Here is a 115,343-nt window from a genome sequence, read left to right on the forward strand (position 1 = left end):
TTCGGTGGTGAGGGTGGGCGTACGGCGGCGCTCGGTGGGGATGTCCTTTGCCAGCACCTCGGAACCGCTGCGATACAAGGCAGTGGGTTTGTCGGCGATTGTGGCGATTACGGATCCGTCAGCGGTGACCTTGTAGCTGTCGGGGGTTAGGCGGCCCTCGACGACCGATGGGCCCAGTCCCCAGGAGGCTTCGATCAGGGTGCTGCCGGTCGCGTCGGCGGGAGTGAACATGACGCCAGACACCTCCGCATCCACCAACTCCTGCACAACAACCGCCATCGCCAGCTCGGGGCCCAGCTCCACCGCCGACTCTCCATCGGAAGGTGGGTTGGTGAATGCGGTGCGGTAGTTGGTGGCTCGGGGGGACCACAAGGAGGACCAGCAGGCGCGTACGGCAGTGGTGACGGCGCTGAGGCCTTGTACGCCGAGGAATGTGTCGTACTGGCCTGCTGCGGAAGTGGTGGCGGTGTCTTCGTTGGTAGCTGAGGAGCGTACGGCGACTGGCGGGTTGCCGATGCTCCCCAGCCAAGCGCCCAACTCAGACACCAGGGCCTCAGGCAACGAACAGGCGCTGGAGCCGGGGGCCGGCGGGGTGGTGGTGCCCGGGCGCGGCGGCGGGGTGATGGAGCCCGGGAGCGGCGGGGCGGTGGCGACTGGTGGGAGGGCGGTGGTCGGGACTATTACTGCGTTGGGGACGGGGAGGCCGGCGTTGAGGAGGGTGCTGAGGGTTGCTGCTTTGGGGCCGCAGGTGGGGGTGATGGCGGCGTGCAGCGGGATCAGCACTCGAGAGCTCCTATCAACGGGGCGTTGACAACATTATGTTGACAACGTTTTGTTGATGATCCACTGTACCGGGATGGGAAGCAAGCGGGACGCAGCCGACGCCGAGCACTCGGAGCAAGCTCAAAAGCAGCAAGCTCGAGCGGAGCGGGCGCAGGTAGAGCGGCCCCAAGCGGAGCGAGCACACGGAGAGCGGGCGCAGGTCGAGCGGGCTCGGGCGGAGCGGGCGCACGGAGAGCGGCCGCACGAAGAGCGGGTTCAGGCGGATCGGGTTCGGGCGGAGCGGGAGGCTGGGGCTCGGGAGCGGTTGGTGGAGCGGGGGGCAGGCGAGGTGGCGGCGCGACCTTGGCGGCCGGCGCCGGTGCCGTTGTCGGCGGTGGATTTTGTGCAGTTCGCGTTGTGGCGGGCGGGTGAGTTGGGGGCTGAGGATCTGCTCGCGGCGCTGACCTTGTTGCCGGCTGCGCGGGCTGAGGTTGAGGAGCTGGAGGCGGGGTTGTTCTTCGTGGCTCGGAGTTCGGGGCTGACGTGGGCGGAGATTGCGGATGCGATGGGGTTCAGTTCGCCGCAGGCCTGTCAGCAGCGCTTCAACCGGCTGACCGCCCGGCAGGAGGCAGGTTCATGACACGCAGCACGGTGCAGGCCGCGCGGCAGGAGGCAGGTTCATGACGGGGCAGGGTGCAGTACTGCACGGGGTGCGGTTGTGTGGGTTCGGGGAGACGGGGGTGGTTGCTCGGCGGGTGGGGCGGTCGGTGGATGCGGTTGAGGGTGAGTTGATCGAGGCGGCCGCGCGGGGGCTGGTGATGCGGAGCAGTTTTGCGGGTACGGGCGGGTGGTCGCTGACCGAGAACGGGCGGGCCGAGAACGAACGACTGCTCGCGGACGAGCTTGCGGACGTTGGTGGTGAGGACGCGGTGCGGAAGGTGTACGCGGAGTTCCTGCCGCTCAACGCACTCCTCCAGCGCGCCTGCACCGACTGGCAACTGCGCCCGACCGCCGGCGATCCACTGGCGGCCAACGATCATCTTGATGCGGACTGGGACGCTGGCGTACTGCATGAGCTTGCCGTCATCGACCGCGCTCTGGAGTCCATCACCGCTCGGCTGACGGCTGTTCTGCCACGGTTCGGTGGGTACGACACGCGCTTCGCCGCCGCGCTTGCCCGGGTGCGGGCGGGTGAAGGCGGATGGGTCGACCGGAGCGATGTGGATTCCTGTCACCGGGTGTGGTTCGAGTTGCACGAGGATCTGCTCGCCACCCTCAACCTGAACCGCGGCGACGAGCCCTAGAACAGCAGCTCGACAGTACGTATACGTCCACTCCCCTTGCCCACAGGCGGCACAGACGCCGACCGGCGGTGCCAGTGGCCGTATACGTACTGTCGAGCCGCCGCCCCAGACGCCCCGCCGCCCCGCCCAGCCGCCGCCCGCCCACACCGCCACACCACACCGCCCCGGCCCGGCCACACCGCCGCCCCAAACCGGTTTGGGGTGAGTAACGGCCCGCGTTGGGAGGTAAAACCACCCCAAACCGGTTTGGGGCGGGCGGTGCGGGCTCCGGAATGCCGGTGGGTGGGCGGGGCGGGCTCCGGAATGCCGGTGGGTGGGCGGGGCGGGCTCCGGAATGCCGGTGGACGGGCGGGGCGGGCTCCGGAATGCCGGTGGGTGGGCGGGGCGGGCTCCGGATGCGGGTGGGGCGGGGCGGGATTAGTTGCCTAGGGCGTGCAGGTAGGCGGCTCCGCGGGGGGAGATGCGGTAGCCGACCTCGAGGCTGTACGTGAGCCCGAGGTTCTTCAACTTGCGGACGTCCAGTTTGAAGGGGGCGGTGTCGCGGCCCAGGGAGGCGGCGAGGTCGCCGGCTCGGGTGGCGGGGGTGGACTGGATGAGCCGCAGAGTTTCGGTGGTCCACGGACCGTGGTTGCTGGTCGCATCGAAGCGGGCCAGGCGGTCGCGCAGGTCAGCGAGGTCCTCGGCAGTGAGAGTGGACTGCGCCGCGAGCTGCTCCCGCGGGTCCGGGCCTTCGACCAGGTGGAACCGGATCAGGAACGTCGGCTGCGAGTCGTCGCCGCGCAACCGCCGGCGGACGTCCTTGGCGTTCTGCCGGTCGGCGAGCGCCACATCCGGGTCGGTGTCCGCGATCAGCTCCGGGTTCACCTGGCGGATGCTGTCGATCGAGATCCGGCCCGCGTTCGTACGGTAGACCCGGCCTTCCACCACGCGTGGCTCGGCCCAGCGCCGGTACGCGACGGTGATCTTTCCCTCCGCGACGCCGTCGCGGTCCGATCCGGCGAACAGCATTTCTAGCTCCCCAGGGCCTTGGCGACGATCGGGGCGAGCGCGCGCAGCGCCTTGCCCCGGTGGCTGATGGCGTCCTTTTCCTCGATCGACAGCTCGGCCGTGGTCCGGTCGTAGCCCTCGGCCTGGAACAGCACGTCGTACCCGAATCCGCCGCTCCCCTTCAATGAACGAATCACCGAGCCGCGCATCTCACCGAGGATCATCTCGTCCGGACCGTCGGGGCGTACGAAGGCGACCGCCGCGACGAAGGACGCCCCACGCCGCTCATCCGGAACGTCCTCCAACTGACCGAGCAGCAGCAGGTTGTTCGCGTGGTTGTCCTTCGCGGGGCCGGACCAGCGCGCCGACAGGACGCCGGGCATGCCGTTCAGCGCGTCCACGCAGATGCCGCTGTCGTCGGCGATCGACGGCAGGCCGGTCGCCTTCAGCGCGGCGTGCGCCTTCAGCAGCGCGTTGCCTTCGAAAGTCGGCTCGGTCTCGGCCGGTTCCTCGTACGGCGGCACGTCGCCCAGCCCGAGCACCTCGATCCCCGGCACGATCGGGGTCAGAATCCGGCGCAGTTCCTCGAGCTTCTTCTTGTTGTTCGAGGCGAGCAGTACGCGGCTCATGCCAGCGCCTCCTGCTGGATCTTCGCCAGGTCGGCGCAGCCCGCGACACCGAGCTCGAGCAGGCTGTCCAGCTCGGCGCGGTCGAACGGCGCACCTTCGGCCGTACCCTGCACCTCGATGAACTTGCCGTCGCCGGTGATCACCAGGTTCATGTCCGTCTCGGCCCGGACGTCCTCTTCGTAGCAGAGGTCCAGCATCGGCGCGCCGTCGATGATCCCGACCGACACCGCGGACACCGTACCGGTCAGCGGCTCGCTCTTCAGCAGCTTCCGCTCGCGCAACCAGGACACCGCGTCGGCGAGCGCGACGTACGCCCCGGTGATCGCGGCCGTCCGGGTGCCGCCGTCGGCCTGGAGGACGTCGCAGTCCAGCAGGATCGTGTTCTCGCCGAGCGCCTTGTAGTCGATCACGGCCCGCAGCGAACGCCCGATCAGCCGGGAGATCTCGTGCGTACGCCCACCGATCTTGCCCTTCACCGACTCGCGGTCGGAGCGGGTGTTGGTGGCGCGCGGGAGCATCGCGTACTCGGCGCTGACCCAGCCGAGGCCGCTGCCCTTCCGCCAGCGCGGCACACCCTCGGTGACGCTGGCGGCGCACAGCACCCGGGTCCGCCCGAACTCGACCAGCACCGAGCCTTCGGCGTGGTCGAGCCAGTTCCTGGTGATCGTCACCGGGCGGAGCTGGTCTGCGGTACGTCCATCAATACGAGCCATACGCAGACCCTATGCCTCGAAGTGCCGCACCTCCGCATCGGCAGCAGCGGAAAGAGAAGAAGAAAGAGACGGTGGAAGGGAGAGCAGCCGCCCCACCTCCGCCGTGGTGGAGCAAGGCGGGACGGTGTGGAGGCGCCCCACCTCCGCTGTGGTGGAGGAAGGCGGGAGGGTGAGGAGGCGATCGTCCTCCGCTTTGGTGGTGGATGGATGGAATTGGGTCAGGGCCATTCGGGCGGCCCAGGGTAGGAGGTCGTGGGCTCGGCGGCCGACCCAGGGCGCGCCCTCGCGGACCAGCCACAGCGCGTCTGCCCAGCGGCTCGGCGGACGGTACGCGCAGTCCAGGTCAGGCGGCACATCGATCCGTACGCCACGCACCGCCAGCTCGTCCGCGAACGCCCGCGCCAGCTTCCGGTGCCCGCGCTCCCCCGGATGCAGCCGGTCGACGCTCCAGAAGTCCCGCCGATAGATCTCCGGGTACGCGGCCATGTCCAGCCGGATACCCCCATACCGGGCGTGCAGGTCGTCGTACGCGAGGTTGACCTGCTCGATCCGGTGCCACAACGGCCGCCGCAACCACCGCGGCAACCCGAACACCTTGCCGTGATCATGGAACCGTACGGTCAGCAGCAACGCCCCGCGCGCGGTCAACTGCTCGGCACACAACTGCAGGTGATCCCGAATCCGCCCGGCATCGAACGACGACCGCAACGTGTCGTTCACGCCGACGATCAACGAGGCGATGTCGATCGGCCCGTCGCCGGTTTCGGGTAGTTGCTCGGTCGCGACCACCGGCACGGTGGCGCCGCTGGTCGCGAAGTTGGAGAACGTCACACGGTGGGAGCTGGCCAGGGCGTCCGCGAGCAGCGAGGCCCAGCCTCGCCACCCCTCGCCCGGTCGTGCTCCGGCACCGGACAGGTCGGTCGTGCTGCTGCCGTTCATCGGGTCCCCGACACCCACGGTGGTCGAGTCCCCCAGTGCCACGTAGTGGAGGCTCACATTCCGCCATGGTGCCGGCACCGAGCGAGACGTCGATGTGCGGCGGGTGACGGGCAGCCCAATTTCACCTGGAGGATCGGTGATTGATTGACAGAATTGCTCGGAGTTAGGCTGTTGCAAACATCTATGTGCAGGAGTTGCCTGGTATGAGTGATCTTCGGTTTGGCGTGGTGGGGCTCGGGGCCCGCAGTCGCCTCGCGCAGTACGCGCACCGTCCCGGCGAGGGGTCCGAGGTCGTGGCCCTGGCCGACCCGTCCGCGCCGCAGCGGGACGCGGCCCTCGAGCTGTACCCGCAGGCGTCGGCGTACGCCTCCCACACCGAGCTGCTGGACCAGAAGCTCGACGGCGTCTTCCTGACCACCCCCGATGACCTGCACGAGGGTCCGGCGATCGACTTCCTTCAGGCCGGCGTCTCGGTGTTCGTGGAGAAGCCGCTGGCGATCACCACCGAGGGCTGTGACCGGGTCCTGCAGGCGGCGTACGAGTCCGGCGCGCGGCTGTACGTCGGTCACAACATGCGCCACATGCCGGTCGTACTGACGATGCGGAAACTGATCCAGGACGGCGCGATCGGTGACGTGAAGGCGATCTGGTGCCGGCACTTCGTCGGCCACGGTGGTGACTACTACTTCAAGGACTGGCACGCCGACCGCAGCCGTACGACCGGACTGCTCTTGCAGAAGGGCGCCCACGATCTCGACGTGATGCACTGGCTGGCCGACGGCTACACGACTCGCGTGAACGCGATGGGCGCGCTGACCCTGTACGGCGGGATCACGGACCGGATGGACCGCTCGGGCCAGCGGTTCCGGGAGTTCGTATCGATCGACAACTGGCCGCCGCTGGAGCAGAAGGGCATGGCTCCGGTGATGGACGTCGAGGACATCTCGATGGCGAACCTGCTGCTCGACAACGGCGTCTTCATGACGTATGAGCAGTGCCACTACACGCCGGACTACTGGCGCAACTACACCGTCATCGGTACGCACGGCCGGCTGGAGAACTTCGGTGACGGGCCGGGCGGCGTGGTGAAGGTCTGGAACAGCCGTCGCTCCGGGTACCGCGAGGACGCCGACCTGGTCGTCGAGATCACCGGCGAGAACGAGGACCACGGCGGCGCGGACCCGCACCTGGTGGCCGAGTTCGTGAAGTTCGTCCGGGACGGCGGCGCGACGCTGACCTCGCCGATCGCCGCCCGCGCCGCGGTCGCCGCCGGGTACGCCGCGACCCAGTCGTTGCGCGCGAACGGCGTACCGCAGGACGTGCCGGCGCTCGACCCCGCGCTGATCAGCTATTTCGACAACGGTCAGGCGAAATGAGGGTGCTACCATCCACGATGTGACCTGGTACGCCACCATGCGAATGCTGAGCCCTCGGTACGGAGGACTCTAGCGGCGTACGCACCTGTGCTTGCAGCGAGAGGCCCCCTGTGTCGGGGGCCTCTTTCGTTTCCCGAACCTGCAACCACTTGTGGAGCTTCCCATGTACCCGATCACCTATGTCACCGACTGTTTCGACGGCAACGCCCGCGCCAGACTCAGTACCCGGATCGGCGCCCTGTTCGGCCAGTCACCAACCATCGTCGCGACCGACGGACCTGACCCGGAGACGTTCGCCGCACTCACCTTGCTCGACTGCCTTGTCGCTACGGAGTCCCTCGGCGAAGAAGGCCATCCGACCATTACCCTGCTGAACATCGCGCCGCGCGACGGTGCGTGGCCGAACGGCGTCCCGTTCTGCTGGTTCCGGTACGGGAAGCACCTGGTCGCGAGTACGTTCAACCCGCGCGTACTTTCGCTGGTCCAGCGCGAGCTCGGGATCGAACGGGTGCACGTCACGGACATCCACGACGCCGTCACGGCGGCCGGGTTCGCGCCGGCAGAGGTGGAGAAGATCGCCGGCACCCAGTTCCGCAGTCTTTGGTACCTGCCGTTGCTGGCCAAGTGGGTCGCCGACGGCCGGGACGTACCTTCAGCCGAAACCGCCATACCGACGACGTTCGATCCGGAACCAGTGGTTGCCGTCGTCGACAACTTCGGCAACTGCAAACTCGACCGCAAACTCGACCTGACCTTCGGCGCCACCCTGACCGTTGCCCAGCGCAACGATGACGGCAGCACCACCCTGGTCGACGTGACCTGCTACCCGCACCTCACCGCCGTACCCCGCAACTCCCCCGGCCTCGTCCCCGGCAGCTCCGGCACCGGCTACACCGAACTCGTCATCCGCGGCGGCTCAGCCGCAACCACCTTCAACCTCCAACCCGGCGACCCCTTGTCCACAACAGCCGACATCTACTCAGTCGCCTGAGCTCAGCTTCAGTCCGTCCAGTTGGTCGAAGGCCTGGTCCATGGTTTGCAAGTACTTCGGGAGCGGGGCGTCCACGGCGAGTTGGCGGTACGTGGCCATCATGACGCCGACGACCGCGCCGGCCCAGGCGCGGACGGACAAGTCGTCGGGGGCGCGGCCGGTGCGTTCGGCGGCGAGGGTGACGAGGAGATCGATGCCTTCGTAGAGCTGGTCGAGCATGCGGACGCGGAGTTCGGGAGCGTTCATCACCAGGCGCTGGCGCTCCGACTCCAGCTCCCATTCGCTGTCGGTCAGCTCGGACAGGCTCTGCCGGATCGCCGCCCGGAGCGCCTCCGTCGGCGACAGCTCGGCGGGCTGGCGGCGGAACAGTTCGATCATCAGTGGGTCGAGCCGGTCGAGGACGATGGTGTCCTCCTTGGTCGCGAAGTACCGGAAGAACGTCGCCGGTGACACTTCGGCCGCGGCCGCGATCTCCTGCACAGTCGTCTCGGCGTACCCCTGATCCTTGAACAGCCGCAGCGCGTGCTCCTGGATGGCGGCCCGGGTCTGCGCTTTCTTGCGTTCGCGCAGCCCGAGAGGTTTCCCCGGCGGCTCGGCTCTGTGCGCACTCATACGTCGATTGTGGCAACTTTCTCCGGCATCGCGACGGCACCCCGGGTCCGGCGTGGCAGGAAGGCGAGTGCGAGCACGATCGACAGCACCGCAACCCCGGCGCACACCCACAGCGTGACGTCCATCCCGGCTACGAACGCGGCCCGCGCCGACCGGGTCAGTTCCGGCGAACCGATCGCGATCGCGCCGGACGCACTGTCGCGGGCAGCGGTGGCGGCAGCGGGCGGCAGGCCCGTGACGTCCAGGTGATTCCGGTACGCGGCATTGAGCACCGTACCGAGAATCGCGACCCCGAGCGTGCCGCCGACCTGACGTGACGCCTGGATCAGCGCGGACCCCGATCCACTCTGTTCGAGCGGCAACGCGGCGAGCGCCAACCCGTTCATCGGCGGCAGCGTGAAGCCGACGCTCACCCCGACCAGGCTGACCCAGATCGCCGTGAAGCCGTACCCGTCGCCGACCTCGGTGAACGCGCCGAGCAGCAGCCCGATCAGCATCAACCCGAACCCGATCAGCACCGACACCCGCGCCCCGGCCGTCGCGACCAGCCGCTCCGAAACCTTGGCGCCGATCAGCATCCCGCCGATGATCGGCAGCAACCGCAGCCCGGCCTGGAACGCATCCGCACCCTGCACCGCCTGGAAAAGCTGCGGCAGCACAAACATCAACCCCACCAGCGCGAACGATGCCAACGTCGCCAGCACCGTGCCCCAAGTGAACCCAGCCGACCGGAACAACCCGAGGTCGATCAGCGGATGCGTCGCGCGCCGAGCCCAGGCCCAGAACGCGAACAGCAACAGCACGCCGGCCGCGATCCCGCCGAGCGTCCAGCCCGAACCCCATCCGCGCTCACCGGCGGCGATGAAGCCGTACGTGAGCGCGACCAGACCGGCCGCGGTCAGCACAATGCCCGGTACGTCGATGCGCCGCGACCGATGCCCCTTCGTCGACGGGATCAGCAACGCGACCGCGACCACACCGACAACGACGAGCGGCAGGTTTATGAGGAAGATCGAGCCCCACCGATAGTGATCGAGCAACCAGCCGCCGAGCACCGGGCCGAGCGGGATGCCGAGCGAATTCGCCATCAGCCAGATCGTCATCGCGCGCTGCCGTTCCTCGGGCGCGAACAGCAGGTTCAGCAGCGACATCGACAACGGGATCAGGAACGCCGAGCCGATCCCGAGCGCAGCCCGCGCCGCGATCAGCTCCCCCGGCGTACTCGCGAACGCACACGCCGCTGACGCCAGCCCGAACACCACCAGCGCCCCAAGCATCAGCCGCTTCGGCCCGAACCGGTCACCCAGCAGACCGGCCGGGAGCAGCAGTGACGCGAGCACCAGCGTGTACGCATTCGCGAACCACTGCAGCTGACTGGTCGACGCGTGCAGCTCGGTGGCGAGCGTCGGCAGCGCGACGTTCAGCACGGTCAGATCCAGCCCGATCACAATCAGACTGACGGACATCGCCGCCAGCGCCCACCACCGCCGCGGATCCAGCATCACTAACCCCTTCCTGAGACCAACTCTAATTTGAGAGTAGATCTCAGATTCGCGATCTGTCCACTACCCACTCGCCGCCTTCGAGAAGCCACCACGCACTTCCACACCCGAAAAACACGCGGCAACTTCTCAAAGCCGCAGCCAACGAGCGGAGGTGGGGCCGGCGGAGGCGCGGCTGACGGTGGCGGCTGACGGTGCGGCGGTGGCGCGGCAGCACTGCGGGCGGTGGCGCGGCAGCGCTGCGGGGCGGTGGCGCGGCAGCCCGATGGCGCGGTCGCGGGGACGGCGCGGCAGCCGGGCGGGCGGTGGCCGGTAGTGGGGCGGCGCGGTAGTGGGGCGGCGCGGTAGTGGGGCGGCTAGGGGATTGCGGTGCGGAGGATCGCTCGGGTTAGCGCTGGCTGTTCCAGCCAAGGGGAGTGGCCGGCTTGGGGGATCAGCTTGAAGGTGTGGTTGGGGGTGGCGGTGGCGAGGGTGCGGACTGTGGCGGCTGGGCGGGGGTCGTGTTCGCCGTGGATGAAGGTGATTGGTGTTTGGACCGAGGCGGCGAGTGCCTTCACAAAGTCGGCCGACCAGCTGTTGATCTCACTCGCCAGCGCGCTGTTCGCCGCGAAGTTGATTGGCAGGTCGACAGTCGCGCTCGCGTACGCCCACTCCATCGCCCGCTCGCGGTCCGCATGATCGGTGAACCACGACAGCACCCGAAACTCGATCTCCTCGGCGGATGTCCGGGGCCGCTCATCGCCTCGACCGTCAGGTGCCGGGCGCGCGGACAATTCAGAGAGCCGCGCCTCCTGCTCCGGCGTCATCCGGCGAGCGCGCTCCGCGTAGTACGGCGTCCGCCAATCACCAACGCCGACCCCGTCGAGATACACCAACCCCGCAACCCGATCGGCGTACTCGGCCGCGTACTTCAACGCGAGTGTCGCGCCGAAGGAGTGGCCGATGACAACGATCCGCGGATGACCGAAGTACGCCCGCAACTCGTCGATGTCCTGCGCGAGCCGAGCCATCGTCTGCGTAGCGGACGGACCCGACCGCCCACACCCGCGCTGATCGAAGCGATGCACAACAGTCAGATCGTCGAGCATCCCGGCCAGCACCGCATAGTCGTCCCACAACCCCGGACCACCATGCAGGATCACCACCGGCGCCCGCGTCGTACCAACCCCGGTCGTGGCCGTCCACAACCGCACGCCGTCAGATGTCGAAAACGGCATTCGTACGGGCGATTTCGATCGGTCCGCTGAACGTACGACCAGCATGCTCCGCCTGCACAACCGGGTCGTACCACGGCGGAACATGCGTGATCACAAGCCGTTTCGCGCCGGCCTTCGTGGCATGCTCACCGGCATCGGACGGCGTCAGATGCAGGTCGATCGGATTGTCCGGATCGCCGTCCGGAAGCGCCGCCTCGGACAGCATCAGGTCAGCACCACGAGCCAGCTCGATCAGCGCATCGTTCGGCCCGGTGTCGCCGGTGTAGACGAGCACCTTGCCGTCGCACTCGACGCGGATCGCGTACGCCGGGACCGGATGCACCATCGGCGCGGTCCGGATCGTGAACGGCCCGATGACCTGAACTTCCTGCCAGGCATGGAAGTCCAGCTCCTCCTCCATCCCCGGATCGAGGGGCAGATCGTACGCCAGGGCCATCCGCTCCGAAGCACCCGGCGGCCCGTACACAGGGATCCGCGGGATCGGCGCACCCGGCGCATACCGGGCCGCGACATACAGACCGCACAGGTCCATGCAGTGGTCAGGATGCAGGTGGGAAAGGCCGATCGCCCCGATCTCCGGCACAGCGAGATGCCGCTGCAACGGACCGAGTGCGCCACTGCCGAGGTCGAGAACCAGGTTGAACCCGTCGGCGGTGACGAGATAGCTCGAGGCGGCCGAGTCCGGCCCGGGGACGGACCCGGAGCAACCGATCACGGTGAGCTTCATACCGAAACCCTACCGGCGTGCACCGACGTTCGCAGGCCGCCGGACGCGTCGATCCGGTTGCCACACAGGCCTCCGCGCGCAAACTGATGCCGCGGACAACTTCAGCCCACCCGTTGCGGACCTCAACGAAACGATCAACGCACCCAGGCGAACTGGTCGACCGTGGACAGCACCGGGCCGAGGAAGCGCGAGCCGATCGCCGCGAACTCGTCCGGGCTGCCGGTGGTGACGAAGCGATGCTGCGGCGCGGGCAGGCTGTCCGGGCGGAGCAGTCCGGTTTTGGTCAGTACGCCGTACACGTCCTTCGCGCACTCGTCCGCGCTGCTGACCAGCGTGACGTTGTCGCCCATCACGTACGAGATGACGCCGGTGAGCAACGGGTAGTGCGTGCAGCCGAGGATCAGCGTGTCGACCCCGGCCTCGACCATCGGGTCCAGGTACTCGTGCGCGGCCTCGAGCAGCTCCGGGCCGGACGTCACGCCCGACTCGACGAACGGGACGAACTTCGGGCAGGCCTTGGTGAACAGCTCGATCTGCGGCGCGGCCGCGAACCCGTCCTCGTACGCCAGCGACTGCGCGGTCGCCTTCGTGCAGATCACGCCGACGCGCTGGTTCCGGGTCGCGGCGACCGCGCGCCGGGCGGCCGGCAGGATCACCTCGACGACGGGCACGTCGTACCGCTCGCGGGCGTCCCGGAGCATCGCGGCGCTGGCCGAGTTGCACGCGATCACCAGCATCTTCACGCCGGCCTCGACCAGGTGGTCCAGGCACTCCAGCGCGTACTCACGCACCTCGGCGATCGGCTTCGGGCCGTACGGCTGGCGGGCGGTGTCGCCGAGATAGAGGATCGGCTCGTGCGGCAACTGGTCCAGCACCGCGCGCGCGACGGTGAGTCCGCCGAAGCCAGAGTCGAAGATCCCCACCGGTGCATCAGCCACGAGAAGAGCTTATACAGGTCCGCCGACGGGCAAGCACGAAGCCAGCCTTACCTAACCCGAATCGGCGACACGCCGGAGTTGTCCACATCTTTACGTTATCGAATTGCCTTTTCACGTGATGCACGCCACTCTGGAGCGATGTTTGTTCGACCGCCCCTCGTGATGCCATGAACCTGGCGCACCAGATCGCGGTGACGCTCCTGAGCGGCACCGCCGCACCAACTCCGCAACCCGACCACGTGACCGCCGCGGCGGCCGCCGGTCAGGCCACGGAGTCGAGCCAAGGCACCGCGGCAGCCGTCGCGTCGACCCTCGGGCCGACCGGGCTGCTGCTGTTGCTGGCCATGGCGACGATCGCTTTCTACGTCGTCTCGCTGACCCTGCACCCGAACGCGAAATGCAATCGATGCAAAGGTGCCGGCCGGCACCACGGCAGCATGTTCAGCTACGCCCAGCGCCCCTGCAACAGCTGCAAGGGCCGCGGCGTCCATCCCCGACTCGGCCGCAAGGTCCTGTTCAAACAACCGTAGGCGGTGACCGTCAGCTCTTAGATGCCCTAGGCAACAATCGCGGTTCGGCGCTTCCGCCCGCCGGACTGCGTTCACACCGGATCACTGGGATCAAGCCCAGAGCTGACCTTCGAGCCGGTTCTCGGCTTCGTCGACGGTGCCCTCGTACGCACCCGTGGACAGGTACTTCCAGCCGCCGTCCGGGACGATGAACGCGATGTCGGCAGGCTCCCCGGCGCGTACGCACTTGGCTGCCTGGCCGAGGGCCGCGTGCAGGATCGCACCGGTGGAGACGCCCGCGAAGATGCCCTCGTTGTCGAGCAGCTCGCGGACCCGGCGGACCGCGTCCCGCGGACCGACCGAGAAGCGCGCGTCGATCAGCGTCTCGTCGTACAGCTCGGGGACGAACCCTTCCTCGAGGTTGCGCAGGCCGTAGACGAGCTCGCCGTACCGCGGTTCGGCGGCGACGATCTTCACCTCCGGCTTGTGGTCCCGGAAGAACCGGCCGGCGCCCATCAACGTACCGGTGGTGCCGAGGCCGGCCACGAAATGCGTCACCGACGGCAGGTCCTCGAGGATCTCGCGCGCGGTGCCGTCGTAGTGCGCGAGCGCGTTCGACGGGTTGCCGTACTGGTACAGCATCACCCAGTCGGGGTGCTCGGCCGCGACCTGCTTCGCCACCCGGACCGCCTCGTTCGAACCACCGGCGGCCGGCGACGAGATGATCTCGACACCCCACATCCGGAGGATCTGGCGACGCTCCTCGGAGGTGTTCTCCGGCATCACGCAGACCATCCGGTACCCGCGCAGCTTGGCCGCCATCGCGAGCGAGATGCCGGTGTTGCCGGAGGTCGGCTCCAGGATCGTGGCGCCCGGGCGGAGCCGGCCGTCCTTCTCCGCGTCGAGGAGCATCCGCAGCGCGGCCCGGTCCTTGATCGAGCCGGTCGGATTCCGGTCCTCGAGTTTCGCCCAGAGCCGGACGTCCGCCGACGGCGACAACCGCGGCAGGCCGATCAGGGGCGTACCGCCGACCGAATCGAGCAAGCTGTCGAAGCGCATAGCCGTGGTACCGCTCAGCCGCCGGCGACCGCGGGCAGTACGACGACGACGTCGCCGTCCTTCACCTCGGTCTTCAGGCCGCCGGTGAACCGGACGTCCTCGTCGTTCACGTACACGTTCACGAAGCGGCGCAGCTCCTCCGGCTCGCCCTCCACGATCCGCTCCTTGAGCCCCGGGTGGTTGCCGTTCACGTCGTCGATGAAGGCGGCCAGGTCGGTACCTTCGCCGGTGACCGCCTTCGCTCCGCCGGTGTAGGTGCGCAGGATCGTCGGTACGCGCAGTTCGATCGCCATCTCAGTGCTCTCCTTCGGTCTCTTGATAGGAACCAACCACGCGGACTTCTTCTTCCCTGACCTCGCCGTCGACGATCCGGTACGAGCGGAACTCGACCGGCCCGTCGTACGCCGCGGAGTGCGCGCCGTCCCGGGTCGACACCAGCACGTAGTGCGCGCCGGGCTCCTGGGCGAGGTTGATGTCAGTACGCGACGGGTACGCCTCGGTGCCGGTGTGCGAGTGGTAGATCACCACCGGCTCCTCGTCCCGGGCGTCCATCTCCTTGTACAGCCGGAGCAGATCACCGGAGTCGAACTCGTAGAACGTCGGCGACATCGCCGCATTCAGCATCGGCACCAGCCGCACCGCCCGATCCGACCCGGCCGGCCCCGCCACCACACCACACGCCTCGTCCGGATGATCCTTCCGCGCGTGCGCGACAATCGCGTCGTACGTCACCTGCTCGATGGTCAGCACACAACCACGGTAGTAGCCCAAACCCCCCACCCCCGCCGTCCGCCCCTGCTGTCCAGATAGTGGATGGTCCCGGAGAGCAGGCGGCGGGTGGGGTGGGTGGTGGGTCAGCGCATGTTGTGGAGGAGGGCTGATTGGAGGTAGCCGAGCCAGTCGTAGAGGTCGTAGGTGAGGCGGCGGGGGTCGTCGTCCTCGAGGGATTCCCAGGTGGTGTAGTCGTCCTCGTCCTTGATGTCGAGGCGGGTGCCGATGGCGAGGCGGAGGTCGTTCAGGGCGCGGAGCCAGGAGAGTTGTTCGCCGGGTTCGAGGGCGATCTCGTCGGCGCCGGACTCCTCCAGCGCGGACAGTACGCGCTTGGCGTCGGTGACCTTGCCCTCCCGCAGGCCGCGCTCGGTGAACCGGCGGAACTCGGCCGACGCCATGTCGTCCTGTTTGTACGCGTCCGGCAGCAGCCGCTGGAGCACCACATCCTCCGGCGGCGAGGTCGGACCGTCCGAGTCGAGGAGGGCGGCGAGCGGGTCGGACGATTCGGCCGTACGCGGCGGCAGGCCGTCGTACAACAGCTCGACCAGGTTCCGGAGCAGGTTCGCCAGGATGTCGGCCTCGTGCTCGGCGAAGCTGACGACGACCGTCTTGCGGCGCTTGCGGAACCGCGTCACGACTTCTCGCAGGTGGCCCACAGGCCGTAGGTGTGCATCGCTTCCACGTCGCGTTCCATCGCTTCCCGGTTGCCGTTCGACACCGCCGACTTGCCCTCGGAGTGCACCTGCATCATCAGCTTCTCCGCCTTCTGCTTGGAGTAGCCGAAATAGGTCTGGAAGACGAACGTGACGTAGTCCATCAGGTTGACCGGATCGTTCCAGACGATGGTCACCCAGGGTGGGCTCAACTCGATCGCCTCGTCGACCTCGGCGCTCTCGAGTTCGCTTGGTGCGGTGGTCACTTGTCCATTCTCTCCATCATCGGTCCGCGTCTCGCAATAGGCTGCCCTTGTGACCCACTCGACGGCCTTGCTGACCGACCACTACGAGCTGACGATGCTGCAGGCCAGTCTCGCCGACGGCACGGCCGGGCGCCGCTCGGTCTTCGAGCTGTTCGCCCGCCGGCTGCCGGACGGCCGCCGGTACGGCGTGCTGGCCGGCGTGAACCGGCTGCTCGACGCGCTCGAACGGTTCCGTTTCGACGAGCCGGCGATCGCCTTCCTGGCCGATCACGGCGTCGTCGACCAGGCTACCCGGGACTGGCTGGCGGACTACCGGTTCAGCGGCGACATCTCCGGGTACGCCGACGGCGAGATCTTCTTCCCGGGCTCCCCGGTGCTCGTCGTGGAGGCGAGTTTCGCCGAGGCAGTGCTCCTGGAAACCGTTTTCCTGTCCATCCTGAACCACGATTCGGCGGTCGCCTCGGCGGCGTCCCGGATGACCTGGTGGGCCGGCGGCCGGCCGTGTATCGAGATGGGCTCACGGCGGACCCACGAGGAGGCGGCGGTCGCGTCCGCGCTGGCGGCGTACATCGCCGGCTTCACCGCGACCTCCAACCTGGAGGCGGCCCGCCGGTACGGCATCCCCAGCACCGGCACCGCCGCGCACTCCTTCACGCTCCTGCACGACCGCGAGCGGGACGCGTTCCGCTCCCAGGTCGATGCGCTGGGCAAGGGAACGACGCTGCTGGTCGACACGTTCGACGTGGCCGAAGCGGTCCGGACCGCGATCGACCTGACCGGCCCCGAGCTGGGCGCGGTCCGGCTGGACTCCGGCGACCTGCCGTCGCTGGCCGGCCAGGTGCGAGAGCAGCTCGACTCCCTGGGCGCCACGAAGACCAAGATCATCGTCACCAGCGACCTGGACGAGTACCAGATCGCCGCGCTCGCCCCGGCCCCGGTCGACGGGTACGGCGTGGGCACCTCGCTGGTCACCGGCTCCGGCTACCCGACCTGCGGTTTCGTCTACAAGCTGGTCGCCCGCGAAGACGCGAGCGGCGAGCTCGTCCCGGTGGCGAAGAAGAGTCCCGACAAGATCTCGATCGGCGGCCGGAAGTGGGCGCTGCGACGGCGTACGCCCGCTGGAGTGGCCGAGCTCGAGCTGATCGGCGTCGGCGAACAACCGGTCGACGACGGTGACGATCGCGTGCTGCTGAAGCCGCTGGTGGAGTCCGGCAAGATCGTCGGCCGTACGACGCCGGCCGAGTCGCAGGCGCATCACGAGAAGGTACGCGACGAGCTGCCCCGCTCGGCCAGCCAGCTCAGCCGCGGCGAACCGGTGATCCCGACCGAGTACATCGGGGACTACGACGCCCGCAACCCGTTCCGCCCGCGGAGCCACACATGAGCGAAGAACAAACCTGGTCCCCGGACGCGCCGGCGGACGAGGCGGACGTACTGATCGCGCTGCGCTTCGCCGACCGCGCCGCCCGCAAGGCCGTCGCGGAGGAACTGAGCGGGACCGTCCTGCACACCGGCCAGGAGCTGGTACTCGCGAAGCTGCTGCTGCACGGATCACTGCCCGTGGCGCGGCTGGCCAAGGTCCTTGACGTCGAGGTGCCGACCGCGACCAAGACCACTCAGCGGATGGAGGCCGCCGGGCTGGTCCGCCGCGTGAAGAGCACAACGGACGGCCGGCAGGTCGGCATCGAGCTGACCGACCACGGTGTCGAGCTCGCCCACACCGTCCAAGAGGTGTACGACCGGGCCGGCCGCCGCGCCCTGGCCGGCCTCAGCCCTGAGGACCGCCGCATCCTCCGCAACCTGCTCTGGTCCGTCACCGGCAACATTGAAGACCTGAACAGTCTCTAGTCGCGGGGCAGGTACGTGTCCAGGTACGCGTTGCGGAACTTGCCGTTCGGGTCGTACTTGGCCGCCAGCGCGACGAAGTCCTTCACCTTGGGGTAGTTCCCAGTGAGACCGGTGAAGACCTTCCCCCAATGCGGCCGCGCCTCCAGCGGTGCCAGCGCTTCCTCAAGCGCGTCGACCACCGGGCGTACCAGGGTCTCGTTCTGAATCCAGGTGAAGTGCAGCGCGACCGTGTCCCGGCCCTGGCTCGGGCTCAGCCAGAGGTCGTCGGCGGCGATCGTCCGTACCTCCGACACCTGCAGCACCGGCGCGAACCGGTTGCCCAGGGCACGCAGTACGCCGATCACCTCGGCCGCCCGGTGCCGCGGTACGAAGTACTCCGACTGCAGTTCGTCGCCGTTGCTCGGGGTGAACTCGAGCCGGAAGTGCGGCAGCCGCTCGTTCCACGGCCCCGGCACCCCGCCCTGCTGCGTGGCGTACCCGGCCGGCATCACCTTGATCGGATGCCGCGGCCCGTCCGCCAACCGAGCGCCCAGCCATTCCGCCGGCGGCGCGTCCAGCTCCCGCCGCTTGCGCCAGACCATCACGTCCGGGTCGACCCAGTCGGTGAAGGCGCTGACGCTGTACGCACTGCTCAGCACCGCGTCGAAGTCGGATTCGAGGCGGTCGACCGGCAGCCCGTCGTACACGACCTGACTGAGCTGGTACGCCGGCTGCACGTCGAGGGTCAGGCTCACGGTGACGCCGAGCGCGCCGAGGGAGACCACCGAACCGGCGAAGTCCGGATCGTCGCGGGTCAGCGTCACCAACTCGCCGTCCGCGGCCACGAACGTGAGCGAACTGACCGCGTCGGCCAGCGGACCGTTGCCGTCGCCGGAACCGTGCGTACCGGTCGCGCAGGCGCCGGACACCGAGATGTGCGGCAGCGACCCAAGGTTGTGCAGCGCGAGCCCCTGGGCCTGCAGCGCGGCGGTGATCTCGCCGTACCTGAGCCCGGCGGACACCGTCACGCCATGCTCGCCGACCTCCACGACCCTCGGCAGGTCCAGCACGCTGACCAGCTCGCCAGTACTGTCCGCGATCCGGTTGAACGAGTGGCCGGTGCCGAGCACACGGACCTTCGCCGCCGCGGCCACCAGCTCCTGCAGCTCGCCGACCGTTCGCGGCCGCCGGAGCTCGCTCGCGAAGTGCACGTTCCCCGCCCAGTTCGTCACATCACCCACGGCCCGACCTCACTTCTCCTCGATCACCCGGCCGCCTGAGCCTCGCACACCACCGCCGGTCCCGCGCCGCCCCGTCCAAACCCCGAGCGGCACCCGGGCGTGGGAGACCCGGCCGCGGCCACGGAGCGTGATTTGATGACGCCCGATGCTCATCTGTTTCGGGATCGCCGCGTTCTGGTTCCTGGTCTTCGGGGTCAGCTTCCTGCGCGACCGGCGGCTGTTCAAGAACGGGATCTTCCTGGTCCTCACGCTGATGTTCGCCGGCCTGGGCGTGATCCTCGCGGTCGAGACGATCAGCCAGGAGGCCGCGCGGGTACTGGTGCTGCTGATCCTGGCCGCGATCCCGCTGGCGATCTTCGTCCTCGCGGTGTTCCTGGTGATCAACGGCGTGACGATGCTGCGCCGCGAACGCCGCCGGTTGTCGAACCTGCTGTCCCTGCTGGTCGGTCTCGGGATCATCGGGTTCGTCGTCTTCAGCGTCCTGGTGCAGAAGATCGGCTGGGAACCACTCGCGATCGTCCGCTGGGCACTGCTCGGCGTACTGACGTACATCTCGTTCTTGTTCCTGTGTTTCCTGGTGTACGCGTTCGTGTACAGCCGGGTGCGCTCTTCGCGGAAGGTCGACTTCGTCGTCGTCCTCGGATCGGGACTGATCGGTTCCCGGGTACCGCCGCTGCTGGCCAGCCGGCTCGATCGCGCGAAGCAGGTGTACGAGCGCGCGCTTCGGAAGGGGCGTTCGCCGCGGCTGATCACGTCCGGCGGTCAGGGCCCGGGCGAGGACCTGCCGGAATCGCATGCGATGGCCGCGTACCTGGTCGATCGCGGAGTGGCCGACGATCAGATCCTTCGTGAGGACAAGTCGACGACCACCTGGGAGAACCTGACTTTCAGCCGCGATCTGATGGCCGGGTTGCGCCCGCAGTACCGGTGCCTGATCGTGACGAACAACTTCCATGCGTTCCGGGCCGCGATGACCGCCCGGAAGGCGAAGGCCAACGGCCAGGTGATCGGCTCCCCCACCGCCGCGTACTACTGGCCGACGGCAACAATCCGCGAGTTCGTGGCGATTCTGGTCAGCCACCCGTACCTGAACGGCGGCATCTGCCTGCTGATTGTGGTCGGCGCGGTGCTTTCGTACCTGTAGATGTCGGCAGCTCGACAGTACGTATATGTCCACTGCGGGTAGGTGCGTGGCTGCGTACGCCTGGGGTTGGGGCGCGGTGGCGGACACCTCCTGTCGAGCTGCCGGTCTAGCGGAGCATGAGGAAGGCGGCGGTGAGGCCGGCCAGGACGATCAGGGCGCGGAGCAGGGTGGCGGGGAGGCGGCGGCCGATGTGGGCGCCGGCGTAGCCGCCGATGAGGGAGCCGGCCGCCAGGAGTCCGGCGGCGGTCAGGTTCAGGTCGGCGATGAAGATGAAGATGACGCTGGCAACGAGGTTCGCGGCGAAGAGGGCGATGGTTTTGAGGCCGTTGACGATGCGGAGGTCCAGATCCAGACCGACCGCTAGTACAGCCATCATCATCACGCCGGCGCCGGCGCCGAAGTACCCGCCGTACACGCCGGTCAGGGTGGTGAAGACGGTGGTTGCTGGGGACAACGACCTGCGATTGTGGGGCGGGTGGTTGGGGCGGGCGCGGAGGTGGCGGGAGATGAGGGGCTGGATGCCGACGATCAGGCAGGTGAAGAGGATCAGCCAGGGGGCGGCTGAGGCGAAGACCTTGGAGGGCAGGGCGAGTAGCAGGATCGCGCCGCCGATTGCACCGAGGGCGCAGAGCAGGACGACGGTGATGGTTTGCGCGCGGGGGATCTCGCGGAGTTCGCGGCGGTAACCGAACGTACCGCTGAGTGCGCCGGGTAGTAGGCCGAGGGTGTTGGAGGCGTTCGCGACCACCGGTGGGATGCCGAGGGCGATCAGGACCGGGAAACTCAGCAGTGAGGCGACGCCCACAGTCGACGTAAGAATCCCCGCACCCAGCCCAGCCCCGACAACAGCCAACTGCTCCGCACCCGTCACGCGCACCTCACCTGTCCACTCGCCATCCCCCGATTCTCAATCACACCCTCCCAAACCGGTTTGGGGCGCCCAACGGCCCGCTCCGGTGGTACAACGCTCCCCACTCCACGTACATAACCTCCCCAAACCGGTTTGGGGAGGCGCCCAACGGCTTCAGTGGGTAGGTGCTGGGGAGTCAGTGGTGGCGGGGTTGGACAACCACCACCTGCCCTTCGCCAAGGACACCCTGCTCCGACAGGCTGATCAACCGGACGGGGGGGGTCAGTGGTGGCGGGGTTGGATTAGGTTTGATTCGTAGGCGGCTATGACCAGCTGGGCTCGGTCGCGGGCCTGGAGTTTGGCCAGTAGGTGGCTGATGTGGGATTTCACCGTGCCGTTGCCGACGTGCAGATGCGCGCAGATCTCCTGGTTCGACAACCCGCGCGCGATCAGCGTCAGCACCTCCCGCTCGCGGTCGGTCACCCCCTCCAGCCCGGACAACGGCGCCTGCCCGGGCTCGGCCATCCGCGCGAATTCGGCGATCAACCGCCGCGTAACCGACGGCGCAAGCAGCGCCTCCCCGGACGCGACCACCCGGATCGCCTGCAACAGCTCCGCCGGCGGAACGTCCTTCAGCAAAAACCCACTCGCCCCAGCGCGCAACGCCGAGTACACCGCGTCGTCCAGATCGAACATCGTCAGGATCAGCACCCGCGCCGGGCTACCTTCCGCGATCAGCTGCCGCGTCGCCTCGATCCCGTCCATCCGCGGCATCCGGACATCCATCAGTACGACATCCGGCCGCTCCCGCCGCGCCAGCTCGACGGCCTCGGCGCCATCGGCCGCCTCACCGACAGTCGTCAGCCCGGGCGTGGTGTCGATCAGTACGCGGAAACTGCCCCGCAACAGTGCCTGGTCATCCGCGACCAGCACCTTGATGTCGTTCACGCGCTCCCCCGGTGGTACGGAAGCCGGACAAGTACCTCGAAACCGCCGCCGGCGCGTGGCCCGGCGCGGTACGTCCCGTCGTACACGCTGACTCGCTCGCGGATTCCGATCAGGCCATGTCCTTCGCCGGCGATTCCACCGACTCCGTCGTCGATCACGCTGACGTCCACCGCGTTCGCTTCGCCGCGGACGACGACCCTGCACTGTCGAGCTTGGGCGTGTTTTGTCACGTTGGTGAGGCACTCCTGGACGATGCGATGGACGGTCAGTTCGACGGCTTCGGGGAGTGGCTCGGGTACGTCGACGGTGAGCTCGACGCGTACGCCCGTCGACTCGACCCGCGCGGCCAGGTCCGGGAGTGCGGCCAGGCCGGCGGGTGGGGCGAGGTCGGTCGGTTCGTCGGACGTACGCAGCAGGCCGAGCATGTGGCGGAGCTCGACCAGCGCGTCGCGACTGGTGGATTCGATCACTGACAGCGCGTCGGACACCTCCTCCGGGCGTACGGCGAGGACGTGGTTCGCGACGCCTGCTTTGACCGCGATCAATCCCATGCTGTGGGCAACGATGTCGTGCAGTTCGCGGGCGATCCGCAGCCGTTCCTCCGCTACTGCTCGCTCGGCCAGCGCTTGCGCGGCGCGGGCCGCGGCGGCTCGGCGGTCGCGGACGACCTGGCCGACGACCCAGGCGCCGTACATGGCCGCGATTCCGCTCAGTACGAGCGTGACGCCGAACTGCCCTGCTGGGGCGCCGGCCATGAAGGCGAGAAGGAGTACAACGAAACCGACGCCGCCGGCCAGACTGACCAACCGGCGGCTCGACACCGGGCGCGGCGCCGCGCGGGTCAGGGCGACGATGTAGAGGACATAGGAGGCGGCGAGGAGCGGATCACGCAAGGCCTTGACGCTGACGGCAACCACCGATATGACCGCCACGACCGCAAGCGCCGGCACCGGCCAGATCCGCCGCAGCGCCATCGGCACCGCAAACCCAGCCGCGACCAACACACTCCACACCCGCCCGGCCGACGCGGCGGCGATCCCGACAAGCAGCGCGTACCCAACCGCGACCACCACATCCGCGACAACCAACTGCCGCCGGGTCAGCCCAAACTCCCCACCTTCCGTCACATCCTGAACCTATCCGAGCCGACCACCCACCGCCTCGGCCTGCGGTCCGTCAGCCCGAGGGCCGAGGTGCTTGCGGGCGATTCCCCGGCGGGCGGGTTCAGTACCTGACTCAGCGGACCTTAACGCTCGCGGCCGGGCTCTTCTGGGTGTTGCGGCCGTCGCTGACCACCACGTGGTACGACAGCGTCTGACCACTCGTCAGGCCCGCGTCGGTCACGGACGTGACGGCCGGCTTGGTCCAGGAGTTCGACGTGCGGGTGTACGTACCGATGCGCGTGCTGCCGCGGTACACCAGGTACGTCAGCGAAATGTTGTCCCGGTCAAGCACCGTCGGGAAGGCGATCGTCACCTTGTTCGGACGGGCGCTCGCCACCTTCGGCGCCGCCGGACGTGCCGGGGCGGCACCACCAGGGACGTTGGTGAACCGCGTCAGCCCCTCCTGCGCAACTCCGTTGACCTGGGTGAAGTCGCCACCCGCCCAAAGATCGTTGCCCCCGGACGCGAACGCCAGCGGGCCGACCAGCGTCTCTCCGCCCGCGTCGGTGTTCGGGAACCACGGGCCGAGCTTGCCGGTGAGCGCGCTGTACACGAGCAGATGATGCATCCCGGTCTTGTCCGGGAACTCACCGTCCTGGCTGCAGTCATGCGCATGCGAACCCTTGTACAGCCAGTTCCCGATCGCCTTGATCGCCTCAGTCGCTCCGAGGCAGTGGCTCTGCCAGATCAGCTTGCCGGTCTTCGCATTGGCAGCGAGGACACCGTCGTAGCAGCCGATCCCGGCACCTGCGTTGGCCACGAACACCTTGTCCCCTTGGACTTCCAGATCCTTCACCCTGCTGTCGCAGTCCGGCGTCACCTCCGGGATCGCCGCGGCGGCAGGCATTGCGTACGCGGTACCGGTGCTCGGGTTGACCATCGCGAGGGCGTGGTCGTCGCGTCCGCCGATTTGCTCGAACCGGCCGCCGACGAACACCCGCGTACCGTCGGTGGACGTTTCCAGCGCATACACGTCGTCATCGGCGTCCGGATTCCAGGGCAGCAATGCACCCGTACCCGAACTGACCGCGGCGACCCGGTTGCGGGCCACCTTGTCCACCGAGCGGAACGAACCGCCCAGGTACACGGTGCTGCTGGTGACCTTCAGCGCCGCGACCCGGTAGTTGACCACCGGGTCCCAGCCGGCCACAAGCTTGCCGGAGGCAACATCGAACATCGCGATCTTGGACCGCGGCACCCCGTCCACGACGGTGAAGTCGCCACCGATCACCACCCGCTTGCCGTCCGGCGAGGTGGCCACGCTCCACACCGGCCCGTTCACCTGCGGCGCGAACTTGGTCGGTACGCCGGTGGTCCGGTTGAAGACCGCGAAGTACTTCCGCGGCGCGTCACCGACACCGCGCGCGTTCCCCGGCGGCCGCACCCGGGTGAACAACCCACCGGCGAAGACCAGGTCCCCACTGACGGCGAGCGTGTTCACACTGGCGTTGGTCTGCCAAGCCTTCGACTGCACCGACGACACCGCCGACCCGAACCCGCGCGGCTCACTGCGCGCCGCCTGCTCAGCTCCGGTAGCGGCCTGCACCCGCGGCCCAGCCGGCACCAACGCCGCCACCAGCACCACCAACCCGGTACCGGCAGCCAGAACAGCCTTCTTCATGAGCAAACCCCCAGGGCCCGCTCCGACGGAAGCTACCGGCCCACAACTCGGTGACAATCTGCCGTCAAACAGTAACTGTCGGCATCCATGCCGCCGTAACCGGGCCGCCGCGCAAGCTTCGCGCAAGGCCGGCGCAAGGACCCGTTCCTACCGTGGGCGCGCCGCGGTGCCCGCCACGGCACAGTCCTCCGGTGCGTGTCCGTCGCGCGCCCCGCGCCACCTGTGAGGTCCCGATGTTCGGTCCCCCGGCCCGATGGCTTTCCCCGGCTTACTGGATCACCTCGCTGCTGCTGGCGATGGCTCTGGTCGCCACCGTCGCCGTCCCCGCCCGGGCCGGTGACGAACCACCGGACGGCGACCTGCAGTTGCCCGAGTGCCCGGCCTTCAACGGCGATCCGTCCGCCGCTGACGAGCTGGAGGCGTACAAACTCGCGCTCGCCTGCGGCGTCAACGTCGAGGTCATGTCACTGCGTGACGTCGACCGGCAGGCGTACGCGACACCGGCCGGCCTGCTCGATACCCAGATCGCGGTCGAGCCGTACTGGGTGCGGAACGCGACCGGCGCCTGGGTCGACCTCGACCCGAGCTTCGTCGCCCGGCCGGACGGTTCCGCCCAAGCGGCGGCGACGGTGATCCGGATCGAGACCGGCGCCGGCGGGACCGCGCCGTTCGTGACCGCGACCGACCCGGACGGCGGCGCACTCTCCCTGACCTGGCCGAAAGGCCCGTTGCCCAAGCCGGTGCTGAACGGTGCGGTGACGACGTACCCGAACGTGCTGCCCGATGTCGACCTGGCTGTCCAGGCCGAGGCTGTCGGCTTCTCCTGGGTGCTGGTCGTCAAGACCGCGGAGGCGGCGAAGAACCCGGAGCTGGCAACGATCCGGGTCGGGATCAGTACGACCGGGCTGACCGTCGCGGAGGACACTGGGTCCGGCCGCATCGACGTACTGGACGCGAGCGGCAACGTCGTCTTCGAAGCCGGCCAGGGCATCATGTGGGACTCCTCGACGGCCGGCGCCGCGCGCAGCCCGCGCCAGACCGCGTCCGGCGCTGATCCCGGCCGGATCGGCGAGGTCGACGTCCGGAAGACCGAGACGGGTCTCGCGTTGATCCCCGACCCGAAGATGCTCGCCGACCAAGGCCTGACCTTTCCGCTCCACATCGACCCGCCGTTCACCTCCACTCGCAAAGCCTGGGCGAACGTGTTCCAGGGGCGGGCGAGCACCGGCTGGACCGGCGACACCAGCTGGCCGCGATCCGGCGGCATGCGCGTCGGCCGTGACACCTGGAGCACCTGCGGCGACGGCTGCGGTCTGTGGCGATCGGTGATCAAGCTCGACATCGGGAAGCTGAACGGCAAGTACATCGCCTCGGCGAGCGTCAACATGCTCCAGACCCACACCGGTGGCTGCGCGAACCAAGGCCTGCAGCTGTGGCGTACCGCGGAGATCTCGAACGGAACTTCCTGGAACGGCGTCGACTGGCTCTACGGCGATCCGCTGCAATCCAAGTCGGTCCCTTCGTCGAACACCACCGGCTGCTCGGGCAAGTCGGACGAGTGGGTCGAGTTCGACGGCGCGAACGTGAAGAAGCGCGTCCAGTCGGCGGCCGACCACAAGTACGACGCGATCAGCTTCGGCCTGCGGTCGTCCGACGAGGGCTCCCGGGACGCGTGGCGGCGACTCAAGACCTCCACGGTGAAGCTGCACGTCACCTACTACATCTATCCGCCGCACCCGGACCGGCTGACGGTCGACGGCGCCGGCTGTGACCCCACCGAATCCGGTTCGCCCTGGGTCAACGAGCGGTACCCGGTCTTCTCCGCGCGGGCCCGGTCGTCGGAGTCCGAATCGGTGTACCTGAGGTTCCGGGTCCGCAAGGTGGCCGAGGAAACCAACTTCTTCTGGTACCGCACACCGGCTCCGATTGCCGCTGGTACGACGCACGCCAAAAGGACCACTACCGCGTTGCCCGATGGCCCGTACAAGTGGCAGGCGCGGAGCGACTCACGCCAGACCGAAGCAGTGAACTCCGGCTATACCGGCTATTGCTACTTCAAGGTGGACGCGACGACCCCGACCGTACCGGTGGTGACCGGCCCGACGGGGGCCATCACCGAAGGCACGACCGTCAGCCTGCCGATCTCGGCCACCGACCCGTTGGTGAACGGTTCCCGGTCCGGCCTGAACCGCTTCGAGTACTCGTGGAACACCGACACCTTCGATCAGCAGCTCGCGTCGACCGGTACGGCGACGATCAAACGCCAGGCGGTCGCGGCCGGGCGGCACGTCCTGTACGTCCGCGCGGTCGACAACGCCGGAAACAAGTCGGCCCACAAGGTGTTCACCTTCTTCGCCGGCCGGAACATCCCGGCCACCTCGATGGCCGCCTGGCGGCTGGGTGGGGATCTCGTCGACGACACCGCGCATGGCAAGGACCTGAGCGTTCGTACCGGCACGCCCACCTTCGCCGCCGACCCCGGTGACGCGGCCAACACCGCGCTGCGGTTCGGCGGCAAGGACTGCCTCAGCGGACCGACCGCCATTCGTACCGACGCGGCCTTCACCGTCGCACTGTCGGTCCGGATGGACGCGGTCAGCGGCACCGGGTACTCGAAGGTGCTTGCCCAGGGCAACGCGAGCCACTCGATGTTCCAGATCCAGCACAACAGTACGGACAACCGGTGGTCGTTCTCCCTTGTGGACGCGCCGGGCGACACGTACGGCTGGAAGAGCGTCAGCGTCGCCAACCCGGTCGCGCTCGGGAAGTGGTTGCGGATCGTCGCGACGTACGACCCGGACGCCGGGCTGTCGCGGCTGTACTTCAACGGAACGCAGGTCGGTGAGCTCCCGGTCGGCTTCACGCCCTGGAACGCGACCAGCTTCTTCAGCCTCGGCTGCCTGCCGACCGCGAGCGGCGGCGCCGCGCACGGGTTCACCGGCGCGGTGGACAACGCCGGGCTCTGGCAAGGCCTGCTGACCGCGGCCGAGATCAAGGCCGGCGCGGTGCTCCCGGCCGGCGAGATCGCGCGCTGGGAACTGCGCGGCGACGGCGCCGACGGCAGCGGCTTCGATCGGGGGCTCACCCTGCCGGCTTCGGCCGAGCAGGACTTCGACCCCTTCGGCCGGCCGGACGGTGCGCTGGTCCTGGACGGGCAGTCCTGCGCGACCACAAGTACGCCGATCACCCCGTCCGACGCGCCGTTCGGTATCGGGGCGTGGGTCAAGCCGGCCCGGCTGGCCGGCGGGCGTCAGGTCCTGTTCTCCCAGTCCGGCTCCGCCGGCGCCGGCTTCGCGATGATGATCACCGCCGACGGCAAGTGGGAGCTGGGCTCGGTGTCCCAGCTCGGGACGGCGTCCATGGCTCCGCGCTCCGTCGGCACCTACACCCCGCCGAAGCTCGGCTGGCAGTACGTCGAGTTCCAGTACCGCGGCGACGGCCAGTGGGTGGTCAGCGTCGACGGCGGCCTCGGCCAGACCTGGACCCGCGGCATCCCCTCGCCCGCGAACGCGCCGTTCAAGGTCGGCTGCCTCGACACCGGCGAGGGGCCGAAGGACAGCTTCGAGGGCATGCTCCACGATGTCCGGGTCTGGCGTGGCCTCAAACCGGTGACTTCACCGCGGACCCAGCCACCGGCCGAGCTCGCGTCCTGGTGGGCGCTGGAGGAGAGCGGAGCCGACGATTCCGGTAACGGCCGGGACCTCAGCTTCAGCGCCAAACCCCGGTTCAACGACGGCTGGTGGGACAACCCGGACAGCGCGCTCGAGCTCACCGGTTCGAGCCATGCGGCGACTTCCACGCCGGTTGTTGCCACCGACGCGTCGTTCACCGTAGGTGTCTGGGTCCGGCTCGACTCACTCGGCGCCGACCAGACCATCTTGTCGGCGGCCGGCGCGAACACGACCGGGTTCGCGCTGCGCTTCAACGCGAGCGAGCAACGGTTCGAATTCGGGATGGCATCGCAGGACGCCGGCAGCGAGGTCACCTACGGCTGGGCGCGTGGCGGCCCGGCGCCGGTAGCCGGCACTTGGTACTTCCTGGTCGGCAGCTTCGACCTGCGGACCAAGGCGACGCGCCTGTACGTCGACGGAGCGCACGTCGCCGGCGGGACCGGGCCGTCCCGTCCGTGGAAGGCCGCAGGACCCTTTGTGCTCGGAGCGGCCGCCACCACCAGCGGTACGCCGTCGGGCCACCTGACCGGCCGGATCGACGACGTTGTTGCCTGGCGCAACGTCGTCTCGTCCAGGGCCGTGGCGAACATGTTCGGCACCAACGAGAAGGCAGTGAGCTAGCGATGCGGAATCGCAGCGGTCACAAACGTCGCACAGCCGGAGCCGGCGTCGTCGCCGTCTCGATGATCCTGTCCATGCTCGTGCACGCATCGGCCCCGGCGTTCGCCGGCTTCGAGCGCAACCCACAGGCGTACTCGTCGACTCCGGTCGAGGGCGTCGCCGGCGCCGATTCGGCCTTCCGGGACGCTGCGGCGAACTGGTCCGGACGTCCCGCCGACGCGGGCGGCGACGCCGACGACGGAGACTGGTCCGCCACCGATCTGGCCGCGGCCGGCTCGTGGGCACAGGGTGGTTCGTCCGGAGCGTTCTCCTACACGTACGACCTGCGGCTGCCGCCCGCCGCCGGACCGGTGCCGTCGGTCGGACTGGCCTACTCGTCCGCCGAGCACGACGGCCGCACGTCCGGCACCAACAACCAGGCGTCCGTGGTGGGCGACGGCTGGTCGTCCGCACCGAGCTTCATCGAGCGGACGTACATCGCTTGCACCGACGACAAGGGCGGCAACCAGGGCACCGCGCCGACCGGTGACCGCTGCTGGGACGGTGACTCGCCGGCACTGACGATCACCCTCGACGGCGTCAGTACGGCACTCGTCCTCGACGACGCCACCGGGCAGTGGAAGGCCGCCGACGACGTCAACTGGCGAATTCAGCACTCCGGTTCGCGGGCCACGGCGAGCGGCGCGAGTACGGAAACCTGGACGATCACGACCACCGACGGCACCAAGCATGTCTTCGGCTCCGCCGCCGCGTCCCGCTGGACGACGCCGGTGTACGGCAACCACTCCGGCGAAGCTTGCTTCAAGACCGGCGATTTCAAGGCGTCGCGCTGCGATCAGGCGTATCGCTGGATGCTCGACAAGTCCATCGACGTCCACGGGAACTTCGCCCGGTACACCTATCAGACCGAGACCGGCCGGTACTCGCCCGCGACCGACCCGGACACGCAGGCCACGTACGTCCGCGACGGCTGGCTGAAGACCGTCGAGTACGGGCTGCGAACGGACGCGGCCGCGCTCCGGACGGCCAAGGTGGAATTCGCGATGGGCGATCGCTGCCTGGCCGACTGCCGCGAAGCGAACGGTGATCCGAAGCGGACGAAGTGGCCGGACACACCGTGGGACCTGGACTGCAAGGCGGGTACGAAGTGCGAGCAGTACTCCCCCGCGTTCTTCGCCACCAAACGCCTGACCGGCGTGACCACCTACGTTGCGAACGGCAACGATTACACGCCAGTGGACTCCTGGGCGCTCACGCACGAGTTCAAGGACTACGGCGACAAAGAACAGGTCGTCCTTTGGTTGTCCTCCGTGCAGCACACCGGGCGGGTCGGTGGCACCGCGTCGGCACCGCCGATGGAGTTCGGGGGCACGTTCTTGCCCAACCGGGTCGACAACGGCGAGGCGTTCCCGGGGATCTGGCGGCCACGGCTGACGTCGATCAAGAACGAGACCGGCGGTGTCACGACGATCAACTACACCGAGCCGGATTGTAAGGCCGGGGACCTGCCGGCCGGGCCGGCCCAGAACGACCGGCGCTGCTTTCCCGCCCGCTACACCCCCGAAGGGCTGACCGAGCCCGTCGACGTCTACTTCCACAAGTACGTCGTCCGTTCGATCGCCGAGTCGGACGCGACCGGTGGCGGCGACACCGTGTGGAAGTTCTACGAGTACTCGACCACCGGCGGCGGTACGAATGCCCTGTGGGCCTGGAACGATGCCGAGTACGTGTTGAAGAAGAACCGGGACTGGAACCAGTGGCGCGGCTACGCCCAGGTCGTCACGCTGACCGGTGACCCGGCCGATCCAGGACCACAGTTGCGATCCCAGGCCCGGTACTACCGCGGGCTGGACGGCGACCGGCTGCCGAATGGCCAGAAACGCTCGGTCGCTGTCACCGACTCGGCCGGCAACACCGCGCCGGATCATCGCGCCCTCGCCGGGGCGGAGTGGGAGACGGCATCTTTCGACAACACGACCCTGATCGGCACCGAGACGACCTGGTACTGGACGTCGCGGACCGCGAAGCGCAGCTACGACGGCGGATCGATCGAGGCGTGGCTGACCGGGGATCGGCGCACCGACACCCGGACGTTGCTGGCGGCCTCGACCTGGCGGACCGCGCGCACGGAGACCGGCTACGACGATCACGGCCGGGAGGTGCGGGTGGACCAGCAGGGCGACATCAGCCGCGGCGGCGACGAACGTTGTGTCCGGACGACGTACGCGGACAACACCGCTGCCTGGCTGCTGGAGTCCATCTCGACGGTCGAGTCGGTATCGGTCGGCTGCACGGCGACGGTCAATCGGCCGACCGACGTGATCGGCGCCCTGCGGGCCTACTACGACGGCAGCACGTCGCTCGGCGCGGCGCCGGCCAAGGGCCTGATGACCCGGTCGGACGCGCTGGAGAGCTGGGACGGCGGCGCGGTGTACAAGCCGATCGGGTCGTCCACCTTCGACGCTCTGGGTCGGCAGGTCACGGCGACCGATGCCCTTGGCAACAAGACCACCACCGCGTACACACCCGCCGGCGGTGGGCCGGTCACCTCGGTCGTCAGCACCAACGCTCTTGGGCACGCGACGACCACGAAACTGGCCCCCGCCTGGGGTATCGCGGTCGAGACGGCGGACCCGAACGCCCGCCGTACGGTCGCCGCGTACGACCCGTTCGGCCGCCGTACCGCGGTCTGGCTGCCCGGCCGGGATGCGGCCACGGAGAGCGCGAGCCAGAAGTTCACCTACCAGATCTCACCGACCGCCCCGGCCACGGTGAAGGCGGAACGGATGATTCACGACGGCTCGTACCTGACCAGCGTCACGCTGTACGACTCGCTGCTGCGCGAACGGCAGGTCCAGGCGCAGACAAATGGCGGCCGGCTGGTCTCGCAAACGGTCTACGACTCGTACGGGCGGGAGCGGTACACGTCCGGCCCGGTGTACAACAACGACTCCGGACCGAACGGCAAGCTCGTACGCGTCAGCCGAACGAACGATTTGTCCCGGACCGAGTTCGGGTATGACGGCGCCGGGCGCGTCACGGACGAGGTGTTCGTGGTCAAGGACAAGGAGAAGTGGCGTACGTCGTACCGTTTCGGCGGCGATGCCACGAACTGGCGGACCACCGTGATCGCGCCGGAGGGCGGCACGAGCCGATCCACGCTCGACGACGCGCTGGGCCGGACGGTCGAGCTTCGGCAGTACCACGATCGCAACGCGACCGGAGGGTTCGACTCAACCAAGTACGCGTACGCTCCGAGCGGTCAGCTTCGCCAGGTCACCGACCCGGCGCAGAACAAGTGGACCTACGAGTACGACCTGCGCGGGCGGCGCACCGCGTTGCACGATCCGGACACCGGTACGTCGACCACGGCGTACAACCCGGGCGGACAGGTCACGGCGACAACGAATGCGAAGCGCGAGACGCTGACCTACCGGTACGACGCGTTGGGTAGGCCAACCAAGGTACTGAACGGCGCCACGACCCTCGTCGATCGCGGGTACGACACCGCGGAGTACGGAATCGGGATGCCGGCGACCGCCACCCGCTGGGTCGACGGTCAAGCGTGGACGACCGAGACCCGCAAGTACACGGCGGAAGGGCAGCCGAAGCAGGTGTACACCACGTTGCCGAGCGCCGCCGGGCCGTTGGCCGGTTCCTACTGGGAGGCGTACACGTACAACGAGGACGGTTCGTTGCACACGTACGGCGCGAAGGGCGCCGGCGGTCTGGCCTCCGAGGTGATGACGCAGTCGTATGACGCGATGGGCCGTCCCGGCCGGGTGACCGCGTGGGGCGACGACTTCGGCTTCGGCAAGGTCTATGTCGACGAAGCGACGTACTCGCCGTACGGGCAACTGCTGCAACGCAAGCTCGGGGATCCCACCGACGCCGCCGGCACCTCGGGACAGGTCTGGCAGACGTGGGTGTACGAGGAGGGCACCCGCCGGCTCTCGGAGTTCTACTTCGACAAGGACACCGCGGGTGAGTTCGACGGGACCAACTACGGGGTCGCGGCGCTGTCCTACCGGTACGACGCCTCCGGAAACGTACTGTCCATCGCCGACGACCCGGTCCACACGTCGAAGGAGCTCGATCCGGAACTGCAGTGCTTCCGGTACGACTCGCTGCAACGGCTGACCGCCGCATGGGCTCAAGCGGGCGCTTCCGATGCCTGCGCGACCGAACCGGCGGTCGGCGGACCGGGCGCGTATGGGTCGACGTACCAGTACGACGCCATCGGCAACCGGAAGGGCGAGACGCAATGGACGCCCAAGGGGCAGGTGACGAAGGCATACTCGTACGACGGGCAGGACGGCGCCGGGCCGCACCAGCTGACCGGGGTGACCTCGACCGGTGGTGCATCGACCGCGTTCACGTACGACCAAGCCGGATTCACCACGGGCATCGACCGCGGTGGCCAGGCCGACGTACTGAACTGGAATCCGGCCGGGCGGCTGGACACGATCAAGTCGAACGGCGGCACGTCGAAGTTCGTTGACAACGCCGACGGGCAACGCATCCTGCGCGCCGACGCCAACGGTGATCTGACCGCGTGGGTCGCGGGGTACGAACTGACGTACACCAAGGCGACCGGGAAGGTCGAAGCCACTCGCTACTACAAGCATGGCGCCGAGATGGTCGGCGTCCGGAACGGGCGGGGCGACATCCAGTGGCTCAGCGGCGATCATCATGGGACGAACCAATGGATCGTCAACGGGAACACGCTGACCGTGTCGGTACGCCGGCGTGACCCGTTCGGGAACCCGCGCGGTCCGGTTCCGGCGAGCTGGCCGGACGACCGTGGCTTCGTCGGCGGGATCGAGAACAGCGCGGTCCAGCTGACGACCGTCGGTGCCCGTGAGTACGACACGGTGACCGGGCGGTTCGTCTCGGCCGACCCGTTGATGGATCTGACCGATCCACAGCAGCTCAACGGGTACGCGTACGCGAACAACTCGCCGGTGACGACGTCCGACGCGAGCGGACTGAAGAGCGTCCGGAAGGGGCCAAGAGCACCGGCACCGGCGAAGCGGCCGAAGAAGCAGTCGAAGAGCGCCGGCGGGCAACGCGGCGGCAAACAAAAGAACACCTCGGCCGCCGCCCGCCAAGGCAACAACGGCCCAGCCCGCCGCGGCCCCAGCAACGAGGCGCAACCCCCAAGAATCCCCAAGGGCATCCCCGACCGCCCCGAAAACCCCAAACAACCAGGCAACCGCATCACCAAGGCCGGCGGAGTCGGCGTGGGCGTCTCGATCCCCGACCACCCGGAGTTCTGGGCCTGGAGCGACGCGGTGTGGACCGCGAATCGTGCCGTCTGTACCGCGTTGAGCTCGTCGGCGGCGTGTTTGCTCGGATCGACGGACGATCCACCGGGCGGCTACGGAGTCTGCGGCGGCGTGAGCGCGGCGGCCGTCGTGATGGTGGGCGCCAGCATGTGCGCGGTCTACACCAGGGATGACGGCATGGTGTTCTCCACCGCCACGCAGAAGGGGTTCAGCTCGAATGTCGGCGCCGGCGTCAACGTCGGTCCGATGCTGACCGAGTCCAGCTCTGCCGACGCGATCGGTGGCACTGGCAAGGGCGGGAGTGTCGAGTCCGGCATCTGGGACTTCCTCGGGCTCGGGAACACCGTGGTCGTAGCGGACGGGTCAGGCGACAAGACCGTCAATCCGTATCTCAGCGCCGGCGTCGGCCTGCTTCCGGTCAGCTTCACAGGCTTCGAGGAATCCGCTCAGGCCTGGACCTTCGACGAGATCGGCGATTGGGGCATCCTCGACCCCTCCTGGCTGGGCACCGGCGGTTCCCCCTGGGGATGACCTCCGGGCACCTGGCGTCGAGCTTGCGCGGCGTTTATTAGTCGGCTAAGTTTTTTAGGTAGCCGACTAAACAATACGTGGAGGACAGGTCATGGAGTTGGGGTTTGAGGGTGTGGCGGTGTTGGTGACGGGTGGGTCGTCGGGGATCGGGCGGGCGGCCGCGATTGCCTACGGGCGGGAGGGGGCGCGGGTCGCGATCACCTACAACTCGCGGCAGGACGCGGCCGACGCGGTCGTGAAGGAGATCGAGGCGGCGGGTGGCGAGGGGTACGCGGTGCCGATGGATCTCGGGGCGCCGGAGACGATCGCGGCTGCGGCGCGGGCGGTGATCGAGCGCTGGGGTGGCCTGGACGTGGTGGTCGCGAACGCGGTCAGCTGGGGCACGCTCGGGTTCGACGACCGGCCGGAGAAGATCGAGGACTCCAAGCCGGAGTGGTGGACCCAGATCCTGCGGGCGAATCTGGAGGGCAACTACCACCTGGTCCAGCAGGTCGCGCCGGCGCTGCGGCGCTCGGAGCAGGGCCGGCTGGTGCTGATCTCGACCGACCTCGCGGAGCGTGGCATGGCCGGCTCCTGGGCGTACGGGGCGGCCAAGGCCGGACTGCACGGCCTGGCGGCGAGCCTGCAGTGCGATCTGGGCGCGGACGGTGTCCTGGTCAACGTCGTACTGCCCGGCATCACGCTCGAGAACGGCGAGCACCGGGCGATCCCGCGGCCCGCGCTGGACCAGATCGCTGCCAAGTTCGCCGCCCGGCACCTGCCGGAGACGACCGAGCTGGCCGACGCGATCCTGTTCCTGACCTCGCCGCGGACGAAGGCGATCCAGGGTCAGCTGCTGCGTGTCAACGGGGGCGACCTGCTGCTGGGGTGATCACAATGCGCGACTGCGGTGGCTGACGCCGGTACGGTGGCCTCAGGGAGCAGCAACTCCGGATGAAGGGCGTCGCGATGGCTCGGGCACTGATCGTGGTGGATGTGCAGAACGACTTCTGCGAGGGCGGAAGCCTGCCCGTCGCCGGAGGAGCCGACGTCGCGTTCCGGATCGGCGAGCTGCTGCACCGGTGGCACGAGGCGGACCCGGACGAGCGCCAGTACGCGTACGTGGTGGCGACCCGGGATCATCACATCGACCCGGGTGACCACTTCTCCAAGGAGCCCGACTTCGTCCACTCCTGGCCGCCGCACTGCGTGGCCGGTACCGACGGGGTCAGCTTCCACCCGAACCTGGACCCGCAGCCGTTCGACGCCATCTTCGACAAGGGCGAGTACGCGGCCGCGTACTCGGGATTCGAAGGCAAGTCGCACGAAGGCGGTCAGGCCCTGGCCGACTGGCTGCGCGGCAGGGGCGTCACCGACGTCGACGTCTGCGGGATCGCCACCGACTACTGCGTCCGCGCCACCGCCTTCGACGCCCACCAGGCCGGTTTCGGCACCACAGTCATCACCCACCTCACCGCCGGCGTCGCCCCGGCCAGCACCGAACAGACCCTGGTGGACCTCCGCAACGCCGGCATCATGCTGGTCTGACTCCACAAGGTCCGGTGACCGGTTCGGTCCCTACCGTTCTGTCATGACCGAGCGGGCGAGCGCACTGCGAGCGGTGGTGTTCGGCGGACTGGCGATCGGTGCCGGGGTCGCGCTGCCGACCGGGATCATCACGACGGTGGTCGCGGACCGGCAGTGCCTGCCTGACGAGGATTGCCTGTCGCTGGTCGCGGGTTTCTGGGTCGGACTCCTTGGCGGCGGGATCGGGCTGGTGATCGCGATGGTGATCCTCGCGCGCCGGCGCCGCCTCGGCGTCATGATCGGCCTCGGCACCGGGCTGGGTACGCTGCTGGTCCTGATCGCTGCTGTCGGCGCCTTGCTGATGGAGCTCGTGGAGCCGTTCGTGCTCCTGGCAGCACTCGGGTGGGCGGCCGCCGCGGTCGTGATCCGCTGCCGCCGGCGTACCGCTGACGGGTGGAGCTGGTCGCGGCCGTCACTCGGCCTCGTTCTCATGGCGGTAGGCATCGTGGCGCTCGGCGCGCTGCCCGCCCTGCTCAAGCTCAACAACGTGCGATCGGAGCAGCAGCGGATCGAGGCTGTGATGGCACGTCCGCTGCAGAGCGACAGTACCTGGCCGTTCGCGGTGCGTCCCCGGGACGCGGGCTTCGAGTACGACGTGCTGGAACCTGTACCGAACGGCAGCCAGCTCGTCCGCTTCACCGTCACGCTTCGCAACCTCACGCCGGGACAGGCACCGTGCGGCGGCTTCACCGACTGGAACGGCAGGCCGGTCAAGGTGACCGAATGTACGAAAGCCGGCCCCGCCATCTGGCGAGGCACCGACTCCCGCGGCGAGATCAGGTACTTCGTCCACGACGGTGATCGTCAGTGGGCCCATGTCCGGACCGAATTGCTCGGCGAGGCAGACGCTCGGCGCGAGCGTGACGCCCGCGCCGAGCAGTTCGCCAGGTCGCTCCGGCCGCGCTCCGCGTTCCCGCTGGCGGCGGATACGGCCGGCTGCCGGTTCTGCGAGTGGCTGCCGCGCTGACCGCTACTTCTTCTTGCCAGGGGCCGAGACGAAGAGGATCGCGTGGTCCAGCCTGAGCAGGGTGCCGTCGCGGACGATCCAGTTCGCGGGCACCTCGTCGCGGGAGTCGGTGTAGTTCGGCCTGACGTTCACCCGGTACTCGGCGCTCACGCCGTGGTCCGCGAGCAGCTTCTTCACCGCGCCGACCGTCATGCCGTGGTACTTCACGCCGGCCAGCGGTTCGCCGCGGTCTCCCAGGTCACCCGAGGACCCCAGCTTCTCCCCCGGCTTGGCGGCGCGACCGATGTAGAGGTCCGCCTGACCTTTGTACGACAGCGGGATGGTGAATTCCGGGACGCACGGCGTGGTCCTCTCCTCCAGGCAGTTGGCCGGCTCGAAGGTGGTCTTGATCGAGTCCGCGTCCGCGCTGAACACCCCGGCAGGGTTGGTTCCGACCAGCGACGGCGAGACCGGCAACAGCCGGAGCTTGATGTCGAGTCCGTGGTCCTTGAACTCCTTGTTGAAGCGGGCCGAGTCCGCCTCCGGGTCGAGGATCTTCACCTTCATCACGTTGCCCTCGGTGACGAAGGACAGCGCCGGGCCGAGGGCCTCTTGCTTCGTACCGCCCGGGCGCTCGATCAGGGTGACGGCCGCGCCGGCGACCAGCGCGCCGACGGCGAGCACCGGCACCAGCCGCCAAGCGAGCGACCGCCGGGCGAACGGCCGTCGGGCGAACGGCCGTCGGGCGAACGGCCGTCGGGCGAACGGCCCTCGGCCGGCCTTGGCGACATTCGCGGTACCGACCACCCGGGCGGTCGGGGTAACCGGGGAGTGGCCGATCCGGGTCCGCAGCTCCTCCCGGGACTCCGCGCTGACCGCGGCGGCCGGGTCGTCGTTCGCGATCGGGTCCAGGCGCCTGATCAGGTCGAGGTTGTCGGGCTTGCTCATCGGTTCTCTCCTCGGACAGGCGCCGGCTGCTCACCGGTCACAGCAGGGTTCACAGCAGGGTTCACTGCAGCGTTCTCAGGGTGGTGGTTCATCAGCCGATCCAGGCGACGGCGGGCGCGGTGCAGACGGACGGCCGCGGTACCGCGAGTGCAGCCGAGCGCGGCGGCGAGCTGGGTGGTGTCGAGACCTTCCCAGGCAACCAGCGACAGCAGCTCCCGGTCGGCGTCCGTCAGCTGGCGGAAGACGTCCGCGGCATGCCGGAGCTCCAGCGCGATCTCGGCCTCGGCCGGGACCGTCCGGAGGTCGTCGCGGAGCCGGTCGGCCAGTCCGTGCCGGCGGACCTCTCCGCGGCGGTGATTCGCCAGTACGCGCCTGGCGACCCCGTACAGCCAGGGCAGCGGTTCAGCGCCTGGTACCGCGTCCATCCGCCGCCAGGCGACCAGGAAGGTCTCGGCGACCAGATCGGCCGCGTCGGCGCGAATGTCGAGCCGCCGGACGAAGTACCGCAGCACGTCGTCGTGATGGCGGCGGAACAGGGTGTCGAACCCGTTCGGCCCGGGATCCGGCGGCCCACCAACCACACGTGCCGCCTCCCCCGACCCCGGCCCGGGTGTCGTCTGTATGAGCGTCATACCTCGTCTCTGTCCGGCGGGCGGGACCGATTACCGGCATTATCCAGAATTTTCTGCCGGTACGGTCCCGGCCCGGCGGACAGCCGACGGGCCGGCTGGGGCTACTTGGTGACGGTGATCGGCGCGCCGTTCGAGGTGAGCGACCAGTCGACGGTGTGGAAGGTCTTCGGGTCGACCGTGCCGGTGGCGGTGACGTAGTCGATCATCAGCTGGCGGATCTCCACCTGCCGGTTGTAGACGACCGGAGCTGTCTTGACGTGCGGGAAGTTGCCGCCGCCGGACTGCCGGTAGTTGTTGACCGCGACCACGAACTGCTGGTCCGCGGCCACCGCGGCCCCGTCGTACGCGAGGTCCGTGATCCGCGCACCGCCCGGCTTGGCGATGTCGATCTTGTACGTCAGCGGCTTGGTCAGCCCGCCGAGGATGTCGTAGTTGTAGTCCGGCGTACCGTTCGGCGCGGTCGAGGTCGGCGCGTTCGTGACCTGATCGGCCGGGAACGGACCGGTGCCGCTGACCTGCTTGAAGTACAGCGCGGAGAACTCCAGGTACTCCTTGATCTGCGCGCCGGTCATCGTGACCGCGAGCAGCGTGTTGTCGAAGACGTACAGGCCCGCGACGTCACGCACCGACACATCGCCGGCCGGGATCGCCGCGTCGCGGTTGAACGGCGCCGCGATTGCAAGCACCGGAAGAGCGGCCTGCGGCGTACCGGCGAGTGCTTTCGCGACCGCGTCGGCCTGGATGAAGTTCACGAAGTCCAGCGCGGCGGTGTCCTCCCACGGCGCGGTCGCCGCGGACATGGCCTCGGTGCAGGTACCGATCTTCGAGTTCACGTACTGGACGACCTTGTCGTGGTCCTTCTGCAGCAGCGAGACCACCTCCGGGTCGGCCGCGACGGTGTTCGCGTTCAGTACCTGGCTGTGCCGGCCGACGACCTTCCACTGACCACGGTCCTTCCGCAGATCCAGGTCGATCAGCGAAAGCCGCATGCCCCACTTGAGCGGCTCGGTCAGGACGACCTGCTCGCCGCTGGTCTTGTTCGTGACGAGGCGCTCCGGGATCTCCTGGTGCGCGTGGCCGACCAGTACGGCGTCGATGCCCGGAACGGTCTCGGCCATCAGTACGGCCGCGTTCTCCGGGTACGGAAGCGCGTCGCCGTACGACGAGGACAGGTCCATCCCGGAGTGCACCGACACGACGACGAGGTCGGCACCGGCCTTGCGGACCCGCGGCACCCAGACCTTCGCCTGCTCGACGATGCCGCCGAACTTGAGCTTGTTCTCGACGTTCGCCTTGTCCCAGATCGCGATCCCGGGGTTGGTGATGCCGAGGATGCCGACCGTGATCGGCTTCTCGCCAGGGACGTGCACCCGCTTCAGCACGTACGGCGGGAATGCGGGCAGCCCGGTGGTCCAGTCCTGCGCGTTCGCCCCGAGCAGCGGGAACCGCAGCTGCCGCTGGAACTTGCGCAGGATGTCCATCCCGTAGTTGAACTCGTGGTTGCCGAGCGCGGCCGCGTCGTACCCGATCCGGTTCATCGCCGCCGCCATCGGGTGCGTGTGGCCACCGGTGATCGGTTCGATCTTGGCGTAGTAGTACGCCAGCGGGGTGCCCTGGATGGTGTCGCCGGCGTCCAGCATCAGCGGGCGTGGCGCGTGCCGGTCGGCGGCGATCCGGTCCCGGACGGCGGTGACCAGGGTGGAGATCTTCGCCAGGCCGATGTCGTTGTGCGCGGCGTCGTCGTACTCGGCGTTCTTGAAGTAGTCCCAGTTGAAGACGTTGCCGTGCAGGTCGGTGGTCCCCATCACGGTCAGCCGCACGGTCTTGCCCGGCCCGTGCTCAGTACCGCTGCCACCCGCGTACGCAGGGACGGCCGTGAACCCGGCCGCGGCCAGCGCGGACGCGCCGCCGATCAGGGTCCGTCTGGTCATCGTCGTCCGCTCACCACTGTTCGTCATCAGGCGCCTCACTGCTCTGCTCGCCGGGATCTCCGGCACGAAAGCACACGATACGGCCGACCCCCGGTTCATCCCTGCACCCACGTACAAGAGAAGATGCCCCTCATGACCAAGCCGCCCGGCAAAGTGCTGCCGTTGGTCGCCGCTCTGCTCTGCGGTGCCGTCCTTGCCCAAGCCGCTACCCCCGATGCCGACTCCGCCCCCGCCGCGGCGCCCGCGATCAGGATGTCCACCGGGCCGGGTACGCCTGCCGGTTCGAAACGCGGCGAGCCGTCGTCGAGCAAACCGTCAGTGCCACCTGCACAACCCGCGCAACCTTCGGTGAACAAGCCGCAGCCCGGCGATGACTGGAATCTGACCGGGCACGGAAAGGTGCTGTACCTGACCTTCGACGACGGCCCGCAGCACGTGTGGACGCCGCGGGTGCTGGCCGTAGTGCGCAAGCACAACGCGCACGCGACCTTCTTCGTCCTCGGTATTCAGGTCGGCCAGTTCCCGGAGCTCGTCACCGCCGAGCGGGCGGCCGGGCACCAGGTCGGCAATCACACCTTCGACCACAAGACGCTGACCCACCTGCCGGAGGCGAAGATCCGGCAGGAGATCGCGGGCGGCGTACGGTCCAAGTGCCTGCGTCCGCCGACCGGCGCGACGAACGCCAAGATCCAGGCGATCGCGGCCGCGTACCACCAGCGTCAGGTGCTCTGGGACGTCGACACCAGGGACTGGGAGAAACCCGGCGCGGCGCGGATCGAGCACGCGATCCTGGCCGGTGCGCGGCCGGGCGCGATCATCCTGATGCACGACGGCGGCGGGGACCGATCGCAGACGGTCGCGGCGCTCGACCGGGCGCTGACGAAGCTCAGCAAGCAGGGCTACACGTACCGCGCGCTGCCCTGCTGACCGCTGTGCTCGAGCGGACCACGCCGGGCTTCAGCGGACGACGCCGGCGGTGCCGCCGGAGAAGTGCTTGAGGGCCTCGTCGATCACGTGCACCGGCTGGTCGAGCGACTTGACCAGGAACATGCCGGTCGGCCGGAGCAGCGGGTTCGGCTTCACCACGGAGCGTACGGACGGCTGGTCCAGGCCGCGGACGCCCGCGGTCGTGGCGCCGACGCCCCGGGCCAGCGCGATGTCGAGCGTGTACTGCCCGAGGAGCTTCTGCCGGCGAAAACCACGGACCGTGTTCCAGGGCAGCACGACCGGGTACGCGGCGCCGTCGCACGCCAGCTCGAGGCCCTTCACGGAGATCCGCATCGCGACCGGCGGCAGCTCGTTCGCGTCGTACCACTGGATGCGCTGCTTCTGGATGCGGAACACCATCCAGGTACTGAGCAGCAGCGGGCTCATCGCCACGATCAGCAACACCGCGTACGGCAGCATGACCGTGCCGTCGAACGCGACCAGTGCGTACAGGGCGGCCGCGACACCGATGACGCCGAGCACGAGCGTGATGATCGCGCCGCGCCGCTCGACCGTACGCACCACCTCGCGGCGACGCAGCACCGTCTCCCGGTCGACCCCGACCACGAACGGCTTGTCCGGCCCGTGCGACCCGACCTGCTCAGGCGGCGGCGCGTGGTCAACCGGCGGCGCCTGTTCGACCAGCTGCGGCGTGTCCCCGTCCTCTGTCACCGGAGAAGAATCGCACAGGGAGCGTGTCTCCCGCTCCCCCAACCGAGCGCGGCTGGTCAGTTGCGGCGGCGGCCCGCCCAGGTCCACGCGTACACACCGTCGTCCACCGCGCGGCCGCCCTCGCCGAGCTCGAGCGGGCGGAAGGTGTCGACCATCACCGCGAGCTCCTCGAAGCGTTCGGCGCCGAGCGAGGCCTCGATCGCGGACGGCTGCGGACCGTGCGCGTACCCGCCAGGATGCAGCGAGATCGACCCCAGCCCGATCCCGGAACCCTTCCGCGCCTCGTAGTCGCCGCCGCAGTAGAACATCACCTCGTCGGAGTCGACGTTCGAGTGGTAGTACGGCACGGGTACGGAGAGCGGGTGGTAGTCGACCTTCCGCGGCACGAAGTTGCAGACCACGAAGTTGTTCCCCTCGAACACCTGATGCACCGGCGGCGGCTGATGCACCCGCCCGGTGATCGGCTCGAAGTCACTGACGTTGAACGTGTACGGGTACAGGCAACCGTCCCACCCGACCACATCGAACGGATGCGTCGCGTACGTCATCCGCGAACCGACGATCCCGCCGGCGCCGTTGCCGCGATGCTTGACCAGTACCTCGACGTCCTCGCCCTCGACCACGAGCGGTTCGGTCGTCGGGTGCAGGTCCCGCTCGCAGTACGGCGAATGCTCGAGGAACTGCCCGTACCTCGACAGGTAGCGCTTCGGCGGAGCGATGTGCGAGTTGGCCTCGATGCAGTACGCGCTGACGCCGCCCGGTCCGGGCAGCCAGCGGTGCGTGGTCGCGCGCGGGATGATCACGTAGTCGCCCTGGATCGCGTTCAGTACGCCGAACACCGTCTCGACCGTGGCGGAGCCCTTCTCGACGTACACGCACTCGTCGCCGATCGCGTTCCGGTAGTACGGCGACGGCTGCTCGGCGACGGCGTACGAGATCCGGACATCACCGTTGCCGAGCACCAGTCGCCGGTCCTCCACAGCGTTCGATTTCGAGGTGTCGTCGAACAGGTCGTGCAGTTTGAGGTGCCGCGGGGTGAGTGGGTGGTTGGCGACAGTGGCCAGGTCAGGGAGGTCCCAGACCTGGGAGTCGACGATCGCGGACGGTACGCCGGCGTGGTACAGCAGCGACGAGTCGGAGGAGAACCCTTCCTCGCCCATCAACTCCTCGTAGTACAACCCCGATCCTTGGCCACCGTCCGGTTTCCGGAACTGGGTGTGCCGCTTCGGTGGAACTTCCCCGACCTGCCGGTAGAACGCCATCTCTCCCGCTCCCGAGTGTTCGCTATTCGAACGCTTGCGTCCGCTTACCGAAAGCATCCGTTAGGCTCTTGGTCATGTCAACCGTCCCTGCCCTGTTCCGGCACCTGGTCGACGACGCGTCGATGTTCCCGCCGGGCGACCTGCCCCTGCCCGAAGCGGTCACCGCCCACCGCGCCCATCTGCAGTCGGCATACGCCGGGCTGGTCGGCCCGCTCGTCTGCACCGACCAGGACCTGATGAAGGTCGCCGAGGCCGCCCGCTCCGGTGCGGACGGCCCGCTCCGCGTCTCCGTGGTGATCTCCGGTGGCGCCGGCGGGATCGAGCCCGCGGTGCGCTGGGGCGACCGCTCCAAGGACGTCGAGGTGACCGCGGTCGAGGTCCGGCTGCGCGACGAGGACGACCTGTCCCGGAACGCGCTGCGGGTCGTCCGCGTCTGCGACGACTGCCTCGACGAAGAGAACGCGTACGTCGAGCTCGGCCTGGAAGGCGGCTGGGAACGCGCCTTGGACGTGATCGCCGACGCCGGGTACGCTGCCAAACTCCGCACCGGCGGCCTGGATGCATCGCTCTTTCCTTCGAGCGACCAGGTGGCGTCCTTCATCACCGCGTGCCTCGACCGCGAGGTCGCCTTCAAATGTACGGCCGGCCTGCACAACGCCGTACGCCACACCGCCGCCGACACCGGCTTCGAGCACCACGGCTTCCTCAACGTCTTGCTGGCGACCCGCGCCTCACTCGACGGTGCCGCGCACGACGACCTGATCGAGCTCTTGGACAACCGCGACGGGACGGAGCTCGCCGCGCGGGCCCGTGCCCTTTCGGACGACCAGGCCGCGAGTACGCGCCGGTGGTTCACGTCCTTCGGCTCCTGCAGCATCGAGGAACCACTGCACGACCTGATCACCCTGCAGCTGATGGAGGCGTTGTGAGCTGGATCGACATCCCCGACGGCTCGCCGTTCGGGCCGGAGAACCTGCCACTGGGCGTGTTCCGGTACGGCGACGAGGAGCCGCGGGTCGGTGCCGCGATCGGTGACCAGGTGATCGATCTCGCGCCGGTCGCGTCCGCGCAGATGCTGGACGGCGCGCAGCTGTTCGCGGAGCCGACGCTCAACGCGTTCCTCGCCCTTGGCCGCCCCGCCTGGCGCGCCACCCGGAACTGGCTGCTCGACCTGGTCCGCAACGAGAACGATCGCGACGCCGTCGAGCCGCACCTGACCCCGCAGTCCGCGGTCAGCATGCAATTGCCGTTCGAGGTCGCCGACTACGTCGACTTCTACGCCTCCGAACAGCACGCGACGAACCTCGGCCGCCTGTTCCGCCCGGACTCCGAACCGCTGCTCCCGAACTGGAAACACCTCCCGGTCGGCTACCACGGCCGCGCCGGCACCATCGTTGCCAGCGGCACCGACATCGTCCGCCCGTCCGGTCAGCGCAAGCCGCCGGACGCGAGCGTCCCGACGTTCGGTCCGTCGCAGCGGCTCGACATCGAGGTCGAGCTGGGTTATGTCGTGGGTACGCCGTCCAAGCTCGGCGCTCCGGTCCCGGTGGACTCGTTCGAGGATCATGTGTACGGAGTGGTGATCGTCAACGACTGGTCCGCCCGCGACCTGCAGGCTTGGGAGTACGTGCCGCTGGGGCCCTTCCTGGGCAAGTCCTTCGCGACGTCGATCTCGCCATGGGTGGTCTCGCTGGACGCACTGGCTGCCGCTGCCGTTCCGCTTCCGGTGCAAGATCCGGCGGTGCTTCCGTACCTGAGCGGATCGCGGTTGGTGAACTTCGACATCACGTTCGAGGTGTACTTGAACGGGCAGCTCGTCAGCACGCCGCCGTACAAGGACATCTACTGGTCGCCGGCGCAGATGCTTGCGCATATGACGGTCAACGGCGCGAGCGTCCGTACCGGTGATTTGTTTGCCTCTGGCACCGTCAGTGGTGCGGCGAAGGATCAGCGCGGCTCGTTCATCGAGCTCAGCTGGGGTGGCCGGGAGCCGTTGGTTGTCGATGGCAAGGAACACACGTTCCTGGAGGATGGTGACGTGGTCACGATCGCCGCGTGGGCGACCGGCGGCGACGGGTCACGGCTGGGCCTCGGTGAGGTAACTGGGCGAATCCGGCCGGCGGTCAGCTGAGCAGGAGAGCCGAGTCCCAGCCGGTACGGGGTGGGCGGGTGTAGGCGCTCAGGGCGAGCGCTATGCCGGCGGCGCCCTCCATCAAGCCGGGGAGGTCGAGGTGCAGGTCGGCGACCGGTTGGTAGTAGCGGTAGCCGAACGGGAGGGCCGGATCGAAGCGTTCGATCAGACGGTCGGCCAATTGGTCGGCGGCCGGGCCGAACTCCTGGCCGGGGTGCTCGCGGTCGAAGAGCGCGCAGAGGTAGAGCATGCCGGCCCAGCCGTGGCAGAACGCGTCGTCGGTGATGCCCCAGTCGTCGACGGGTCGGGCGAGGAGGGAGCGGAAGGCGTCCAGTCCGACAGCGCTCCAGTCGGGGCGGTTCAGGGCATCGGCGGCGAAGTCCAGGGCGCGGGCGATGCCGGGTGCGCCGTAGCACCAGGAAGCGCGGGCCGGTTGTGGGCGCGGGCGGTGGTCGCGGTTCGCGTACACATCGAGGGGGACGAAGCCGGTCCAGTAGTTGCCGTACGCATCTTTTTCGCGACGGTCGAGCAGCCAGTCGGCCATGGTGGTGATCGCCTCGGCTTGGCCGTCCACGCGGAGGCCGGCTGACCAGGAGATGGCGAGAAGGGCGAGTGGGCCGGGGATGCCGTGGGCGAGGCCGAAGTTCGCTTGACCGCGTTCGAAGCCCGGGCCGACGACGGTCTTCTCGGTACCGTCGAACCACCAGCCGGGGACTTCGATTCCGTCTATTTTCAAGGGTTCTTGCAGTGAGGTCAGGCAGGTGAGGACTTCCTTGAGGACGTCGTACTGTTCGCGGGCGAGCAGGTAGCGGCCGACGCCGGCGAGTCCGCTGACGACGTCGACTACGCCGGCGCAGGTTGGTACTTGCGCCTGGCGGGTGGCTTGATGGACGCTCACCAGCCAGCGCGCATGCTCACTCATCCGCTCGTCGAGGCGGGTCAGAATGCCTGCATAGTCTCCTGGTTCCCGGGCTGCGATCCGAGTCGCGGTCGCGAGCGCGCCGAGCCCTTCCATAGCCCCCGCCACCGGCAAGCCTGCAGCCTCCGCCATGGTCCGGCTCAGATACTCATGCGCAACGTCCCGCTCCCCCAACTCCGCAAACAAGACCGCCAACGCCCCAGGCCCCCGCGACAAGGTCGTCACATCCCAGGGCGGGCACTTCAGCTCAGCGATATCAATCACGTCACCGTTGGCAGTAGTAGCCGCAACCACAGCGTCTGGGTCCCGCAACCGCCCAGCAACTTCAGCAACCACCCGGGCGGCCCGGGCGGCGGCCGCCCCGCCCACCACCTCGTGCCGCGCCGCCCCCTCCCCTACCTCCATCGGAAGCGCATCCGCCGGGTTCATCACGTGTGCCTTCTTCGGTCGAGGGTTCGTTTCAGTGTGCTTCTCACCAGCCCATAGGCTCGTCGTTCGAGGGTCCTGTCTGTTCCGAGCAAGCGGTTGTTGTGTAGGTGCAGCACGCTCATCACGGCCGGCATGCTCACCCCGGCGTACCGCTCAACCGCCGCGCGCCGTTGCCCCCAGCAATCAAGCCCCTCAAAACCAGCGTGCAACTTGGCGAACTCAGCCCGATCCTTCGGCGAAACCTCGTTCGACAACTCAATCGGGTACGTGTCCAAGAACCACTGCTCAAGCTGACCAAACCCACCCAGCAAATCCAAATGATTCAGCGCCGCCAGCCACTCGACCGGCATCGTCAGCCTCCGGCCAGCGCGCAAACGCAACTGCTCCAGCACAGCCCGACTGTCCGCGCAGAACACGTCCTCCGCCGCCCCCATCACCCCAGCACCTCCGTACCGCGCGACCTCCGGCTCGTACTCGTCAAGCACCACGGTCCGGATCCGCCCAGCCTCCACCAGCTCACCCGCCCAGGCATTCAAAACCGCCGGATCCCCACCCCGAAACCGAATCCGCAGATGCTCACTCGGATCGCGATACCGCAGGAAGAACCAACGATCAACCCCCATCCGCGCCACCAACTCCCGGACCGCGCCAACCAGCAACGCGTCCTGAAGATCGGCCGCCAGATACACCTTCGCGGACAGCCACTCCCCGCCAGGCAGGTGCCTCGGCGGCCGCTCATCGGCCGTACGCCACGAAGGATTCGCGACCACCTCCGGCCGCTCCGCGACCGACACCAACGGAACGACTAGTTCGTTGGCATGACCAGCAGTCACTCCGTACGCGTTGAGGGTCTCGCTCACCACCGACGACGGTTCTTTGCGCAGCTGGTCGCGGAGCAAGCGGCGATGCAGCGGTACCCGCAAATCCAGATCGAGGTGATGATCGAACATGCCGACGCGGATCACCTCCGGTACTGCCAGCCGCTCGCGCCAGTGGTCCAGCGCGGCATCCCACTCGGACTGGTCGCGGACAGTTGCCAGCTCCGGGTCCGTACGCCACAACGCCGGCGCGAGGATGCTGCGGCCGGAGCGTACGCGCGGCAGGCGCGGCATGACGTCCAGCCGACCCCACTGCCATGGCGTCCAGAACCGTCGCCCAGCCAGGCCCACCGCGGCGAGGAAGCGCGCGACGTTCGGGGCACCGGTGACGACGTTGAGCATGTTCGGGCGTACGACCGTGAGCTCCCGGCCGAGGCGCTTCGAGAACAGGTAGAGCCGCTCGCCGGTGGTGCCGACGCAGACATCGCGGACCTCCACGACGGCGGGATCGTCCGGGTCGGCGAAGGTGCCGACGGCAAGGGTGTGCGGGAGTAGTTGCGGTTCACGAAGCACGTTGCCGAAGCGCGGCTCGTACGGCGCGAACTTCAACTGCACGGGCACCGGGCCGGGCACGTCGTACAGCTCGCCCAATGCATCTTCAACCCCCAACAGCCCCGCGAACCGGCCGATCATCGCGCCCGCGGCAATAGACCCACTGGTTGCCGCCAGCAAGAACTCACCCCGCTCCAAAGCCTCCGGCGAGTCAGCCAAAACCTGAGCACACAGATCAAGCGAGTCGGGCGCCCGGTCGCTACCCTCACTCACCAACTGTGAAACCAGTTGGTTGTCCAGGACCAGCTCCTCGGCGCCTGCGTTCTCGACCAGGGCGACTGCGAGAGCTTGGTCCCGGGCTGCAGAGCACGTGTTGCTGGGGACCTCCGCGCCACCGCGCTCGCCCACCGGAATCCGGTACCCAGCGGGCGGCCCCAAGCCCACCTGCGGGTCCAGCAGATCGAGCACCGGCACCACCCGATCAGTGCCGTACCGATCAAGAAACGCCCGGTGATAGCTGGCCAGCGCCGGCAACCCGTCACCCGGCGGAGACAACCGCCACAACAACGAACCGACCCGCGCGGCTTCATCCGCAACCGCCTGAGGCAACCGCACGTCAGCATCCACGCGCAGATCCACCTGCACAGAGCCTGGCCGGCCCAGACGATCAGTCACCACCGGAGCGTCGGGGTCGGCCTGGGCATACTCGCCGAGCAGGATCTCGCGGGTGAGCAGCTGGTCCAGTAGCTGGTCGGCGTCGGCCGGGGTGGCGTCTGGGGTTGCTTCCAACAGGCGGGCGCGGAGGACCTCGTACGCGACCGGTCGACGAGCCGCTGCCCGGATGAACTGAACCGCCTCCGAGTTGGCCAGCGACAGTTCGCGACCCGGATCGTCCTCGGCAAGTTTCCGGAGATACGGCAACACCAGCCGATCCCCACGGATGACAGCAAGGTTGTTCGCGACCACCCGCACCGGCAACTGCCCGCGACGTTCAGCATGCAGCCAGCCCTCATCAGGCAACACCTGACGCGTATGCGCCGACCCGATCCGCACCTTCGCCGAACCACTCAACCCGTCGAAGACAACCGGCGCGACCCCGGCCAGCAAGCCGAACGGAGTCGGACGGCCGGTCATCCGCAGCAGGTAGCGGGTCGTCGCGAGGATCGCTCGTTCCAGCTTGGCGCGCTCCACGTCAGCGCCGGCCAGAATCCGTTGCAGCGAAGCCGCGAGGGACGGGCTGGAGAGTTCGATTGCCTCGAGCAACGCCGCGTCGGTCAGCACCTCGCGCAAGTAGGTACTGAGCTCGCCGACGGTCGCGGTCGCCGGGTCGGGCGCGGTCCGGGTCGGTGCTGCGGCGGCGGCTGGAGCAGCCGCCAGCCGCAGCACCCCGAAGGCGCCCGGGCGAAACTCGTCCGATGCCGCACCAGCCGCACTACCTGCTGGAGCCGCAGTCCCGCTTGATGCACCAGCTGCACTCCCAGCTGGTGTTGCAACTGGTGTCACGGGCGCCTAACCGGTCAGCCGGCCGTCAGCAGCACGGGACGCAGGCGGCCATGCCGACCGCGTACGTGTTCACCGTCGTCGGTGTCAGACCGCTGCGCTCGTCGACATCGCGGGCGTCCTCCGGCCGGGCCGGCCGGTTCAGGGCCGGGTCCGACGCGGGGATGACGTCGAGGTCCAGCTCGAATGCTGTCAGGCTCATGGTGATGACCCTTCGCTCGGTATCGGTAGTCGGGCGACTACCTACCGCGACAATCAACCACGAGCACCGGAAGTTTTTCAACAGCATCAACGGTTGATCTTGTATTTCTTTTTCCACTCGGCGCAAACGCTGAAGAGTTGTCAGAATGATCTGATCTGTTCATTAGTGTTCGTTTCTCTTGACTCGCTCGCGCTTACGTGCGAACTTTCTGGCCATGAAACGTTCAGTGGGGTGTGGAGTACTGGCTGTAGCGATCACCGCCGCCGCCCTGAGCTTGCCGACCGGCGCCCAGGCCAACGGAGCGAAATCCAAGAGCTCGGCCGGTGAACTGACGCTGCGGTCCGCGGAGTTGACGGTCACCGTCGGGGCGGACTTCCCGCGCGTGATCAAGTACGCCGACAACGCCTCCGGGCAGGCCCTCGGAGGTCAGCCGGACGCGATCTCGACCGTGACGATCGACGGCGTGCCCCGGACCGCGCACCTCGCCGCGGCCCCGGAGGCGGCCGGCGGGCGCGCGGCGTACACGCTCGCCTTCGACGCCCTGCCCGGTGTCGAGCTGGATGCGAGCCTGAGCGTGACGGGCCGGGTGACGACGTTCGCGATCGATGCCGTCCGCGACACCGGCGCGAGCCGCGTGCACACGATCGACATCCCGGACCACGACCTGGTCTCGGTGGCGAGTACGGACGACGGCGCGACCACCGCGTTCACCACCCTCGACCCGGACTCGACCCGGACCGCCGACAAGATCACCCCGGTGACCGCGAGTACGCCCGCCGAGGCGTCCGCGACCGGCGCCGCGTACGCGTTCGTCAACACCAGCGGGCTGGCGGCAGGCATCGAGTCGAACTCCGTGTACGACAAGCCGGCCGGCCAGTCCGTCGACGACGGCGCCCGGTTCTGGCATCGCGCCCGCAAGAGCAGCGACGGCAGTACGCGGGTCGGTGTCTGGAGCGGTCAATGGACGTACCGGGCCGACACCGCGCCGTACACCGAGCCACTGCCGTGGGCCAAGGTGGTGGTGACGCCGGACGCGAACCATGACCGGACGGTGGACTGGGAGGACGGCGCGATCGCGTTCCGCTCGATCATGACCGAGCCGAAGGGCGGCGAGCAGGTCAAGGACCGGGTGATCACGCACATCCCGTTCAACTTCGCCAGTCAGGCGACGCATCCGTTCCTGCGCACGCTCGATGACGTGAAGCGGATCTCGCTCGCCACCGACGGTCTCGGCCAGATGGCGATCCTGAAGGGCTACGGCTCCGAGGGCCACGATTCCGCGCACCCGGATTACGGCGGCAACTACAACACCCGCGCCGGCGGCCTGACCGATCTGAACACCCTGCTGAAACAGGGCAAGTCGTGGAACGCGGCGTTCGGCGTACATGTGAACGCGACGGAGTCGTACCCGGAGGCGAACGCGTTCAGTGAGGACCTGGTCGACAAGAACGCCAAGGGCTGGAACTGGCTGAACCAGAGCTACTACATCAAGCAGCGCCCGGATCTTGCCTCCGGCAACATCGTGAAGCGGTTCCAGCAGCTGCGCGACGAGACTGACAAGAACCTGCAGGAGTTGTACATCGACGTGTACTACCAGTCCGGCTGGCTTGCCGACGGGCTGACCCGGCAGCTGGCCGGCCAGGGGTGGCAGATCGCGACCGAGTGGGCCGACCGGCACGAGCGTACGTCGCTGTGGTCGCACTGGGCCAACGATCTTGATTACGGTGGTGCGACCAACAAAGGCCTGAACAGCAAGATCATCCGGTTCGTCCGGAACCACGAGAAGGATGTCTGGAACAACGATCCGATCCTCGGCCAGTCCGCGATCGTCGAGTTCGAAGGCTGGACCGGTGAGACCGACTGGAACGCGTTCTACCAGAACATCTGGCAGCGCAACCTGCCGGCGAAGTTCCTGCAGCAGCAGAAGATCCTGGACTGGAACGCGAGCGACATCACCTTCACCGGCGGCGTTCGCGGCGCGGTCGAGAATGGCAAGCGGACCGTGTACGTGGGTGCCGCGAAGGTCCTGGACGGCGACAAGTACTTGCTGCCGTGGGACAAGAAGCTGTATCACTACAACCCGGCCGGCGGGCGTACGACCTGGCAACTGCCCGCGACCTTCGCCGGTGCGCGCACGTTCTCGGTGTACAAGCTCACCGACACCGGCCGGGTGAAGGTCGCGACCGTGCCGGCGCGCAGCGGCGGTGTCACGCTGGATGCGGTCGCCGGGCAGCCGTACGTGATCTACCCGGAGGTCGCACCGAGGCCCCGGCCGGCCGACTGGGGCGCCGGTACGCACCTGCGCGACCCGGGCTTCAACGCCGGCAACCTCACCGCCTGGAGCCCGGCCGGTGGCGCCACCATCGCCACGCTCGAGAACGGCCAGCACGTCGCCGAGCTGGGAACGAAGGCGCCATCATCGGTCCACCAGCAGATCACTGGACTCACCCGGGGGCGTACGTACAGCGCCTCGGCCTGGATCGAGGTCGAACCCGGCAAGTCACGCCCGACAACCATCACCGTCGACGGCGTGCAGAACGTGGTGACCAGATCGACCGCGCGGAACCTGGTTGCCGCCGACGACAAACACGATGGGTACTACCAACGCGCGCGCGTGGTCTTCCAGGCCAAGGGCAGCACCGCCAACCTGACCATCGGCGCGGTCGCGGGCGCGGCCCGGGTACGGCTGGACGACGTGCGCGTAGTCGAAACCACGCGGCCGGCCAACGGCTTGGTGGATGACTTCGAGAATGTCGACCAGGGCTGGGGTCCGTTTGTGAAGGGCGATGCGGGCGGGGTCACCGATCCGCGGACCGTGCTCGCCCGCAAGCACGCCCCGTACACGCAGGCAGGCTGGAACGGGAAGCTCGTCGACGACGTACTGGACGGCAACTGGTCGCTCAAGTCGCACGAGGAGAACGAAGGTTTGGTATACCGAACCGCGCCGTGGACGGTGAACTTCCAGCCCGGGCACAAGTACAAGGTCAGCTTCGACTACGAGAGCGGGCGCGCCGGGCAGTACGCCTGGGTGCAAGGCGTGGATCGCCCTGGTTCGGTCGAGGTGAAGGCGACGCCGATCGGCGAGCAGCGTACGAAGGCGACCTTCAGCCAGGAGTTCGTCGCCGGATGTGGTGGCGACTACTGGGTCGGACTGCGCAAGCTGACCGACGGCGGCGATCAGACGGACTTCATCATGGACGACTTCGCCGTCACCGATCTGGGTACCACCCCGGAACCGGCCGACTGTACTTCGGTCGCGGTCTCCGGACTGACCGGCCTGGTCTCGGGCGAGGCGAACACCGTCACGACCACCTTCACCAACAACGACGTCGTTGCCGCGAACAACATCACGCTCGGCCTTACTGCGCCGGACGGCTGGACTGTCACGGCAACCACCCCGGCCACTCACGCATCCGTTGCCGCAGGCACCAATGCGATCACCACCTGGGACGTCACCCCGCCGACCGGGACGCCGGAAGGCAAGTACCCACTGACCGCGACCGGCGGTCAGGCAACGATCGGCGCCGAGGCCACCGTGCTACCGCCGGGCATCGTGCCACAGTCGCGGATCAAGGTCGCGGACGTGAGCAGCGAGGACGTCGGCACCGGCGGCGCGGCGACCGCGGCACTGGACGGCAATCCCAGCACGATCTGGCATTCCGCCTGGTCCGAGGTCAGTACGCCGGCCGGGTACCCACATCACGTCACGCTCGACCTGGGCTCGACGTACCAGGTGAACGGATTCAGTTACCTGCCCCGGCAGAGCGGTACGAACGGGATGTTCAAGGGCTACGAAATCTACGTCAGCGCGGACGGCCAGGACTGGGGTACGCCGGTGGCGACCGGTGAGTTCCCGAACTCCCGCGACACCCAGCGGGTGAACTTCACCGCCAAACCCGGCCGGTACCTGAAGTTCGTCGGCACCAGCTCACTCAACGGCGCGGTCTTCGGCTCCGCCGCCGAGCTGAACGTGTACGGCACGCACCAGTAGCGCACCAAAGCGGCGCCGCTCCCCGCCCCTTGGGGAGTGGCGCCGCTTGTCATTGGCGTCACCAACTACTTGGTGATGGTCACCGAGACCGGCGCGGACGCGGTGTTCGCGGCGACGACGCGGAACTTGTTCACACCGACCCGGCCGCTCTGCACCCAGACCGTGTAGGTCGCGCTCCGGGTCACCTTGGTGGTGGCCGGGAAGTTGACCCACTTGCCGTTCTCCAGCCGCTGCACCTGGACCACGGTGTTCGCGGCGATCCCGGTGGTCTTACCGGTGAAGGAGACCTTCGCCCAGGCCTTCGCGGTGGCCTTGTCCGACTTGATCGTGATCGACTTCGCCGCGGCCGGCGTGCTGACCGCCGAGACCTGAGTGGTGGCGGCGTTGGCCTGCAGGGCACCGGCCACGCCGAGACCGGCGGCGGCCAGAGCGACACCAGCGAAAGCGGCAGCGGTACGACGCACGAACTGAGCACGCATGATGATGGTTTCCCCTCGTTTTGAAGGGCTCTCGGTGTGGGAGCCCGTTGCACAAGGAGAGACGCGGTGGACCGGCGAAAGGTTGTGTTACGACTCCGTCTCAGGTCCGGCGGGCAGCACCAGCCGGGCCAGCGCGCCGCCGCCAGGGGCCTCGCCGAAGGTCAGCTCGGCGCCGAGCACCTTCGCGTGCCCGGCCGCGATGGTCAGCCCGAGACCGTGCCCGGCCCCGCGCTCGGCCATCCCGGACCGGAACCGGCGCGGGCCCTCGGCAATCAGCTCCTCCGGATACCCGTTGCCGTGGTCAACCACCTCGACGGTCCGGCCGCTGACCGTCACCTCGACCGGCGGCTTGCCGTGCCGCAGGCCGTTCACGATCAGGTTGGCCAGGATGCGCTCGATCCGGCGCGAGTCGGTGGAGACCGTCTCGTCCGGGCCGGACCGGCGCACGATCACGCTGTCCGGCGCGAGCGCCTGCTGCATCCGCAGCCGCCCGACCGCCGACCCGACGAACGCGCCCAGCCCGACCAGCTCCAGGTCGGCCTGCTCGACCCCGGAGTCGAACCGGGCGATCTCCAGCAGGTCCTCGACCAGCCGCCGAAGGACCTTCGCCCGGTCCCGTACCAGCTCACTCGGCCGCCCAGGCGGCAGCAGTTCGGCCGCGGTCGTCAGCCCGGTCACCGGCGTACGCAGGTCGTGCGCGACGTCCGCGGTGAAGCGGCGCTCCGCCTCCAGCTGCCCGCGCAACGACGTGGCCATCGTGTCCAGGGCGGTGGCCAGTGACTGCACCTCGTCCTTGCCCTTGCCGACCGCCTCGGCCGCGGACGCGTCCAGATCGCCGGCCGCGATCCGGCGCGCCGTCCCCGCGACCGCGACGATCCGCTTGGACAGGCTGCCCGCCAGGATCACGCTGACCAAGGCGACCAGCGCGACCGTACCGATGCCGCCGAGCAGCAGCGCCTGCTGCAGCGCCTTCATCGAGTCGTCGCTGTTCTCGTAGTCCTGCTCGATCGACAGCACCTTGCCGTCCTTGACCGCCACCGCCGCCCACATCTTGGCCCGCGGCGACCCCGTCTTGAAGGTCGCCCGCTTGCCCTGCAGGACGGCATCCCGCAGCTGCGGCGGCAGATCCGGATCGTCCAGCTTGGCGCCGAACACCGGTACGTCGTTGGTGTCGTAGCTCTGCGCCGCGAGCTGAATCCGCTCGTCCGCGAAACTGCGCGTCCGGTCCAGCCGGGCCGACTGGGCCTGGGTGTAGACCGCGACGCACAGCACCAGGATCGCGAGCGACGAGACGAGCAAAAAGATGAGACCGAGCTTGCCCCGGAGGCCCATCCCCTAGGCCCTGAGTTTGTACCCGAAGCCGCGGACGGTTTCGATCCGGTCGGCGCCGATCTTGGTCCGGAGCCGCTGCAGGTGGACGTCGACCAGCCGGCCGTCGCCACCCCACTCGTAGTCCCAGACCCGCTGCAGCAAGGTCGACCGGCTCAGCACCACACCGGGGTTGTTGGCGAACTCGATCAGCAGCTTGAGCTCGGTCGGCGTCAGCTGGACGGTTTGTCCACTCCGCCGCACCTCCAGCGCCTCCCGGTCCAGCTCCAGATCGCCGAACGACTCCACCCCGGAGCCGGCCGACGGGGCCGGACGCTCCGGATCGGAGACCGCCCGCCGCATCACCGCCCGCAGCCTGGCCACCAGCACCTGGGTGTCGAACGGTTTGGTCACATAGTCGTCGGCGCCTGCCTCCAGCCCGAGGACGACATCGAGCGCGTCACCGCGCGCCGACACCATCACGATCGGGACCGTACTGGTCTCACGGATCCGTCGGCACACCGAGATGCCGTCCAGCCCGGGCAGCATGATGTCCAGCATCACGACGTCCGGGTGGATCTTCTCGAAACGCTCGATCGCTTCCAGGCCGTCCTCGGCCGTGGTCACGTCGTAGCCGTGCCGTTCCAGGGTCAACTGGGTCGCCTCACGGATCACCGCGTCGTCCTCGACCATGAGAATGCGCGCTGCCGGTTCTTCCGGTACCACCGAACTTCAGTCTCCCTACTGGTCCGTCGAGCTCACCTTGATCATCTGCCGACCGTTCCAACGGTAGACCTCGACCCGGCGACCCGACGGGCAGCAGACCGGGTCGTTGATCGTGAAGATCTTCGACTCGACCACCAGGTCCCCTTGCGGGCTGGCGTTCACGGTCGGCTGCTCGACGTTCAAACTCCAGATCGGTCGCGGGCCGGATGGCTCCACGGCGATCAGGAAGATACCGAAGACGAACTTTTCCAGGGTATGGATCAGGACGATCTGCTGAGGTGTACCGCTGTGCAATACATCAACGGTCCTACCCCTGCTGAGGCAACGCGAAATCACTGTGCAATTCGTCAGAACCGTCCGGGAGTACCCGGACAGCCGCTTGTCGGCCAGCAACCGGACCCTGACTTCGGCCAGATCGACCGCCACCGCCGGGGTCCGCATCGGGTGCGGGCTCGGCGTGGTGAGACCCGGGGTGGGTGTCGACGGCGGGGCCGCTTCCGGCCCTTCCACCCGCAGCCCGCCACCGTTCGCGCAGGCGGACAGCAGCACCGTCGCGACCACGGCCGCGACGGCAGGGAGCACGGCACGGCGCCACTGACCCATCGGGCGCCTCCTACCCTGCATCCAGTCCCCCGCGAATTCTTCTCAGCTTTCGCTACCTATGCTGTCGGCTCGACGTCACATTCGACGGGCATGGACGTCCAATGGCCCCGGCAGTTGTGTTGCGATTGCGTCACAGCCTCACTCGGCAACGATCTTGCCCGGGTTGAGCAGGTTTTTCGGGTCCAGCGCGGTCTTGATCGCCCGGTGCACGTCCAGCGCGACCGGACCGATCTCCTCGGCCAGCCAGGTCCGCTTCAGGACGCCGACCCCGTGCTCACCGGTGATCGTGCCACCGAGTTCCAGCCCGATCTCCATCACCCGGTCGAACGCGACCTGGGCCCGTTCGGCCTGCGCCGGGTCGGCCTGGTCGAAGACCACGGTCGGGTGCATGTTGCCGTCACCGGCATGGCCGAGGACGCCGATGGTGATGTCCAGCTCGGCCGACAGCTGTTCCAGCCGGCCGATGAAGTCCGCCAGCCGGGTCCGCGGGACGGCGACGTCGTCGATCATCGTGGTGCCGAGCTGCTCCAGCGCGGTCAGCGCCACCCGGCGGCCCTCGAGCAGCATCTCGCCCTCGGCGTCGTCCTCGGCCTCGATGCACTCCAGCGCGCCGTGGTCGCGGCACAGCTTGGCGACCGCGGCGACATCGGCCGCGCCCGCCTCGCCACCGGCGTCGGACTGCGCGATCAGCATCGCCGCCGCCTCGTCCGGCAGGTCCATCCGCTTGTACTTGTTCACCGCGCGGATCGTGGTCTGATCCATGATCTCCAGCAGGCTGAGCGAGACGCCGCTGCGGATGATCTCCAGGATCGCGTTCCCGGCCTCGACACCGGAGCCGAACAGCGCCGCCATCGTCTTCGGCTTGGCCGCCGCCGGCCGGAGCATCAGCGTCGCCTCGGTGATGATGCCGAGCGTGCCCTCACTGCCGACGATCAGCTTCGCCAGGTCGTACCCGGCGACGCCCTTGACCGTCTTCCGGCCGGTGCGCAGAATCCGCCCGTCGGCGAGCACGACCTCCAGGCCGAGGACGTAGTCGGTGGTCACGCCGTACTTCACGCAGCACAGGCCGCCCGAGTTCGTGGACAGGTTGCCGCCGATCGAGCAGAACTCCCAGCTGGACGGGTCCGGCGGGTAGAACAGCCCGTGCTCGGCCACGGCGCGGGACAGTACGGCGTTGTACACGCCTGGCTGCGTGACGACGTACCGGTCGATCGGCTCGATGGCCAGGATCCGGTCCATCTTCTCCAGCGAGATCACGATGCAGCCGTCCAGCGCGTTCGCCGCGCCGGACAGGCCGGACCGGGCGCCCTGCGGCACGATCGGTACGCCGGCCTCGTTCGCGATCCGGACCGCGGCCTGGACGTGCGCGGTCTCCCGCGCCAGCACGACCGCCAACGGCATGCCGGCCGGGCAGAACATCGCCCGGTCGTACCGGAAGCTCTCCATCCGGTCCGGGTCCGTCACCAGCGCCTCGGCGGGCAGCGCCTGGCGCAGTTGCTCGACAACCTGACTCATACCGCGAGCCTAGTGAATACCGCTCAGTACCGCGCCCCCTTGTCTCAGACCGTGCTGTCTCAGACCGTGCTTTCTCAGCCGGTGCTGGGCCAAGGGGGCGCCGGCGCTCAGCGCGTACGTCTGGTGGCGTTCTCCGAGATCTCCTCGTAGCCGCCGCCGTAGTTGTGGTACTCCCGGCCGATCGCGACGAAGGTGATGCTGCCGCTGGCCGCCTTCACCTTCGGTGTCCGGCAGGTGCGCTGCCCCGCGATCACCGAACCGTTGCCGCCGCTGCTGTCACAGCTGAGCACCCGGCCGTTGCTGCCGCCGCCGTACTGCACCAGGAAGGCATTCGCCTTCGCGTTGGCGACCAGTGCGGACGCCATGGTGATCTCGGCCCAGTACTGCGAGCAGTTGTCCCGGACCAGCCGGATCGTGCCCCAACTGGGCGGTTTGTTGTCTCGTAGCATCGGTGCCGACGCGATGGACGTCGCACCAGAACAATTGGCGGCCGTGACCGCCTGGGCCGGCGCGGCGGTGAGGGCGAACGCGCCCACCCCGGCAAGGCCCGCAGTGCTGAGCAGAATGCCCAGTGTTTTCATGACGAAACCCTTCCTGAGCGCGCGCCCCGACGCACACTCGGAAGGCACACTACGCGAACACCCGCTGCCCCGACAGTCATTCCGGTAATCGGACGGCGACACGCCGTAACCAGTTGCACCGGGCAAGCACCCACCCCGCCCCGGCCTCCGCCTCTCCACCACCCCGCCCACCGCGCCGTACGCCCCCACCACGCCTCCACCACCCCCACCACGCGAGTGGATATCCACTGCTGTGGTGCCTTCTCCACTCTCGTACCAGTGGAGAACCCCCAACAAGGGTGGATATCCACTCTTGTTGGGGTTTGTTGCGCGGGCAACTAATCAGAGGTTGCCGCGGCGCTCTTGTTCGCGCTCGATCGCTTCGAAGAGGGCCTTGAAGTTGCCCTTGCCGAAGCCGAGGGAGCCGTGCCGCTCGATCAACTCGTAGAAGACGGTCGGGCGGTCGCCGATCGGGGCGGTGAAGATCTGCAGCAGGTACCCGTCCTCGTCCCGGTCGACCAGGATGCCGCGCGATTGCAGGTCCTCGATCGGTACCCGGACCTCGCCGATCCGCGAGCGCAGCTCAGGGTCCTCGTAGTACGAGTCGGGCGTGTTCAGGAACTCGACGCCGTTCGCGCGCATGATGTCGACGGTGCGCAGGATGTCGTTGGTGGCGAGCGCGATGTGCTGCGCGCCGGCGCCGTCGTAGAACTCCAGGAACTCGTCGATCTGGGACTTCTTCTTCGCGATCGCCGGCTCGTTCAGCGGGAACTTCACCCGGTGGTTGCCGTTGGCGACGACCTTGCTCATCAGCGCCGAGTAGTCGGTGGCGATGTCGTCCCCGATGAACTCGGCCATGTTCACGAAGCCCATCACCTTGTTGTAGAACGCCACCCACTCGTCCATCTTGCCGAGCTCGACGTTGCCGACGACATGGTCGACCGCCTGGAAGAGCCGCTTCGGGTGCCCCTCCGGCCGGGTGACCTGGGTCGTCGCGGGGATGAAACCGGGCAGGTACGGGCCGTCGTACCGGCTGCGGTCGATCAGGGTGTGGCGGGTGTCGCCGTACGCGGCGATCGCGGCGCGGCGGACCGTACCGTGCTCATCGGTGACGTCGTTCGGCTCCTCCAGCACCGTGGCGCCGACCTTGCGCGCGTGCGCGACGCACTTGTCCACATCCGGTACCTCGAGGGCGATGTCCGCGACCCCGTCACCGTGCTTGCGGTGATGGTCGAGCAGCGGGCTCTTCGGGCTCACCCCACCGGAGATCACGAACCGGGCGGAGCCTGCCTTCAGCACGTACGCCTTGCTGTCCTTCGCGCCGGTCTCCGGGCCGGAGTACGCGACCAGGTCCATGCCGAAGGCGAGCTGGTAGTACTTCGCGGTCTGGGTGGCGTTGCCGACCACGAACACCACGGCGTCCATCGCGGTGACCGGGAACGGGTCGGTGGTCTCGTCGTACGGCACCAGGCCGACGAGCTGCTTCAGCTGGTCGAGGTCGAGATCGGCGTCGAGCTCTGCGGGGGTGAGGTCGGTGCTGGTCATCGTTGTCCTCCGGAGTCGGGTAGGTGCTCCCGAGCCTGGTCGGATGGAGACAGGTTGTGCAACAGTTCGTTATTTTGCTGGGCAGGTTGTCCAGTATCTTTGGGGTTGTTCTGGGCTATTTGGTCAGGCTGACTATTGCTGGAGGGTTGGTATGTCAGTGGATGCGCTGGACGCGCGGATCCTGGGGTTGTTCGCGGCCGAGCCGCGGGTCGGGGTGCTGGAGGCGTCGCGGCGGCTGGGGGTGGCGCGCGGGACGGTGCAGGCGCGGCTGGATCGGTTGCAGCGCGACGGGGTCGTCCGCGGGTGGGGGCCGGACATCGACACGACGGCGATCGGTTATCCGGTGACCGCGTTCGCGACGTTGCAGATCGAGCAGGGGTCAGGTCATACGACGGTGGCGGCGGCGCTGGCGCGGATCCCGGAAGTGCTCGAGGTACACACCATCACCGGCGCCGAGGACCTGTGGTGCCGAATCGTCGCCCGCTCCAACGCCGACCTGCAACGCGTGATCGACCAGGTGGTAACAGTCCAGGGCATCCAACGCGCATCCACCGTCATCGCCCTCGCCGAACAAATCCCCCACCGAGTACTCCCCTTGGTAGAAGCAGCGACCAAGAACTAACACCCGCCGTGCTCGCTCCGCTCGCTCGCCGGGTGGAGATGAAGGCACGCCCGGCAAGCTGTGGTCGGCGGCACCGCTTGGCGGTGGTGGGTGCGCTGGTCAGGCGAGGCGTTTGGCTACTTCTACGGCGGCTCGGGCTACTCGGGGGCCTACGAAGTCTCGGTCGAGTTTGCCCAGGACGACGACGCCGATGGAGGCTTCCACGCCTGGTACGCCGAGGACGGGGGACGAGACGCCCTGGGCGCCGGCCTGGAGTTCGCCGGCGGTGATGACGAAGGGGCGGCCGGCGGGGTCGGGTTTGCGGCGGCCGGCCAGGATCGCCTTGCCGGCCGCGCCCTGGTCGAGGGCATGCCGGGAACCCATCCGGTACGACACGTGGAAGTCCGTCCAGCTCGGCTCGATCACGGCGATCGCGAGCGCTTCCTCACCGTCCGCGACGGTCAGATGCGCGGTCGCGCCGGTGTCTTCGGCGAGCGAACGCAGCACCGGCAGCGCCGCGTCCCGCAGCGTCGGCTGCACCCGGCGGCTGTAGTGCAGTACGGCGAGCCCCAACCGCGCCCGCCCTTCACTGTCTCGCCGCACCAACCGGTGCAGTTCAAGCGTGTTCACCAGCCGGTACACGACCGTACGGCTGACCCCGAGCGCCGCGGCGAGCTCGGTGATGGAGAGACCGTCCGGCGCGTCCGCCAGCAACTCGAGGACAGTGAGTCCCCGATCGAGCGTCTGGGAAGTTTCGGCGGGCACCCAGCTAGCGTATCCGCTATTCGGGCGCGGACCGATGGACCCGTATCTTGCTGCCGTGCGAAATTACTGGTCGCTGCTCCCTGCCGTCCTCGTGGCCGTGGTGCTGATCCTGGTCTATGCCGTGCCGACCCTGATCAATCCACAGTGGACGAGCTCGATCATGGCCTTGTTCCGCACCGCGCCGCTCCCGGTCGACGCGAGCGAGGCAGAGACGCGGCGAGCGGCCGGAATCCTCGGCCCGCAACAGATTCGGTCCCGCCGGATGCTGGCCGTCGCGCTGGTCGCGGGCGCCCTGGTGCTGGTCGGCATCAACATCTCGTTCAACCGGGAGGCGGTCGGCTGCTACAAGGCGGCCCGGGCGTTCGGCGCGATCGACGGCCCGGACGCCAAGGACCCGTGCGTGGACATGATCTTCGGCACATTCATCGGCGACGGCCGCGGCAGCAGCTCGGACAAGCCGCACCAGCCGGTGCAGAACTACCAGCTGGTCAAGGGCAAGAAGCCCAAGTACCTGAAGTGGATCCAGAACGCGCCCAAGTACGACGACGCGGACCTGCTGATCGGTACCGGGATCGCCTGCGCCGGCGACCTGCGGATCGAGGAGCAGGAGGACAAGATCCTGGTGTACGTGGATGTCGACACGCCCTGCCCGGCCGAGAGCAACGCGTCGATCACCGCGTTCAAGCTGAAGAAACCGCTCGGTGACCGCAAACTCGTCACCGTCGGCGACAAGCCGATGACCGAGATCAACCCGGACATGGATTCCTGGTTCACGGTCCTGAAAAAACTCGCCACCGGCGGCTAGAAAGATCCACGACGAGAAGATCTAGCTGAGCGCGCGGGTCCGCGAGTCGTACTCCCGGAACGGCCGGTTCCGCGCCAGCAGGATCAGCAACCCGGTGATACACACCGCGGCGCCGCCGAGCAGCGCGATCGTCGGACTGGTCAGTGACGCCGTCGTACCGGCCACGAAGTCACCGAGGCGCGGCCCGCCCGCCACGACCACGATGAACACCCCCTGCAACCGCCCGCGCATCGCATCCGGCGCGGCCGACTGCAGCACGGTGTTCCGGTACGCGGAACTGACCATGTCCGCGGCACCCGACATCGCCAGCAGCGCGACCCCGAGCCAGATCGTCCGCGACAACCCGAACAGTCCGACCGCCGCCGCGTACGCCGTGATCGCGAGCACGATCGCGAGGCCCTGCCGCCGGACCCGCGTCACCCAGCCGGAGAAGATCACGCCGAGCAGCGCGCCGATCGCCGGGGCGGCCTGCAGTACGCCGACGGTCCGCACGCCGCCGCCGAAGAACGCGCCCGCGACGGCCGGGAACAGCGCCCGCGGCTGCGCGAACACCATCGCGAAGATGTCCGCGAGGAAGGTCGCCAGCAACGCCGGGGCAGCCCGCAGGAAGGTGAACCCCTCCAGTACGGACCGCAGCCCGGCCCGGCGGACCGATCCCTCCGGCGGCACCGGCGGCAACCGGAAGAGGGCGTACAGCGCGGCGGTGAAGGTGATGACGTCGACCAGGTACGCCGCCGCGAACCCGTGCCAGGCGATCACCGCCGCGCCGAGCAACGGGCCGGCGGTGAAGCCCAGGTTGAACGCGGCCTGGCTGAGCGTGTTCGCGGCCGGCAGCAGCTCCGGCCGGATCAGCCGCGGGATGATCGCGGACCGGGCCGGGTTGTTCACCGCGAAGCACGCCGACTGGCAGGCCACCACCGCGTACAGGATGCCGACCTGTCCCCAGCCGAGCTGTGACTGCAGCACCAGCACCATCGAGAGCAGCCACAGCCCGGTGGACGAGATCAGCGCGAGCGTACGGCGGTCGATCGCGTCCGCCATCGCGCCGCCGTACAGACCGAACACGATCAGCGGGACCAGCGAGAACAAGCCGACCAGTCCGACCGCGAAGGTCGAGTGCGTCAACGCGTACACCTGGATCGACACCGTCACCGCGGTCATCTGCTGACCGAGCTGCGACACCGTCGACCCGAGCCACAACCGCCGGAAATCAGCGGACTCACGCAGCGGACGGATGTCGGTGAGCAGACGCACGCCGACAAACTTAACTCTCAGAGGGCGTCTGAGGACGCTGCGCCGTAGCGAGGAGGTGCTCGGTGCGGTAGCTCGGCGTGCGGGAGGGGAGGCCTCGATGTGGTTTCATCGTGGCCTTTCCTCCCGTGCGGCGAGGTGCCGTGCCGAGTGCCCCGCAGTAGGTGCAGGGTTCTCAGACGCCCTCTTAAACTGTTGGGAAGAGTTGGTGGTCGAGTGGCGCACCGACTGTCAGGTTCAGGCCGTCCGTGCAGACGTGGCCACTGCCTGTGTACGTGGCGTCCGCGTCGATGTAGATCGCGACGTGGGCGATCCGCGGATCGTCGGTCAGGTTCGGCGTGGCGGAGTGCGCCAGATACGCGTTGTGGAAGGTACAGTCGCCGGCCTGCAACGGGATGGTCAGCCGCTCCTCCCAGCGCAGATCCGGCGCGGCGCGGAACAGGTCGTCGCGGTCGGACAGGTCCTGGCTGCGCAGGTTCTGATGGTCCTGCGAGCCGGGGATGAACGTCATGCAACCGCGCTCCACCGGTACGTCGACGAGCGCGATCCACGCCGACAAGGAGGCCCGCGAACCGGCGTGCGGCCAGTACGGCGCGTCCTGGTGGAACTCGGTGGCGGCGCCGTTGTGCGGCGGCTTGATCAGCAGCTGGTCGTGCCAGATCCGCAGCGGTACACCGGCCAGCGCGGTCGCCGCCGCAGCCAGCCGCGGGTCGAGGGTGAGTTCCTTGAGTACGTCGTTGTGCTGCCAGACGTTGACGTACTGGTTGAAGATCTTCGAGCCCTCGAAGTTGTCGGCGGCGCTCGCGGTCCACTCGGTCGCGGCCGCGGCGAACCGGGCTGCCTCGTCCCGGCTGATGATGTTCCGGATCCGGACCACCCCGTCCCGGCGATAGGCGGAAATGGTCTCGTCGTCGAGCGTCGCTGGTGCCGTAGGGTCGGTCGTGGTCATCGGCGTACTCCTCGGTTTCCCGTGGTCTGGAAGGTGATTCCAGCTTCGCGGACGGGTGCGTACGCGGGACAGGCGATGGTTGACCATGAGTTGACTGAAATTGACCTCAGTGGAGTTCTTGGAGTCGCGGATGCACAACGTGCTGAGTAGCGAGGTGTTCCCGGATCCGCGGCTGCCGGTCGCCGGGGAGCGGATCGAGGTCGTCGCCGACGTCGCCGTCCACAGCCACGCATTCTTCGAGATCGCGGTGGTGGTGTCGGGCCGGGGCACGCATGTGTCGGCGGGCGGGGAGGTCGCGCTGGCGGCGGACTCGGTGGTCGTGCTGCGGCCGGGCGAGTGGCACGGGTACGTCGGGTGCGACCGGCTGGTGGTGCGGAACGCGTACCTAGGGCCGGATGTGTTCGCAATGCTGTCGGGCGCCTTGGTGCCCGGGGCTGCGGGGGCCGGCGCTGCGGGGGCCGGGCCCGGGACACGGGCGCCGGCGCATCCGGCGGTGCAGCACGCGATGCGGCTCCTGGAGGCCGACCCGGCCGAGGCGTGGACCCTGGAACGGCTGAGCACCCGCGTCAATCTCGCGCCCGGGTACCTGGTGCGCGTGTTCGGCAAGTCGATCGGGATGGCACCGATGGCGTACCTGAACCGGGTCCGGGCCGAGCGCGCCGCCGGGTTGCTGATCGAGACCGAGCTGCCGATCAGCACCATCGGTACGCAGGTCGGCTGGCCGGATCCGAGCCATGCCACCCGCCGGTTCCGGTCGGCTTTCGGGCTCAGTCCATCCCAGTACCGGTCCGCTTTCAGACCGTAGGCGAAGATGTCCCCATGACGTCGTCTTTGCGTACGCCCGACCCGAATCCAGGGTGGCTGTCCGAGTTCGCGCTGGCCGAGACCCGGACCCGGGTGCCGATCCTGTACGTCGAGGCGGTGCCGGCCCGGGTCGACTCGCTCGGCCAGATCGAGCACATCGGCGTACTGCTCCGGACCTCGCCCGCGACCGGCGAGATCACCCGCACCCTGGTCTCCGGCCGGGTGCTGCACAACGAGTCGATCCGGGACGCGCTGCAGCGCAACATCGAGAAGGACCTGGGCCCGAACGCGTTCCCGCGGCTGCCCGCCTCGCTGGTGCCGGTCACGGTCGCCGAGTACTTCCCGTTCCCCGGGATGACGCCGCTGCACGACCCGCGGCAGCACGCGGTCTCACTGGTGTACGTCGTGCCCGTGACCGGCGAGTGCAACCCCCGCCAGGACGCGCTCGAGCTGACCTGGCTGACCCCCGAAGAAGCCCTCGCCCCCAGCCTCCTGAACGACCTGGAAGGCGGCCGCGGCCAACTCCTCAAACAAGCCCTCGCCTGGTCCGGCGCCATCGTCTGACCCCCGGGCGCCACACCCGGCCGACGCCACCCCACCTGGCTGGCGCCACCCCCAACCGGCCGGCGCCACCCCACCCGGGCGATGCCACCCCAACCGGCCGGTGCCACCCCACCCCACCCGGCCGCGGCACCCCCAACCCTGCTCTTGCGAAAGAGCAGTTCGCTGGTGAGGAGCAGTCCGTGGTGCGGGGTCACCAGTCGAGACGACCTTCCTCGGCGTACACCTGCCCGGTGGGACCGTCGGCCGACAGGGTTGCGAGCCGCACTGCTACAGCTGCGCCCTGGGCTGGGGTGCGGGCGGCTTCCCAGCCGCCCATGTCCGTGGCGCAGTTGCCGGGGTCGGCGCCGTTCACCAGGATGCCGGTGCCGCGGAGCTCGTTCGCGAGCATCACGGTGACCATGTTCACCGCCGCCTTGGACGAGTTGTACCCGAGCGTCAGCATCGTCGACATCTCCGACTCGGGATCACCCACCTGCGCGAACGACGCGAGCGACGTCGAGAGGTTCACGATCCGCGCCGCCGGCGCCGTCCGGAGCAGCGGCAGGAACGCCTGCGTGACCTCCACCAGCCCGATCACATTCGTCTCGAAGGCGGCCCGCAGTACCGCACCCTCGATCCGCGACACCGCATCGTCCCCGTCCGGGATGATCGCCGCGTTGTTCACCAGTACATCCAGCCGCCCGTACGCAGCGTCGACCTTCGCCGCGGCCGCCCGTACCGACGCCGGATCGTTCACGTCGAGCTGAAGCGCGACCGCGTCGATCCCCTCGGCGACCAGCTCCTTCACCGCCAGCTCGCCGCGCTCCGCGTCCCGCGCCCCGGCCAGTACGGTGAACCCGCCCGCGCCGAGCTGCCGCGCGATCTCCTTGCCGATGCCTTTGTTGGCGCCCGTGACGAGCGCGATCTTGTTCGTGGTCATGCCCTCTACCCTCGACCGGACCGCGGCGCCGAGGCAGAGCGGGCCGAGCCTGGGACTGGCACTCCCTGGATGCGTCACCACCGCCCTGAGATCCTGGGACCGTGGATCGACACGGACTGGCCGATTTCCTCCGCGTACGCCGGGAGGCGCTGCAACCGTCCGATGTCGGTCTCCCGGCCGGACTGCGCCGCCGTACGCCCGGGCTCCGCCGGGAGGAAGTGGCGAGCCTGGCGACGATGTCGACGGACTACTACACCCGGCTGGAGCAGGGTCGAGGCCCGCGTCCGTCGCGGCCGGTGCTGACTGGGCTCGCGCGGGCGCTGCGCTTGTCCGACGACGAGCGGGCGCACTTGTTCCGGCTGGCCGGTGAGCAACCTGGGCCGCCGCCGGGGCCGCCGTCCGACGTACGCTCCGGTGTGCTGCGGATGATCGCCCAGCTGGACGTGCCCGCACTGGTACTGGACGCCAAGTACGACGTCCTTGCCTGGAATCCGCTGGCGGCCGCGCTGATCACGGACTTTTCCGCGATCCCGCCGCGCGACCGGAACCTGCTCCGGCTGCGGTTCCTGACCGATCGGCAGGCCGAGCTCTTCGGTGAGGGCGCCACCCGGGAGTTCGCCCGGAGCGCGGCTGCTGATTTGCGGGCGGCGACCAGCACGTACCCAGACGATCCGGAGCTGGCGCGGCTGGTGCGCGATCTGCGGGCCGGCAGCCCGGAGTTCGCCGAGATCTGGGCCCGGCACGAGGTCGGCCGCCAACTGTCGCTCTGCCAGACGATCCATCACCCCCAGGTCGGCCGGATCGACGTCATCTGCGAGGTCCTGGTCGTCCCCGAACGCGACCAGCGCGTCATCCTCTACACCACCGCCCCCGGCTCCCCCTCCGACCAGGCCATCCGCCTGCTGGAGGTCATCGGAACCCAATCCCTCACCACCCACCCCTGAACAACAGTTCCAGCGAACTCCCGCAAGCGCGATCAGCCGACTGGTCAGCGCATGCAGAACCGGCGACATCCCCACCGCTCCATCAAACAACCCACAACACGGCGGCCGGAGGACAGCGGCCGACACAACCGCCCCCAAACCGGTTTGGGGGGGGTGTCCTGGGGGCGGGTGGGTGTTGGTGGGTCAGGCGCGGCGTTGGGTGGCCCAGTGGCGGACCAGGTCGATGCGTTCTTGGAGTTGGATGGAGGAGGCGTGGGCGGCGGCGGGGCCGCCCAGTTTGCGGCGGAGGTCGTTGTGGATGACGCCGTGGGGCTGGCCGGTGCGGTGGTGCCAGGCGGCGACCAGGCCGTTCAGCTCGCGGCGCAGCAGGGCGATCTGGTCATGGGTGGCCAGCTCGGTCGGTGTCGGGTCCTCCGCGGGACCACTGGAGCGCTGCGACTTCTTCTGCGCGGCCAGCGACTTCTGCTGACGTTTGTGCAGCAACTCGCGGACCTGATCCGGCTCCAGCAACCCCGGCAGACCCAGGAAGTCGAGCTCCTCGTCCGTCGCGTTGTCGCCGCCGGTGCCGTAGTCGCCGCCGTCGAACACCACCCGGTCGAAGCTCGCATCCGACCCGAGCGCCTCGAAGTTGCCCTCCAGCTCGTCGCTGGCACCCTCCGCCTGGTTCGCCTGCTTCAGCAGGTCGTCCTCGAGCGCGAAGATGTCGCCGTCCTCGTTGCTGTTCTTCCGGCCGAGCACATGGTCCCGCTCGACCTCCATCTCGGCCGCGAACCCGAGCAGCCGGGTCACCGACGGCACGAATACCGACGCCGTCTCACCGCGCTTCCGGGCCCGCACGAACCGCCCGACCGCCTGCGCGAAGAACAGTGGCGTCGAGGTCGGCGTCGCGTACACCCCGACCGCCAGCCGGGGCACGTCCACCCCTTCGGACACCATCCGGACCGCGACCATCCAGCGCGACTCGTCCTCGGAGAACTTCTGGATCTTCTTGCTGGCCGCCTTCTCGTCCGACAGCACCACGGTCGGCGCCTCACCGGTGAGCTCGCGGAGCGTCTTCGCGTACGCGCGGGCAGTGTTCTGGTCGCCCGAGATCACCAGCGCGCCGGCGTCCGGCATGTGCCGCCGTACTTCGGTCAGCCGCTTGTCCGCGGCCGCGAGCACCGCGCCCATCCACTCGCCGGCCGGGTCCAGCGCGGTCCGCAGCGCCTGGGCGGTCAGGTCCTTGGTCAGCGGCTCACCCAGCCGCGCGGCGACCTCGTCACCGGCCTTGGTCCGCCAGCGCATCTCGCCGGAGTACGACATGAAGATCACCGGGCGGACGACATGGTCACGAAGCGCATGACCGTACCCGTACGTGTAGTCGGCCTTGCTCCGGGCGACGCCGTCGTGCGCTTCCTCGTACGTCACGAACGGGATCGGGTTGTCGTCGCTGCGGAACGGTGTACCGGTCAGGCAGAGCCGGCGGGCCGCGGGCTCGAACGCCTCCCGCACGCCTTCACCCCAGCTCAGCGCGTCACCGCCGTGGTGCACCTCGTCCAGGATCACCAGCGTCTTGAACCGCTCGGTCCGGACCCGGAAGGCCAGTGGGTTCACCGCCACCCCGGCGTACGTGACCGCGACGCCCTGGAAGTCCTTGTTCGTCTTGCCGCGCCGGCCCGCGAACGCCGGATCGATCGCGATCCCGGCCTTGTCCGCCGCCTCGGCCCACTGGACCTTGAGGTGCTCGGTCGGCGTGACCACGGTGATCCGCTCGATCTGCCGGCGCTGCAGCAGCTCGGCGGCGACGGTCAGCGCGAAGGTGGTCTTCCCGGCGCCCGGTGTCGCGACGGCGAGGAAGTCCCGTGGGTTGCTGTCGAGGTAGAGCTGCAAGGCCTCCGCCTGCCAGGCCCGCAGCTTGCTCGCGGTACCCCAGGCGGCGCGGTCCGGGTACGCCGGCGGCAGCACCGCTGGACTGGCCGGAACGTGCGATTCCACAGACAGCTACTCCCCCGAAGTCGACAGTGTGCCGGGCAGGAAGATTACCCGAGATCGGTTACGAGATCAGATCCGTCGGCCGCACGGACACCTCGTACGGACTTGTCAGCCGCGCCACTTCGTCCCCGGTGACCTTCGCGACCTGCACGTATGCGCCGTCCCGCAATTCCCAGGCGATCAGGCTCGGCGTGTCGGGATCGACCACCCAGTACGCCGCGCAGCCCGCCGCCTCCAGCCGGGAGAACTTCACCATCAGATCGAACCGCCGGGTGCTCGGCGACAACACCTCCACCGCCAGCAACGGCGGCCCGGGCAGATCCCGCTCGCTGAAGGCGTCCCGGTGAGCGACCAGCAGATCCGGCTCCAGCACGGTGTCCGGTGCGAGCACGACGTCGACCGGCGCGTACAGCACCCGCAGCTCCGGTGGGCACGCCGCGAACAGCGCCCGGTAGATCGCCGCGGACACGATCTGATGGCGCGGCACCGGCGCCGGGCTCACGAGCAGAACTCCGTCGACGAGCTCGTAGCGGCGGCCGTCATCGGGCATCCGGTCGAGATCGTCCCTGGTCAGCGGCGCATCCGGTCGTTGCAGCCACAGGTTGGGCGTCGGAATGGGTTCCACGAGACTCATACTGCCTCCTCAGGTCGGTCACGTCAGAGAAGATGCCGCGATCTGCCCCAGGTTGCCCCGGGATTCCCCGAGCTGTGGAAAAGTTCCGGTGCGGCTGGTGACACGTCCTACACTCGGGGGTATGAGTACTCAGCTGACCCCCGGCGCGGAGACGGTTGTCGACGAGCGGACCCAGACCGCGCCGGCCGAGCCCGGCGATCACGAGCGGTTCTCGCACTACGTGCCGAAGGACAAGCTGACCGAGGCGATGGTGATGGGTACGCCGGTGGTCGCGCTCTGTGGCAAGGTCTGGGTGCCGAGCCGCGACCCGCAGCGCTTCCCGGTCTGCCCGGAGTGCAAAGAGATCTGGGACTCGCTCAACCCAGGCGACGACGAGGGCGGCGAGTAGCCGCCGGGCGAGCAGTCACAGCCGCCGCGCGGGCAGCCGCGCTCAGTTCTGGGTCGGGTCGTCCGGGTAGGTGGCCAGGTAGGCCACCTGGTCCGGCTGCCGGCGCAGCACCCGGCGCCAGAGCGTGCTGGGGTCGTGGCTGAACACGTCCTCGGGCTTGGACTCGACCACGTACCAGGCGCCTTCGGTGATCTCACCTTCGAGCTGACCGCTGGACCAGCCCGCGTACCCGGCGAAGATCCGCATCCGGGTGATCGCGCCCTCGAGCAGCACCGGCGGTACGTCGAGGTCGATCAGCCCGATCCGTCCGAAGCACTCCCGCCAGCCGGGCGGGTCCGCGGACTCCACCACCTCGGCGACGGCGAGTGCGCTGTCCGTACCGACCGGGCCGCCCATGAACAGCACACCGGGCTCGTCCACCGCGGTCGACCAGTCCGGGAGTACGCGGTCGACGGTCAGATCGGCCGCGCGGTTCACCACCACCCCGAGCGCACCGTCGTCGTCGTGGTCCAGCAGCAGGATCACCGACCGGCGGAAGGGCGGCTCGTCCAGCAACGGCGTCGCCACCAGCAGCGAACCGGTCAGAGTCGAGGCCGTCATACCTCCATCATGGCGTACGCCGGTGCAGCATCACGCCGTACGCCGCTGCACCCATCGCCCGAACCATGAACCAAGCCACCCACCGAGCGCGACGCCGACCAGATCAGCGAGTGAGTCGAACGGGTCGCCGTCCCGCTGCGGCAACCACCAGTGCTGCACCAACTCACTGACCACCGCATTCGCCACCAGTGCACCAAGCAACCAGCGCGCAGGCAGCCGAGCCATCAGCCCGGTGAACGCCACCGCACCGAACAACAGGCAGTGCACGACCTTGTCCAGCTGCGGGATGCCCACATCCGGACCGGCCTCGCGCGGCGCGTACACGGCGTACAACTGGACCGCCACCGCCCCGGCGAAGAGGATCCGCCAGACCCAAAGCACGACCCCGGAGCGGCGCTCGGCCGCCGTCCGAACCAACTCGGTCACAGAGCTGGAGCGTCGTCCGGGAAGAGCTCTGCCGCCGGCGCCTTGCCGCCGGCCGCGTCCCGGACCGCGTGCGCGACCATCGTGTGCACCTCCGGGTGGAAGACGCTGGGCACGATGTACGTCGCGTTCAGCTCCTCGTCCGTGACCACGCCGGCCAGCGCCTTCGCGGCGGCCAGCTCCATCTCGACCGACACCTTCGAGGACTGCGCGTCCAGCAGACCGCGGAAGACACCCGGGAAGACCAGCACGTTGTTGATCTGGTTCGGGTAGTCGCTGCGGCCGGTGGCGACCACGGCGGCGTGCTCGCCGGCCTCGGTCGGGTCCACCTCGGGGGTCGGGTTCGCCAGCGCGAACACGATCGCGTCGTCGTTCATGGTGGCGATGTCGGCGCCGGTCAGGATGTTCGGCGCGGACACCCCGATGAACACGTCGGCCCCGGCCACCGCGCCCTTCAGGTTGCCGCTGTACTTGGCCGCGTTGGTGTTCTCCGCGATCCAGCGCAACTCCGGCGACAGGCCGTCCCGCTCGGTGTGGATGACGCCGTCGATGTCGGCGACGCAGGTGTCCTTCACCCCGGCCGCGAGCAGCAGCTTGAGGATCGCTGTCCCGGCCGCGCCGGCGCCGGACAGCACCACCTTGACGTTCGAGATGTCCTTGCCGACGACGCGGAGCGCGTTGTACAGCGCGGCCAGGACGACCACCGCCGTACCGTGCTGGTCGTCGTGGAAGACCGGGATGTCCAGCTCCTCGCGCAACCGGGCCTCGATCTCGAAGCAGCGCGGCGCGGAGATGTCCTCCAGGTTGATGCCGGCGAAGCCCGGCGCGATCGCCTTCACGATCGAGACGATCTCGTCCGGGTCCTGGGTGTCCAGGCAGAGCGGCCAGGCGTCGATGCCGGCGAACCGCTTGAACAGCGCGGCCTTGCCCTCCATCACCGGCAGCGCGGCCTTCGGGCCGATGTTGCCGAGGCCGAGCACGGCCGAACCGTCGGTGACCACGGCGACACTGTTCCGCTTGATCGTCAGCCGGCGGGCGTCGTCGGGGTTGTTCGCGATCGCCAGGCAGACCCGCGCGACGCCCGGCGTGTAGATCATCGAGAGGTCGTCCCGGTTGCGGATCGGGTGCTTGGCCTCCATCGAGATCTTGCCGCCGAGGTGCATCAGGAAGGTCCGGTCCGAGACCCGGCCGATCTCGACCCCCGGCACCGCCCGCATCGCCTCGACCAGGCGGCCGGCGTGCTCGGTGTCGGCCGCGGCACAGGTGACGTCGATCCGCAGCCGCTCGTGGCCGGACGCGGTCACGTCGAGCGCGGTGACCAGGCCGCCGGCCTGCTCGACCGCGGTCGTCAGCTTGCTCACCGTCGAGCCGCCCGCGGGCACCTCGAGGCGAACGGTGATGGAGTACGAAACACTCGGCAAGGCAGTCACGCGGGTGATCCTCTCACGCCACTGGTAATGCTCAAGGGTTACGTAAGTAAAGTGCATCACAGGGTAGTGGGTAATCCATTACCCGACCGCTACTGTTCAGGCAGCGGAGGTGATCGGGGCGTGGCGACTGTCAGCGATGTGGCGGCTCGGGCCGGGGTGTCGACGGCCACGGTGTCGCGCGCGCTGAACGGGAAACCGACGGTCGACCCGGAGCTGGCCGAGCGGGTCCGGGCGGCCGCGACCGAGCTCGGGTACCAGCCGAACGGCCCGGCGCGGAACTTGCGCCGTCAGGAAGCCGCGGTCGTCGCGCTGATCATCTCCGACGTGGAGAACCCGTTCTTCACCGCGATCGCGCGCGGGGTCGAGGACGTCGCGCACGAGGTCGGGTACTCGGTGGTGCTGTGCAACTCCGACGAGAGCGCGGAGAAGGAGAGCCGGTACATCGACATCGCCATCCAGGAACGGGTCGCGGGCGTGATCCTGTCCCCGAGCGGCCCGGCCACGGCGGTCGCGAAACTGGCCGCGCGCGGGACGGCGTACGTCGCGGTGGACCGTCCGCTGTCCGGTCACGACAGCGATGTCGTCCTGGTCGACACCCGGCTCGCGGCCCGGGAAGCGACCGCGCATTTGATTGCCCAGGGCTACGAACGGATCGGTTGCGTGACCGGGCCGGCGGGCGTCCGTACCGCCGACGATCGGCTGGCCGGGTATCGCGATGCGCTCAAAGCCGCGCGCCGCCGGAGTACGCCCAAGCTGGTGCGCCGGAGTGAGTACAAGGCGGCCGGAGCGCATCGCGCGGCGCTCGAGCTGCTGACCCAGCCCGAACCACCGGACGCGCTACTGATCGCGAACAGCGCGATGGCCGTCGGCGTTCTGCAAGCTCTGCGGGAGCGAGGCGTACGAGCCGGGCGCGACCTCGGGCTGGTCACCTTCGACGACGCGCCGTGGGCCGAGCTGGTCGATCCGCCGCTGTCAGTGGTCGCCCAACCGGCGTACGAGCTCGGCAGCGTGGCCGCGCGGCTGCTGCTGGCAAGAATCGCCGACAACACCCGCCCGGCCACGACCACCACCCTCGGCGCCCGCCTGATCGCCCGCGCCAGCTCCCACCGCCCTTGACCGGCCCAAACCGGTTTGGGGCGGTTTGTAGCCCAACGTGGGTAGGTCGACCGCCCCAAACCGGTTTGGGCCGGGGTTGCAGGCGGGGTCAGCCGTTCGGGTTTTCCTCGGCGTAGATCTTGGCCGCGTTCGAGGCGTCGATGATGCGGGTCGGCAGGGTCTGGGTCTTCTCGATCGTGCCGCAGTCGACCAGGATCTTCTTCGCGGCCGCGACCGCCTCCTTGCCGTTGGTCGGGTACGTGAAGGTCGCCGCCAGCCGGCCCTGCTCGACCGCCTTGATGCCGCCGGACGGAATCGGCAGCGCGTCGATCCCGGTGAACTTCATCTGCTTCTCCCGGCCGACCGCCTTCGCCGCCAGGTACGCGCCCTCGGCCATCGGGTCGTTGTGCGAGAACACCACGTCGATCTTCGGGTTCGCCTTCAGCAGCGCGTCCATCTGCGCCTGGCCCTTCTCCCGCAGCCAGTCACCGCTCGCGCTGGCGATCACCTTGACCTTCGGGTTGCCCTTGATCCCCTCGACGAACCCCTCGTGCCGCTCGGCCTGTGGCGTCGCCCCGGCCAGGCCCTTCAGCTCCACCACGTTGCCACCCTGCGGCAGCAGCTTCTCGGCGATGTACTTGCCCGCCTCACGCCCGATCTGCACATTGTCGCCGCCGATGAACCCGGTGTACGCGTCGCCCTCGACCTTCCGGTCCAGCACGATCACCGGAATCCCCTTGTCGTACGCCTTCTTCACCACCGCGGTCAGCGGTTTCGCCTCGTTCGGGCTGATGATCAGCAGGTCGATCTGCTGGGTGATGTAGTTCTCCACGTCCGCGACCTGCTTGGCGTTGTCCTGCGCCGCGTCGGCGAATTTCACGTCGAACTGAGGTACGTCCTTGGCCGCGGTCTTGATGTCGTCGTCCATCCGCTGCCGGTACGGCTCGGCGACGTTCGCCTGGCTCATCCCGATCGTGTACTTGCCGTCGGCGCCCTTGCAGGACTTGGACGCGCCGGGCGCGGCGCCCGAGGTCTTGTCGCTGGTGGTGCCGCACCCGGCCAGTACCAGCGCGGCCACGGCAGCCGCGGCAACGGGGATTTTCACAGAACGCATGACGAACCTTCCTTACGGGGTGGGCCTTACGAAGTTGCCTACGAGGTGGGACGGAGTCGCTGCAGCGCGGCGGCGGCAACGATCACCAGGCCCTTGATCAGGAGCTGGATGTTGGAGTCGATGTTGTTCAGGGCGAGGATGTTGTTCAGGACGCCGAGCAGCAGCGCGCCCGCCACCGTTCCGGCCACCGAACCGCGGCCCCCGGCCAGGCTGGTGCCGCCGATCACCACCGCGGCGATCGCGTCCAGCTCGTACCCGATCCCGTCGTTCGGGCTGCCCTGGTTGAGCTGGACGGCGTGCACGATGCCGGCCAGCGACGCGAGCAGTCCGCAGATCGCGAAGACCGCGATCTTCACCCGCACCACCGGTACGCCGGACAGCCGGGCCGCCTTCTCGTTGCCACCGACCGCGTACAGATGCCGGGAGAACGCGCTGATCCGGAGGAACACCACCGCGGCGATCGCGACCACCGCGAAGATGATCACCGGGATCGGTACCAGGCCGCCGAACGTCCGTTCACCGAGCAGGGCGAACGACGTCGGCGCCTCGTTCGGCCCGTCGCCGTACGCGATCGCGACGCCCTGGCCGCCGGACCAGATCCGAGCGAGACCTCTGGCTATCTGCAATCCGGCCAACGTCACGATGAAGGACTGGATCCCGATCATCGCGGTCGCGATGCCCTGCAGCGCGCCGAAGACCAGGCCGATCGCGAGCACGAGCACGACGGACGGCAGGAAGCCCCAGTCGTTCTCCACCATCAGTACGGCGGAACCGACCGCGGCGAGCCCGAGGACCGCGCCGACCGAGAGGTCGATGCCGCCGATCAGGATCACGAACGTCATCCCGACCGCGATGATGCCGATCTCGGACACCGCCCGGACCACGTTCGCCAGGTTGTCGGCGCTGATGAAGAGGATGTCGCCGTTCTTCCGCGGCGAGAAGATGATCGCCGCGATGAACACCGCGATCAGCCCGAACACGCTCTGGAACCGGAACAGCGTCGCGGCCACTCCGGCGGACGACTGCCCGACCGGTGTTGCCGCCACAGCCTTGTCCTGTACGTCGGTCACCGCACTCCTCCGACCTCGTCGTGAACCGTCCCTTGCCCCATCGCCGCCGCCAGCAGGTCGCCCTCACCGGAGTCTGCGGTACTGAACGACGCCACGTCCCGCCCGTCGCGCAGCACCACGACGCGATCGCACACCCCGACCAGCTCAGGCAGTTCGGAGGACGCGAGCAGTACGCCCATGCCCTGCGCGGCGAGCTCGCCCAGCAGCCGGTAGATCTCCGCCTTCGCGCCGATGTCGACGCCCCGGGTCGGCTCGTCGAGCAGCAGCAGCTTCGGCTCGGTGAGCAGCATCCGCGCGAACACGACCTTCTGCTGGTTGCCGCCGGACAACGTGCCGACCTCGTCCTGCAGCCGCCCGAACTTCAGCCGCAGCCGGTCCGCCATCGACACGGTCGCGGTCCGCTCCATCCGCTTCGCGATCACGCCGAGCCGCCCGTACGCGGGCAGGCTGGAGACGACGGTGTTCGCCAGGATCGAGTGGAACAGTACGAGCCCGGAAGCACGCCGGTCCTCGGGTACGAAGCCGATGCCGTGGGCAAGAGCCTGCCGCGGCCGGTGCACCTGGATCGGCTTGCCCTGAAGCAGGATCCGGCCGAGTCGCGGACCGCCTGGCGCGACCCCGTACAACGTCTCGAGCAGTTCGGTACGGCCGGCGCCGAGCAGGCCGGCCAGGCCGACGATCTCGCCGGCGCGGACGGTCAGCGAGATGCCGTCCGGGTCGCGGCGGCCGGGTCGCGGGCGGCGTGGGCGGACGACCAGGTTCTCGACCCGGAGCAGTTCGTCGCCGGTCTGCGCGTCCGGGGTGGTGAACATGGTCTGCACCGGCCGGCCGACCATCGCCTCGACGACCTCGGCCGTGCTCAGCTTGCGCGGATCGAAACTGGTCACGATCTGCCCGTTCCGGAGCACCGTGGCCCGGTCGGCGATCTGCGCGATCTCTTCCATCCGGTGCGAGATGTAGACGATGCCGACACCGCTCTGCCGGAGCTCGCGGATCACGTCGAAGAGCCGCTCGACCTCGGCGGTGGTGAGCGCGGAGGTGGGTTCGTCCATGATCAGGACCCGCGCGTCCAGCGCGATCGCCTTCGCGATCGTGACCAGTTGCTGCTCGCCGACCCGGAGCTCGCCGACCGGGCGGCGCGGGTCGAGACTGACGCCGCTGCGGTCGAGCAGTTCGCGGGCGGAGCGTTCCATCCGGCGGCGGTCGACGGTCCGCAGCGGCGTACGCAACTCGCGCCCGAGGAAGATGTTGTCGGCCACGGACAGACCGGGTACGAGGTCCAGCTCCTGGTGGATCATCGCGATTCCCGCGGACTGCGCGTCGGTCGGGCCGCTGAAGCGCGCCGGCGCCCCGTTGATCGCGATCGTGCCGTCGTAGTCGGTGACGTCGCCGGAGAGGATCTTCATCAGCGTCGACTTGCCGGCGCCGTTCTCACCGAGCAGCGCGTGCACCTCGCCGGCGCCGAGGACGAAGTCCACGTCCTGGCAGGCCTGCACGCCGCCGTACCGCTTCCCGATCCGCGTCATCCGGATCAGGTCAGCGTGTTCGGCCATGACACCTCCGCGCCGGTCGGAAATCTGAGTAATCGATTTCCCGGACGCTAGACCGCGTCCCTCCGACCCGTCAACCCCTTACCCGGCGAACGGGCGGAACCGTGACCCAGCCTTACCGCTGGGACGGCCCGCCCGTCACCTTTTCGACCAGGGTCGAATCAGCCGACGGTCACCTTCGCGAAGAGCGGGCGGCCGCTCGGTGGCATCACGAAGCCCTGGACGCGGCTCCGGACCGCCGCGTTCGAGGCGAGGTCGGCCGGGAAGATGCCGACCGCGTCGTCCCAGAGCAGCTGGCCGGCCTCCTGGTACAGCTTCGGTCGCGCGGCCTGGTCCACCGACGAGCGCGCGTCGAGGAGCAGCTTGTCGAGGGACGGGTTGCAGTAGCCGTTGCGCTTGGCGGCGCACACGTACAAGCGGGCCAGCGTGTAGTCGGCGTCGCCCGTACCGGTCACGTTGGTCTGCAGGTTCATGTCCCAGTTGAGCTTGCCGAAGTCCTCCAGCCACTGGGCGCGTTCCTTCTCCAGCGGCTTCACCGTGACCCCGATCTTCGCCCAGTCCGAGATCATCGCCTGCGCCAGCGCGCGGATGTTCGGCCCGCCTTCGAGCGGCCACTGCATCGACGTGGTGAACCCGTTCGGGTACCCGGCCGCGGCCAGCAGCTGCTTCGCCTTCGCCGGGTCATAGCTGTACGGCTGCAGCTTCGGCGCCCCGATCACGCCCTGTGCGACCGGCGCCTGCGCCACCGTCGCGAGCTCGCCGAACAGGTCCTTCACCGTGCCTTCGAGGTTCAGCGCGTGCCACATCGCCTGCCGTACGCGCTTGTCGTTGAACGGTTTGCGGTTGGAGTTGAACCAGTCGAAGTAGTACGTCCAGCTCGGTGTCGTCGAGTACTTGATCGCGTCGCTGCCCTTGACCGAGCCGACCTGGTCCGGCGGGATCTGCGTGAGCAGGTCGACCTCACCGTTCTGCAGCGCGGTGATCCGCCCGGACACCTCCGGGATGTTCACGAACTCCAGTTTGCTGAGCTTCGGAGCACCGTCCCAGTACGTCGGGTTCGCGGCCAGCTCCAGCTTCTCGTCCGGCTGGAACGCCGACACCGTGAACGGCCCAGTCCCGATCGGCTTGCTGAAGAACCCGTCGGTGTTGATCTTGCCGGCCGGTCCGATGAACAAGAGCGTCAGCGAACTCAGCAACGTACCCAGTGGCTTGCTGGTCTTGACGGTCACGGTCTGGTCGTCGGTCGCGGCGAACGACGTCACAGTCGAGTACAGCGGCACGAGCGGCCCGTCGAGTTTCTGATGCCGCTGGTACGAAGCGACCACGTCCTTCGCCGTGAACGGTGTGCCGTCGGAGAACTTCACTCCTTGGCGGAGCTTGAACACCCAGGTGTTCGGGTCGGGGTTCTCCCAGGACGTGGCCAGTACTGGGACGATCTTGCCGCCGTCGACCCGGACCAGCGGCTCCATGATTTGCTGGATCGCGGTCTGGACTGCCTCCTCACCCGCGTACTTGTGGGTGTCCAGCGAGACCGGGAACATCGCCGGCGCGTACTTCAGCACCTGATCACCGCCGCCGCTGCTCGGCTCACTGGCCGGTGAACACGCGGCCACTGTGGCCAGTGCGACGACGCCGAGCGCCGCCACGAATCGCTTCCTCAACACAAGGTTCTCCTCAGGGGTGGTGCCGCGTGAATGTGTAGGTGGCGACGACGGGATAGTGGTCGGAGGGGGCGCGGCCGTCGTGGAAGAAGTCCACGACTTCGCTGGAGCGGGCGGCGAGCGGGCCGCGGGCGAAGATCCAGTCGATCGCCTTCGGTGGTGAGGCGAGCGGTGACAACCGGGTTCCGATCGGACCGGTGGCTACCGTCGGCACGACCGGGTGGGTCACCGGTGAGTGCCGGCCGAGGGCGGTGAAACTGTCCAGGAACCCGGCGTTGCCGAGCTCCCACTGCGGTGGGCCGATGTCGTTGATGTCGACGGTGAACAGGCAGGCGCCGTCACCGGCCAGCCGTTCGAGCGTCGCGCCGATCGCGCGAGCCTGGGCAATCCGGCGGTTGACGTGATCGGCGCGCTCCTCGGCGTGCCCGGGCCAGGTGAGATGGGCGGTGCTGAAGAGCAGTTCGGCGCCGTCGGGCGTGCGCAGGCGTACCCAGAACAGGCGGGCGTCCGGCGAGAGGATGCCGACGTCCTCGGCACCGTGGTCGAGCTTGGTGAAGAGGTCGCGGCGCCACCAGAGGTTGCTCTGCGTCGCCCAGCCGGCTTCACCGTCGATGCGGTCGTGCTCCGGGAGTACTTCGTCGAGCAGGTCGCGGGTGACCGGGCGCAACTCTTGGACGGCGAGCAGGTCCGGCGGGCGGATCGTGAACAGACTCTCCAGCGCGGCCCGGCGCTCGTCGAGGTAGAACTCCGACCAGAGGTTGTAGGTCATCGCTACGAAGGTCATCGGTCGGTCCCCGTCGGCACGTTGTACGAGGTCAGTCCGCCGAGCCGAAGCACGGTCAACGAGCAGTTGCCCGGCGGGTCAAGCGCCATCTCCCCACCAGCAGGCAGGCTCAGAGCAGAAGCCGCCGCAACCCGGATCGGTCCCCCGTGAGTAACCACCAACACACATTGGAATTCTGTGATGTCCTGGGCCGCTTTCCACACCCGTGCGCGCAGTTGCCTGAAAGTTTCTCCGCCTCCGCGCGCGACGTCTTCACCCCGGGCGAAGGCCTCAACAACGTCGGGCTCTTCGGCGTACACATCCGTGAACGTCCGCCCACCCCACGACCCGACGTCGATCTCGCGCCAGCGCCGGTCGACGCGTACGTCGACGTGATCCCGGCTGTCCAAGTACGGCTGCAATGTCTCCGTCACCCGTTGCAGATCACTCGCGACCACCGCATCGATCGGGTAGGACCGCAAGTACTCAGCCGCGTCCTTTGCCTGCTGACGCCCGCGCGCACTCAGGCCCGTACCTTGCTGACCTTGGTAGCGATGCTCGGCGTTCCACAGCGACTCGCCATGACGGAGAAGGACGAGTTCGGTCATCGGGCGGCTCCCGCGAGTTCGGTGGCGAAGTGGCATGCGGCTGGATGCAGTTCGAGGCGGGTGGTCAGCTCCGGTACCTCGTCGGCGCAGCGGTCCTCCGCCTTCCAGCACCTGGTCCGGAACCGGCAACCCGACGGCGGATCCGCCGGAGACGGCACATCGCCGCCGATGATGATCTGTTCGCGCGCCGGTTTGTCCCACGGCTTCGGGTCCGGCACCGCGGACAGCAGCGCCTGGGTGTACGGGTGCAGCGGTCGCGCGAACAGCTCGTCGACCGGAGCGGTTTCGACCACGCGGCCGAGGTACATCACCGCGACCCGCTCGGAGATATGGCGTACTACGGACAGGTCGTGCGCGATGAACAGGTACGCGAGACCGAGATCCCGGCGGAGGTCCTCCAGCAGGTTGAGGACCTGCGCCTGTACCGACACGTCCAGCGCGGAGACGGCTTCGTCGCAAATCACCAGCTTGGGGCGGAGGGCGAGCGCGCGGGCGATCCCGATCCGCTGGCGCTGACCACCGGAGAACTGGTGTGGATAGCGTTGCGCGTGGTCCGGGTTCAGGCCGACGCGTTCGAGCAGTTCGCGGACCTCGGTGCGGTGCCGGTTCCGGGGTACGACGTCGGGGTGGATCTGCCACCCCTCGGCGATGATCTGCTCGACCGTCGCGCGCGGGTTGAGGGACGCGTACGGGTCCTGGAAGATCATCTGCAACTGGCGGCGGACCCGGCGCATGGATGCCTTGGGCAACGAGGTCAGTTCCTCACCGTCGAAGACGATGCTGCCGGACCGCGCCTTCTCCAGCCCGATGATCGTCCGCGCCACGGTCGACTTCCCCGACCCCGACTCCCCCACCAGCCCCAGCGTCCCACCCGCCGGAATCTCGAATGACACTCCCGCGACGGCCTGGATCTCCCCCACCCGCCGCCGCAAAACCGCCGACCGCAACGGAAAGTCCGTCCGCAACTCCTGTACCGAAAGAAGAGGTTCAGCGGGCATGGGTGGGGGCTCCTTTCGGGTGGTGGCAGGCGGCTTGGTGAGTTGAGGGGCGGGTGGGGAGTTGGGTGAGGTTGGGTTGGGTGGTGGTGCAGAGGGAGTCGGCGTACTGGCAGCGGGGGTTGAAGGAGCAGCCGGCGGGGAGGGCCAGCAGGTCGGGTGGGGCGCCCTGGATGGGGGTGAGGCGGTCGCGGGGGCCGTCCAGGACGGGGACCGATGCCATCAAGCCGGACGTGTACGGGTGGGCGCTGTGCTCGTAGACCTCACGCAACGGACCGGTCTCGACGACGCGCCCGGCATACATGAGAACGACCCGGTCCGCGACGTCCGCGACCACGCCGAGGTCGTGCGTGATCAGCACCAGCGACATGCCCTCTTCGGCCTGCAGCCGAGTGAGCAGGTCCATGATCTGCGCCTGGACCGTGACATCCAGCGCGGTCGTCGGCTCGTCCGCGATCAGCAGTTTCGGCGACAGCGCGAGCGCCATCGCGATCATCACCCGCTGCCGCATCCCGCCGGAGAACTGATGCGGGTAGTCGTCCAGCCGCTTCGACGCCGCCGGGATACCGACCCGTTTCATCAGCTCCAGCGCCTCCGCGCGCGCCTGTTTCCGGGACGCGCCCCGATGCCGGCGGAACATCTCCCCGATCTGCGTACCGACCCGGAACACCGGGTTCAGCGAGCTCAACGGGTCCTGGAAGACCATCGCGATCTCCCGCCCGCGCAGACTTTTCGCCGTACCGGCCGCGAGCAGATCGCGCCCGTCGTACGAAACGCTGCCGCCCGTGACGCGGCCGGCCGGCTTCGGGACGATGCCCAGCAACGCCTGCGCGGTCACGCTCTTCCCGCTCCCGGACTCACCGAGCAGCGCGACCGTTTCGCCGGCCGCGACGTCGAACGACGCCCCGTCGACCGCCGTCACCACGCCGCCAGAGGTCGCGAACTCGACCCGCAACTCCCGCACGCTCAGCAATGGCCGCACACCGGTCGTCACATCGGGCTCCACAACGTTCTGGGCCATCACAGGCTCCTCAACCGCGGGTCGTACCGGTCCCGGAGCGCGTCACCGAGCACGCCGAGCGAGATCACCAGGAACGCCAGCGCGATCCCCGGGATGGTCGAGATCCACCACGCGTCGGCGAGGTAGTTGCGGCCGTTCGCGATCGTCACGCCCCAGCTCGGCGTACTCGCCGGGGTGCCGAGGCCGAGAAAGCTCAGCGACGCTTCGGCGAGGATCACGTGCCCGATCTCGACCGTCGCGACCACCAGCACCGGCGCGATACAAGCGGGGAGTACGCACCGGGTGATCAGCCGCCAGGTGCCGGCGCCGAGGGTCCGTGACGCGTCGACGAACTCGCGCCGCCGGGTCGCCAGCGCCTGCCCACGCGCGACCCGGGCGAAGGTCACCCAGTTCGCGACCGCGAGCACGATCACCACGTTCACCACCGACGGACCGAGCAGCGCGGCAATGAAGATCGCCAGCAGGATCGAGGGAAACGCCAGCTGGATGTCGGCCAGCCGCATCAGCACGCCGTCCAGCCAGCCACCGAAGTACCCGGCGGCGAGTCCGATGGTGACACCAATGGTTCCGGCCAGCAGCAGTGTCGCCAGCCCGACCGCGATCGAAATCCTTGCCCCCTGCAACATCTGGGCGAGCAGGTCCTGACCGACCTGGTCGGTGCCGAAGATCGCGAACGATCCGTCCGACAGCCGGCTGAACGGCGGTTTCAGCCGGTCGGCGGTCCGCGTGTCGACCGGGTTGTAGCGGATCAGCCACGGCCCGATCGCCGCGGCCACCACGTACACCCCGATCACGGCGAATCCGAACCGGATGCGCGCTGACCCGGCCCGGGTACGCCGTCGCGCGGCGGCCGGTGCCGGTACCGAAAGTTCGACAGTCACGTCAGTCACCCGCCAGACGGACCCGCGGGTCCAGGAAGCCGTACACAAGGTCAACGAGCAGGTTGATGCCGACGAAGATCGTTGCCACCAGCAAGATCGACGCCTGGACCACGCCGTAGTCGCGGCGCCCGATCGAGTCGATCAGCAACCGTCCGACCCCGGGCCAGGCGAACACCGTCTCCACGATCACGGTGCCGCCGAGCAGCGCGCCGAACTGCAGGCCGACGACGGTGACGATCGGGATCAGCGCGTTCCGCAATGCGTGCACGAGGATCACGATCCCCTCGCCGAGACCCTTCGCCCGCGCGGTTTGCACGTACCCCTCGTGCACCACTTCGAGCAGACCGCTCCGGGTCAGCCGGACCAGGATCGCGAGGAACGGCAACGCGAGCGTGATCGTTGGCAGCACCAAGTGTGACCAAGTGCCGGAGCCCGCGCTGGGCAAGACTTTCAGACCGCGCGCGAACACCAGGATCAGCACGATGCCCAGCCAGAACGACGGCGTCGACTGGCCCATCAGCGAGAACACCGAGATCGTCCGGTCGACCCACGAGTGCGCCCGCAGCGCCGCGACCACGCCAAGTGGTATACCAATCAGCAGCGACAGCAGCAGCGCGGTCGACGCCAACTGGATCGTGGCCGGAACCCGTTGCAGGACAAGGCTCATCGAGTCCGCGTTCAGCCGGAACGACTGCCCGAAGTCGAGGTGCGCGACGTTCGCCAGGTACGTCGCGTACTGCTGGATGAGTGAATGATCGAGACCGAGTTGCGCGCGAAGTGCGGCGACCTGCGCCTGGTCCGCGTCCGGTCCGAGCATGATGTACGCCGGGTCACCGGGCACCAGCCGGAGTACGAGGAAGATGATCGTGACGGCGCCCCAGAGCACGAACAGCGAGAAGAACAGCCGCCGGACAACGTACGCCCCCATCAGACGCCGCTCCGCAGTACGGAGACCACGCGCCGGAGCTCGTCGATCGAACCCGGCTGGATCAGCTCCGCGCCGAGTGCGCCCGCGCAACTGCCGTCACGTGCACGCACTGGTACCGCGACCATCCGCGGCAGGGAGGCGACCGGGCGCGCGTTGTGAGCGAAGCCGGAGAGGCGGATTCGCTGCAGGGTGTCGAGCAGATCAGGCGTACCCGTCACCTGCTCGACCGGAAGAGCGGAAAGGTAGGCGCGCCCGAGCGCACTGCGATGCAGTGAAACCGCATGCCCCGGCTGGACCACCGAGCCACCGGCGACGCGCGCATCCACGCATGATCCGGCGCCGCCCGCGACCGCGGCGACCTGGAGGACAGTGCCGGTGCTCTTCGGCAGGGGTTTGGCGAGGACGACCAGGCGGCCGAGGCGGTTGCCGAGGGCGGTGAGGGCTTGTTCGGGGCCGGGCCGGCGATCGGTCGGCCGGCGCAGGGCGGACAGGCCGTCGCGGGCGGTGTAGCGGTGGTCGTCGACGCGATCGGCCAGCCCGTGGGCGCAGAAGGTGGCCAGAATCCGGTGCACGGTGCTCTTGTGCAGACCCACCGTGACGGCCAGCTCGGTCACGCCGTACGCGCGGTCCTCGCGGTTCAGCTCAGCCAGGACGGTGAGCGCACGGCTCAGCGACTGCATGGTGCCTCCCAGGGGAAAGGGGACGCCACCGTGAACGTTAACGGTAGCGTTAATGCACCGTAGAAGTGTGGGATTTACGTGTCAATAGACCAGCGTTGCTCAGGACGGAACGGCCCGTTGACGGTCAATTCCCGTGAACGTTAACTTAACCGCACATCCACTTCCTGGGAGGCACTGCGTGACGACATCCGACGTGCGCGCCGCTCTGCTCGCCGCCGATCCGCGGCTGTCCAAGTTCTCGCCGCTGCCGCGCATCCTGGCGTTCGACGAGTTCGACAGCGGCACGCACGGCTGGACCGAGCTGCTCGGCAACTACAACGGTCGCGGCGACCTGAGCACGGTCGACGACCACATGCGCGATTTCCGGCCGCCGCAACTGTCGGCCTGCAACTTCTTCGACATCGGCACCCATGGCGCGCTCAGCGGCACGTACGCGCTCAAGCTCGCCACCCGCCCGTACAAGGGCCACACCGCGGTCGCGATCCGCCGGCTGACGATGAGCGGCCGCGGACTCGTCCAGCTAGAGACGTACTTCGCCTTCAAGTCCGAGGCGACGCTCGGCGGCGGCGAGGAACTCGACCAGTTCGGTGACGTGCAGTGGGACGGCAACACGCATCCGTCCGAGGCACAGTTCGGCGCGTTCACGGTCGCGACCGATCTCTGCGGCGACGGCGGGCTGCGGTACCACACGGTCGCGCGGTACCAGAACACCGATCTGGACAACCACTTCACCCGGCAGTGGATCGCGCCGACCGTCCCCGAGCCGACGCCGCGGGAGCACTTCGAAGGCAAGGTCAAGCTGCCGTACGCGGCCGACTTCACCGCGCCGAACCCGGAGGACTGGCAGGCGTTCGGTGCGCCGCAGGAGCTTTGCTACAACGAGGTTCCGACCAAGGTGAACTGGCACTACCTGCGCTGGCTGATCGACACCGACAAGCGCAAGAACGTCGAGTTGCAGGTCAACGACCGGGTGATGGACATGCGCGACGTACCGGTCCCGCCGTACGAGGAACGCTACGAGACGCTCGAGAACCTGCTGAACTTCTACTTCTCGGTCCGCACCCACAGCTCGGTGCGCAACTTCCTCTTCCTCGACTCCGTCCTCATCTCGGTTGATTGGTAGGCCCATGCGACAGTCCCTGACGGCGGTCCTGGAACGCGACACCACGTTCGACACCGGCTTCGCCACCGAGCCGTACGAGGTTGCCTGGGCAAGTGAGGCACGCTGGTTCGTGCAGCACGTCGGCGGCACCGGCACGGCCACGTACGTCACCCAGGTCTCCCCCGACGGCATCACCTGGTGCGATCTGGACGACCTGGAGCACGTCGCCGTACCCGGCAAACTGGTGAGCTGGCCGGCCACCGGGTTCGGCCATTGGCTGCGGTTGCGCGCTAAGGTCGAGGGCTCGGTCCAGGTCCGGATCCACCTGGCTGTGAAGGCCTAGGAAGGCATCGACGAGGGAAGGCGGGGGTCATGACGGAGGCACGGCGCGCGACGCTGCGGGACATCGCGTCGGCGCTCGGGCTGTCGGTGAACACCGTGTCGCGCGCGCTCGGCGACAAGGACAGCGTCAGCGCGCGGACCCGGGCCGCGGTCCAGGCCGAGGCGGCGCGGATCGGGTACGTCCCGAACACGCTCGCCCGGTCGCTGGTACTCGGCTCCGCGATGACGCTCGGCCTGGTCATCACCAACCCGTCCAACCCGTTCTACGCACAGCTGATCAGCAGCATCGAGCTCCGGGTCCGCGCCCAGGGGTACTCGTTGCTGCTGCTCGTCACCGACGAGAGCGCGGAGAACGAGCAGCGCGCCACCGAGGCGTTGCTGCGCTCCGCGGTCGACGGCGCGGTGGTCGTCCCGGTGCAGGCCGAGTGGGACCACTGGCGCCGCGTCCGCGACACCGGCATCCCGCTCGTGTTCGTCAACCGTGACGTACCGGAGCTCGACTGCGACATGGTCGGGGTCGACTACGAGCGCGGCTCGTACGAGGCGACCAGCCACCTGGTCGCGGGCGGCGCGCGCCGGCTGCTCCTGCTCGAAGAGGATCTGCCGATCACCACCACGGCCGACCGGATCAGCGGCTTCCGGCGCGCGATGACCGACGCCGGGCTGGAGGTTTCGGACGACTTGATCCGTACGGTCCCGACGCGACGGTACGACTCGCTGGCACTGCCCTGGCAGCCGGAGGAGGCGTACCGGTTCGCGCAGACGCTCTTCACCGACGAACATCCGGACGCGATCGTGACCGGCAACGACTACTTCGCGCTCGGGCTGCTCCGGGTCCTCACCGAGCGCGGTGTGGCCGTACCCGATGACGTCGCGATCACCGGTTACGGCGACCACCCGTACGCGGCGTACCTGCAAACGCCCCTCACCACGGTCCGCCTCCCCGCGGCCGAGGTCGGCACCACCGCCGTCGATCTCCTCATGCAGCGCCTGAAGACCGGCGTCGAGCGCCCGCGGAAGACGCTGATCCGCCCCGAGCTGGTGGTTCGCGCGTCGGCACCGGATCGCCAGGCCATCACCATCGAGCGCTGAGACCGGCGCCCCCGCTTTGCGGGCGCGGGTGGCCGGCAATTGTGATGGAGATCCGCCTATTCCTCCAGCCAGGCGCGCACCGAGTCGTTGTGCTCGCCCAAGCGCGGCGGTGCGAGGTTGGTCTCGCGGGCGCCGGCGTGCGGGTTGTCGTCGAAGCGGAGCGGTGGGCCGGGGAGCTGGATCGTGCCGAGGGTCGGGTGATCGACATCGATCAGCAGGCCTTGGGAGAGCGTCTGCTCCCACTCGTACACCTGCTGAAAGTCGCGGACCTTGCCGGCCGGAATCCCCTGCTCCGCAAGGCGTTCCAGCCACACATCGGCCGGGTACGCAGCGAACGCGCTTTCGATCGCCGCGGTCAGCTCGTCCCGATGCGCGACCCGCTGGGAGTTGACCGCGAACCGTTCGTCGTCCGGGTCGAGTCCGACGATCGGGGCGAACAGGCGCCACAGTCCTTCGCTGCCGACCGCCACCTGGACGATGTCGTCCTGCGTACGGTACAGCCCGTACGGCGCGATCTGCGCGTGATGATTGCCGACCCGCTGCGGCAGCTCGTGCGCGACCGTCCATTTCGTGCCATGGAACGCGTGCACGCCGACAACCGACGCGAGCAGGCTGGTACGGACGACGCGGCCCTTGCCCGTGACCGATCGCTCGTGCAAGGCGGCGAGGGCACCGTACGCCCCGTACATGCCGGCCAGTAGGTCCGCGATCGGGGCACCGACCTTCGTCGGCTCGGTCTCGCCGGTGATGCTCATCAGACCGCCCTCGCCCTGCGCGATCTGGTCGTACCCGGCGCGGCCGCCTTCGGGGCCGTCGTGGCCGAAGCCGGTGATCGAGAGGATCACCAGGCCCGGGTTGAGCTCGTGCAGACGCTGTACCGAGAAGCCGAGCCGGTCGAGTACGCCGGGGCGGAAGTTCTCGATCAGGAGATCGGCCTTGCGGACCAGTTTGGTCAGGAACTCCTTGCCGTCCGCCGACTTGAGGTCGGCGGTGACGGACTCCTTGTTGCGGTTCGCGGACAGGTAGTACGTGGACTCGCCCTCGACGAACGGTGGTCCCCAGCCGCGGCTGTCGTCGCCGCCGTTCGGTGTCTCGACCTTGATCACCCGGGCGCCGAGGTCCCCGAGCATCATCGCCGCGTGCGGACCGGCCAAGGCACGGGTCAGGTCCACGACCACGATGTCGGAGAGAAGATTCTGCACGCGTCGAGCGTAGGCGAGTCCGCCGCCGGCGGCCGTGACGCGACTCTCAGCCGGACACCTTGCGGGCGAGGGAGGCCAGGCGGTGGGTTACATCGCGGGGGCGTTCTTGCATCAGCATGTGACCGGCGCCGGGGTAGATCCAGAGCCGGGCGGTGGGCAGCTCGGTGGCCAGTTGGTTGGCGTGCCGCGGTGGGAGCAGACGGTCGCGGGTGCCGTGCATGATCTCGACCGGGATCTCATCGAGCGCTTTGAGCGCGTGACCGCGATCGTGCCGCAGGATCGCCTCGAAGAACCCACCGTACGAAGGACCGGGCACAACCGCGAGATCCTCCATGAACAGCGCAACCTCAGCCGGATCAACCTTCTTCCCGAACACCATCCGCTGCAGCGCGGGCCGCTGAAGACCCCCAGCAAGCAACGCGGCCCGCCGCGCGGCGCCGGCGCTGGTTTCGGCGCTGGTTTCGGCGCTGGTTTCGGCTTTGGTCCGGCGGGTGGTGCGGCGGTCTACGCGGGCGCCTACCAGGTTCATCACTCTTGGGGCGATGCGGGCGGCGGCGGGGTCCAGGCGTCTTGGGAGGCCGAAGGCGCCTTCGGCGATGTGGCCGGAGGAGGTGCTGATCAGGGCGGCGGCGCGGATGCGGTCGCCGAAGAGGTCGGGGCGCTGGTCTGCGAGCGCCATCAAGGTCATGCCGCCCATGGAGTGGCCGGCGTACACGACCGGTCCGTCGCCGACGACCTCGTCGAGGACTGTGACCAGGTCATCGGCCAGTTGCTCGATCCGCATCGAACCGGCCGGTGCCGCGGCGGAGCGGCCGTGCCCGCGATGGTCGTACGTGACCACCCGCACCGCGTCCTCGCCGAGGATCTCCGGCAACCGCTCGACCTGGTTATGCCACGAGCGCGTCGAACAGGTCCACCCGTGGACGAGCAGCACCGTCACCGGCGCGTCCGCCCGGCCGCTCACCTCAACGTTCAACCGCACACCGTCGGCGGTCGTAACCCCAGACCGCTCCACCTCAACCGTCACCTGATCTCCCGTCCTACCCGTTCCGACCGCCCGGTCTGTTCGTCGGCTGCGAGGTGCGCTGCCCTCAGACGGCCGCCATGGGCGGCGCGGCCTACCAGCCAGGCGATGCCGGCCAGTTCGAGCAGGCCTACTGCCGCGAGCAGGGCGTACCCGGCGTTCCACATCCATCGTGGCACGTCCGTACGTTCCTCGCGGCGCAGCACCTGCTGTTCGTTGATGAACTCGACCCGCTGCCCGTCCGACACCTGCACAGCCGGTTTCGCGATCGCCGCGTCCTCCGGCGCGTACACCCAGCTCGCGACCAAGTCACGCTGCCCTTGGTGCAAGCGGATCATCGACTTCCACTTCCCGTACATCGGCAACGGATCCCGCGACCGATACGTGCCGTTGGCAACCTTCTCCATCGGGTGGTATACCAAACCACCGCCCTGCCAAGCCAACGCCTCGAACCACCGCGCCCCGTCGGCCGCATCACCCGGCGTCAACGCGATCGTCACGTACGCCGCCGGCTGCCCTCCGTCATTGGCCCGCTCCAGCGAAACGGTCCCGGATACGCCAGCATGCGCCGACCGCGGTACGCAGAAGAACACCGTCGCCGCGACCGCCACCAACCCAACCGCACCCAGCTGATGCGTACGCCGAACCGCCACCGGCCGGATGTGCTTGATGCCGATCGCACGCGCTTCGCCGGCCACTTCGGCATACCGCGTCGCCAGCCAGGCACCGACCAATCCAGCACCGATTCCGGCAACAACGCCGTACCCGATCGCCGACGGCAGCATCGAGGCCGGCCACGCGATCGGCATCCAAACCTGACTCCACGCGTACTCCGCGACCACCCCGACGGTCCCGATCAGTACGCCGGACACAACCCCCAACCGGAAGCGATTCTGGTTGCCAAGGGCAAACGCCACCAGCTCGACCAGGATCGCCTCGACGATCAGCAACGGGAAGTGCCCGACGAGCTGCCCCAACGGCTCGGCCACTGCCCAGGCGATCCCGCCACGGATCACCAGGTACACGGCCAACGCCGCAAACGTCGACCCTGGCCCGCGACGTGCCCGCAGAATGGTGAACGCCATCGCCGCGCCGAACACGATCAGGATCGGCTGCAGAATCAGCGGAAACTGCGGTACGCCGTAGTTGAACTCGGTGCTGAACAGATCCCACGCGATCAGCAACGCACCAACCGAAACAATCTCCTGAAACACCCGACGCTTGTTGGGACCGACCAGGTCCTGTCTGGTAATCCAGCGCCGTAGCGAGGAGGTGCTCGGTGCGGTAGCTCGGTGCGCGGGGGCGAAGGTCTCGATGCGGCGCATCGTGGCCTTTGCACCCGTGCGGCGAGGTGCCGTGCCGAGTGCCCCGCAGTAGGCGCTGGATTGCCAGACAGGACCTAGCTGCTCAACCTCGGCGATCGCGAGCAATCGCGCGAAGATCGAGAACACCACGCCGCCGATCATCAGCAAATGGGTCGGTCCCCAGAGCGTCACATCCTCGCCGAACAACCGGTGCCAGACATCGTCCAGCGGGAACCCGACCAGCGCGAACGTCCCGCAGACCGTCACCAACGCCGCACTGCACGGGATCCGCCAGCCCTTGGTGAGCCGGATCGTGCCGGCCGGAAGCGGCTTCCCCGCGAGCGCGATCGGCAGTACGCCGGACACGATCACGCCCAGGATGCCGAAGAAGATCGGGTAGTGCGCCGGTGTCCCGAACGGCCCGGTGTCGCGGCCGCGGGCGATGTGTACGGCGATGTCCCACCACACCCCGAACGCACAGGCGAGCAGCGAAACCGCGTGCAGATACGGCGTGAGGGCGGCCCATCGGGGGACTCCGTCCAGTCTCCCGATGGTGTCCGCGAACCTACCTACCAGGGTGACGTGCCCGGTGCGTTCCCGCCACAGCAGCACGGCGAGTGCGAGGTACAGCAGCGAGACCACGCCGGTGACGATCGCGATCTGGCCGAAGCTCGCCGTACCGGTGGTCGCCAGCGGGATCGCCATCGAGCCTCCTTGAATGCGCCATGCATAATGTTACATGCATTATGTAACGAGGAGTCTGGAAGACTGTCAAGGGTGGAACACAAGCCGGACGAGGAGCTCACCGTCGACCAGCTCGCCGCCAAGGTGGGCATGACGGTCCGGAACGTGCGCGCGTACGCCGGTCGCGGGCTGATCCCGCCGCCCCGGCTGGTCGGCCGGACCGGGTACTACGGGCAGGATCACGTGGCCCGGCTGACCCTGGTCCGCGAGCTGCTGGACAAGGGCTACACGCTGGCCGCGGTCGAGCGGATGATGGGCGAACTCCCCGACGGCGCGCTCGCGCTGGGCGTGTTCGAGACCCTGGTGAACCCGTGGACCCCGGCCGAGCCCGAGGTGCTGGACGAACATCAACTGGCCGAGCGGGCGGGCGTACCGCACGACCCGGCGGTGATCGCGCGCCTGGTCGAGCTCGGGATCGCCGAGCGGATCGACGCCGACCGGCTGCGGATTCCGAACCCTGACCTGCTCCGGACCGGCCTCGAGGTGATCAAGCTCGGCGTGCCGCTGGACGCGATCCTGGAGATGCTCCCCCGCCTGTTCACGCAGGCGGACGCGGTCGCGAAGACATACGTCGAGCTGTTCCGCTCGACCGTCTGGCGCGACTTCACCAAGGCCGGGATGCCGACTGACGGCTGGCCGGAGATCCAGCGCACGCTGGAGGGCATCATCCCGCTGGCCGGCCAGGCGCTGGTGGCCGCGTTCCGGGAGTCGATGGCGCGGGAGATCGAGCAGGTCGCGTACGAGGAACTGGGCGTCGCGCCGGACGGACTGCCCTCCACCGGATAGCTCTCCACCCTCGGGGTCGGGCAGGGGTTTCTCGGGTGGGAACTAGGTAATCCTCCGCATGTGTGAACCCGCCGGCATCCGTCAGCGTGTACTTGTCAGCACGGTCCACTCAGGGCAGGCGACTCGGAACAGGCAGGAGGACGGCGATGCGACAAATCAGGATCCGTCGGCGGCCCCGCACCACCACGCGCCGGCAGCAGGCGGAAACCCTCGACCTCCGGACACCGTCCGGCCGACGGCTGCCCTTCTGAACCCACAGGCTCACGGGGAACGGGGCGAGGCCCGGCGGACCGCAGGGGTGTCTGCCGGGCCTCGAGTTTTGCCCTGGTCAGGGCGCATGGTCCGGTCCGGCAGGTCGCCGAGGTCGGCGTACTCGTCCTCGTCGTCGGGCAGGTTCGCCTCGTTCCGCCGGGCGATCCTGATGAACGCGACGATCAGCGCGATCGGCCCCAGCACCATCGCCGCCTCCGGCACCCCACCCAGGTGCAGCCCGATCAAGGCCCCGATCATGAGCCGATCACCCTGGCCCGATCATGAGCCCGATCATGACGCAGTCACCAGCGCGATCCCGCCGGCCGTGAACGCGATCATCGCCGCCAGCATCGGGTACTGCGCGCGCCGCAACCGCCGGCGCCGGAACAACCCGGCAGCGCGATCGTGCGCGGACACGACCCCAAGTACGTGTCCGAGCACGATCGCGCCGATCTGGACCCCCGCAATCACTCCCGTGGTCAGGAACGCGTAGTCGATCCGCGTCCCGCTGGTCCCGAGCAGATCCCACCCACGCCCGAACGGATCGGTCGCGAGCAGCCACCCCGCCTGCCCCTGGAACATCGCGAACGAGAAGTAGTGCGCGATGGCGTACCCGATCGCGATCGGCACCAGCGAGTGCGCGAACGCCTTCGGCAACCCCGCCGCGCCGGCCAGGAACAAACCGGTGACGATCGCTACCGCGACAACCAGGCCGAGCGTGTACACGAGCAGGTGCTGTGCCTTGCCGAGTTCCCCGGTTCGCTGCGTCCACACTGACCAGCGGGAGATCCCGTCGAACGCCGTCGAGCCGAGCAGCAGGCACAACAACCCGACGATCCCGGAGCGCTGCGGCATCGTGGCCAGGCCGGCGAGCGGGTTGCGCAGCTCGATCACGCCATCCGACCCGCGACCGAGCGGTGACAGTCGCGCGAGCACCTCGGCGTACACCTCGAAGCTGTCACCGATCCCGAACCAGGCCGGCCCGAAAACGATGCCCGCGGCAACATTCACGATCGCGTACGCGGTGACGGCGAGCGCGACGATGCGGGGATCGGAGCCTTCCGGGTACACCAGCTCCAGCCAGAGGAACGCCGCGAGACCGGCCACCGCCGGCCAGTACGCGATGCCGTCGGGCAGTCGCCGGTACGACGTCCGCGGGATCAACGCGGCGATCGTGCGCAGCGGGTTCGCGAGGCGCCAGATCGGGCCGCAGAGCAGGGACAGCGGAATGATCCCGACCCAGATCCACACGTACAACCAGGTCGGCGCCGGGTTCCTCGACGGCTCGGGATCGCCGAACCAGGCGGCAGCGAGCAGTACGCCGAGCACCAGCACGCCCGCGACCTTCAGTACGACGCGGGTCGCGGGGTGATCGACGATCCAGGTCAGCGCACGCACCGGCCGACCGACGACACCCGCCGGGCCGCGCCGCCGACCGGTCGCCGCGCCGCGCTGACCGGTAGCCGGGTCGCGCAGGCCGCCGGTCGCAGGCTCGAACCGCGGCCGGGACCAGAACGCCCCGAGCGCGAAGAACGAGACCGCGACCGCGGCGCCCGCCGAATAGATCGCCAGCCAGGTCGGCACCGGCAAGTCCCCGCGACCACCGATCCCGTGCAGGGGCAGCAGGTCAGGCACCACTGCGGCCTCCTCCGATCAGCCCCGGGGCTTATCCGACCGATCGAATGTAACACGGCAAATGTCACATAGCGACAGTCTCGTACTGCCCTGGGTCGAACCGTCTGGTCAGCTGCCGGAACCGGAACGTGAACGACGGCCAGAGCGTGGTGTTGCGGCCTTGGGCGTCCAAGTACCAACTTGTGCAGCCGCCGCGGGTCCAGATCGTGTTCCGCATCGAAGCGCGGACGCCGTCGACGAAAGCGCGCTGGACCTCCCGCCGCACCTCGACCGCCTTGAGGCCGTTCGCGTCCATCGTCTTCAGCGCGTCCACGATGTACGCGATCTGGGACTCGATCATGAACACCATCGAGCTGTGGCCGAGCCCGGTGTTCGGGCCGATCAGCATGAAGAAGTTCGGGAAGCCGCTGATCGCTGTCCCGAGATGAGCTTCCATGCCGTCGGACCACGCTTCCCGCAGCGAGACCCCGTCGCGGCCGTGCACCATGTCCATCACCGGCAGATCGGTGACCCGGAATCCGGTGCCGTAGATGATCGTGTCGACCTCGTGCTTCACGCCGTCGTCGGTGACGATCCCGGTCGGCGTCACCTGGGCGATCCCGTCGGTGACCACCTCGACGTTCGGGCGCGCGACGGCCGGGTAGTAGTCGTCGGACAGCAGCACGCGCTTGCAGCCAAGGGTGAAGTCCGGCGTCACCTTGGCCCGCAGCAGCGGATCGCGGACCTGCTGGGCGAGGTGCCGCTCGGCCACCTTCTGCGCCTGCTTCATGATCGCCGGCAGCTTGGTGAACCCGAGCACCATCGACTCACGACCCCAGTAGATCCCGGCCCGGACCGCCTTCTGCGCGAGCGGGAACCGCCGGTACACGGATCGCTCCAGCGGCGTGATCGGCCGGTCCGGCCGCGGCATCACCCAGGGCGGTGTGCGCTGGAACAGGTGCAGCTCCTCGACCTCCGGCTGGATCGCCGGTACGAACTGAATCGCGGACGCACCGGTCCCGATCACCGCCACCTTCCGGCCGGCCAGATCGACGTCGTGATCCCACTCGGCCGAGTGGAAGACCGCGCCTTCGAACGACTCGATACCAGGCAATTTTGGGTACGACGGCTCAGCGAGCGGACCCATCCCCGACACCAGCACGTCAGCCGTGAACTCGCCCGCACCGGTCTGGATTCGCCACCGCTCACCGTCCCAGTGCGCCGACTCGACCGCACGGCCGAAGCGGATGTGCTCGCGGACCCCGAACGCGTCGGTCACCTTGCGCAGGTAGTCCTCGATCTCCGGCTGCGGGGAGAACGTCGACGACCAGTCCGGATTGGGCGCGAACGAGAACGAGTACAAGTGCGAGGGCACGTCACAGCGACAGCCCGGGTACGTGTTGTCGCGCCAGGTCCCGCCGACGTCGTCAGCGCGCTCCAGGACGACGAAGTCGTCGTACCCGGCCTGTTTCAGCCGGACCGCCATCCCGATCCCGGCGAACCCGGTCCCGATGACCACGATCCGGTGCTGCTCGAGCTCGTGCTGCTCACCCATGAGGTTCTCCAGCCCGTCTGCGGAACTTACTCCCAGTAAGTTACTCGGAGTCAGTTAGAGTTGGCAAGTGACCTCCAGCACGCACGACCCGCCGAAACGCCGCCGCGACCGGGCCGCCCGGGAGCGCGAGATCCTCGAGGCCGCCGAGCAGATCTTCGGCCGGCGCGGGTACCAGGCCACCTCGATGGACGAGGTCGCCGTGATGGGCGGCGTGTCGAAGCCGCTCATCTACCAGTACTACGGCTCCAAGGACGGCCTGTTCCTGGCCTGCCTGTCCCGCCTCCGCGGTCAGCTCCTGGACGCCGTCTCCGACGCGGTGCTGGCCGCCCCGAGCGCCGAGGACGCCCTGTACACGGGCTTCCTGGCCTGGTTCCGTTTCATCGACGCCCACCCGAGCGCCTGGTCGGTCCTGGTCGACGAGGGCATGCTCGCCACCGGCCCGGCAGCCGAGGCGACGGACGAAGTCCGCACGGCTTTCGTCGAGCTGATCGCGACGATGGTCCGGATGAACCTGCCACCCGGCCGCGCCACCGACGACGAGATCCAGATCGTCGCCGAGAGCATCTCCGGCGCCACCGAGCGGCTGGCCATCTGGCGGACCCGCAACCCAGATCCACCCACCCCGGAGAAGGTCGCCCGCACCCTCCAGAACCTGCTCTGGCAGGGCCTCAACGCCTTCAAGGCCTGAGACCCGGGCTACAGGACGTCGTACGGTTCGAGGGTTGGGCCCAGGGTGGAACGGCCTTCGATGAAGCGGGGCTGGACGTAGTCGATGCCTGGAGAGCCTTCGCCGCCGATGACGGTGAGGAGGCGTTCGGCGGCGCGTTCGCCGACGGTGACCAGGTCGGGGTCGAAGGTGCTCAACGGGACGTCGGGGCGCATCACGCCGCCGAGCCGGTTGTCGTACCCGATGATCGCGATGTCATCGGGTACGCGGATGCCGTGCCGGTGGAAGGTGCCGAACAGGCCCATCGCGATCTCGTCGTTGGCGGCGAAGATGGCGTCGACCGGCTGGCCCGACGCGATGATCCGTTCGGCGGCGTCGATCCCCCAGCGCTGCAGATAGCTGCCGTACAAGGGCCCGCCGCCCATCGCGATCTTCAGCCCGGCCGCATCCATCGCCGCGGTGAAGCCGGCGACGCGGGCGTCCACGGCCGGCTCGTGGACGGCCGCGGTGACGTGGGCGATGTCCCGGCGACCGAGGTCGATCAGGTGTTCGGCGGCCGCCCGGCCGGCCCCACGGTTGTCGGGGGCAACGACATAGTCGGTCTCCGGAGTCGCCGACGAGGACGCGAACACGACCGGCACCGCGAAGTCCTCGGACAGCACCAGACTGGCCCGGTTCGGGTCGTCGCCGACGACCAGGATGCCGTCGATCCGGCGCGACCGCAGCCGTTTCAGGTACTCGGTCAGCACCCGCGGCGTACCGTGCGCGTCGAGGGTCACGGCGGCGATGTTCTCTCGCCCGAGATAGTTGGTCGCCCCGACGATCAACGGCATACTGAACCGCCCGTGCGCATGCTCCGCGAGCACCCCGACGATGAAGCTCCGCCCGGTCACGAACGAGCGCGCGATCATGTCCGGCTGGAACTGCAGCCGCTCCGCGGTCTCGATCACCTTCGCCCGGGTCTCGGCGGACACCCGCCCGACCCCGCTGAGCGCCCGCGATGCGGTGGTCAGCGACACCCCCGCCACCCGGGCGACGTCGCTCATGCTGGCCCGCTTCGCCACGATTCCTCCTCCACGCCCGGACGAGACCCCAGTGTAGAGGTGTGGAATCAATTGCGCTCCCGCACCCTTCCGCCGACCACGACACGCCGCATACCCTGGTGCGAAAACGCTTGCGCGATCAGCCGAAACGGGAGCCTCCATGAAACCACCTCACCAGGCCGTGTGGCCGCAACCGAACCTCCCCGCCCTGCCACCGCTGCTCCCCGGCACCGCCGAGGTCGTGGAGGAGTTCGCCCGCGTCATCTACGGTCACACCCCGCCCGGCGGCGAGCTGACCACCCTCGAGCTGACCGCGCGCGAGGACGGCGTACTCGACGGAGCCGCCGATCGCCTGCACCACCACGCCGTCATCAACTGCCCACTGGGCGACCTCGAACTCGACACCCTCACTCACCTCCCGCCCGGCGCGAGCGCACAACACCCGGTACCGGTGGTGGTCGTCCTGAACTTCAGCGGCAACGACGAAACGATCGACGGCCAACAAGCGCATCGCTGGCCGTACGCGAAGGTGATGGCCGCCGGATACGCCGTACTGACCGTCGACTATCGCCAAATCGAGCCCGACGACCCGAACCCGTCGGCACCGGGCGTGCGGTCGCTCTTCCTGACCGACCCAGAATCCTGGGGCGCGGTCGCCGCCTGGGCCTGGGGCCTGTCGCGGTGCCTCGACATTGCCGCACGCATCCCCGGCATCGACCCAGCCGGCGCGATCGCGCTCGGTCACTCCCGGCTCGGCAAGGCCGCGCTCTGGGCAGGGTTGCAGGACGAGCGGTTCGCGGTCACGGTTTCGAACGATTCCGGGTGTTGCGGCGCCTCGCTCTTCCGGCACCCGGGTGGTGAGGACATCGCGGCAATCACCGAGCGATTCCCGCACTGGTTCGTTCCGTCGTTCGCCAAGTACGCGGGTAAGGAGAACGAACTGCCCGTGGATCAGCATCAACTGCTCGCGGGCCTCGCGCCGCGCCGGGTGTACGTCGCGAGCGCGGAGGACGACGCGTGGGCCGATCCACTGGGCGAGTACCTGGCGGTGGTGGCGGCTGCCCCGGCCTTCGCGGACGACGGGATCGGCTACCACGTGCGGCCCGGCGGCCACGATCTACTCGAAGAAGACTGGTTGCTCGCATTGGCCTTCGCCCAGAGGTAGCCGCCCGCAACCAAGTGCGGGCGGCTGCCGATGCTCAGTTCTGCTGCAGGGCCAGGTAGAACACGTCCTCCTGCTCGGTCTGGTTGAGCGCCTTCACGGTCGGATCCGGGTCGATGATCGGCACCTCGGCCTGGATCTGGTTCTGGCCGATGCTCTTCCACTGCAGCGGCGTACGGTTCCCGTACAGATCCACGCGCTCCAGCGACTTCACGTTCCGTACGTCCCGCAACGTCACCGTCATCGTCGGTTCGCCGAAGTCCAGGTGGATGGTGTCACCGGTGTTCGGGTCCTCGAAGATGTTCGCCTGGTTCTGCCGCTTCAGGTCGATCGCGAGGACGACCCGCTTGTCGTCCAGCCGGAACCCATTCGCGGTGGACAGCGCCTCGTTCAGCTCGGGCTTCAATTCGGGCGTGGTGCTGAAGTTGTCGTACGTCTGCGCCTTCGACCCGCGCAGCAGATTCGCCAGCGTCACCAGCGTTTTGCCCTTGGGGCTCAGGTTGCTGCCGGTCCGCAGCGTCCGGTTGTACCCGAAGGCGTTCGGATCGTCCGGCGCCCACTCCGCGAAGTAGAACAGCTTGAACTGGTCGAGATCCCCGGTCCCCTTGCTCAAAGCCCAGTGGAACGTCCGCGGGAAGATGTCCGCGATGAACTTGTCCTCGGTGGTGAATCCGAGCTCGGTCTGCCACACCGACGGGTTCTTGATCCCACGCTTCTGCGCTGCCGCGTAAATGGTCTGCATGGTCCCGATCGGCATGTAGTGCATGTCGAAAACATCGATGCTCTTCCACGCCTTGTACTTGTCCAGCAGCGCGATGTACTCACTCAGCGGCGCACCGCAGATCCACCCGCCGTACACCAGCTTCACGCCCGCGTCATGGATCACCTGCGCGGCCGGCGCCTGGATGTCGGTCATGTACTGATCCATGCCGCCCTCCCAGAACCCGGAGCCCGGGTACGCCTCGTTCCACACCTGGAAGTACGTGATCCCGAGCGGCTTCAAGGTGTCGATCGCCAGCTTGACGAAGTTCTTCCAGTCATCCGGGTGCTGCGGCGGCGTACGCCCGATGCTCGTCTGCACGTCCTTCGTGGACAGCACCTTGCCCGCTTGTTTGATCACGAGCTGCCGGGTGAACTGCCCCTTGTTCTCCGACTTCACCGGCCCGTACTCGTACGTCTTGCCATGGAAGTCGTACGAGTAACCGGTCCAGTTCGCGGCCCACCCGGCGGTGTACGCGAGCACCGGCAGGATCGTGATGCCATGCGATTTGGCGAGGTTGAACTGGCGTACGTACTCCGCGATCGCCGCCTTGTCGAGCTGGCCCTTCGCTGGCTCGACCGCGCCCCAGTCGAAGTCCATCCGGTCCCACTGCGCGCCCGCGACCAGACCGGTCTGACTGCCCTGGTTCTCACCGACGAACGCCCGGAACGGCTCACTCAGTACGAACGGCAAATCGGCCACCGTACTCGGCGCCGAACCGTTCGCGCCGGCGACCGCCTTGACGTCGGTATCGCCCGTGATCGCGAACGGAGCCAGGTACGGCTGAGCGGTCTTCGACGTCCTCGGATCGCTTCCATCGGTCGTGTACTGAATGCACGCGTCCTTCGTCGCACTCGCCAACTGAACCGTGGTCCCGGCTTTGACCGCACCCGGCCCCGGTGTCGCGGTGACAGCCGCCGTCTCCGGCGCCAACTCGGTCGTGATTGATGCCTTCAGCTTGCCGGGCACCCACCAGGTGGTGACCTGATCGCTGACGAACAGCAGGTCGTCGCCCTTCGACGCGACCAGGTTCAAGTCGAAGGACGCGGCCGTCCCGGTGTACGTGTACAGCTCGGTGAACGGTCCTTTGGTGACAGCCGAATCGCCGTCATGCGCGAGCAGCACCCGGAACCGGCCGCCGGGTGAACTGAACGAACCGCGGATGTGCACGTTCTTCCCGTCGGCCGCGTCGGCGACCGTGTACGTCTCGGAGATCGCGCGGTAGTCGGTGCCGATCGAGCCGTCGGCCTTCACGAACCAGGCGTGCTCCGGCTTCTTCACGTCGGCGGCCCACTCGTCGGCCGCGAACGCGCCGGAGCCGCCCTTGCCCAGCAGACCGGTCGCGTCGCCGCTGATCGCCTGGTACGACCAGCGGCCGGGCGCGACCACGTTCGTGTCCAGCCGGTAGTCGGTCACGTTGTCGGTCGTCGGGTTCGCCGGAGCAGGCGTGCAGCCGGTCGGCGCGGCGGCCGCGGCCTGACCGGTCTTAGGTGGTGAAAATGCTTGCACAGCGGTCGGCGCGGCGGCCGTACCGAGCAACACCAGGCTGAGCCCGGCGGAGAGCGGACGTAGCTTCACGAGAACTCCGTCTTTCGAGGGTGGACAGGCCAGATTCACGCGGAGAACAGGGTGTTGATCGGGGACGGTAGAACCGCGCTGACAACTTTGTCAACGGTCCGCGACGAGCCCTTGACGGGCTCCGGACCGGGAGCTCATGCTGCTGAGCAAACGATTGCGCATTCTGGTCTCGCCCGCACACCGCCAGGAGCCCCGCCATGAACGAATCCGCGCCCATCTCCCGCCGCCTCCTGCTCGGCGCCGCCGGCGCCACCGCGCTCGCCCTCGGCACCGGCGCAGCGGTCCTGCCGGCCGCGGCCGGCGACTCGCCGAACGCGTCCCCCGACGGCACGACGATCCCCTCGGCCACCTCGATCACCGACAACGGCGGCGCCGTCTGGACAGTCTCCGGCGGAGTCATCTACCGCAACGGCGGCACAGTCGGGAACACGTACAACGTCAGCGTCCTGCTCTGGTACGGCGGCATGGTCTACCACTGCGGCACCGGCGGGCAGTGGTACGTCTGCCTCAACTCCACTTGGCTCAAGGTGACCGACCCGCGCATCGCGCTGTCCGCCCCGGCCGGGCTGATGTACGGCGTCAACGGCCACTACGACACGCAGCTGTCCCCCGCGACCATCGCCGACCGGATGTCCCAGCTCGGCGCGACTGTCTTCCGGGTGAACACCGGCGGCGACTCGAGCACGATCAACCGCGCCGCCACGATCGCGAGCTACCTGCACGGCGCCGGCAAACACACCTTCCCGGTGATCGACGCGGGCCTTCGCGACGGGAACGGCAACTTGGCGTACGGCAACGAGTCGGACGCGTACTACGCCGCCCGCGCGATCGGTACCCAGGTCGCCCAGACGATGGCGCCGTACGGCGTGACCATGTACGAGTGCGGCAACGAACTGACCCGCGACCCGTACATCATCCTGCCCGACCACAAGGCCGACGCCGGTACGAAGGTGATCGACTTCAGCAACACCAACTGGCCGATCATGCGCGGCTTCATGAAGGGCCTGATCGACGGCGTGAAAACGGCCCAGCCGTCGGCGTTGTGCGGGATCAACTTCTGCAACTCCGACATCGCCGCCGCCGACGCGCTCTGGGACGGCATGCAGCCGGACGGCACCGGCGGCTATCCACAGATCCGCTGGGACCTCACCACCTGGCACAACTACGAGGGCGACGGCGACATCTTCCACATCGGTACGGACGGGGCCGGGCCGTCGTTCAACCTGCCCGTCTACGTGAAGGCGCGGTACGGGAAGCCGTTCCTGCTGACCGAGTGGAACTCCGACCCGAACCAGGGCACCGCGCATCGCGCCTCGTACATCCAGACCCAGCTGGCCGAGTTCAAGGCGGCTCGGACGACCCAGGCGTTCCGGTCGGCGATGATCTACGAGCTCGACGGCGGCACCCAATGGGGTCTGACCGAGGCCGACGGCACCCCCCTCGACCCGCCGTGGACCGCCTACCAGAGCTTCGTCGCGGCGCACCCTGACGTCTGACCCTAAGAGCCAACCCTGAGACCGGACCCTGACTCCGGTCTGACGGATGTCATGGGTGGGTGATGACGGTCGATCCAGGTCCCCGGCGGCGGCCCGCGACAAGCTTCTCGGTATGACGACAACGACTGCGGTCAGCCTCAAGGGCGTGACCAAGAAGTACGCGGACGTGCAGGCCGTCGCCGGGGTGGATCTGACTATCCGGGCCGGCGAGGTGGTCGCGCTGCTGGGGCCCAACGGGGCGGGCAAATCGACCACCATCGAGATGCTGCTCGGGCTGGTGAAGCCCGATCAGGGCAGCGTCCAGGTGTACGCCGGATCGCCCACCGACGCGATCACCGCCGGCCAGGTCGGCGTGATGCTGCAGAGCGGCGGGATCATCGAGGACGCCAAGGTCGGCGAGCTGCTGAACCTGGTCGCCGGGCTGCACAAGGACCCGATGCCGGTCCAGGAGGCGCTCGAGCGGGCCGGGATCGCGGACCTGACCAAGCGGACCATGAAGGGCCTGTCCGGCGGCCAGAAGCAGCGCGTCCGGTTCGCGATGGCGATCATCCCGCAGCCGGACCTGATCGTGCTGGACGAGCCGACCACCGGCATGGACGTCGAGTCCCGCCGCGACTTCTGGGCCTCGATGCACGCCGAGACCGCGCGCGGCCGGACGGTCCTGTTCGCCACCCACTACCTGGAGGAGGCGGACTCGTACGCCGACCGGGTGGTGCTGATGCGGAACGGAAAGATCGTTGCCGACGGCACCGCCGCGCAGATCAAGGCGACTGTGTCCGGCCGGACCATCCGCGCCACCATCCCCGGCGCCGACCTGGCCGCGCTGGCGTCGCTGCCGGGCGTACGCAACGTCGAGACCCGCGGTGACGTCGTGCTGCTGCAGTGCGCGGACTCGGACAACACCCTGCGGCACCTGCTGGAGAACACTCCGGCCCATGACATCGAAGTGACGTCGGCCGACCTCGAGGACGCCGTCCTCGCGCTGTCCGACCAGGACAAGGCACAACAGGAGACCCTGGCATGAACCGCGACTACTTGATCTTCGACATCCGCCGGACGCTGCGGAACCGCCGGGTGATGATCTTCTCGATCCTGATGCCGGTGGTGCTGTTCCTGATCTTCGGCCTGACCATCCCGAAGAGCGCCAGCGAAGGAAACATCTCGGCGATCGCGTACGTGATGGTCAGCATGGCGATGTTCGGCTCGATGTCGGCCGCGATGAGCAGTGGCGGCGTGATCGCGGCCGAGCGGGACGGCGGCTGGAACCGTACGCTCCGGCTGACCCCGCTGAAGCCGCAGGCGTACGTGGTGAACAAGGTGATCCTGTCGCTGCTGCTGGCCGTACCGCCGCTGGTCGTGGTGTTCCTGATCGGCATGACCGTCGGCCACGTACACCTGGGCGCCGGCCAATGGCTGACGGTCGCTCTGGTCTCCTGGCTCGGCGCACTGCCGTTCGCCGCGCTCGGCCTGGTCATCGGGTACATCGCCAAGCCGGACAGCGTGCAGCCAATCACCGGTCTGAGCACGATGCTGATCGCCGCGTTCGGTGGGCTGTGGCTGCCGGTCAGCCAGATGCCGAAGGCGATGAAGTACGTCGCCGAGCTGACCCCCGCGTACTGGACCGGTCAGACGTCGCGGAGCGCCCTGACCCAGAGCGGCCTCGACACCCACGCGCTGCTGGTGGTCATCGGCTGGACCGTCGTCCTCGGCGCGATCGGCCTGCGCCGCTTCCGCGCCGACACCGCCCGCGCCTGACGGGCAAGTACGGTGACCCTGTGACGCAGAATCCGAGCCCGACCGTCCTGGACGGCATGGCCAGCCGGATGGGCAACGTGCCCGGCCGGTGGGGCTGGCTGGCCGCGGCGATCTGGCTGTTCTACCTGAGCCAGCCGCTCTCGCACATCGCCGAACGCCAGCACGGTGTGGTCGAGGTGCTCGGATTCCTCACCGTGTTCCTGTTCGCGGCCAGCTACCTCGCGTTCTTCGGCCTGATGCGCCAGAGCGCGGCCAACGGCCTGCTGCCCCGCTGGCAGCGCATCGTGTACCTGCTGGTGATGCTGACGCTCTGCCTGCTGATGATCCCGACCGCCGGCCAGACCGCGCTGACCGGCCTGGTCTACATCAGCTCGGTCACGATGATGCTGATGGATCTGCGGTTCGCGGTCACGATCGTCGGGCTGCTGCTGGCCGCCGCGGAGATCTCGATGCGGGTCGTACCGGGCTGGACCGACGACGGCAGCTACGGGTTCGCGATCTTCCTCGGCGCGCTCGCCGTGTTCGGGATGCGGCGGGCGATCCAGCGCAGTATCGAACTGAGCGCGGCCCGGAAGGACATGGCCGAGCTGGCCGTACAAGAGGAGCGGAACCGGTTCGCGCGGGACCTGCACGACATCCTCGGGCACTCGCTGACCGTGATCACGGTCAAGGCGGAGCTGGCCGGGAAGCTGATCGAGGCGAATCCGGGGCGCGCGGCCGCGGAGGTCGCGGACGTGGAGAGCCTGGCCCGGGCGGCGCTGGCCGACGTACGAGCCGCGGTCGCCGGCTACCGGGAGCTCAGTTTGGCCGGGGAACTGGTGTCTGCCCGGGCGGCGCTGCAGGCCGCGGCGATCAAGGCCGACCTGCCGACCACGGTGGACGAAGTACCGGAGGCCAACCGGGAGCTGTTCGCCTGGGTGGTGCGGGAGGGCATCACGAATGTCGTCCGGCACTCCGGGGCGAAGCGTTGCACGATCCGGATCACGGCGACGCAGATCGAAGTCCTTGACGACGGCAAGGGCCCGACGCCCGGAGGGGGCGCGTCGGGCCACGGCCTGATCGGATTGCGCGAACGCGCCGACGCCGCCGGCGCGAGTCTTCAGGTCGGCCAGAATTCCGGCGGCGGGTTCCGGCTGGCGGTCAAGGCCGGGGCTGTGAGGATGGCATCGTGAGCATTCGACTGTTGATCGCCGATGACCAGGCCCTCGTCCGGGGCGCGCTGGCCGCGCTGCTGGATCTCGAACCCGACCTGGAGGTGGTCGCCGAGGTCGGCCGGGGTGACGAGGTGATCGACGCCGCGAAGAACACCACGCCCGACGTCGCGCTGCTGGACGTGGAAATGCCCGGGCTGGACGGGATCGAGGCGGCCGCCGCGCTGCGTACCGCCGTGCCTGGGGTGCGGGTGCTGATGGTGACGACGTTCGGCCGGCCCGGGTACCTGCGCCGCGCGATGGAAGCCGGCGCGGCGGGGTTCGTGGTGAAGGACACGCCTGCTACCCAACTCGCGGACGCGGTCCGGCGCGTACACCAGGGGCTCCGGGTGGTCGATCCGTCGCTCGCCGCGGAGACCTTGGTTGCCGGGACGAGTCCGCTGACCGGGCGTGAGTCCGACGTACTACGGGCGGCCCGCGTCGGCGGTACGGTCGCCGACATCGCGAAGGAACTGCATCTCTCCGAGGGCACCGTACGCAACCATCTCTCCGCCGCGATCGGCAAGACCGGCGCCCGGACCCGCGCCGAGGCCGCCCGGATCGCCCTCGACAACGGCTGGTTGTAGCCCGGTTCGGGATCTAGTGTTGGCCTCGGGGAGGCGAACCGCGATGACGATCGAGCAATTCAGTGTCCGGGGGCGGCTGGCGGACACGGGTGAGGGAATCACCGGGGACGAGTTGCAGCTGGCGGCGCGAAACCACGGGATGCCGCTGGAGGGTCTGCGGTACGACGTGACGCCACCGGGCCTGCACTACGTGCTGGTCCATTACGACATCCCCGCGACGAACGCGGCCGACTGGTTGCTCGAAGTGCACGGGTGCGTGGAGCAGCCGTTGTCGTTCGGGCTGACCGAGTTGCGGGCGATGGCGCGGCGTACGGTCCGCGTGACGCTGGAATGCGCCGGGAACGGGCGCGCCACGTTGCAACCGCGGCCGATCAGTCAGCCGTGGTTGCAGGAGGCGGTTGGTACGGCCGAGTGGACCGGGGTGTTGCTGGCGGATCTGCTGCGGTTGGCCGGGGTGCGCGAGGACGCGGTCGACGTCGTGTTCACCGGGGCCGACCACGGGGTTGAGCGTGGCGTCGAGCAGGACTATCAGCGCGGACTTGCGGTGCCGGAGGCAATGGAATCCGGCGCGATCGTCGCGTGGGAGATGAACGGTGCGCCGCTGCCGCCGCAGCATGGGTATCCGCTGCGGCTGGTGATGCCCGGGTGGTACGGGATGGCGAGCGTGAAGTGGCTGCACTCGATCTCGGTGATCGACCATGCGTTCGAGGGGTTTCAGAACGCGGTCGCGTACCGGTTCCGTACCGCCGCCGATGATCCCGGTAGTCCGGTGACGCGGATCGAGCCGCGGGCGCTGCTCGTACCGCCTGGGTTCCCGGACTTCATGAGCCGCCATCGTTTTGTTGCTGCTGGCACCGTTCCGCTGTTCGGGCGGGCCTGGTCCGGGTGGGCGCCGATCGAGCGCGTCGAGGTGAGCACAGACGCCGGCGTGAACTGGCATCTCGCCACGCTGGACACCTTGGGCACCGACTTGGGGGCCGATGGCAACGACGACTTCGGGTGGCGGGCGTTCGCGTACGATTGGGAGGCCACGCCCGGCGAGCACGTGCTCACGGTCCGCGCGTACGACACCAGCGGCCGCGAGCAACCGATCGAAGCCGAGTGGAACCGCGGCGGCTTCGCCAACAACACCGCCCAGCGCATCAGCGTCCTGGTCACCTGAAACCCGCGTGTCGCTGTCCGTTTCCACCGGCCGGCCGTCACATCCTGGGGATGTACACGGTTCTCACTTCTTCAGAGCAAGCCCAGCTTGGAGTGGCTCGGTGAACGACAACCATCTACACGCGCGCATCTTCCGTACGTCGGACGAGTGGTACGCCGACGTCGACGACGAACTGGACCCGCAGCCGGACAACCCCCTCTGGTACGGCTCCTACTCCACCCAACCAGCCGCCCTGGAAGCAGCCTGCACCCACCTCGCTGCCCTCCAAGCTGCTTCCTGAGCGTCCTATTCCGGCTTGTTGTTGGTGGAGCCGCCTACTCGGTACGGGGTGGTGATGCCTTCGTACATGAGGTGGGTCATCAGGCCCTGGGAGGCGTGCGGGAGGTTGTGGCAGTGGTCCATCCAGAGACCGGGGTTGTCGGCGACGAAGGCGATCTCGTACGTCTCCTTGTTGCCGACCTCCAGGGTGTCGGTCCACCAGGGGGAACCGGTCGCGCGGACGCCGTTGCGGGAGAGGACTACCGCGTGGTGACCGTGGAGGTGCATGGGGTGAGCTTGGCCGCTGGTGTTGGAGATCGTCATCCGGACCACGTCCCCTTCGGCGACCATGAACATCGGCACGTCCGGGAACTTGTGCCCGTTGATCGTCCACCACAGGCCGGGTACGCCGTCGAGGAAACCCGGACGGCGGCCGATGCGGTACTGGAAGTTCCGGTTCGCCTTGCCCGGGTCGAAACCGATCGGTGCGGGAGTTCCGTAGGTGAGCAGGTCCACGGTGTCAGTCGGTAGGTTCGCGCTCGGCGGATTGCTCCCGGGTGGACCGATCGCGAGCGACAACGCAGGTGTACCGGCAACGAGCCTCATCCCACCCGCGGGTACTACCGCCTCTAGGTCTACTCGTCCACCGGCGGGGAGTGCGTACGCGTCCGTCACCGGTGCAGGCCCGTGAACATCCCGTCCGTCAACCGCGACCACCTTGTAGGACGTACCAACGAGGCCCACGCGGAGGATCGCGTTGTCGGTGTTGATCACCCGGACGCGCGCGGTCGTACCCGGTGGGACATCCGCCTGCGACGTTCCCGTACGCCCGTTGATCGTCCGCTTCCCGTCGTACGTGTGAATCGCCGCGACCACGTCACCAGGCGCGGTCGGGGCGATCACGATTGATCCGAAGAGCCCGCCCTTCACTTCGTCGCTCGACACCTGGTGCGAGTGGTACCAGTACGTGCCCGCCTGCTCCGCCTTGAACCGGTAGACGTGCTTTCCGCCGACCGGCACCGCGTCCTGGGTGACGCCGGCGACACCGTCCTCGGCGTTCGGCACGTCGATGCCGTGCCAGTGCAGGGTCGCGCCGTCCTTCACCGACTCGTTCACGAATGTCACCTGGATGAGATCGCCGACCCGCGCCCGGATCGTGGGGCCGGGTGACGTTCCGTTCACTGTGTAGCCGTCGACGGTCTCGCCCGAGGCCAGCTGGAACTTCTGCTTCCGGGCCGTCAGGGTCACGTTCACATTTGGTATACCAGTCTTCGGGCCGGTCAGGTCGGCGACGCTCATGCTGTTCATCCCGGCCATGCCCGCCATCCCGGCCGTGCCGTGGTCGTGACCGGGGGTGGCGGGTACGCCGCCGTAGTCGGCGTAGCCCATCTCGGCCGGGTTGTACTCCCCAGGGACCAGGCTGGTCGCCCAGAGGTACCCCAGCGGCACGAGCACCGCCAGGATCACCCCCAACGCGACCAACCGCCCCCACCCACGCTTCTTCCCCCCACCCGCTTGCTCCGGGCCGGGGCCGGCCGGCGTGACGTCCGCGGGTGTGGAGTCAGCCGGCGTGGCGTCCGCCGGCGTCGGGTCGGACGGCTGCTTCGGTTCGGTCACTAGCTCAGCCGGTGGTGACGTGGTTGGGTACGCTGGCGCGCCGTGCGCCGACGCTCGCGACGGCGGCAATCGCCAGTCCGTTCAGGCCGTGCAGGATGCCCAGCGCCGGTACGCCGAACGCCACCACCGCGAGCAGGAACTGCAGGACCACCAGGCCGACGACGATGCCCGCGAAGACGCGACCACGTGGTACGTCGGTCAGGAACGACGCGATCAGGAACACCAGCGCGAGCAGACCGATCACCATGCCCGCGATGCTGTGGTACCGCTCCCCGAAGTTGCTGTAGTCGGCACCGATCGTGGTGCCGTCGCTCGCGTCCTTCGAGATGGTGAAGCCGGACAGGGCGATCGACGCGACCTGCAGTGCGACCGCGATCGCGATCAGCAGTCCGGTCACCCGGTAGACGCTTCTCATGCCCGCCGCTCCATCCGCCGCTTCCGCACCACGAACACAGCCGCCACAATCAACACAATCGGCAACACCGGCGGATGCCCGCCCCCGACCACACACCCAACAGACGCCAGCACCCCAAGCACACCCAGCGCAATCAGCACAGGCAACGGCACCCGCCCCAAAAACCCCCGCCGCCCCCAAGCCGGCCCACCCGGCCCACCCGGCCCACCAGCGCTCGTACCCCCTGCTCCCACTCCACCTTGCTCAGCAGCCGTCCACGGCGGTTTCCGCCAGCCCCACGGGCCGGACCAGCCCTCGCCGCCCTCAGCTGCGGCGCCTTCACCGCCGGCGGGTGCCTGGTGGGCACCGGGTAGGTCGGTGAAAAGTGCGTTCAGGTCGGCCGCCGTACGCGACTTGAGTGCCTGCTCGACCCGCTCCGAGTGTTCCTCCGCGCTCAGCCGGCCGGCTTGGTAGTGCTCGCCCAGACGCTTGACCGCGTCCTCACGCTCTGTGTCGCCGATGCGAATCGATCCGCCCGGCCTCTCCTCGGTCATGATTCTCCTCGGTGCTCGTACTTCTCCGATGGCACCAAGGTTGTCGTCCAGCACCCCTGTCTCGCGTCGCCCCACCGGCGGCACCTCCGCTACCCCCCGCGGCGCACCCCACCCCCGTCGGCGCACTCCCGCCTACTCCCCCGGGCGTACACACCCCCAGGGCAAACCCCGACCCGCTCTGAGAAGCCACCACGCCTTCCACGCCCCGAAAAACACGTGGTGGCTTCCCAAAGCCGGGGTTCAGGCGTTCGCCGCGAGGATCTTGTTGACGTCGGCGTTCGCCTTCGCGAGGGACGTGGGGTCCGCCTCGAACGACATCACCGACTCCATCGCGGGCGTCATCACAGCGGTCACATCCGCCGCGTTGGGGTTCGCGGGGTACGGGAACACGTTGCCGTCCTCGACCGGCTCGAGGAACGGCGTCACATCCCACCCGTTCTTCGCGAAGGCCGCGCGCGCCAGCGGCATACTCGCCGCCACCGCCGGGAACACCACGCCCGCCTTGGCAACGATGTCCTGAGCGGTCTGCGAACCGAGGAACTTGACCCACGCCCAGGACGCGTCCCGCCGCGTCGTCCCGGCCCAGATCGTGTCCGCGAGCCCGTTCATCATCGACATCCGCTTCCCGATCGGCCCGACCGGCAACCGCGCCAGCTTCGTCTTCACCTGCTTCAGCTGACCGTACGTTCCGAGCATCCACGACCCGTTCGGCGTCATCCCGTACTTCCCGGCACCGAACGACGTGGTCACGTCCACCCCGGATTTGGCCTGCGCGTACGTGGGCATCAGGCCCTTCGTGATCAGCCCGCGCCACCAGGCGATCGTGTCCGTGAACTTCGGGTCGCCGTAGAAGAATTTCGTACCCCACGGTTCACCCTCGGAGTACTTCCACCCGTTGCTCGCCGCGTACCAGCTCCAACTGGTCTGCCCGTCGCCACCGCCCGCATCGGCGTACCCGAGCCCGTACACCTTGACGTTCTCCTTGTCGAACCCCGGCTGATCGCCGCGCCGCCCTTTCGTGTCGACCGTCAGCCGGCGGATGATCTGCTCGAAGCTGCCGCCGTCCCGCGGGTTCCAGGTCATCGAGTTGAGCTGCTCGGTACTGATCCCGGCCGCCTCGGTGAACGCGCTGTTGTAGAAGTAGACCTCGGTGTCCCAGTCCTTCGGCAGCCCGTACCGGTTGCCGTCAGCACCGATCCATCGATCGGCGAGGCCCTTCTGATAGATGCCCAGGTCAACGTTGTCGCGTTTCACGTACTCGTCGATCGGGAGCACCTGCCCCTTGTCCGCGAACAGCGGGTACTTCGACGAGTGCCCGGTGAACACGTCCGGCGCGGTGTTCGAGATGAACCCGGTGACCAGCTTCGACCAGTAGTCGTTCCAGCCGTACTGCTCGATCTTCACCGAGTACTGCGGGTTCTGCTGGTGGAACACCTTCGCGCACTCGGTGTACATCGGCAACTGCGCCGAATCCCACAGCCAGTAGATGATCTCGCCGTCACCCCGGGCCGCCGCACCGTTGTTGCAGGCGGCAACAGCCGGTACGGCGAGCGCGCCGAGTCCTGCCTTCAGCAGGGTCCTTCGTGAGAGGTTCATCATTTGATCCCGGAGAAGCCGATGGAGTTGGTGATCCGTTTCGCGAACGCGAGGAACAGGATGATCATCGGCAGCGCCGCGATCAGCGTCGCCGCCATCAGCCCGGCCCAGTCCGGACCACCCTGCGGCGTCTGCGACCGGAACACACCGAGCGCGACGGTCAGGACCCGGACGTTCTCCTGCTGACCGACGAGCAGCGGCCAGAAGTAGTCGTTCCACGAGTTGATGTAGGTGAGGATTCCCAGCGTCGCGATCGGGGCGGCGCTCATCGGGATCACCAGCCGGAAGAAGATCAGCCGGTGCCCGGCGCCGTCGATCATCGCCGCTTCCTCCAACTCCCGGTTGATGCCGAGGAAGAACTGGCGGAGGAAGAAGATCGCGAACGGGGTCATGAACGCCCCCGGCAGGATGATGCCGGCGAAGCTGTTCAGCAGGCCGAGGTTCTTGATCAGGACGAAGTTCGGCAGCGTGGTGAAGATCGGCGGCACCATCAGCGCGGCCAGGAACAGCGCGAACACCTTGTCCCGGCCGGGCCAGCGCAGTCGCGCGAACGCGTACGCCGCCATCGCGCTGAAGAACACCTGGCATACCGTCGTGATGGTTGCCACGATCAACGAGTTTCGCAGGTACAGCCAGAAGTTGACCGCCGCGCCGGAACCGCCCTGGGCCTGGGCTTCCTCGATGCTGGCCAGTCCGAGGACGCGCTTGAACGCACCGAGCGTGCTCTCCACCGGCAGCAGCGAACTCGGATGACCGGGCAGCTGGGTGTTGTCGGAGAAGGCGGTCCGCAACATCCAGTAGAACGGGAACAGCGTGACGATCAGCAGGATGAAGAGCAGCACCCAGGCGACCGTACGCCCGACACTCACTTGCCGCCTCATCCGAGATCACTCTCCCGTGCGCGCAGCAGCTTGAGCTGGACCAGTGAGACCACGGCGAGGATGACGAACAGTACGAGCGCCATCGCCGACGCGTACCCGAAGTCGAACCGGGTGAACGCACGTTCGTAGATGTAGTAGTAGATCACTCTGGTCGCGTTGATCGGACCGCCTTGCGTGGTCACGGCGACCGTGTCGAAGATCTGGAACGACCCGATCATGGTGACCACCAGGACCATCACCAGCACGGGTCGCAGCAGCGGCAGCGTGATCCGCCAGAACGTCTTCCATTCGGTCGATCCGTCCACCTCGGCGGCTTCGTAGACGTACGACGGAATGGTCTGCAGGCCCGCGAAGACGAGCAGCGCGGTGTACCCCATGTGCCGCCAGACGTTGATTCCGGCAACTGTCGGGATCGCCCAGTGCGAGTCGCCGAAGAACGCGACCGGGTCGATCCCGATCCAGCCGAGGGCCTGGTTGACGATGCCGACCTGGAAGTCGAGCATCCAGTACCAGACCAGCGCGACCACGACGTTCGCGACCAGGTACGGCGCCAGGATGATCGCGCGGACGGTGATCGACTTGGTCAGCCGGTACATCACCATCGCGATCCCGACCGCGAGCACGGTCTGGACGCCGATGTTGATCACCACGTACTCGACCGTGACGAGGAGCGCGTTCCAGAAGAAGCTGTCCTGGAGCATCCGCTCGTAGTTGGCCAGCCCATTGAATTTCGGTGCCGAGAGCAAACTGTACTCGGTGAAGCTCAAGTACGCGCCGCGCAGCGTCGGCCAGATGTAGAAGACGACGAACCCGAGGGTGGCCGGGGCGAGGAAGATGATGGCGACCTTCAGGTCTCCCAGGCTGCGCCGCTTCCCCGGCGGTGCGGCCTGTCCCCCGTGACTTCGGTCGGTGTCGGGTGGTGCGTTGGTGGTGGTCACGGGGGATCTCCTTCTCTGTCCGGCGATCGGGCGGGCTTACCCGATCGCTGTTGCGTCCAGCAAGATCGCGTTCTCGGGCCATTGCGCGGGGATCAGCACGCCGACCGCGGCGAGGGCGGCGCCGGTCAGCTCAACGCTCTCACCGTCGGCCGACCAAGCGGCGGACCGCGAGGCCGGGCCGGGTGTCGTGAC

At 68.4% G+C, this 115,343-nt stretch carries 107 protein-coding genes (2 of these 107 running past the window's edge); 37 read left to right on the top strand and 70 right to left on the bottom strand.

Going from position 1 to position 115,343, the window contains the following annotated elements:
• On the bottom strand, positions 1–783 hold the 5' portion of the coding sequence (locus ABD260_RS26685; protein WP_344237584.1) for a PEP/pyruvate-binding domain-containing protein. 525 nt of this gene lie to the left of the window's left edge; the window shows 783 of its 1,308 coding nt (coding positions 1–783); its start codon is at positions 781–783; the stop codon falls past the left edge of the window.
• A 307-nt stretch (positions 784–1,090) separates the two neighbouring features.
• On the opposite strand from ABD260_RS26685, the gene ABD260_RS26690 reads away from it, so the two are divergent.
• Positions 1,091–1,402: an SANT/Myb-like DNA-binding domain-containing protein gene (locus ABD260_RS26690; RefSeq protein WP_344237586.1), complete on the top strand. Its 312-nt coding sequence runs from the start codon at positions 1,091–1,093 to the stop codon at positions 1,400–1,402.
• A 40-nt stretch (positions 1,403–1,442) separates the two neighbouring features.
• Entirely contained in the window at positions 1,443–2,066 is a 624-nt protein-coding gene (locus ABD260_RS26695; RefSeq protein WP_344237588.1) for a transcriptional regulator, read from the top strand.
• Positions 2,067–2,483: 417 nt separating this feature from the next.
• Here the strand turns inward: ABD260_RS26695 and ABD260_RS26700 are convergent, their stop codons facing one another.
• Genes ABD260_RS26700 through ABD260_RS26715 form a run of 4 tightly spaced genes read right to left on the bottom strand, consistent with a single transcriptional unit; the run spans position 2,484 to position 5,391 of the window.
• Positions 2,484–3,074 (bottom strand): hypothetical protein, encoded by a 591-nt coding sequence (locus ABD260_RS26700; RefSeq protein ID WP_344237590.1) that lies wholly within the window; start codon positions 3,072–3,074, stop codon positions 2,484–2,486.
• Positions 3,075–3,076: 2 nt separating this feature from the next.
• On the bottom strand, positions 3,077–3,682 hold the full coding sequence (gene rdgB, locus ABD260_RS26705) for an RdgB/HAM1 family non-canonical purine NTP pyrophosphatase (RefSeq protein ID WP_344237592.1): 606 nt from the start codon (positions 3,680–3,682) through the stop codon (positions 3,077–3,079).
• The gene (gene rph / locus ABD260_RS26710; RefSeq protein ID WP_344237594.1) at positions 3,679–4,395 is read right to left on the bottom strand and encodes a ribonuclease PH; all 717 of its coding nucleotides are present in this window, start codon (positions 4,393–4,395) and stop codon (positions 3,679–3,681) included. The genes rdgB and rph overlap by 4 nt, the downstream gene beginning before the upstream one ends.
• A gap of 9 nt (positions 4,396–4,404) precedes the next feature.
• Positions 4,405–5,391, bottom strand: coding sequence for an SGNH/GDSL hydrolase family protein (locus tag ABD260_RS26715; RefSeq protein ID WP_344237596.1), 987 nt, complete (start codon positions 5,389–5,391; stop codon positions 4,405–4,407).
• Between the two features lie 146 nt (positions 5,392–5,537).
• Here ABD260_RS26715 and ABD260_RS26720 point away from each other — a divergent pair, with 146 nt between their 5' ends.
• Both ABD260_RS26720 and ABD260_RS26725 read left to right on the top strand, forming a co-directional pair.
• Entirely contained in the window at positions 5,538–6,710 is a 1,173-nt protein-coding gene (locus tag ABD260_RS26720) for a Gfo/Idh/MocA family protein (RefSeq protein ID WP_344237598.1), read from the top strand.
• Between the two features lie 163 nt (positions 6,711–6,873).
• Positions 6,874–7,701 (top strand): hypothetical protein, encoded by an 828-nt coding sequence (locus tag ABD260_RS26725; RefSeq protein WP_344237600.1) that lies wholly within the window; start codon positions 6,874–6,876, stop codon positions 7,699–7,701.
• Here the strand turns inward: ABD260_RS26725 and ABD260_RS26730 are convergent.
• From ABD260_RS26730 to murI, 5 genes are all read right to left on the bottom strand, one after another.
• Entirely contained in the window at positions 7,690–8,313 is a 624-nt protein-coding gene (locus tag ABD260_RS26730) for an acyl-CoA-like ligand-binding transcription factor (protein ID WP_344237602.1), read from the bottom strand. The genes ABD260_RS26725 and ABD260_RS26730 overlap by 12 nt on opposite strands.
• Positions 8,310–9,815 (bottom strand): DHA2 family efflux MFS transporter permease subunit, encoded by a 1,506-nt coding sequence (locus ABD260_RS26735; protein WP_344237604.1) that lies wholly within the window; start codon positions 9,813–9,815, stop codon positions 8,310–8,312. Before ABD260_RS26735 ends, ABD260_RS26730 begins: the two co-directional genes overlap by 4 nt.
• A gap of 356 nt (positions 9,816–10,171) precedes the next feature.
• Positions 10,172–11,008 (bottom strand): alpha/beta fold hydrolase, encoded by an 837-nt coding sequence (locus tag ABD260_RS26740; RefSeq protein WP_344237606.1) that lies wholly within the window; start codon positions 11,006–11,008, stop codon positions 10,172–10,174.
• 4 nt (positions 11,009–11,012) lie between these two features.
• Positions 11,013–11,759, bottom strand: coding sequence for an MBL fold metallo-hydrolase (locus tag ABD260_RS26745; protein WP_344237608.1), 747 nt, complete (start codon positions 11,757–11,759; stop codon positions 11,013–11,015).
• Positions 11,760–11,893: 134 nt separating this feature from the next.
• On the bottom strand, positions 11,894–12,697 hold the full coding sequence (gene murI / locus ABD260_RS26750; RefSeq protein ID WP_344237610.1) for a glutamate racemase: 804 nt from the start codon (positions 12,695–12,697) through the stop codon (positions 11,894–11,896).
• 167 nt (positions 12,698–12,864) lie between these two features.
• On the opposite strand from murI, the gene ABD260_RS26755 reads away from it, so the two are divergent.
• Positions 12,865–13,227 carry a hypothetical protein gene (locus ABD260_RS26755; protein ID WP_344237612.1) on the top strand — a complete coding sequence of 121 codons (363 nt, stop codon included), beginning with the start codon at positions 12,865–12,867 and terminating at the stop codon, positions 13,225–13,227.
• A 90-nt stretch (positions 13,228–13,317) separates the two neighbouring features.
• Here ABD260_RS26755 and ABD260_RS26760 read toward each other — a convergent pair whose 3' ends face one another.
• From ABD260_RS26760 to clpS, 5 genes are all read right to left on the bottom strand, one after another.
• Entirely contained in the window at positions 13,318–14,265 is a 948-nt protein-coding gene (locus ABD260_RS26760; RefSeq protein WP_344237614.1) for a PLP-dependent cysteine synthase family protein, read from the bottom strand.
• A gap of 14 nt (positions 14,266–14,279) precedes the next feature.
• Positions 14,280–14,558: a MoaD/ThiS family protein gene (locus ABD260_RS26765; protein WP_344237616.1), complete on the bottom strand. Its 279-nt coding sequence runs from the start codon at positions 14,556–14,558 to the stop codon at positions 14,280–14,282.
• A 1-nt stretch (position 14,559) separates the two neighbouring features.
• On the bottom strand, positions 14,560–15,015 hold the full coding sequence (locus tag ABD260_RS26770) for a M67 family metallopeptidase (protein WP_344237618.1): 456 nt from the start codon (positions 15,013–15,015) through the stop codon (positions 14,560–14,562).
• A gap of 104 nt (positions 15,016–15,119) precedes the next feature.
• Positions 15,120–15,671 carry a DUF2017 domain-containing protein gene (locus ABD260_RS26775; RefSeq protein ID WP_344237620.1) on the bottom strand — a complete coding sequence of 184 codons (552 nt, stop codon included), beginning with the start codon at positions 15,669–15,671 and terminating at the stop codon, positions 15,120–15,122.
• Positions 15,668–15,955, bottom strand: a complete 288-nt coding sequence (gene clpS / locus ABD260_RS26780) for an ATP-dependent Clp protease adapter ClpS (protein ID WP_344237622.1) — start codon at positions 15,953–15,955, stop codon at positions 15,668–15,670. Before clpS ends, ABD260_RS26775 begins: the two co-directional genes overlap by 4 nt.
• A gap of 94 nt (positions 15,956–16,049) precedes the next feature.
• Between clpS and ABD260_RS26785 the strand changes: the two genes are divergently transcribed.
• Both ABD260_RS26785 and ABD260_RS26790 read left to right on the top strand, forming a co-directional pair.
• Complete coding sequence (locus tag ABD260_RS26785) at positions 16,050–17,339, top strand: nicotinate phosphoribosyltransferase (RefSeq protein ID WP_425553400.1); 1,290 nt, start codon at positions 16,050–16,052, stop codon at positions 17,337–17,339.
• Positions 17,336–17,803, top strand: a complete 468-nt coding sequence (locus tag ABD260_RS26790; RefSeq protein WP_344237626.1) for a MarR family winged helix-turn-helix transcriptional regulator — start codon at positions 17,336–17,338, stop codon at positions 17,801–17,803. The genes ABD260_RS26785 and ABD260_RS26790 overlap by 4 nt, the downstream gene beginning before the upstream one ends.
• Here the strand turns inward: ABD260_RS26790 and ABD260_RS26795 are convergent.
• Entirely contained in the window at positions 17,800–19,023 is a 1,224-nt protein-coding gene (locus tag ABD260_RS26795; protein ID WP_344237628.1) for an FAD-binding protein, read from the bottom strand. The two genes, ABD260_RS26790 and ABD260_RS26795, sit on opposite strands and share 4 nt — an antisense overlap.
• Before the next feature lie 145 nt (positions 19,024–19,168).
• On the opposite strand from ABD260_RS26795, the gene ABD260_RS26800 reads away from it, so the two are divergent.
• Positions 19,169–20,167, top strand: coding sequence for a YdcF family protein (locus ABD260_RS26800; RefSeq protein ID WP_344237630.1), 999 nt, complete (start codon positions 19,169–19,171; stop codon positions 20,165–20,167).
• Between the two features lie 106 nt (positions 20,168–20,273).
• On the opposite strand, the gene ABD260_RS26805 is transcribed toward ABD260_RS26800, so the two are convergent.
• The 4 genes from ABD260_RS26805 to ABD260_RS26820 all read right to left on the bottom strand — a co-directional run bounded on the left by ABD260_RS26805 (position 20,274) and on the right by ABD260_RS26820 (position 24,749).
• Positions 20,274–21,038, bottom strand: a complete 765-nt coding sequence (locus ABD260_RS26805) for a sulfite exporter TauE/SafE family protein (protein ID WP_344237632.1) — start codon at positions 21,036–21,038, stop codon at positions 20,274–20,276.
• Between the two features lie 261 nt (positions 21,039–21,299).
• A complete protein-coding gene (locus tag ABD260_RS26810) occupies positions 21,300–21,965 on the bottom strand; it encodes a response regulator (RefSeq protein ID WP_344237634.1) in 666 nt (221 codons plus the stop codon).
• Positions 21,962–23,092, bottom strand: coding sequence for a sensor histidine kinase (locus ABD260_RS26815; protein ID WP_344237636.1), 1,131 nt, complete (start codon positions 23,090–23,092; stop codon positions 21,962–21,964). The genes ABD260_RS26810 and ABD260_RS26815 overlap by 4 nt, the downstream gene beginning before the upstream one ends.
• A 109-nt stretch (positions 23,093–23,201) precedes the next feature.
• Entirely contained in the window at positions 23,202–24,749 is a 1,548-nt protein-coding gene (locus ABD260_RS26820) for a WD40 repeat domain-containing protein (RefSeq protein ID WP_344237638.1), read from the bottom strand.
• A 191-nt stretch (positions 24,750–24,940) separates the two neighbouring features.
• On the opposite strand from ABD260_RS26820, the gene ABD260_RS26825 reads away from it, so the two are divergent.
• From ABD260_RS26825 to ABD260_RS26845, 5 genes are all read left to right on the top strand, one after another.
• Positions 24,941–29,041 carry a LamG-like jellyroll fold domain-containing protein gene (locus ABD260_RS26825; RefSeq protein WP_344237640.1) on the top strand — a complete coding sequence of 1,367 codons (4,101 nt, stop codon included), beginning with the start codon at positions 24,941–24,943 and terminating at the stop codon, positions 29,039–29,041.
• A 2-nt stretch (positions 29,042–29,043) separates the two neighbouring features.
• Positions 29,044–34,860 (top strand): RHS repeat domain-containing protein, encoded by a 5,817-nt coding sequence (locus tag ABD260_RS26830; protein WP_344237642.1) that lies wholly within the window; start codon positions 29,044–29,046, stop codon positions 34,858–34,860.
• Between the two features lie 91 nt (positions 34,861–34,951).
• The gene (locus ABD260_RS26835; RefSeq protein WP_344237644.1) at positions 34,952–35,731 is read left to right on the top strand and encodes an SDR family NAD(P)-dependent oxidoreductase; all 780 of its coding nucleotides are present in this window, start codon (positions 34,952–34,954) and stop codon (positions 35,729–35,731) included.
• A gap of 77 nt (positions 35,732–35,808) precedes the next feature.
• On the top strand, positions 35,809–36,387 hold the full coding sequence (locus tag ABD260_RS26840) for an isochorismatase family protein (protein ID WP_344237793.1): 579 nt from the start codon (positions 35,809–35,811) through the stop codon (positions 36,385–36,387).
• A 43-nt stretch (positions 36,388–36,430) separates the two neighbouring features.
• The gene (locus tag ABD260_RS26845) at positions 36,431–37,393 is read left to right on the top strand and encodes a hypothetical protein (protein WP_344237646.1); all 963 of its coding nucleotides are present in this window, start codon (positions 36,431–36,433) and stop codon (positions 37,391–37,393) included.
• 3 nt (positions 37,394–37,396) lie between these two features.
• Here ABD260_RS26845 and ABD260_RS26850 read toward each other — a convergent pair whose 3' ends face one another.
• The 3 genes from ABD260_RS26850 to ABD260_RS26860 all read right to left on the bottom strand — a co-directional run bounded on the left by ABD260_RS26850 (position 37,397) and on the right by ABD260_RS26860 (position 40,910).
• Positions 37,397–38,320, bottom strand: coding sequence for a hypothetical protein (locus ABD260_RS26850; protein ID WP_344237648.1), 924 nt, complete (start codon positions 38,318–38,320; stop codon positions 37,397–37,399).
• Positions 38,317–38,952: an RNA polymerase sigma factor gene (locus ABD260_RS26855; RefSeq protein WP_344237650.1), complete on the bottom strand. Its 636-nt coding sequence runs from the start codon at positions 38,950–38,952 to the stop codon at positions 38,317–38,319. The genes ABD260_RS26850 and ABD260_RS26855 overlap by 4 nt, the downstream gene beginning before the upstream one ends.
• A gap of 101 nt (positions 38,953–39,053) precedes the next feature.
• Positions 39,054–40,910, bottom strand: coding sequence for a bifunctional metallophosphatase/5'-nucleotidase (locus ABD260_RS26860; protein WP_344237652.1), 1,857 nt, complete (start codon positions 40,908–40,910; stop codon positions 39,054–39,056).
• Positions 40,911–41,015: 105 nt separating this feature from the next.
• Between ABD260_RS26860 and ABD260_RS26865 the strand changes: the two genes are divergently transcribed.
• Positions 41,016–41,810, top strand: coding sequence for a polysaccharide deacetylase family protein (locus ABD260_RS26865; protein ID WP_344237654.1), 795 nt, complete (start codon positions 41,016–41,018; stop codon positions 41,808–41,810).
• Between the two features lie 30 nt (positions 41,811–41,840).
• On the opposite strand, the gene ABD260_RS26870 is transcribed toward ABD260_RS26865, so the two are convergent.
• Both ABD260_RS26870 and ABD260_RS26875 read right to left on the bottom strand, forming a co-directional pair.
• The gene (locus ABD260_RS26870; protein WP_344237656.1) at positions 41,841–42,542 is read right to left on the bottom strand and encodes a hypothetical protein; all 702 of its coding nucleotides are present in this window, start codon (positions 42,540–42,542) and stop codon (positions 41,841–41,843) included.
• A 56-nt stretch (positions 42,543–42,598) separates the two neighbouring features.
• Positions 42,599–43,804 carry a homogentisate 1,2-dioxygenase gene (locus ABD260_RS26875; RefSeq protein ID WP_344237658.1) on the bottom strand — a complete coding sequence of 402 codons (1,206 nt, stop codon included), beginning with the start codon at positions 43,802–43,804 and terminating at the stop codon, positions 42,599–42,601.
• A gap of 74 nt (positions 43,805–43,878) precedes the next feature.
• On the opposite strand from ABD260_RS26875, the gene ABD260_RS26880 reads away from it, so the two are divergent.
• Entirely contained in the window at positions 43,879–44,733 is an 855-nt protein-coding gene (locus ABD260_RS26880) for a hypothetical protein (protein ID WP_344237660.1), read from the top strand.
• Positions 44,730–45,935 (top strand): fumarylacetoacetase, encoded by a 1,206-nt coding sequence (fahA, locus tag ABD260_RS26885; protein ID WP_344237662.1) that lies wholly within the window; start codon positions 44,730–44,732, stop codon positions 45,933–45,935. The genes ABD260_RS26880 and fahA overlap by 4 nt, the downstream gene beginning before the upstream one ends.
• Here fahA and ABD260_RS26890 read toward each other — a convergent pair.
• The 3 genes from ABD260_RS26890 to ABD260_RS26900 form a co-directional block, all read right to left on the bottom strand.
• Entirely contained in the window at positions 45,928–47,283 is a 1,356-nt protein-coding gene (locus ABD260_RS26890; protein WP_344237795.1) for a lanthionine synthetase C family protein, read from the bottom strand. The two genes, fahA and ABD260_RS26890, sit on opposite strands and share 8 nt — an antisense overlap.
• Entirely contained in the window at positions 47,283–50,039 is a 2,757-nt protein-coding gene (locus ABD260_RS26895) for a lantibiotic dehydratase (protein WP_344237664.1), read from the bottom strand. Before ABD260_RS26895 ends, ABD260_RS26890 begins: the two co-directional genes overlap by 1 nt.
• 142 nt (positions 50,040–50,181) lie before the next feature.
• Complete coding sequence (locus ABD260_RS26900; protein ID WP_344237666.1) at positions 50,182–50,355, bottom strand: hypothetical protein; 174 nt, start codon at positions 50,353–50,355, stop codon at positions 50,182–50,184.
• 214 nt (positions 50,356–50,569) lie between these two features.
• Here ABD260_RS26900 and ABD260_RS26905 point away from each other — a divergent pair, with 214 nt between their 5' ends.
• Positions 50,570–54,346 (top strand): endo-alpha-N-acetylgalactosaminidase family protein, encoded by a 3,777-nt coding sequence (locus ABD260_RS26905; protein ID WP_344237668.1) that lies wholly within the window; start codon positions 50,570–50,572, stop codon positions 54,344–54,346.
• A gap of 65 nt (positions 54,347–54,411) precedes the next feature.
• On the opposite strand, the gene ABD260_RS26910 is transcribed toward ABD260_RS26905, so the two are convergent.
• From ABD260_RS26910 to hppD, 7 genes are all read right to left on the bottom strand, one after another.
• Complete coding sequence (locus ABD260_RS26910) at positions 54,412–54,825, bottom strand: hypothetical protein (protein ID WP_344237670.1); 414 nt, start codon at positions 54,823–54,825, stop codon at positions 54,412–54,414.
• A gap of 87 nt (positions 54,826–54,912) precedes the next feature.
• Positions 54,913–56,157: a HAMP domain-containing sensor histidine kinase gene (locus ABD260_RS26915; protein WP_344237672.1), complete on the bottom strand. Its 1,245-nt coding sequence runs from the start codon at positions 56,155–56,157 to the stop codon at positions 54,913–54,915.
• A 3-nt stretch (positions 56,158–56,160) separates the two neighbouring features.
• The gene (cseB, locus tag ABD260_RS26920; protein WP_344237674.1) at positions 56,161–56,859 is read right to left on the bottom strand and encodes a two-component system response regulator CseB; all 699 of its coding nucleotides are present in this window, start codon (positions 56,857–56,859) and stop codon (positions 56,161–56,163) included.
• Between the two features lie 15 nt (positions 56,860–56,874).
• Positions 56,875–57,462 (bottom strand): hypothetical protein, encoded by a 588-nt coding sequence (locus ABD260_RS26925; protein ID WP_344237676.1) that lies wholly within the window; start codon positions 57,460–57,462, stop codon positions 56,875–56,877.
• 138 nt (positions 57,463–57,600) lie between these two features.
• Positions 57,601–58,977 (bottom strand): FAD-binding oxidoreductase, encoded by a 1,377-nt coding sequence (locus tag ABD260_RS26930; protein WP_344237678.1) that lies wholly within the window; start codon positions 58,975–58,977, stop codon positions 57,601–57,603.
• 107 nt (positions 58,978–59,084) lie between these two features.
• Positions 59,085–59,558, bottom strand: coding sequence for a hypothetical protein (locus tag ABD260_RS26935; protein WP_344237680.1), 474 nt, complete (start codon positions 59,556–59,558; stop codon positions 59,085–59,087).
• Positions 59,559–59,879: 321 nt separating this feature from the next.
• Positions 59,880–61,082: a 4-hydroxyphenylpyruvate dioxygenase gene (gene hppD, locus ABD260_RS26940; RefSeq protein WP_344237682.1), complete on the bottom strand. Its 1,203-nt coding sequence runs from the start codon at positions 61,080–61,082 to the stop codon at positions 59,880–59,882.
• 151 nt (positions 61,083–61,233) lie between these two features.
• Between hppD and ABD260_RS26945 the strand changes: the two genes are divergently transcribed.
• Positions 61,234–61,704: an Lrp/AsnC family transcriptional regulator gene (locus ABD260_RS26945; protein ID WP_344237684.1), complete on the top strand. Its 471-nt coding sequence runs from the start codon at positions 61,234–61,236 to the stop codon at positions 61,702–61,704.
• A gap of 99 nt (positions 61,705–61,803) precedes the next feature.
• On the opposite strand, the gene ABD260_RS26950 is transcribed toward ABD260_RS26945, so the two are convergent.
• Positions 61,804–62,448: a helix-turn-helix domain-containing protein gene (locus ABD260_RS26950; protein WP_184835865.1), complete on the bottom strand. Its 645-nt coding sequence runs from the start codon at positions 62,446–62,448 to the stop codon at positions 61,804–61,806.
• Between the two features lie 55 nt (positions 62,449–62,503).
• On the opposite strand from ABD260_RS26950, the gene ABD260_RS26955 reads away from it, so the two are divergent.
• The gene (locus ABD260_RS26955; protein ID WP_344237686.1) at positions 62,504–63,253 is read left to right on the top strand and encodes a hypothetical protein; all 750 of its coding nucleotides are present in this window, start codon (positions 62,504–62,506) and stop codon (positions 63,251–63,253) included.
• Between the two features lie 21 nt (positions 63,254–63,274).
• Here ABD260_RS26955 and ABD260_RS26960 read toward each other — a convergent pair whose 3' ends face one another.
• A complete protein-coding gene (locus tag ABD260_RS26960) occupies positions 63,275–64,507 on the bottom strand; it encodes an MFS transporter (RefSeq protein ID WP_344237688.1) in 1,233 nt (410 codons plus the stop codon).
• A 184-nt stretch (positions 64,508–64,691) separates the two neighbouring features.
• The gene (locus tag ABD260_RS26965; protein WP_344237690.1) at positions 64,692–65,453 is read right to left on the bottom strand and encodes a phytanoyl-CoA dioxygenase family protein; all 762 of its coding nucleotides are present in this window, start codon (positions 65,451–65,453) and stop codon (positions 64,692–64,694) included.
• A 109-nt stretch (positions 65,454–65,562) separates the two neighbouring features.
• Between ABD260_RS26965 and ABD260_RS26970 the strand changes: the two genes are divergently transcribed.
• Positions 65,563–66,258, top strand: coding sequence for an AraC family transcriptional regulator (locus ABD260_RS26970; RefSeq protein ID WP_344237692.1), 696 nt, complete (start codon positions 65,563–65,565; stop codon positions 66,256–66,258).
• 14 nt (positions 66,259–66,272) lie between these two features.
• Positions 66,273–66,821, top strand: a complete 549-nt coding sequence (locus ABD260_RS26975; RefSeq protein WP_344237694.1) for an NUDIX hydrolase family protein — start codon at positions 66,273–66,275, stop codon at positions 66,819–66,821.
• Between the two features lie 190 nt (positions 66,822–67,011).
• Here the strand turns inward: ABD260_RS26975 and ABD260_RS26980 are convergent, their stop codons facing one another.
• Positions 67,012–67,740, bottom strand: coding sequence for an SDR family oxidoreductase (locus tag ABD260_RS26980; RefSeq protein WP_344237696.1), 729 nt, complete (start codon positions 67,738–67,740; stop codon positions 67,012–67,014).
• A gap of 101 nt (positions 67,741–67,841) precedes the next feature.
• Here ABD260_RS26980 and ABD260_RS26985 point away from each other — a divergent pair, with 101 nt between their 5' ends.
• Positions 67,842–68,684 carry a helix-turn-helix transcriptional regulator gene (locus tag ABD260_RS26985; protein WP_344237698.1) on the top strand — a complete coding sequence of 281 codons (843 nt, stop codon included), beginning with the start codon at positions 67,842–67,844 and terminating at the stop codon, positions 68,682–68,684.
• 183 nt (positions 68,685–68,867) lie between these two features.
• Here ABD260_RS26985 and ABD260_RS26990 read toward each other — a convergent pair whose 3' ends face one another.
• Together ABD260_RS26990 and ABD260_RS26995 are read right to left on the bottom strand one after the other, a co-directional pair.
• Positions 68,868–70,658, bottom strand: a complete 1,791-nt coding sequence (locus ABD260_RS26990) for a DEAD/DEAH box helicase (RefSeq protein WP_344237700.1) — start codon at positions 70,656–70,658, stop codon at positions 68,868–68,870.
• A 58-nt stretch (positions 70,659–70,716) separates the two neighbouring features.
• Positions 70,717–71,289, bottom strand: a complete 573-nt coding sequence (locus ABD260_RS26995) for a Uma2 family endonuclease (RefSeq protein WP_344237702.1) — start codon at positions 71,287–71,289, stop codon at positions 70,717–70,719.
• A 121-nt stretch (positions 71,290–71,410) separates the two neighbouring features.
• Between ABD260_RS26995 and ABD260_RS27000 the strand changes: the two genes are divergently transcribed.
• Positions 71,411–71,677 carry a DUF3039 domain-containing protein gene (locus ABD260_RS27000; protein WP_344237704.1) on the top strand — a complete coding sequence of 89 codons (267 nt, stop codon included), beginning with the start codon at positions 71,411–71,413 and terminating at the stop codon, positions 71,675–71,677.
• Positions 71,678–71,719: 42 nt separating this feature from the next.
• Here ABD260_RS27000 and ABD260_RS27005 read toward each other — a convergent pair whose 3' ends face one another.
• The 3 genes from ABD260_RS27005 to ABD260_RS27015 are packed head-to-tail and all read right to left on the bottom strand — an operon-like array spanning position 71,720 to position 74,130.
• The gene (locus tag ABD260_RS27005; protein ID WP_344237706.1) at positions 71,720–72,277 is read right to left on the bottom strand and encodes a YqgE/AlgH family protein; all 558 of its coding nucleotides are present in this window, start codon (positions 72,275–72,277) and stop codon (positions 71,720–71,722) included.
• 30 nt (positions 72,278–72,307) lie between these two features.
• Complete coding sequence (locus tag ABD260_RS27010) at positions 72,308–72,703, bottom strand: VanZ family protein (RefSeq protein WP_344237708.1); 396 nt, start codon at positions 72,701–72,703, stop codon at positions 72,308–72,310.
• Positions 72,700–74,130 carry an NAD-dependent malic enzyme gene (locus ABD260_RS27015; protein ID WP_344237710.1) on the bottom strand — a complete coding sequence of 477 codons (1,431 nt, stop codon included), beginning with the start codon at positions 74,128–74,130 and terminating at the stop codon, positions 72,700–72,702. The genes ABD260_RS27010 and ABD260_RS27015 overlap by 4 nt, the downstream gene beginning before the upstream one ends.
• Before the next feature lie 120 nt (positions 74,131–74,250).
• On the opposite strand from ABD260_RS27015, the gene ABD260_RS27020 reads away from it, so the two are divergent.
• A complete protein-coding gene (locus ABD260_RS27020; protein WP_344237712.1) occupies positions 74,251–75,246 on the top strand; it encodes a LacI family DNA-binding transcriptional regulator in 996 nt (331 codons plus the stop codon).
• Positions 75,247–75,334: 88 nt separating this feature from the next.
• On the opposite strand, the gene ABD260_RS27025 is transcribed toward ABD260_RS27020, so the two are convergent.
• The 11 genes from ABD260_RS27025 to ABD260_RS27075 all read right to left on the bottom strand — a co-directional run bounded on the left by ABD260_RS27025 (position 75,335) and on the right by ABD260_RS27075 (position 86,496).
• A complete protein-coding gene (locus tag ABD260_RS27025) occupies positions 75,335–76,339 on the bottom strand; it encodes a substrate-binding domain-containing protein (protein ID WP_344237714.1) in 1,005 nt (334 codons plus the stop codon).
• A 38-nt stretch (positions 76,340–76,377) separates the two neighbouring features.
• A complete protein-coding gene (locus ABD260_RS27030) occupies positions 76,378–77,409 on the bottom strand; it encodes an ABC transporter permease (protein WP_344237715.1) in 1,032 nt (343 codons plus the stop codon).
• Complete coding sequence (locus ABD260_RS27035) at positions 77,406–78,962, bottom strand: sugar ABC transporter ATP-binding protein (protein WP_344237716.1); 1,557 nt, start codon at positions 78,960–78,962, stop codon at positions 77,406–77,408. The genes ABD260_RS27030 and ABD260_RS27035 overlap by 4 nt, the downstream gene beginning before the upstream one ends.
• A gap of 158 nt (positions 78,963–79,120) precedes the next feature.
• Positions 79,121–80,623: an ABC transporter substrate-binding protein gene (locus ABD260_RS27040; protein WP_344237718.1), complete on the bottom strand. Its 1,503-nt coding sequence runs from the start codon at positions 80,621–80,623 to the stop codon at positions 79,121–79,123.
• A 10-nt stretch (positions 80,624–80,633) separates the two neighbouring features.
• Positions 80,634–81,404: an exonuclease/endonuclease/phosphatase family protein gene (locus tag ABD260_RS27045; protein ID WP_344237720.1), complete on the bottom strand. Its 771-nt coding sequence runs from the start codon at positions 81,402–81,404 to the stop codon at positions 80,634–80,636.
• Complete coding sequence (locus ABD260_RS27050) at positions 81,401–81,991, bottom strand: histidine phosphatase family protein (RefSeq protein ID WP_344237722.1); 591 nt, start codon at positions 81,989–81,991, stop codon at positions 81,401–81,403. Before ABD260_RS27050 ends, ABD260_RS27045 begins: the two co-directional genes overlap by 4 nt.
• The gene (locus ABD260_RS27055; RefSeq protein ID WP_344237724.1) at positions 81,988–82,989 is read right to left on the bottom strand and encodes an ABC transporter ATP-binding protein; all 1,002 of its coding nucleotides are present in this window, start codon (positions 82,987–82,989) and stop codon (positions 81,988–81,990) included. The genes ABD260_RS27050 and ABD260_RS27055 overlap by 4 nt, the downstream gene beginning before the upstream one ends.
• On the bottom strand, positions 82,979–84,007 hold the full coding sequence (locus ABD260_RS27060) for an ABC transporter ATP-binding protein (RefSeq protein WP_344237726.1): 1,029 nt from the start codon (positions 84,005–84,007) through the stop codon (positions 82,979–82,981). The genes ABD260_RS27055 and ABD260_RS27060 overlap by 11 nt, the downstream gene beginning before the upstream one ends.
• Positions 84,007–84,888 carry an ABC transporter permease gene (locus tag ABD260_RS27065; RefSeq protein WP_344237728.1) on the bottom strand — a complete coding sequence of 294 codons (882 nt, stop codon included), beginning with the start codon at positions 84,886–84,888 and terminating at the stop codon, positions 84,007–84,009. The genes ABD260_RS27060 and ABD260_RS27065 overlap by 1 nt, the downstream gene beginning before the upstream one ends.
• Position 84,889: 1 nt before the next feature.
• Positions 84,890–85,816, bottom strand: coding sequence for a nickel ABC transporter permease (gene nikB / locus ABD260_RS27070; protein ID WP_344237730.1), 927 nt, complete (start codon positions 85,814–85,816; stop codon positions 84,890–84,892).
• Positions 85,816–86,496, bottom strand: coding sequence for a helix-turn-helix domain-containing protein (locus ABD260_RS27075; RefSeq protein WP_344237732.1), 681 nt, complete (start codon positions 86,494–86,496; stop codon positions 85,816–85,818). Before ABD260_RS27075 ends, nikB begins: the two co-directional genes overlap by 1 nt.
• Before the next feature lie 178 nt (positions 86,497–86,674).
• Here ABD260_RS27075 and ABD260_RS27080 point away from each other — a divergent pair, with 178 nt between their 5' ends.
• The 3 genes from ABD260_RS27080 to ABD260_RS27090 are packed head-to-tail and all read left to right on the top strand — an operon-like array spanning position 86,675 to position 89,032.
• Complete coding sequence (locus tag ABD260_RS27080; protein WP_344237734.1) at positions 86,675–87,619, top strand: DUF6772 family protein; 945 nt, start codon at positions 86,675–86,677, stop codon at positions 87,617–87,619.
• 4 nt (positions 87,620–87,623) lie between these two features.
• On the top strand, positions 87,624–87,941 hold the full coding sequence (locus tag ABD260_RS27085) for a hypothetical protein (RefSeq protein WP_344237736.1): 318 nt from the start codon (positions 87,624–87,626) through the stop codon (positions 87,939–87,941).
• A 29-nt stretch (positions 87,942–87,970) separates the two neighbouring features.
• Positions 87,971–89,032, top strand: coding sequence for a LacI family DNA-binding transcriptional regulator (locus ABD260_RS27090; RefSeq protein WP_344237738.1), 1,062 nt, complete (start codon positions 87,971–87,973; stop codon positions 89,030–89,032).
• 56 nt (positions 89,033–89,088) lie between these two features.
• On the opposite strand, the gene ABD260_RS27095 is transcribed toward ABD260_RS27090, so the two are convergent.
• From ABD260_RS27095 to ABD260_RS27105, 3 genes are read right to left on the bottom strand one after another with little or no spacing between them, the layout of a single operon-like run.
• On the bottom strand, positions 89,089–90,234 hold the full coding sequence (locus ABD260_RS27095) for a CaiB/BaiF CoA transferase family protein (RefSeq protein WP_344237740.1): 1,146 nt from the start codon (positions 90,232–90,234) through the stop codon (positions 89,089–89,091).
• A 46-nt stretch (positions 90,235–90,280) separates the two neighbouring features.
• A complete protein-coding gene (locus ABD260_RS27100) occupies positions 90,281–91,261 on the bottom strand; it encodes an alpha/beta fold hydrolase (RefSeq protein WP_344237742.1) in 981 nt (326 codons plus the stop codon).
• Positions 91,258–93,267 carry a hypothetical protein gene (locus ABD260_RS27105; protein WP_344237744.1) on the bottom strand — a complete coding sequence of 670 codons (2,010 nt, stop codon included), beginning with the start codon at positions 93,265–93,267 and terminating at the stop codon, positions 91,258–91,260. The genes ABD260_RS27100 and ABD260_RS27105 overlap by 4 nt, the downstream gene beginning before the upstream one ends.
• A gap of 72 nt (positions 93,268–93,339) precedes the next feature.
• Between ABD260_RS27105 and ABD260_RS27110 the strand changes: the two genes are divergently transcribed.
• A complete protein-coding gene (locus tag ABD260_RS27110; RefSeq protein WP_344237746.1) occupies positions 93,340–94,092 on the top strand; it encodes a MerR family transcriptional regulator in 753 nt (250 codons plus the stop codon).
• 261 nt (positions 94,093–94,353) lie between these two features.
• Here ABD260_RS27110 and ABD260_RS27115 read toward each other — a convergent pair whose 3' ends face one another.
• From ABD260_RS27115 to ABD260_RS27125, 3 genes are all read right to left on the bottom strand, one after another.
• On the bottom strand, positions 94,354–94,602 hold the full coding sequence (locus ABD260_RS27115; protein WP_344237748.1) for a hypothetical protein: 249 nt from the start codon (positions 94,600–94,602) through the stop codon (positions 94,354–94,356).
• Positions 94,603–94,635: 33 nt separating this feature from the next.
• A complete protein-coding gene (locus tag ABD260_RS27120) occupies positions 94,636–95,982 on the bottom strand; it encodes a hypothetical protein (protein WP_344237750.1) in 1,347 nt (448 codons plus the stop codon).
• 61 nt (positions 95,983–96,043) lie between these two features.
• Positions 96,044–97,513 (bottom strand): flavin-containing monooxygenase, encoded by a 1,470-nt coding sequence (locus ABD260_RS27125; RefSeq protein WP_344237752.1) that lies wholly within the window; start codon positions 97,511–97,513, stop codon positions 96,044–96,046.
• A 67-nt stretch (positions 97,514–97,580) separates the two neighbouring features.
• Here ABD260_RS27125 and ABD260_RS27130 point away from each other — a divergent pair, with 67 nt between their 5' ends.
• A complete protein-coding gene (locus ABD260_RS27130; protein WP_344237754.1) occupies positions 97,581–98,201 on the top strand; it encodes a TetR/AcrR family transcriptional regulator in 621 nt (206 codons plus the stop codon).
• An 8-nt stretch (positions 98,202–98,209) separates the two neighbouring features.
• Here ABD260_RS27130 and ABD260_RS27135 read toward each other — a convergent pair whose 3' ends face one another.
• Positions 98,210–99,244 carry a LacI family DNA-binding transcriptional regulator gene (locus ABD260_RS27135; protein ID WP_344237755.1) on the bottom strand — a complete coding sequence of 345 codons (1,035 nt, stop codon included), beginning with the start codon at positions 99,242–99,244 and terminating at the stop codon, positions 98,210–98,212.
• Between the two features lie 139 nt (positions 99,245–99,383).
• Between ABD260_RS27135 and ABD260_RS27140 the strand changes: the two genes are divergently transcribed.
• Positions 99,384–100,388 carry a glucuronyl esterase domain-containing protein gene (locus ABD260_RS27140; protein WP_344237756.1) on the top strand — a complete coding sequence of 335 codons (1,005 nt, stop codon included), beginning with the start codon at positions 99,384–99,386 and terminating at the stop codon, positions 100,386–100,388.
• Positions 100,389–100,422: 34 nt separating this feature from the next.
• Here ABD260_RS27140 and ABD260_RS27145 read toward each other — a convergent pair whose 3' ends face one another.
• Positions 100,423–102,723, bottom strand: a complete 2,301-nt coding sequence (locus tag ABD260_RS27145; protein WP_344237757.1) for a chitobiase/beta-hexosaminidase C-terminal domain-containing protein — start codon at positions 102,721–102,723, stop codon at positions 100,423–100,425.
• A 197-nt stretch (positions 102,724–102,920) separates the two neighbouring features.
• On the opposite strand from ABD260_RS27145, the gene ABD260_RS27150 reads away from it, so the two are divergent.
• The 7 genes from ABD260_RS27150 (at position 102,921) to ABD260_RS27180 (ending at position 109,193) form a co-directional block, all read left to right on the top strand.
• Positions 102,921–104,219 (top strand): hypothetical protein, encoded by a 1,299-nt coding sequence (locus ABD260_RS27150; RefSeq protein WP_344237759.1) that lies wholly within the window; start codon positions 102,921–102,923, stop codon positions 104,217–104,219.
• Between the two features lie 112 nt (positions 104,220–104,331).
• Positions 104,332–105,243 (top strand): ABC transporter ATP-binding protein, encoded by a 912-nt coding sequence (locus ABD260_RS27155; protein ID WP_344237761.1) that lies wholly within the window; start codon positions 104,332–104,334, stop codon positions 105,241–105,243.
• Positions 105,240–105,974, top strand: a complete 735-nt coding sequence (locus ABD260_RS27160) for an ABC transporter permease (protein ID WP_344237763.1) — start codon at positions 105,240–105,242, stop codon at positions 105,972–105,974. Before ABD260_RS27155 ends, ABD260_RS27160 begins: the two co-directional genes overlap by 4 nt.
• A gap of 20 nt (positions 105,975–105,994) precedes the next feature.
• Complete coding sequence (locus ABD260_RS27165; protein WP_344237765.1) at positions 105,995–107,146, top strand: sensor histidine kinase; 1,152 nt, start codon at positions 105,995–105,997, stop codon at positions 107,144–107,146.
• Positions 107,143–107,751 (top strand): response regulator transcription factor, encoded by a 609-nt coding sequence (locus ABD260_RS27170; protein ID WP_425553398.1) that lies wholly within the window; start codon positions 107,143–107,145, stop codon positions 107,749–107,751. The genes ABD260_RS27165 and ABD260_RS27170 overlap by 4 nt, the downstream gene beginning before the upstream one ends.
• 43 nt (positions 107,752–107,794) lie before the next feature.
• The gene (locus tag ABD260_RS27175; RefSeq protein ID WP_344237767.1) at positions 107,795–108,913 is read left to right on the top strand and encodes a sulfite oxidase; all 1,119 of its coding nucleotides are present in this window, start codon (positions 107,795–107,797) and stop codon (positions 108,911–108,913) included.
• Positions 108,914–109,013: 100 nt separating this feature from the next.
• Positions 109,014–109,193: a hypothetical protein gene (locus ABD260_RS27180; protein ID WP_344237769.1), complete on the top strand. Its 180-nt coding sequence runs from the start codon at positions 109,014–109,016 to the stop codon at positions 109,191–109,193.
• Positions 109,194–109,198: 5 nt separating this feature from the next.
• Here the strand turns inward: ABD260_RS27180 and ABD260_RS27185 are convergent, their stop codons facing one another.
• The 7 genes from ABD260_RS27185 to ABD260_RS27215 all read right to left on the bottom strand — a co-directional run.
• Positions 109,199–110,788 carry a multicopper oxidase family protein gene (locus tag ABD260_RS27185; RefSeq protein ID WP_344237771.1) on the bottom strand — a complete coding sequence of 530 codons (1,590 nt, stop codon included), beginning with the start codon at positions 110,786–110,788 and terminating at the stop codon, positions 109,199–109,201.
• A gap of 4 nt (positions 110,789–110,792) precedes the next feature.
• On the bottom strand, positions 110,793–111,203 hold the full coding sequence (locus ABD260_RS27190; RefSeq protein WP_344237773.1) for a hypothetical protein: 411 nt from the start codon (positions 111,201–111,203) through the stop codon (positions 110,793–110,795).
• Positions 111,200–111,736, bottom strand: coding sequence for a DUF1707 SHOCT-like domain-containing protein (locus tag ABD260_RS27195; RefSeq protein ID WP_344237775.1), 537 nt, complete (start codon positions 111,734–111,736; stop codon positions 111,200–111,202). The genes ABD260_RS27190 and ABD260_RS27195 overlap by 4 nt, the downstream gene beginning before the upstream one ends.
• A gap of 240 nt (positions 111,737–111,976) precedes the next feature.
• On the bottom strand, positions 111,977–113,332 hold the full coding sequence (locus tag ABD260_RS27200) for an ABC transporter substrate-binding protein (protein WP_344237777.1): 1,356 nt from the start codon (positions 113,330–113,332) through the stop codon (positions 111,977–111,979).
• Entirely contained in the window at positions 113,332–114,213 is an 882-nt protein-coding gene (locus tag ABD260_RS27205; RefSeq protein ID WP_344237779.1) for a carbohydrate ABC transporter permease, read from the bottom strand. The genes ABD260_RS27200 and ABD260_RS27205 overlap by 1 nt, the downstream gene beginning before the upstream one ends.
• Positions 114,210–115,151 carry a carbohydrate ABC transporter permease gene (locus tag ABD260_RS27210; RefSeq protein WP_344237781.1) on the bottom strand — a complete coding sequence of 314 codons (942 nt, stop codon included), beginning with the start codon at positions 115,149–115,151 and terminating at the stop codon, positions 114,210–114,212. Before ABD260_RS27210 ends, ABD260_RS27205 begins: the two co-directional genes overlap by 4 nt.
• A gap of 36 nt (positions 115,152–115,187) precedes the next feature.
• Positions 115,188–115,343, bottom strand: the end of a protein-coding gene (locus ABD260_RS27215) for an alpha-galactosidase (RefSeq protein ID WP_344237783.1). 2,067 nt of this gene lie beyond the right edge of the window; 156 of the gene's 2,223 nt are visible here — the last part of the coding sequence; its start codon lies off the right edge, out of view — the gene reads right to left on this strand; it ends in the stop codon at positions 115,188–115,190.

It is taken from the genome of Kribbella hippodromi, assembly GCF_039531045.1.
Classification (GTDB): domain Bacteria; phylum Actinomycetota; class Actinomycetes; order Propionibacteriales; family Kribbellaceae; genus Kribbella; species Kribbella hippodromi.

Bases quoted from the DNA above. Each gene is read 5' to 3' on its own strand.
- ABD260_RS26830 (WP_344237642.1), top strand. From the start codon at position 29,044: ATGCGGAATCGCAGCGGTCACAAACGTCGCACAGCCGGAGCCGGCGTC.
- ABD260_RS27000 (WP_344237704.1), top strand. From the start codon at position 71,411: ATGAGTACTCAGCTGACCCCCGGCGCGGAGACGGTTGTCGACGAGCGG.
- hppD (WP_344237682.1), bottom strand. From the start codon at position 61,082: ATGACCAGCACCGACCTCACCCCCGCAGAGCTCGACGCCGATCTCGAC.
- ABD260_RS27105 (WP_344237744.1), bottom strand. From the start codon at position 93,267: ATGGCGATCCCGCTGGCGACCACCGGTACGGCGAGCTTCGGCCAGATC.
- ABD260_RS26765 (WP_344237616.1), bottom strand. From the start codon at position 14,558: ATGGCGATCGAACTGCGCGTACCGACGATCCTGCGCACCTACACCGGC.
- ABD260_RS26850 (WP_344237648.1), bottom strand. From the start codon at position 38,320: ATGAGCAAGCCCGACAACCTCGACCTGATCAGGCGCCTGGACCCGATC.
- ABD260_RS26800 (WP_344237630.1), top strand. From the start codon at position 19,169: ATGCTCATCTGTTTCGGGATCGCCGCGTTCTGGTTCCTGGTCTTCGGG.
- ABD260_RS27045 (WP_344237720.1), bottom strand. From the start codon at position 81,404: ATGACCTTCGTAGCGATGACCTACAACCTCTGGTCGGAGTTCTACCTC.
- ABD260_RS26735 (WP_344237604.1), bottom strand. From the start codon at position 9,815: ATGCTGGATCCGCGGCGGTGGTGGGCGCTGGCGGCGATGTCCGTCAGT.
- rdgB (WP_344237592.1), bottom strand. From the start codon at position 3,682: ATGAGCCGCGTACTGCTCGCCTCGAACAACAAGAAGAAGCTCGAGGAA.
- ABD260_RS26995 (WP_344237702.1), bottom strand. From the start codon at position 71,289: ATGAGTCTCGTGGAACCCATTCCGACGCCCAACCTGTGGCTGCAACGA.
- ABD260_RS27060 (WP_344237726.1), bottom strand. From the start codon at position 84,007: ATGGCCCAGAACGTTGTGGAGCCCGATGTGACGACCGGTGTGCGGCCA.
- nikB (WP_344237730.1), bottom strand. From the start codon at position 85,816: ATGGGGGCGTACGTTGTCCGGCGGCTGTTCTTCTCGCTGTTCGTGCTC.
- ABD260_RS26975 (WP_344237694.1), top strand. From the start codon at position 66,273: ATGACGTCGTCTTTGCGTACGCCCGACCCGAATCCAGGGTGGCTGTCC.
- ABD260_RS27085 (WP_344237736.1), top strand. From the start codon at position 87,624: ATGCGACAGTCCCTGACGGCGGTCCTGGAACGCGACACCACGTTCGAC.
- ABD260_RS26860 (WP_344237652.1), bottom strand. From the start codon at position 40,910: ATGACGAACAGTGGTGAGCGGACGACGATGACCAGACGGACCCTGATC.
- ABD260_RS26760 (WP_344237614.1), bottom strand. From the start codon at position 14,265: ATGCGCTTCGACAGCTTGCTCGATTCGGTCGGCGGTACGCCCCTGATC.
- ABD260_RS27160 (WP_344237763.1), top strand. From the start codon at position 105,240: ATGAACCGCGACTACTTGATCTTCGACATCCGCCGGACGCTGCGGAAC.
- rph (WP_344237594.1), bottom strand. From the start codon at position 4,395: ATGGCTCGTATTGATGGACGTACCGCAGACCAGCTCCGCCCGGTGACG.
- ABD260_RS26905 (WP_344237668.1), top strand. From the start codon at position 50,570: ATGAAACGTTCAGTGGGGTGTGGAGTACTGGCTGTAGCGATCACCGCC.
- ABD260_RS27005 (WP_344237706.1), bottom strand. From the start codon at position 72,277: ATGACGGCCTCGACTCTGACCGGTTCGCTGCTGGTGGCGACGCCGTTG.
- ABD260_RS26925 (WP_344237676.1), bottom strand. From the start codon at position 57,462: ATGGGTCAGTGGCGCCGTGCCGTGCTCCCTGCCGTCGCGGCCGTGGTC.
- ABD260_RS27115 (WP_344237748.1), bottom strand. From the start codon at position 94,602: ATGATCGGGGCCTTGATCGGGCTGCACCTGGGTGGGGTGCCGGAGGCG.
- ABD260_RS26900 (WP_344237666.1), bottom strand. From the start codon at position 50,355: ATGAGCCTGACAGCATTCGAGCTGGACCTCGACGTCATCCCCGCGTCG.
- ABD260_RS27055 (WP_344237724.1), bottom strand. From the start codon at position 82,989: ATGCCCGCTGAACCTCTTCTTTCGGTACAGGAGTTGCGGACGGACTTT.
- ABD260_RS27035 (WP_344237716.1), bottom strand. From the start codon at position 78,962: ATGGCCGAACACGCTGACCTGATCCGGATGACGCGGATCGGGAAGCGG.
- ABD260_RS26835 (WP_344237644.1), top strand. From the start codon at position 34,952: ATGGAGTTGGGGTTTGAGGGTGTGGCGGTGTTGGTGACGGGTGGGTCG.
- ABD260_RS26790 (WP_344237626.1), top strand. From the start codon at position 17,336: ATGAGCGAAGAACAAACCTGGTCCCCGGACGCGCCGGCGGACGAGGCG.
- ABD260_RS27190 (WP_344237773.1), bottom strand. From the start codon at position 111,203: ATGAGAAGCGTCTACCGGGTGACCGGACTGCTGATCGCGATCGCGGTC.
- ABD260_RS26695 (WP_344237588.1), top strand. From the start codon at position 1,443: ATGACGGGGCAGGGTGCAGTACTGCACGGGGTGCGGTTGTGTGGGTTC.
- ABD260_RS26915 (WP_344237672.1), bottom strand. From the start codon at position 56,157: ATGGGCCTCCGGGGCAAGCTCGGTCTCATCTTTTTGCTCGTCTCGTCG.
- ABD260_RS27205 (WP_344237779.1), bottom strand. From the start codon at position 114,213: ATGAGGCGGCAAGTGAGTGTCGGGCGTACGGTCGCCTGGGTGCTGCTC.
- ABD260_RS27090 (WP_344237738.1), top strand. From the start codon at position 87,971: ATGACGGAGGCACGGCGCGCGACGCTGCGGGACATCGCGTCGGCGCTC.
- ABD260_RS26855 (WP_344237650.1), bottom strand. From the start codon at position 38,952: ATGACGCTCATACAGACGACACCCGGGCCGGGGTCGGGGGAGGCGGCA.
- ABD260_RS26980 (WP_344237696.1), bottom strand. From the start codon at position 67,740: ATGACCACGAACAAGATCGCGCTCGTCACGGGCGCCAACAAAGGCATC.
- ABD260_RS27200 (WP_344237777.1), bottom strand. From the start codon at position 113,332: ATGAACCTCTCACGAAGGACCCTGCTGAAGGCAGGACTCGGCGCGCTC.
- ABD260_RS26745 (WP_344237608.1), bottom strand. From the start codon at position 11,759: ATGAAGCTCACCGTGATCGGTTGCTCCGGGTCCGTCCCCGGGCCGGAC.
- ABD260_RS26725 (WP_344237600.1), top strand. From the start codon at position 6,874: ATGTACCCGATCACCTATGTCACCGACTGTTTCGACGGCAACGCCCGC.
- ABD260_RS27140 (WP_344237756.1), top strand. From the start codon at position 99,384: ATGAAACCACCTCACCAGGCCGTGTGGCCGCAACCGAACCTCCCCGCC.
- ABD260_RS26720 (WP_344237598.1), top strand. From the start codon at position 5,538: ATGAGTGATCTTCGGTTTGGCGTGGTGGGGCTCGGGGCCCGCAGTCGC.
- ABD260_RS27125 (WP_344237752.1), bottom strand. From the start codon at position 97,513: ATGGGTGAGCAGCACGAGCTCGAGCAGCACCGGATCGTGGTCATCGGG.
- ABD260_RS26785 (WP_425553400.1), top strand. From the start codon at position 16,050: ATGCTGCAGGCCAGTCTCGCCGACGGCACGGCCGGGCGCCGCTCGGTC.
- ABD260_RS27025 (WP_344237714.1), bottom strand. From the start codon at position 76,339: ATGCGTTCTGTGAAAATCCCCGTTGCCGCGGCTGCCGTGGCCGCGCTG.
- ABD260_RS26865 (WP_344237654.1), top strand. From the start codon at position 41,016: ATGACCAAGCCGCCCGGCAAAGTGCTGCCGTTGGTCGCCGCTCTGCTC.
- ABD260_RS27175 (WP_344237767.1), top strand. From the start codon at position 107,795: ATGACGATCGAGCAATTCAGTGTCCGGGGGCGGCTGGCGGACACGGGT.
- ABD260_RS26700 (WP_344237590.1), bottom strand. From the start codon at position 3,074: ATGCTGTTCGCCGGATCGGACCGCGACGGCGTCGCGGAGGGAAAGATC.
- ABD260_RS27195 (WP_344237775.1), bottom strand. From the start codon at position 111,736: ATGACCGAGGAGAGGCCGGGCGGATCGATTCGCATCGGCGACACAGAG.
- ABD260_RS26755 (WP_344237612.1), top strand. From the start codon at position 12,865: ATGAACCTGGCGCACCAGATCGCGGTGACGCTCCTGAGCGGCACCGCC.
- ABD260_RS26845 (WP_344237646.1), top strand. From the start codon at position 36,431: ATGACCGAGCGGGCGAGCGCACTGCGAGCGGTGGTGTTCGGCGGACTG.
- ABD260_RS26935 (WP_344237680.1), bottom strand. From the start codon at position 59,558: ATGAAAACACTGGGCATTCTGCTCAGCACTGCGGGCCTTGCCGGGGTG.
- ABD260_RS26930 (WP_344237678.1), bottom strand. From the start codon at position 58,977: ATGAGTCAGGTTGTCGAGCAACTGCGCCAGGCGCTGCCCGCCGAGGCG.
- ABD260_RS26965 (WP_344237690.1), bottom strand. From the start codon at position 65,453: ATGACCACGACCGACCCTACGGCACCAGCGACGCTCGACGACGAGACC.
- ABD260_RS27050 (WP_344237722.1), bottom strand. From the start codon at position 81,991: ATGACCGAACTCGTCCTTCTCCGTCATGGCGAGTCGCTGTGGAACGCC.
- ABD260_RS26840 (WP_344237793.1), top strand. From the start codon at position 35,809: ATGGCTCGGGCACTGATCGTGGTGGATGTGCAGAACGACTTCTGCGAG.
- ABD260_RS26880 (WP_344237660.1), top strand. From the start codon at position 43,879: ATGTCAACCGTCCCTGCCCTGTTCCGGCACCTGGTCGACGACGCGTCG.
- ABD260_RS27150 (WP_344237759.1), top strand. From the start codon at position 102,921: ATGAACGAATCCGCGCCCATCTCCCGCCGCCTCCTGCTCGGCGCCGCC.
- ABD260_RS27075 (WP_344237732.1), bottom strand. From the start codon at position 86,496: ATGCAGTCGCTGAGCCGTGCGCTCACCGTCCTGGCTGAGCTGAACCGC.
- ABD260_RS27155 (WP_344237761.1), top strand. From the start codon at position 104,332: ATGACGACAACGACTGCGGTCAGCCTCAAGGGCGTGACCAAGAAGTAC.
- ABD260_RS26820 (WP_344237638.1), bottom strand. From the start codon at position 24,749: ATGAAGAAGGCTGTTCTGGCTGCCGGTACCGGGTTGGTGGTGCTGGTG.
- ABD260_RS26890 (WP_344237795.1), bottom strand. From the start codon at position 47,283: ATGAACCCGGCGGATGCGCTTCCGATGGAGGTAGGGGAGGGGGCGGCG.
- ABD260_RS26875 (WP_344237658.1), bottom strand. From the start codon at position 43,804: ATGGCGTTCTACCGGCAGGTCGGGGAAGTTCCACCGAAGCGGCACACC.
- ABD260_RS26730 (WP_344237602.1), bottom strand. From the start codon at position 8,313: ATGAGTGCGCACAGAGCCGAGCCGCCGGGGAAACCTCTCGGGCTGCGC.
- ABD260_RS26945 (WP_344237684.1), top strand. From the start codon at position 61,234: ATGTCAGTGGATGCGCTGGACGCGCGGATCCTGGGGTTGTTCGCGGCC.
- ABD260_RS26910 (WP_344237670.1), bottom strand. From the start codon at position 54,825: ATGCGTGCTCAGTTCGTGCGTCGTACCGCTGCCGCTTTCGCTGGTGTC.